Raw genomic sequence first — 113547 nt, forward strand, 5'->3', positions numbered from 1 at the left:
GATGCCGATCGCATCGTAACCGGCCGCCCGCGCCGCCAGCACCAGGTCCACCGCGTCGGACGCGCCGCGCAGGAAGCTGAAACAGGAAACGAGGCCGAGTTCGACGAAGGGCGCGCGCGGCGGCGCGTCTATGCCGTCCGGATCGAGCTCGATCGTCCGCTTGGGTATCTGGAGATCGTTTTCGGGCATGTCACCCGGCCAGCTCCTCCAACCGCTGCCGCACGGCGGCAAGGTCGGCCTGGAACAGGCGCTCCTGCTCGTCGCGCGCAGGGCCGTCGAGCCGCAGCAGGTAAGAGGGGTGGGCCGTGATCCACAGCTCGCTTGCCCCGGAACCATCGACAGGGTCCAGCGGGATCGGCGTGCCGCGCGCCTTCGAAATGCTGACCGTCTTGCCCAGCATTCCGCGCGCCGCGCTCGCGCCCAGGGCCAGCACCAGCTTCGGCTTCACGATCGCACGCTCGGCCTCCACCCACCAGCGGCAGGTGTCGATTTCCTTCGCGTTCGGGTTCTGGTGCAGCCGCCGCTTGCCGCGCATCACGTATTTGAAATGCTTCACCGTGTTCGTGACGTAAGCCGCGCCGCGATCGATCCTGGCGCGTTCGAGCTGCGCGTCGAGCAATTGCCCGGCGGGGCCGACGAAGGGCTTGCCGGCCATGTCCTCCTGGTCGCCGGGCTGTTCGCCGACGATCATGAGACCAGAAAAATCGCTACCATCATCCGGCCCCTCGCCCATTACGGCCTCGTTCTCCAGCTCGCCGATCGGGCACTTGCGGCAGCCGTGGATCGCCTTGTCGATGGCGGCGAGCGTATCGGGGCGCTCCTCGAATTCCAGTTCGCCGGCGGCCACCATCTCGCTTTCCCTTTTCTGCGCGCCCGCGATGAGTTCGGGGATGAGCTCGGCCTCGGGCATGTTTTTCCAGTAGCGGCGCGGCATTTCCTTCAGCATCGCCCCCACTTTCAAACGTGCGGGGTTGAAGATGGATGCGTAATACTTGCGCCACAGCGCCTCGACCGGGTCGCCGCCGGGTGCATCCTCGCGCCGCGCGGGGCCGCTTTCGCGCATCGTCTCGCCATCCCAGTGAAGGCAGCCCTTCGGCGTCAGGATCGACCAGTTCATGTTGGCGAAGCGGCGCTTGAAGAAGCCCGCATTGGCGCGCACGATATGGTGGTCGGGTTCGAACCAGGCGACGTAGTGCCCGCCGCCTTCCCCGTTGCCCTCCCCGTCGCCATCCGCCTCGCCCTCAGCCTCTCCGGCGTCATCCTCCACGAGCCGGAAGCGCACGAAGGCGTGCATCTTGTGGCTGTCGCGCCGCACGGTGCGGTCGAGTTCCTCGAGCCGCCGCACGTCGTTGTCGGTGCGGTCCTCCAGCACGCGCGGGTTCGATTGCTGGCGCCACAGCAGGCGATAGAGCAGCGCGAAGCGATCGGTATCGGAATGGAGGATGGCATTGCGCGCCAGTTTCACGAAGCGCTTGCTCGCCCGCACGATGCGCGCCGGATCGTCCGGCACCGGCGTCCGCCGTTCGCCATGCGCAAACAGGTCCCCGCTGCCGCCCGGGCCGACCCAGGCGATCCGGTCCGGCGGCACGTCGCATTGCACCAGCGCGCGCGCCCGTTCCCGCCAGAAGGCGAAATCGTCATGCTCCGGCAGGTTCACCACGTAATAGGTGCCGAGCTTTACGTGCTGCAGCCCAGTCATCGCAAACCCCTCATGCCGCGAACAGCTCCAGCTGCTCCTGCTTCGGGGCGAGCAGCGCGCGCAAGTCGCCGCGGTCGGTCAGCGTGGTCGGCCGCCAGTCGAGCGCGCAGATGAAAGGCCGCACCTTGGTGATCGAGACGGTCAGCTTGCCGACATCCTCCAGCCTGAGCGTCCGATGGCGGCGCGCGGCGATAATCTGGTTCACCGCCCGCACGCCTAGTCCCGGGACGCGCAGCAGCGTCTCGCGCGGGGCGCGGTTGACGTCGACCGGGAAGCGTTCGCGAAACTTCAATGCCCAGGCGAGCTTGGGATCGATGTCGAGCGGTAGGTTCCCGTCCGCCTCGGTCGCCTGCATCACCTCGCGCGCCTCGTAACCATAGAAACGCATCAGCCAGTCCGACTGGTAGAGCCGGTGTTCGCGGATCAGCGGCGGGCGCTTCAGCGGCAGCACCGCGCTCGCATCGGGAATGGGGCTGAAGGCGGAGTAATAGACGCGGCGCAGGCGGTATCCGTCGTACAGGCGGCTGGCCTTGCCGACGATGTCCGCATCGCTCGCCCCGTCGGCGCCCACGATCATTTGGGTGGACTGGCCGGCGGGCGCGAAACGGGGCGCGTGGCGGAACCGCTTGCGTTCGTCCTTCGACTGGCGGATCGCCATCTTCATCCCGCCCATCGCGCCTTCGATCTGGCGCGCATTCTTGTCGGGCGCGAGGCGGGTCAGCCCCGCATCGGTCGGCAGTTCGACATTGATCGAGACCCGGTCGGCATAGAGCCCGGCCTGGTGCGCCAGCTGCGGATCGGCTTCGGGAATTGTCTTCAAGTGGATGTAGCCGCGAAAATCGTGCTCCTCGCGCAGGATCCGCGCGACCTCCACCAGCTGCTCCATCGTATGGTCGGAGCTCTTGATGATACCGGAGGAGAGGAAAAGCCCTTCGATGTAGTTGCGGCGATAGAAGCTGAGCGTGAGGTCCGCCACTTCCTGCGGCGTGAAGCGCGCGCGGCGCACGTTGCTGCTCTTGCGGTTGATACAATAGTGGCAATCGAAGATGCAGTGATTGGTCAGCAGCACCTTCAGCAGGCTGATGCAGCGACCGTCGGGCGCATAGGCGTGGCAGATGCCCATCCCTTCGGTCGAGCCGATGCCTTTTCCGCCCAGCGAGTTCTTCTTCGCCGTGCCGGACGACGCGCAGGAGGCATCGTATTTCGCCGCATCGGCGAGAATCTCCAGCTTCTCTATCGTCGTCAGCGCGCCCATGTGTTCTATATATGTTCGCAGGTCGGACTTGGCTAGGGGGATTCCAACCTGCCCGGCAAATGATTGAAGTCTTGGAACATCCCGCGCCGTCGCGCCGTTCGGGAGGCAGACAGAACGAAAGGATAATCCATGCCCAATATCACCACTCGCGACGGAACACGCCTGCGCTGGAAGGAGCTCGGCGAGGGACGCCCGGTCATCCTCATCCATGGCTGGCCCCTGTCGGCCGACAGCTGGGACCCGATCATGATGAAGCTGGCCGACAACGGCTATCGCGCCATCGCCTACGACCGGCGCGGGTTCGGCCATTCCGACCATGCGAAATCAGGTTACGATTACGACACGTTCGCCGACGACCTGGCCGACGTGATGAAGGAAACCGGGGCGACCGAAAACGTCGCGCTCGTCGGCTTCTCGATGGGTGGCGGGGAAATCGCCCGCTACATGTCGCGCCATGGCGGCAGCGGCGTGACGCAGGCGGTGCTGGTCAGCTCGGTCGTGCCGTACATGCTCAAGACCGACGACAATCCCGACGGCGTGCCGCAGAGCACGTTCGACGAGATGACGCAGGGCATGAAGGATGATTTCCGCAAGTTCTTCACCGGCTTTTTCAAGGATTTCTACGGTGACGGCGTAAGCGACGAGGAACGTCACTGGGCATGGCAGACCACCATGCACGCCAGCCAGTACGGCACGCTGCAATCGGCCGCTGCATTCGCCACCACCGACTTCCGTCCCGACCTGCCCAGCTTCACCGTGCCGACGCTGGTGATCCACGGGACCGAAGACGTGACCGTGCCGATCGACGCGACGGGCCGCGCGGTGGCAAAGCAGGTCGATAGCGCCGAACTGATCGAATACGAGGGCGAACCGCACGCCGTCTTCGCCACCCAGACGGACCGCTTGGGCGACGATATCCTCGCCTTCCTCAAGCGCTGAGAAAGACGCAGGCTAGATCGAGCCTGAAAGGGAGGCGCGTTCCGCAAAGGAACGCGCCTTTTCCTTTGCCTCCGACCGCAGGATGGCGGCGGCGACGCAGGCGACGAATACGGCTCCTTCGAGAGCGGCATTCACCGACGGCGGCAAGGCCGAGCCGATCTGCAGCCGGGCTTGCGGAAAGGACCGCAGCAGGCCGGCGAGGCTGTCGCCCATCAACGCGCCGCCCGCCAGATGGACGAGCAGCCCGGCCGATCCGCCGATGACTGCGCACGCCGTAACGCGATAGCCCATCGCAAGGCCCCAGGTTACGGCGACGCCCAGACCGGTCGCCGTCCCGATCAGCGCACCTTCGAGCACGCCGGTCATGGCCGTGGGTGCGCTTCCCGTGAGCAAGGCGAAACCGTCCGACAATACGAGGCTGGCAAGCGCCCCTGTCACGATACCGCCCACGGCCCCGCCGGCGATGGCCCACCAGCGCGCAGGCGGCTGTACGAAGCGCGACGCCGCTACTCCGGTGGCGATGCCCATGCCCGAGATTGCCGCTGCCGCCACACTCGCGACGACGACCACCAGCACGATCGAAAGCGCAGACCCGCGTCCGCTATCGACCGAACCGGCCTGCGCGCCGTAGAACAGCCCGACCAGGACTCCCGCCAAAGCGGCGCCCAATGCGCCAGCGGTCACGGTGCGGAGTAGTCCGGCTCGCGTCGAAGTGCTCGCTTGACGGGCGACTTGCGGCTTTATGGCTGAATGCACGGGGGCGACGAAGCGGTAACCGTGCTTCGGCACTGTCTCGATGAAGCGCGGCGATGCGGCATCGTCACCCAGCGCCTTGCGAAGTGCGCGGATGGCCTGCGTCAATGCATCGTCCGTCACCGGCACGCCCCGCCAGACCTCGTCCATGAAACGGTCCTTGGTGACCAGTTCGCCCGGTTCGCGCGCCAGCAGCACCAGCGCGTCGAGATAGCGTGCGCTTATCTCCACCGGCTGTCCCCCGCGCAGCAGGGTGCGGTTGGCCGGATCGAGCGTGAAATCGCCGAAAGTCAGCGGCATGTCGCGCATTTCAGCAATTCCTCAGGCTCCCCTCATGGCTTTCACCGCCGGCCCTGGCAGGGATAGGCCTCCACATACGAATGAGGCAAGACATGACCAATCAAGAGATTACCCGCCCCGCCCTGCTGAACCCGTGGCGCTTGCTCGGCTGGGGAATCGTCGCGACGCTGATCGCCATTCCCGCCGTCGCCACGCTGTTCTTCGGCTTCACCGGATGGACTGGCGAGGATTTCGTAGCCGCCATCATCATGCTGGGCGGCGTGGGCCTGGCGTTCGAAATGGCCATGCGGGCGAGCGGCAGCTGGGCCTATCGCGGCGGCGCGGCGGTTGCGCTGGGCGCGGCGCTGCTGCTGCTGTGGGCCAACGGCGCGGTCGGCATCGTCGGGAATGAGGGCAACGCCATCAACTTATGGTTCAACCTCGTCCCGCTGGTGGCTCTGTTCGGCGCGATCGGGGCGCGGTTCAAGGCACGCGGCATGGCAGCGGCGATGACGGCGACCGCGGTGTTCCAGCTGGTCGTGGGCGTCATCGTCCAGTCCTATGGACACTTCGCCTGGGTGTTCACCGGCATCTGGTTCGGCGCGTGGATGGTATCGGCTTACCTGTTCCGCAAGGCGGCCGCGCAGGCGGGCGATCAGGCGGCGTAGTTTTCGAGATATCCGCACCGGGTGCACCGCTCGGTGCGGATTTCGATCTTCTTGCGGCCTTTCGTCTTGAGGCCGGTCCAGATGCTCTTGACCGGCTTGCCGGCCATCCAATGGCTGACCATCGCGGAGCCGCTGCCGTAGTTGGAATCGAGGACGAAGCCGGTTTCCATCCGGCCGTCGCACTTGGGGCAGGTCTTGCTCATGCGCTCTCCTTTGCGTGTGCACACCCTTAGGCGCACCCTAGGCGCACCCTAGGCGCACCCTAGGCGCACCCTAGGCGCACCCTAGGCGCACCCTAGGCGCACCCTAGGCGCATAGGCCCTGCAAATACCAGTCCGGCATGCCGCCCCGCCCGTCGCCGATCAGGCCGTGGCGATAGATCCAGTAGCGCCGGCCCGCGCCGTCCTCGATCCGGTAATAGTCGCGCAGGCGGACGGTCGATTTCTCGCGCCACCATTCGGGCGCGATCCGCTCCGGCCCCTCGACCCGCGCGACTTCGTGCACCTCCCCCCGCCAGCGGAACTTCTGCGGGAAGCCGTCGGGCGTGGCGTAGAGCACTGCGATAGGCTCCGCCCGGTCGAGCAGCTTGAGCGGGCGGGCGTGGAAAGCCAATTGCTCCTGAAAACCATGGGGGCTGGGCGGTTCGGCCTCCAGCGGCGGCTGCCAGCGCTGGGCGCGCTCCGGGATGTGGCTGGCGAAGGGCACCGGGCGGCGCACCGCATGCGGGCCGAGCCGTACGGTCAGCCGGTCGACGCAGGCCGCAAGGCTGGTGCCATGGTCTTCCGCCGCTGCCTCCAGGTCCCGCTGGCCGAGGTCGAGCGGTTCGGACCACGAGGCGCGCATCCGAACGCTCTCGATCCCGAAGCCGGCGTCGATATCGTCGAGCTTGGCGGCGAACAGGCGGCAGATATGCGCTGCATCGCGGGTGGCGGCGGCCATTTCCAGGCGGCGGACGATCACCTCTCCATCCACGCGCCAGACGCCGATCTCCAGCCTGCGCGCGCCCTCTCCCTTCGCTTCCAGCTCGCGCGCCATGTCGGCGGCAAGGTCGCGCACCACCTGGTCGAGCAGGTCGCGGTGGCGGATCGGTTCGACCAAGCGGCGCTGCACCAGCGGCATCTGCGGCGGGATCACCGGCAGCAGCGGCTCTGGCACCTTGCCGAGCAGCTGGTCGAGCCGCACCAGCGGGTTCGCGGCAGGCGCGCGGCGGTTGCGGAACCGGCGGTGGAGCGCATCGCGGCCCTCGCGCTCGGCAAAGCGGTCGGTCAGGTCGCCGATCCGCTTCAGGCCGAGCCGGCGCAGGATGACCAGCACATCCTCGTCGAGCCGCAGGGCCGCCACGGGCAGGCCGGAAAGCCGCGCCACCGCATCGTCATCGGGGGACAGGATCGCGCGGTCCGGACCGTAGTGGGAAAGCGCCCAGGCCGCGCCTGCCGTGGGCGCAATGGCGAGTCGCGCCGCCAGCCCGCGCTTCGCGAACAGCGCCGCCGCATCGGCCAGCAGCCGCTCCTCGCCCGCGAACAGGTGCGCCGCGCCGGTGATATCCACCAGCAGCGCATCGGGCGCGTCCATCGCCGTCCACGGGCCCCAGCGCTGCGCCCACGCGGCAAGCCGTTCGAGGAAATCGAGATCGCCCGCCGGATCGGAGGGATGGACCGCCACTTGCGGGCACAGCGTACGCGCATCGGCGAGCATGGAGCGCGGGCGGATACCGGCAGTCCGGCCGGCATCGTTGACCGCATCGATGCGCGGCCCGTGCGCGGTCTCTGTAATGAGCACCAGCGGCCCGGCGTCTTCCCCCTGCCCCCGGAGGCATCGCGCCGCCTGCCGCCAGCGATCGAGCGACAACTGCGCCAGCCAGATCGACAGGATCCGGCGCGGTGAGCGGTTTCCGGGCGGCGGGGACATGCGAGCGCCGCCCCTCAGGCCGTGCGGGTGCGGGAAAACCTGGCGAGGAAGCTGCCGATACGCTCTCCGTTCATCATGGCCCCGCTCATCATGGCCCCGTTCATCACCCCATTGCCGAAATCCGTTCGTCCCGAGCCTGTCGAAGGACGCGCGCCAAGCCGGCCTCCCTCTTCTTCCTGCAGCACGAAACTGGCCGGGCGGTGGCGGCGGGCGCGGAACAGTTCGGCCTGCCAGCTCGGCGCGCCGGGCGCATCGGCGTTCCAGCGTGGGCGCGGCGAGGCGTGGCTCGCCACCTCCCACCGCATGCGGGCGGAAGACAGGTCGCGTTGGGCATCGAGGCGGACAAGGAACAGCGGCACGCCGTGCCTTTCGCTCGCCAGGCTCAGCCGGCGCGAGGCGGTGAAGTCGAGCGCGCGCGGATTGCCTGCCAGCTCCCCGATCACCGCGGCAAGGTCGCGGCAGCGCACCGCCTCTTCCAGCGTGAACAGCAGGTCCTGCGCATTTTCCGCCTCGACATGGATGAGCCGGTGGCGCAGCCCTTCCGGCAGGCCGGGGCGATAGGGGCGCCCGGTCAGCCGGATGGCGCGGCGTTCCTGCACCCACAGCACCGCGCGCCGATCCTCCGCCTCGGCCAGCGGCCCCGGTTCGGCCTGGGCGCTGCGCAGCTGGTCGAGCGCGAGCGCCAGTGCGGCAGCCCCGCCCGTGCCATCGCGCGAGGAAGCGAAAATCTCGCTGTGCAGCGCCATGTCGCCGCGCCCCGGCTGCCAGTCCGGGCTGCGCGAGCCGGGCAGGCTGCGACAGGGAACGGCAGGCACGCCGGCAATCCCCGCACGGGGCGCCGGAGCCGGGATGGAAGCGGCATCGGTCATGGCGAATCAATTTCTATGTTCTATTTATGTTCCAACATTCGCGGCTTGGCAATCGCCGGAACAAAACCCCTCCCCCGCCCATTGGGCGGGCAAAGGAGAAAACCATGAACTACGAGCAAGGCGATGCAGACGAACTGAAGACCAAATTCTGGAAGGCGTTTGCCGATTCACCCTTCTGCTTCCTCGAACGCAAGGCCCAGCCCGAAGGCGCCGTGGTCATGACCGCGCAGCTCGACAAGGATGCCGACAGCGAAATCTGGTTCTTCACCACCAAGGACAACCACCTCGCCCAGATGGGCCCGGCCATCGTGACCTATGCCGGCAAGGACAACCAGATCTTCGCCCGGGTCGAAGGCACGCTGACCGAAGAAACGAGTCGCGAGCGCCTCGACAAGCAGTGGAGCAAGATCGTGGAAGCCTGGTTCCCGGGTGGCAAGGACGATCCCAACCTGATCATGCTGCGCATGGACCTCGCCAAGGCGGAGATCTGGAACAGCGACCTCGGCCTGATCAACAATGCCAAGATGCTGCTGGGCAAGGACGTGCGCGAGGAAGCCGCGGAAAACCACGTCGAAACGGCAATCTGACCCGTTACGAAATCATTCCCGTGCCTTGAACAGCGTATGGAATGACAAGGGGCCGCCTCCGGCATGGAGACGGCCCCTTTCTCTTGCCCTCAATCCGGCCTGGACGGCGTGTCGATCGGGAAATCGTGCTCGCTGCCGCCGATGGCATCGACCACTTCGACCACGCCCTTGCCCAGATGGCTGCGGCTGCGGCTGTAGGCGAAGTAGATCACGATTCCGATCACCGACCAGATCGGCAGCATCAGCATCGCCGCAGCCGGCAGGTTCAGGAACAGGAACAGGCAGCCCGCCACGGTCAGCGGAGCCACGATCCAGACACCCGGAACGCGGAAGCTGCGCGGCCGCCCGCCGTCCGTTCGGCGCAGCACCATCACCGCCACCGCCACCATCAGAAACGCATAAAGCGTGCCCGCATTGGCGATGTCCGCCAGCTGGCCGACCGGGAAGAACGCCGCACCGATGGCCACCAGGATGCCCGTGATCGCCGTGACGACATAGGGCGTCTTCCACTTCGGGTGGACCTTGGACAGACCATCGGGAAGCAGCCCGTCGCGGCTCATCACGAAGAAAATGCGGGTCTGCGCGAACAGCAGCACCAGGATGACCGAAGGCAGCGCCAGGATCGCCGCGTAGCCGAGCATGTTGCCGATCGCGCCGAAGCCGATTTCGCGCAGGACATGGGCCAGCGCCTCGTTGGAACAGACCAGCGCGTCGGCATATTGCGGCATGGCGCATTGCCGCGCGAGCTCTTCCGAACCTGCCGGGAACGGCACGCCGCCCGGCCCCATGATGGGCTGGCCACCGATGGTGCCGATAGCCCCTGCCGCGACGAGAATATAGAACACGGTGCAGAACAGCAGTGACCCGATCAGGCCGATCGGCACGTTGCGCTGCGGGTTCTTGGTCTCCTCTGCTGCGGTGCTGACGGCATCGAAGCCGACATAGGCGAAGAAGATGGTCGCCGCCGCGCCCACGGCACCAACCCCGGTGCCCCATCCGCCGAACACGCCGGCAGGCAGGAACGGGTTGAAGCGCGCGCTGTCGAACTCGCCGCTGGTCAGCGTGAGGCCGATGAACAGCGTCAACGCCGTCACCTTGACCAGCACCAGCACGGCGTTGACCTTCGCGCTTTCGCTCGTCCCGATCATCAGCAGCCATGTGACCAGCAGGGCGATGATCAGCGCCGGCAGGTTGATCAAGCCGCCCGGGGCCCCGCCCAGCGCCAATGGCCCGGCGGTAAGCCACGGTGGCAGGGCTATGCCGAACGTGTCGTTCAAAATCGTGCCGGTGAAATAGCCGGACCAGCCCACGGACACGGCGGATGCGGCGATGGCGTATTCCAGCACCAACGCCCAGCCCACGGTCCAGGCGAGGAATTCGCCCATCGTGGCGTAGGTGTAAGTATAGGCCGATCCCGCCACGGGGATCATTGAGGCGATCTCCGCATAGCAGAGCGCGGCGACGATGCAGACCGCCCCCGCGATGACGAAGGCAAGCATCAGGCCGGGACCGGCCTTCTGCGCGCCTGCGGCAGTCAGCACGAAAATGCCTGTGCCGATAATGCAGCCGATGCCGAACAGCATCAGCTGGAACGCTCCCAGCGACCTGTGGAGCGATTTCTTCTCCGCCGTCGCCAGAATGGCGTCAAGCGGTTTAATCCTGTCGAAAATCATGGACCGTCAGGCCTCCACGGCCCGCCCGCGGACTGCCCGCGGGCCGATTGCCGCAATGCGCGAATTACGCCCGACGAAAGGATTCGAAAAGCGAAATCACTCCGCGCCGAGCAGGCTCGGGAACAGGCCGGTCACGAGGATGATCGTCACCGCGATCGGGCACAGCCAGGCGAGCAGGAAGCGCCACAGGGTGAACATCCCGCGCGAAAGGCCGGTCGTCGTCTCCAGAAGGCGCCGATCGGCCCGCCATCCGATGAACAGCGAGGTGAACAACGCGCCCAGCGGCAACATGATCTTGCCCGTGAAACCGTCCACCGTGTCGAGAATGTCGGTTTCCGCGAAGATCGACCAGAAACCGAGCGGGCGAACATCGGAAAGGACGTTGTAACCGAGCAGGCAGAGCACGCCGATGGCAAAGGCGCCCGCGCCGAACACCAGGGCCGATGTCGTACGCGACCAGCCAAGTTCGCCCACGCCCCACGCCGTCGGCACTTCCAGCAGCGAGATCGAGCTGGTTACGGCAGCCACTAGGATCAGCACGAAGAAGAGCAACCCGATGAGCGAGCCCGCCGGCATGGATTCAAACGCGAACGGCAGGGTCTGGAACACCAGCGTCGGCCCGGCAGCCGGGTCGAGGCCCACAGCGAACACGATCGGGAAGATCATCAGGCCCGCGATCAGCGCGACGCCGGTATCTGCAAAGGCAATCGCTGCGGCGGTCGAGCCTAGCTTGGTGCCCTCACGAATGTAGGAGCCGTAGGTGATGATCCCGGCCACGCCGAGGGAAAGCGAGAACAAGGCCTGTCCGAGTGCGGAGTTCATCACTTCCGGCGTCAGCTTGCTCCAGTCCGGCGTGAAGAGGAAAGCGGCCGCCTCGCCCACGTCGCCGACGATGGCGCCGTAAATCGTGATGCCGATCAGCAGGACGAAGAAGCCCGGCATCAGCCAGGTCGCCGCTTTCTCGATGCCGCCCGATACGCCGCGCGCGACGATGAACAGGGTCGCGCCCATGAACAGGAAGTGCATCGATAGCAGCAGCATGGGATCGGCGAAGAGATTGCCCATGCGGCCGGCAATCTGTTCCTGCGATTCGCCCGCCAGCGCACCGCGGAACGGATCGCCCGCAAGGACGGCGCTACCGAAGTCGGCGGCGAACACGCCGGCGTAATAGAGCACCCAGCCCGCCACGACCGAATAGAACGAGACGATCAGGAAAGCGGCCAGCGCGCCCAGCCCGCCGAACAGCGACCAGCGCTTCGAGACGCGCGACTGTTCAGCGACGCGGCGGATCGAGCCGACCGCATCGGTCTGGCCCGCGCGCCCGATGAAAATCTCAGCCAGCAGCAGCGGCAGGCCAAGCAGGAAGACGCAGCCGATGTAGAAGATGACAAAGGCACCGCCCCCGCTCTCCCCCGCCAGCGTCGGGAAGCGCCACAGGTTGCCAAGGCCCACCGCGGCGCCGATTGCCGCGAGGATGAAGGCGGAGCGCGAGGACCAGCCCTGTTCGCCGCCCTGCCCGTTTGAAATCGCAACCATTGAAAATCCCTCGTCCCGAAAATTTGTTGCGCGCCTCTTTGCAATTTTTCCGCCGCATTGGAAGGGCGCGGTTTGCGCTATCCCGCCACCTCGCTAGAAGACGGCCATGTCCACGACCTTCCAGATCGATACTTCGACATCGCGCGCCAACCCTACTCCGGCGCCGATGAAGCGCCTGACCGTGCCGCGCATCCGGCAGCGCAAGGTGGGCGGGACGACCGAAGAACCGATCGTGATGCTGACCGCCTATACCGCGCGGCAGGCGCAGTTGCTGGACGCGCATTGCGACCTGTTGCTGGTGGGCGATAGCCTGGGGCAGGTCATCTACGGCCTGCCCTCCACTGTGCCGGTCACGCTCGAGATGATGGCCAACCATGCGGCGGCCGTGGTGCGCGGGTCGTATCATTCCGTCGTGGTGGTCGACATGCCGTTCGGCGCTTACGAGGCAAGCCCGCAGCAGGCCTTCGAAAGCGCCGCCCGTCTGCTGAAGGAGAGCGGCGCGGCCGCGGTGAAGCTGGAAGGCGGCGAGGCGATGGCGGAAACGGTCGCCTTCCTCACCCGGCGCGGCATCCCGGTAATGGGCCACGTCGGCCTGACCCCGCAGGCGGTCAACATGCTCGGCGGCTACATGGCGCGCGGGCGCAGCGACGCGGAAGCCGAAAAGATCGTCACCGACGCCAAGGCGCTCGACGAAGCGGGTGCATTCGCCATCGTGGTCGAAGGCGTGGTTGAGCCGATCGCGATCGAGGTCACGCAATCCGTCGCCTGCCCCACCATCGGCATCGGCGCGAGCGCGCAGTGCGACGGGCAGGTGCTGGTCACCGAAGACATGCTCGGCATGTTCGAACGCGTGCCGCGGTTCGTGAAGAAATACGGCAATATCGCGGAAACCATCGAGCAGACCGCCGCCAAATATGCCGAGGAAGTCCGCGCCCGCAGCTTCCCCGGCGAAGAGCAGACCTACCAGCCCAAGGCCTGAGCGACATCCATGAAGACGCTTCTGAAGTTCTACACCTTCTCGCTCGCCTTCACGGCGATCTGTTTCGTGCTGGCCGCGTGGTATGGCTGGTCGAGCACCGGCACGCTGGGCGGCATGTTGTCGATCCTGTGGATCGTCATCGTCCTGTCGATCCTGGAGGTCTCGCTCAGCTTCGACAACGCCGTGGTCAACGCCACCGTGCTGCGCGACATGGATCCGGTCTGGCAGCGCCGCTTCCTGACGTGGGGCATCCTGATCGCCGTGTTCGGCATGCGGATCGTTTTTCCCATCGCCATCGTCGCGATTGCCGCAAATCTGGGCCCGCTGGAGGCAGTGCAGCTGTCGCTGAACGATCCTGTGGAATACGAGCGGATCGTCCAGGGCGCGCACATCGGCATCGCCGGATTTGGCGGTGCCTTCCTCGCCATGGTCGGCCTCACCTTCTTCTTCGATGGCGAAAAGGACGTGCACTGGATCCGGTCCATCGAGCGACGGATCGCCAAGATCTCGAGCATTCCGGCGGCCGAGATCGGCCTCGTCCTGATCCTGGTCTATGCGATTTCGACCTTCCTGCCGGATGCGGAGGCGCTCACCTTCCTCACCGCATCGATGCTGGGCCTCGCGACGTTTATCGGTGTCCATGCGCTGGGCGCGGTTATCGAACAGTCGGAAGCGCGCAAGAAAGCGGCGGGCGAAATCGTGCGCTCGGGCGCGGGCGGGTTCCTTTATCTCGAAGTGCTGGATGCAAGCTTCAGTTTCGACGGCGTGATCGGCGCGTTCGCCCTTTCGAACAACATGATCGTAATCGCGCTCGGCCTGTCGGTCGGCGCGATGTTCGTGCGCTCGATGACCATCCACCTCGTGAAGCAAGGCACGCTGGCGCAGTATCGCTTCCTAGAGCACGGCGCGTTCTGGGCGATTATCGTGCTCGGCGCGATCATGCTCGTCAGCCCGGTCATCCATATCGAGGAGACGATTACCGGCCTGATCGGGGCGGTGCTCATCGGCCTGTCGCTGTGGTGGTCGATCCGGCACAACCGCAAGGATGCGCGCGCCGCGAAGGGCACGGCAGAAGCCTAAAGCGCGAACAGCGGGCGCAGGGCCTCGTCGACCGATAGGTCGCCGGCCTTGGCGCGCAAGGCGCGGACCGTGTCGGCGCTACCCCCCGACTGCTCCAGCGCAGCCGCCAGCACCATCGCGGCAGGCAAGCTGCTGCGCTGCATCCGGTAGGCCGTTTGCGCGTTGCGCAAGGCAGCCTCCCCGTCCCCTGCGTAAAGCTGCGCCCAAGCGAGGCGGGAGAGGCCCAGCGGGTCGCGCCTCGCTTCGGGCCAAGTGGCCTTGAGCAGGGCCGCCGCGCCGCCTGCATCGCCTTCCCGCACCATAAGCGTGCCGAGAAAAGTCGGGACATCGCGATCGAGCGGGTATTCGCGGATGTAGTCGGCCAGCACCGCTTTCGCGGCCATGGCGTTACCGTTATCGAGATTCGCCAACGCAAGCTTGCGGACCAGTTGCGGCCCGCGCCGGATTGCGGCGGCAGCGGTGTAGGCCTCCACGGCCTCTGCCGCGTTTCCGCTCGCCAGGGCCGCGTCACCCAACGCAAGCCGGGCATCGAAATTGCTCGGATGGCGGCGACCGAGGTCACGTGCGACCTCCAGTGCGCGCGCAGGTTGCCTTCCCGCCACCAGCGCGCGGATGTAGCTCGCGGACGTGTCGATCTGGCCCGGGCTTGATGCACTGGCGGCGGCAAGCCTGCCGATTGCCGCGCCGCTTCCCCGCCGGACCGCCCCGCCCCAGCTCCACTGCGCCGCCGTGTCGAAAGCGGTGGCTGCGCCTGCCACGTCGCCTTGCTGTTCCGCGCTGCGCACGAGGCGCCATGCCAGGGCCGGGCTCGCCTGGCGCACCGCAACGCCGCCTTCGAAGCGCGCGGCCAGTTCCACCCCGTCGCCATCGACCAGCAGCGCATCGGCCAATTCCGCCGCGGCTACGTCGGGCGCGATTTCGAACAGGTCGAACAGGCGCTCCGTCGCAAGGCGTGACGCGCCGCCCCGGTTTTCGAGCAACCCGCCGACCAGCAAGGTCGCCGGCCGGTTCTCCAGCGCATCACCCGCACGGGACAGCAGCCGCCGGGCAAGCCCGTGCTTCTGCGCGCGCGCCGCAATCACCGCCTGGATGAAGAACGCCTGCGCATTGCGCCGGTCACGCGCGAGGATTTGCCGGGTGACCGTCACGGCATCGGTCGCGCGTCCCATGTCTGCCAGCGTCGCCGCGTATTCTCCGAGAGCGGTCGCGTCATCCGGCGCAAGCTCGACCGCGCGTTCGAACCATGGGAGGGAGGATCGCAGGCCCTGCGCATCGCGGACCAGCTGCGCCTTGTAGAGCAGCGTGCCCGCGCCAGCATCGTCCAGCCCGGCAGCATAGTCGATCGCCTCGAACGCGCCCGCATGGTTGCCCGCGGCGTAGCGCAGCCGCGCAACGTCGGTCCAGATGTCGGCCTTGTCGCCGCCCGCCTTGAGCGCCAGTTCAAGAGCGTTTGCTGCGGCAGGGATATTCCCTTCCGCCTGCTCGAGCCGGGCAAGGACACGCAGGCCCCTGACGCGGTAAGTGCCGGAAAGCCTGGCGGGCGACAGGAACTTTCGCGCCTCGTCCATGTCGCCCGTCATCAGCGCCGCCTCGCCGCGAAGGGCGGCGAGATCGGCGGCGGACGCGCCCGCCGACGCGGCTTGGTCGAGAGCGATCTTCGCCGAAACCGCATCGCCGCGCACCAGCGCAGCCTCGGCCTGCCGCAAGGCTTCGCCGCCCTGCGCGGCAAGGCCGGTAGGGGCGACGCACAGGAGTGCCGCGAAAAGGAGCGCCCGCGACCCCACCGCCTCAGCTTTGCAGGTCGTACTGCTTCAGCAGGTCGTAAAGCGTCGGGCGGCTGATGCCGAGCAGGCGCGCCGTATTCGAGATATTGCCTTCGCTGCGGGCGAGCGCATGGCGGATGACCTTCCGGTCGGCCTCCTCGCGCGCGGCCTTGATATTCAGCGGCAGCGCATCTTGCTCGTCCCCGGCCTCGAGATCGAGGTCCTCGGCATGGATGAGCTTGCCGTCCGCCATGATGACCGCGCGCTTCATGCGGTTCTCCAGCTCGCGGACATTCCCCGGCCACGGCCACGCGTCGATGGCGGCGAGCGCATCGCTGGCGAGGCCTTTCACCTGCGGGTTCATCTCGGCCGCAAAACGCTTGAGGAAAGCCTTGGCGAGCAGCGTCGCATCGCCCGGTCGCTCGGCGAGCGTCGGGATTTTCACCACGATCTCGGCAAGGCGGTAGAACAGGTCTTCGCGGAAACGCCCGTCGGCGATCATTTCCTCCAGGTTCTGGTGCGTCGCGCATACGATGCGCGTATCGACGGAGATCGACTTGCGCCCGCCGATCCGCTCGATCGTGCGTTCCTGCAGGAACCGCAATAGTTTCACCTGTAGCGGCAGCGGAATGTCGCCCACCTCGTCGAGGAACAACGTGCCACCATCGGCCAGCTCGATCTTGCCCTCGGTCGTCTTGACCGCGCCGGTGAACGCGCCCTTCTCGTGCCCGAAGAGCTCGGCCTCGAGCAGGTTTTCCGGAATAGCCGCGCAATTGATGGCGACGAATGCGCCGCCCTTGCGGTCGCTCGAATCGTGAACCCCGCGCGCCAGCAGTTCCTTGCCGGTCCCGCTCGCGCCCAGCAGCATGACCGATACCGAAGTGTTGGCCACGCGCTCGATGGTGCGGGCAACCTTCACCATTTCCGGCGCAGCGGTAATCAGCCCGCCGAGCACCGTTTCGCCCTCGTCGGACTTGCTGGCGAGACGCGCGTTTTCGCTCTCAAGCTGGTGGAGGTTGAAAGCGCGCCGCACGATGAGGCCGAGCGCTTCGATATCGACCGGCTTCTGGTAGAAGTCATACGCCCCGCGCTGGATCGCATGGAGTGCGCTTTCCCGCGCGCCGTGGCCACTGGCGACGATCACCTTCGTGTCGGGTTTGAGCGACAGGATTGCGTCGAGGATCGCGAAACCCTCCGTCGTGCCGTCGGGATCGGGCGGCAGGCCCAGGTCGAGCGTGACGACCGCAGGCTCTTCCGCCCGCAGCGCCGCAAGGGCGCTCGCCCGGTCGCCGGCGATCGTGACATCGAAATCCTCGTAAGCCCATTTCAGCTGGGCCTGCAGCCCCTCGTCATCCTCGACGATCAGCAGGCGCGGTTTGTCCTCGGCCATCAGGCCACCTCCTTCTTGGATAGCGAGCCGGTTGCGGCAAGCGGCAGGCGCACGAAGAAACGCGTGCCGAGATCGGGTTGGGATTCGACGGTCAGCTGCCCGCCCATCGCGCGGACCAGTTCGCGCGCCTCAAAGGCGCCGATGCCGAAGCCGTCGTTCTTGGACGAGCGGAAGGGTTGGAACAGATCGCGGCGGATGAAGTCCGCCGTCATCCCGCTGCCCTGGTCGACGATTTCGAGCTCGCCCTGCAAGCCCGACTGCGAAACCTTGAGATAGACCGGCGCTTCAGGTTCCGAGGCGTCGATAGCGTTCTGAACCAGGTGCGTGAGTGCCTGGTCGAGCGCTTCGGCCTGGGCCAGCACCTGAACCTCCTCGCCGGCGATGAAGGTGACCGGATGCTGCGACTGGAACCGCCGCGCGATATCGCCAGCCACCCGGCCCAGCGAAACCGGCGCGAGCGGTGCCTCGCCGCCCTGTCCGTAGCGCCCGAGCCTTGCGAGGAGGCCGTTCAGCTTGTCCGCGCTGTTCCGCAGGGTGACCAACATGTCGGCGCGGAAATCCGGGTTGTCGGCGTGCTTTTCCGCATTCCGAGCGAGCAGGCCGAGCTGGCTGGCAAGGTTCTTGATGTCGTGCATCACGAAAGCGATGCGGCGGTTGAACTCGTCGAACCGGCTCGCTTCCAGCAGCGCCTTCTGCCCGCTCTGTTCGGCGAGATAGCTGGCGGACTGCTGGCCGACCACGCGCAGCAGGTCGAGGTCTTCCCAGTCGAGATTGCGCTCCCCGTCAGGCCGCGCCAGCACGACGAGGCCGATCAGTCGGCCATAGTGGATCAAGGGCACGATTGCCCAGGCGGGGGCCAGTTCGTCGAGCCAGGCCGGGACGTGCGCGTCCTCGCCGTGGCGGCTGCGGCCTTCGCGCACTTCGTCGAGCTCGACGATGAATCCGCTGTCTTCGTAAAAGCGCGCGGCGGCGGTGCCGAACGCCTCGGCCGGCACGGCCACGCCCGGCCAGCGCCAGCTCGCCGCCAGCGACAGCGCCGCGTCCTCGCCCGGCATGACCAGCAGGCCGCGCGGGCTGTCGGTGATGTCGGCGATGGCCTGCACGACGCGCTCCTCCAGGCTTGCCATCTCGTCGTCGCGGCCGATGGTGCGGGTGAAGCGCAGCCATTCCTCGCGGTAATCGTAGCGATGCTGGAACAGGTGCTTGGTCGCCGTGACCTTGAGCCACTTGCGCATCCGTGAGGACGGCAGCCAGAGCAGTGCGACAAGTGCAGCGATGACCGTGAAGCCGACCTGTGTCAGCCGCGCGAGATCGCCGTCGAAAGTGGCGATGCCGCGCGCGATCACGACCATCGAGACGAGATAGGCCCCGATCACCATCAGCGACAGCGTCTGGAAGGCGACCTTGCGCGAGGGCTTGAAGGGCCGGTCGCTGCCCGCCTTGGTCGCGCCGATCGCGAGCGGGATGACCACGATCGACACGAACAGGCCGCGTAGCGCCGCCAGCTCAACCGGCGGCTCCGCCACGAGGTGGACGATGGTGTAGAAATTGAGGTCGTATGCCCAAAGCGCGGCAAGCGACACGGCCGGCCAGCGCAGGGCGCTTCGCGTGCTCGGCGCGGCACCGGCATAGAGGTTGTGCAACAGGACCAGTCCGCCCACCGCCACCAGCAGGCGGAACAGCGAAGAGACCTGCTGCGTCAGCGCCAGCACCTCAGGGTATGCGCTCCAGTTGCTGGCGACGATCAGCAGGACCGGCTGGAGGGTTTCGACCACGCACAGCACCACCAGAACCGGACGAACCAATTGGGCGGTCTCGTCCCGCCCGTCGCTCGCGAAAAGGGCTTGTATCACCCACAGCCATGCAAGGTTGCGTGCCGTCTCGCTCAATGCGGCGATGGCCGAGAACGGCCCGGTCGCCGCCACGAGGACACACCAGAAGGCGGTGATGCCAAGGGCGAAGGACACTGCCTTGCGCGCCTTGCCCGGTGCCGCCGTCCCGCGTCCGTACCAGAATGCGACCAGCGCGCAGGCAAGCGCCGCCACGAGGTGCCCATAGAAGCCCACGATAGGCCAGAAGAGCGCGGAAAGGCTCATCGCGCGCCCTCGCTCCACAGGACGACACGCAGGGTCTGCAACAGGATCAACAGGTCTAGGAAAGGGGTGTAATTCTTGGCGTAATAGAGGTCGTATTCCAGCTTGTGCCGGCTGTCCTCCAGGTTGGCGCCATAGGGATAGTTGATCTGCGCCCACCCGGTGATCCCGGGTTTCACCATGTGCCGCTCCGCATAATAGGGCAGCTGCTCTTCCAGCTCGGCAACGAAGTTCGGGCGTTCCGGTCGCGGTCCGACGAAGCTCATCTCGCCCTTGAGCACGCTCCACGTCTGCGGCAGTTCGTCGATCCGGACCTTGCGGATGAACTTGCCGATCCGGGTCACACGCGGGTCGGCGGCCTGCGCGAATTGCGCGCCGTCCTTTTCCGCATCGGTGCGCATGGAGCGTAGCTTGATGACATCAAAATGCTGCCCGAACAGGCCGACGCGCGACTGGCGGTAGAAGGCGGGGCCCCTGCTGTCGATTTTGACGAGCAAGGCGAACAGGCCGATCAGCGGGAATGTGAGGAGGAGCAGCAGGCTGGACGCGGCGATGTCGAACACGCGTTTGGCGGCGCTCGACAGGGCGCGGCCCGAACTGAAGCCGTCGGAGAAGATCAGCCAGCTCGGGTTGACCGTGTCGAGATCGACGCGGCCGGTCTCCCGCTCCACGAAGGTCGAGAAGTCGTTCACATGAACGCCGGCGGTCTTGATCCGCAGCAGGTCCTTCAGCGGCAAGGCATTGCGGCGCTCTTCCAGTGCGAGCACCACCTCGCTGACGCCCAGGTTCTGGACGAACTGGATCAGGTCATGGATCGCTTCGCGCGGGATCGCCTCGTCGACGATCTTTTCGCCGTCAGTCATCTTGAGGAAGCCCACGATGGCGAAGCCCGATTCCGGTTTGCGGCCAAGCTCGCGCAGACGTTCCGCCCGCTTTCCCGCACCGAGCACCAGGACCCTCCGCCGGAACGCATGATTGCCGAGCAATGCGCCCATGACGAGCCGGTTGATGACGAGCGCCACGATTGCGAGGAACATGGCGTACAGCAGCACGCTGCGCCACGGCGCGGTGCCGGGCATCACGAAATCGAGGAACGATAGCGCGAGGACGCCGAGGCTCACGGCAACAAGCAGGCGCGCGCCGGCATAGCGCATCGACCGCAGCGCGTCGGCGCCGTAGACGCCCACCGCGATCATCGCGAGGTTCACACATCCGACGAAGAGCGCCATCACACCGAAGCGCGATCCGATGGGCCCGCTATCGACGTCGATCTGTATGGTGCGCAGCCGCCATGCGGCCTCTCCCGCCGCGAGCAGCAGCGCAAGGTCGAGCAGCCACAGCAGCAGCACCGCATGCGGAATGTAGTGCTTGAATAGTCGGATCATCGCTCCGGCCGGCCCCACGCCGCGGGATTGCGGCAGGGCCCGGCTTAGGGCGAAGGCGTTTAATGTCGGTAAATTTTACACGCCCTTGCCGGACGCGCGCAAATCACCGGATGCGGAGGTAAATGCCGCGTTTACTCGCCGTCCATCTGGTCGGCAGCATTGTCGATGGCTTCGCCTGCGGAATTGGCGGCATCGCCAACACTGTTGGCCGCATCCGTTACGGCCTCGTTGGCGGCCATTTCCGAATTGCTGGTCTGGTTGAAGATGAGGAAGGCGCCCACTGCGAGTATGGCGATGAGGATGATGAGGAAAATCATCCCGCCGCCCGAACGGCGCTGCGCATCGTCATGGACGACCGTGTGTGTGGTGTGGGTGTTGCCCGCATCGTCGCGGGTCTCGGTGATACGTTCTTCAGTCATTGTGTAACTCCCTGATGAGGGCGAAAACTCCCATCGGGATAATGCAGTTCCCGCCTAGACGCCGAAATCGAACGGCGTGAGACCGCGTTCCCGTTCCGAGAATTGCAGCGCGACGCCGCGCGGCGGCAGGGATCGCTGCCGGCAATCGGTGCGGTGGCATTGCACGCAGCCAAGGCCGATGGGTGCGGCCGCACTTTCCTCCAGCGCCAGACCGCGTGCCGCGGCGAGGTTCTTGGCGAGCGAGGCTTCCAGACCCAGGACGATCGCGAACTGCCCAGCGTCGGGCCGTGCGCCCGATACTGCGACAGTGCGCGCCATGGTGAACCAGGTGCCCTGCCCCGCGCCGCTTCCTTCCAGTGTGACGAGGCCGGTGACGAGGGCGTGGCCCTGTTCGAAAGCCCGGTGCACCGTCCATAGTGGGCAACTGGCGGGCGCATCGAGCAACAGGGTCCCGCTCGCCCCGGCATAGCGTTTGGAGAACTGGCCCGCCCGGTCGATGCGGGCCATGAAGAACGGCAGGCCGCGCCGTCCGACGCGCTGCAGCGTCGTCAAGCGGTGGGCGAGCTGTTCGAAGCCGACGTTGAAGCGGCGCTCAAGGATGGGCAGGTCGTAACCCGTCGCCTCGCACGCGCGCACGAAACGGTCATAAGGCATCAGCACCGCAGCGGCGAAGTAGGCCTGCAGGTGACGCTCGAATAGTCGGCGCGCGGCCTCGTCGGTAAAGTCGCCGCCTGCCGCGAGCGAGCGAATGGTCTCGCGCTGTTCCAGCAGGCCGATTTGCAGGGCCAGCTGGAAATTCCGGCTCGCGGGCAGCAACATTTCGGACAGTTGCAGCTGTCGGGCGTGGAGGTCGAGCCGGCGCAACCGGTCGGGCATGACGTCGCTAGGCAGGATGCGAACCGACATCTGGTGACGCTGGCGCAATCTCTCGGCAAGGCCCTGTCCCAGGTCCTGGCTCGACAGGCGGACTTCGTCGGCAAGCTCCTCTGCCGCCTGGTCGAGATCGGCGAAATGGTTGCGCCAGCGTTCGATCTCGCGCCGCGCGAGCTGTTCGCTGGTCGGCGCCCCATCGCCGGATGCCTGGCCGGCCGCGTCGAACAGCCGAGCGAATGCCACTGCCGATTGCGGCGCGGCCGCGAGCCATTCGACGATGTCCTCCCGGTCGATGGCAAGATCGGCGAAACGCGCGTCGGCGAGGCGGCGGCGCATGCCGTCGATACCCCCGACCGCCTCGTCCTGCGTCAGGGTGCGGGGGTCGAAATCGAATTCGTCGACGAGGCCGAGGACCGTTCGCGCGGTCAGCGGCCGCCGGTTGCGTTCGATCAGGTTGAGGTAGCTGGCCGATATGCCGAGCCGCTCGGCCATGGCAGCCTGGGTCAGCCCTTCGCGCTTGCGCAAGCGGCGCAGGGCCGCGCCGGCAAGGATGGAGGTCTCGCTCATTGGTCTGTCAATATCCTTACACTGTTACAAGGATATTGCCACGATTAGCCCCATGGCGACAAGATAGTTTGTCACTTTCCCTGTCATTGCGGGCTCGCGGCCGCAATATTGGCTCCAACGGCAGCGGTCGCCCGCCGCCTACCCTTTGGAGAACGACTATGACGTACCAGGCGAAAATCGACGAACTCGGCAAGACCATCGGCGCGAACGGCAGTCCGTGGAACGCCATAGATGCGGAATCGGCAGCGCGGATGCGCCTGCAGAACCGCTTCGCCACCGGCCTCGACATCGCGAAATACACCGCGAAGATCATGCGCCGCGACATGGAAGCTTATGACGCCGATCCGGCGAACTATACCCAGTCGCTCGGCTGCTGGCACGGTTTCATCGGCCAGCAGAAGATGATCAGCATTAAGAAGCATTTCGGCACGACCAAGCAGCGCTACCTGTACCTGTCGGGCTGGATGGTCGCGGCCCTGCGCAGCGAATTCGGCCCCCTGCCCGACCAGTCGATGCACGAGAAGACCAGCGTTCCCGCGCTGATCGAGGAGCTCTACACCTTCCTCAAGCAGGCCGACGCCCGCGAACTGGGCGGCCTGTTCCGCGACCTCGATACGGCGCGTGAACGCGGTGACGAGATGGAAGCCAAGCGCATCGAAGCCGCTATCGAGAACCACGAAACGCACGTCGTTCCGATCATCGCCGACATCGATGCCGGCTTCGGCAATGCGGAAGCGACCTACCTGCTCGCCAAGAAGATGATCGAAGCGGGCGCCTGCGCGCTGCAGATCGAGAACCAGGTTTCGGACGAGAAGCAGTGCGGCCACCAGGACGGCAAGGTCACCGTCCCGCACGAGGACTTCCTGCAGAAGATCCGTGCCATCCGCTACGCCTTCCTGGAGCTGGGCGTCGACGACGGTATCATCGTCGCCCGGACCGACAGCCTGGGCGCCGGCCTGACCAAGCAGATCGCCTACACCAAGGAAGAAGGCGACCTCGGCGACCAGTACAACAGCTTCCTCGACTGCGAAGAGGTCGACCCTGCCGACATCCGCAATGGCGACGTCTTCCTGAGCCGCGAAGGCAAGCTGCTGCGGCCCAAGCGCCTGCCGAGCAACCTCTACCAGTTCCGCTCCGGAACGGGCGAGGACCGGTGCGTGCTCGACGGCATCACCTCGCTCCAGCATGGCGCCGACCTGCTGTGGATCGAAACCGAAAAGCCGCACATCGAACAGATTGCCGGCATGGTCGATCGCATCCGCGAGGTCGTGCCCAATGCCAAGCTGGTCTACAACAACTCGCCCAGCTTCAACTGGACGCTGAACTTCCGCCAGCAGGTCTACGATGCTTGGACGGAAGCCGGCAAGGACGTGAGCGGCTACGATCGCGACCGGCTGATGAGCGTGGATTACGACGGCACGGACCTGGCAGCCGAAGCCGACGAGAAGATCCGCACCTTCCAGCGCGACGCGGCGAAGCGGGCGGGTATTTTCCACCACCTGATTACCCTGCCGACGTACCACACGGCTGCGCTGAGCACCGACAACCTGGCCAAAGAGTACTTCGGCGACCAGGCGATGCTTGGGTACGTCAAGAACGTCCAGCGCGAGGAAATCCGCCAGGGTATCGCCTGCGTGAAGCACCAGAACATGGCCGGCTCCGACATCGGGGACGATCACAAGGAAGCCTTCGCCGGCGAAGCGGCCCTCAAGGCCGGCGGCAAGGACAACACGATGAACCAGTTCGAGGCTGCGTAAGCGCAGCCCATCGAGGAGAGACACGATGACCGACACAGAAACCAAGCCGACGAGCGAACCGGCCCGCGCACGGGCGCTGTTCTCCACCGCCGACTTCAAGCTGCTGCGCGCTGCGCTGGAAAGCCACGCCAAGGCGACCGAGGACCAGGCGACCTTGCGCAAGATTACCGACCTGCACCACCGGCTCGGCACCTACAATTAACCAACCATCTCCTGGGGAGGAGACGGCGGTCGTCGGGCACAGCGCCCGGCGGCCGCCACATTTTCTTAACCATCCGCCGCGCCGGTATCGTTAACCCTTCCGCGCTATTCGCTCCGGCATCATGGTGCGCAAGAAGCAACCCAACAAAGGCAAGTTCCGGATCTACCAGCACTTCGCTGCGGCTACGGTTGCCATTACGCTTGTCATCGCGCTGATCGCGGATGGCGAGGAAGGGCGCGCCACTGCGGCGGAGGCCTTGGCCAAAGAGCGCGCGGAGGCTCAGAAGTCCGGCGAAATCCGGGTGGTGAAGCGCGCCCCTATCTTCCAGTCCATGCCCACCAGCGACGATGGCTGGGGCAGCGCGGCCGGCGCATCGACCAGCAATGCCTACGGCAGCGGGGGCGTGTCGGCACGCGGTCGCGGCGGCGTCGAAATCGACGATGCCACCCTGGCCAAGCTGGGTCTCACCCGCGCGGAATGGAACGCGCTGTCCGATAGCCAGAAAATCCGTCTCCTCCAGCAGATTGGCCGCGATCCCGAGCAGGAAGAGGCCGACCGCCAGAGAAATGCCGCGCAAATGGCAGAGGAATCCCGCCAGCGTGCCGGCGGCGCCGACTACGGCAGCGGCGGCGATGCGCCGGGCTAGTCGCCCTTAGTTGCCCTTAGTCGCCCTTCGGCATCAGTCGCAACGCGCCCGCCGCAAGCGCTTCCGCACCGGTCGCTATCACCTTTTCCGCATCGGGCGCCCAGAAGGGGCTGTGCAGCGACGGAAGGGCGGTCCCGTTCTCTTTCGCCGCGAGGAATTCCGCCATCGGCACGCCGCCGACCCAGAAAATCAGCGATTGGATGGAGTCGGGATCGGAACGGCGAAAGCGGCCGAAATCCTCCCCGCCCATGACGGAGGGGACCTGCATCACACGATCCTCGCCGAAGCGCGCGCGGAAGGCGGCCATCGTAGCCTCGGTAAAATCGACGTCGTTGTACGTGGACGGCGTGAACTCGTCTGCCATTTGGACCACCGGCATCAGTTCGTCGGGAAGGCCGGAGGCGATGGCTTCGCCCTTGGCGATACGGGCGATGCCGTCGAGCAGCAGCTGGCGGGATTCGTCGGAATAGCTGCGCACGGTCAATTGGAGCTTCGCTTGGTCCGAAATGATGTTGTGCTTGGTCCCGGCATGGAAGCTGCCGACGGTGATGACGGCGGGATCGAGCGGCGAGGATTCTCGGCTGATCAGCGTTTGCAGCTTCATCACGATAGCGCTTGCAAGGACGACCGGGTCCTTGGTCGTCTGCGGATAGGCCCCGTGCCCGCCAATCCCGCGCACCGTGATATCGACGCTGTCGACGTTGGCCAGCGCGAAACCCGGAGCATAGCCGATCATCCCGGCGGGAAACTGCGCCGCGTCGTGCATCGCCAGCGCATAGTCGGGCTTGGGGAAGCGCTCGAACAGCCCGTCTTCCAGCATGGCCTTGGCACCCTCCCCGGTTTCTTCGGCCGGCTGCAGGGTCATCACCAGCGTGCCGGACCAATCATCCTTCCGCTCGGTAAGTAGCTGGGCCGTACCGATGAAGGCGGTCATGTGCGTGTCGTGGCCGCAGGCATGCATGATCCCGCTTTCGACGCCCGAATCCGGCGTACCCCGGCGGGTGGATGCGAACGGCAGGCCGGTTTGCTCGGTTACCGGCAGCCCGTCCATGTCGGCGCGGATCATGACCACCGGCCCGTCGCCGTTGCGCATCACGGAAACCACCCCGGTGCGTCCGACCCCCTCGGTAACTTCGAAGCCCATCTCGCGCATCATGGCAGCCAGCTTGGCCGCGGTGCGCACTTCCTGGAAGCTGAGTTCCGGATTGGCATGAAGGTCGCGGTAAAGCTCCATCAGCGCCGGCATGTCTTCGGCTAGGTCCGTGCGCAGGTCGTTTGCAGAGGCGGGGCCGTGTGCGAGGACCAGCGCTGCCGCGCCCAGTGCGAAAAGCGATTTCATGACAATTCCCCTCCCCGAGAAAACCGCGGCTACATCCCGTAACTCAGCGCCAGCAGCACCGAAAGCGAGGCGACCATGATCAGCACCAACGGGACGCCAGTGCGGATGTAGTCCGCGAACACATACGACCCCTCGCCCATGATCAGCATGTTCGTCTGGTAGGCGATGGGCGTGGCATAGCACAGGTTGCAACCGAACAGCACGGCCAGCACCAGCGGCTCTGCCGGCAGGTTGAGCTGGGCGGCGATGGCGAAGGCGATCGGCGTCCCCACCGTCGCCGCCGTGGCGTTGGATGCAAAATTGGTGAGCATCGTCACGAACAGCATGATCGCCGCGATGATCCCGGCCGGTGGCAGGTACTGCAGTCCAGCCGAGAGGACTTCTCCCAGCCACCCGGCTGCGCCGCTGTCGAGGATGATCCGGCCGATGGCGATACTGGCGGCGATGAGCACGATGACCTGGCCGGACAAGGCGCGGCCCACGCGGTCGAACTTCACGCAGCCGGTGAGGAACATCAGGATTGCGCCTGCCAGCGCGGAAATGGCGATCGGGAAGATACCTGTGGAGGCTGTGAACACCGCCACACCCATGATGACGGCGGACAACAGCGCTTTCGACTTGCGCGGCATTTCCCGCGCGCCTTCGAGCATCAGCAGGCTGTCGGTCGAGGCGAAATTATGCAGGTCTTCGGGCAGGCCCATCACCAGCAGCACGTCGCCTTCGGTGATGCGCTGGTCGCCGACTTCGCTGAATTCCTGCCGCGGGCCGATGAGCCGCTGGGGCCGATGGACGCCGAGCACGGCGACGCCGTAGAGGTCCGCTACGCCAGAAGTCGGAAGCGTGCGATTGATGAGGCGGGAATCGGCGGTGACCGTCATTTCGACCGCCAGAATGTCTTTACGCTTCGTGGCGGAATCGCGCCGGATCCGGTCGAGAACCCAAGCCGGCGCCAGTTCCCCCTGCAGGACGCGCATCGCATCCTCCAGCGCTTCGTGGGATCCGGAGATATGGAGGCGCTGCTGGGGTTGCAGCGGGCCGGTAACGTCGTCGTGGAACTTTATGTCTTCGGGCAAGCGCGGCAAGATGTCGGCGAGGGACTGGCCGGCGAAAGCGCTTTCCGCCCCGATCCTCAGGCGGGCGTGGAAGCGCCGCTTTTCGGTTTCGTCGATCACGCGGTTGTCCGGTAGCTGCCGAGGCATCACCAGCCAGATGTAAGGCAGTGCGATCAGCGACGCGCCGAGCACGATGGGCGTGAAATGGAACACGCCCATTTCCCGCATGCCGAGATCCACGGCGATCGAAACCACGAGGATATTGGTCGAGGTACCGATCGTCGTCGCCAGCCCGCCGAGCAGGGATGCCGCGTTGAGCGGGATGAGCGTCTTGGAAGCCGGCATCGCCCCGCGCTGGGCCAGCGCCACGAAAATGGGGATCAGGAGGACGAGGACCGGCGTGTTGTTGACGAACATCGACAGAACGAAGGTCGCCACCAGCGACACCAGCAGGCCGACCTGCAGATTCGCCTTGAAGACCCTTTCCAGGAACCGCGCCGCCGGCTCCAGCGCGCCGGTCACCACCAGTCCCCGGCCCATCACCATCAGGGCGCAGATCGTGATGAGCGCGTAGTGACCGAAACCGCCGAACGCCAGCGCCAGTCCGTCCGTCGGGCTCGTGCCCTCCAGCGGGAAGAAATAGAGACCGACGGCGATGACCGCGATGGTCAGCAGCGACACGATCTCGATCGACATCTTGCCGCGCACGAAGGCGACGAACATGGCGATCGTCACGGCCATCGCGGCCATCGCGTGATAAGACGGGGCTTCGATCACAGGGAAAGCGCGCTCTGGCGCCGTGCGCCGCTGTCAGTCAGCAGGTCCATGACTTGCGAATGCACCAGCGGAGCACCTTCGCACAAGAGGCAATCGCGCGGAAAAGCGGCGAATTCCGGTCATTCCGCCCCGATATATCCGAACATCACCCCGCCGATCTTGCGGATCTGGATCTCCTCGCTGCCTTCCGTGATGCGATAGCGGCGATGGTGGCGGTAGATATGCTCGAACGGCTTGTGGCGCGAATAGCCGATGCCGCCGTGCACCTGCATCGCGCGGTCGGCCGCTTCGCATACGAGGCGGTTCGCCCGGTAGTTGCACATGCTCACCTTGTCGGACAATCGCCGCGCGACCTCCGTTTTCGGCATCGTGTCCATTGCGGCAGCAGTGGCATGGATCAGCTGGCGGAGCATCGCAGCCTCGGTCTGCAATTCGACCATCGGGAACTGGATGGCCTGGTTGGAAGCGAGGGGCTTGCCGAAGGGCTTGCGCTCTTTCGCGTATTTCACGCTCTCGTCGATGCAGTATTGCGCCGCGCCGAGCGAGCTTGCCGCCTGCCGGATGCGGTTCTCGTGCACGAAATGCTGCGCGGCGGCGAGGCCCCGATCGACGTCGCCCAGCACGGCATCTTCGGGGATCCAGACGTCGGTCAGCGAGAGCTTGGGGTGGTCTGTGGGCATGTTGAAGGTCCACAGATACTCGCCGATTTCGACCCCCGGCGCATCGTACGGCACGATGAAACAGCCGATGCCCCTGGTATCCCCGTCCTCACCCGAATGCCGCGCGAAGACCATGCAGTGGGTCGCCACATGGCTGCCGGTGGTCCACATCTTGTTGCCATTGATCAGCCAGCCCGGCCGGCCGTCACGCCCGGATCGCACGGCGCGCGTATCCATCCACGTTGCATCGCTGCCGTGGTCTTCCTCGGTCAGGCCGAAGCTCCAGAGCATCTCCCCGCGCAGCATGGCGGGGATGAAATCGGCTTTCTGTTCTTCGGTCCCGAAGTCGCGCACCATGAGCGGCTGGACGAGATTGCCGACGATGCTGCTTTCGTTCTGCAGGTCGTTGTGCAGGCCGAGGCCCCGCGCGGCGAGGTGTTCGCGGATGCAGGCCATGGCCAAGTGGCTACCGTTCTTGCCGCCGTATTCTTCCGGCAGGGCGAAGCGGTAATGGCCGGCTGCATCGGCGCGGCGGCGCATTTCGCGGAGCAGGTTTTCCCATTCCTTGCGCGGCAAGCCTTGGTTGTCCCAATCCGTCCGCGCGTGCTCGCGGCGATGGTCGAAAAAGCGGATGTTGTCGTCCTGTTGCTCCAGCGGCCTGATTTCCGCCTCGATGAAGGCGTCGAGTTCGGCGAGGTAGTCCGTGATCGATTGCGGGATTTCGAATGGGTTCACGTCCATCTCTCCTTCGCGACCGCGAGGCCGGCATATTTCGGCTGGTCGATAGTGAGGCGCTCCATGGCGGTAAGCCGCAAGTGATCCCAAACGGCATCGTCACGCAGCAGCGTCCAGTCGGCGCGCAGTTGCGCAGGGAGCCGGTCCTTGCTCCGGACCATCGCCGCAAGCCGCGCGTCGTGCGCGGTGCTGAAGGCCGGACCGAGTTCTGCCTGCCGCTGCGCCATGCCGAGGGCGTTGATTGCCATCAGCGCATCGAACCGAGCATGGCCGGTAGCATCGCCCAGACGGGCCTTCTCGCGCTCTCGCAAGGCGGCCAGCAATTCGCCGTAGTGGCTTTCGCCTCTGTAATCCGCATCTCCCGGTTCTGCCCACGAAAGGGGACGGCTCGCGCCCCGCTGCGGTTCGAGCAAGAGCAAGAGGTCGATTTCAACTTCCGAGACGCGGCGCCCGATGATCGGGCGCTCCAGCGTGCGCATGGTCCCGTCGCGCCAGCTTTGCCCCATGCGCAGGCAGCAGACGCCCCACCAAAGCGTGTTGTAAAGCAGCCACCAGTCGAACCGCGCGCGCGCAACTGTTTGGCCACTCTCGCGCCGGTAGGCTTCCAGCAGTTCCTGCCGCGAGGCGAAGCCGCCGGCCTCTTTCTCCCAGTGTCCGAACCGCCAGCTTGGCGTGCAGAGATAAGCCAGGTCCTCCAGCGGATCGCCGATATGCGCGAGCTCCCAGTCGAGCACGGCCGCGATCCCGCGGTCGTCGACGACGAGGTTGCCCATCCGGAAATCGCCATGCAGCAGGACGGTTTCAGCCGGTTCCGGACAATGCTCGTGCAGCCACCCTGCCGCCGCATCATAGGCCGGGATTGCGCCGCCGAGCGCATCGTAGTCGGCGACCAGCAACTCGAGCCGTTCGGACGGCGTGCGGGCGACGATTTCGCCAGGCAAGCTCGCCAGATCCATCGCATGGATGGCCGCGAGTTCGCGCGCGCCGTCGACAGGCAGGGCCTCGACCGCTGCCTCGAAACGTGGCTGACCGAGGATGGCGTGTGGCATCGTTTCGCCGGCGACGCGGTCCATCACGAAGCCCTGTCCCAGTCCATCCGAAGCCGAAAGTCGCGCGACCACCGCCGGCGCTTTCACGCCGGATCGCCGTGCGATTGCGATGAGGTCGGCCTGCGCACGTAGCGACAGCGCCGCTTCGCCTTCGACATGGGCCGCATCTTCCGGCAGCTGCCGCAGGACGTATTCCCGGCCGCCCCAGTCGAATGCCCAGCTTGCCATGTTGGCCCCGCCGGAAAGCCGCTCGCAGCGCGCAAGCGCGCCCTCGCCGAATTTGGCGCGGCAGAATTCGATCAGGCGTGCCCGAAACTTGGCGTCGTCCATGCTCTCTCCCGTTCGGGAAAGTGGCCGAGCGCGTTTAATCGGTCAATTAAAACCTGTGCGGACAGGCGGGGCGCGACTGTGTGGTACCTCTGGCCGGACTCGAACCGGCACTTCCGAAGAAATTCGATTTTGAGTCGAACGCGTCTACCAATTCCGCCACAGAGGCCCATCATGGGGCCGAGCGAGGCCGACACAGTGCGCGCGGGTGACTAGCGGTGCCGCCGCCGCCCCGCAAGCATCTTACTTCAGGCTGTTCGCCAGCAGCTTGTGCATCTTCGAATGCAGGCGGTCGTTGCCCGCTAGCACCTGCTTTGCATGGATCGGCTCGCTCCGACCGCGGTAGTCGGTCACGAAACCGCCCGCTTCGCGCACCAAGAGGCAGCCCGCCGCCGTGTCCCAGTCGTTAAGGCCGCTTTCCCAGAACCCGTCGAAGCGTCCGGCGGCCAGCCACGCGAGGTCGAGCGAGGCGGCGCCATAGCGGCGGATACCAGCCACTTCCGGCCCGATCGCGCCGTAGATGCGCGCCCATTCCGCAAAATCGCCGTGGCCCTGGAACGGCATGCCGGTGGCGATCAGCGCTTCCGACATACGGTTGCGGCTGGATACGCGCAGGCGCCCGTCGTGCAGCCACGCGCCGCGGGTCTTCTCGGCCCAGAACGTCTCGTCGGTAATCGGCTGGTAGACCACTGCCGCGATGACATCGCCCCAGCCCTTCCCGTCAAGCCGCGGTTCCTGCACCGCGATGGAGATGGCGAAATGCGGGATGCCGTGGAGGAAGTTGCTCGTCCCGTCGAGCGGATCGATGATCCAGCGCGGCTTGTCCGCATCCCCTTCGATGGTGCCGGCTTCTTCCAGCACGAAACCCCACCCCGGGCGGGCCTGCAGCAGGTCGTCGTAAAGCGCGCGCTCGGCCATCCGGTCGGCCTTGGACACGAAATCAGCGGGCCCCTTGCGGCTCACCTGCAGGTGCTCGATTTCGCCGAAGTCGCGGCGCAGGCGGCCACCTGCGCGCCGCGCGGCACGTTCCATTACGCGGATGAGGCCGGATAGGGCAGCCATTCAGAAATTCCCGTTCAGTCGAACGCAACCTGGATCGATTGCGCGGTCAATTCGATTTCGCCCCACCCGCCGTGGATGTGGACGTAGTTTCCGTCGATCGTCGCTTCATAGATGTCGCTGTAGTCGACCTCCTTGCCCGCTTCGGGCTTGGCTTTGGCGAGCCGCAAGTCCTCCAGCGCGCTGAAGCGGATGAAGCCGGGCTTGAAACACGCCTCGCCTTCCTGCTGGGGCGCGGCGTATTTCGGATGGGCTTCCTGCAAGAGGAAATCCATCTCCAGCGTCAGGGACTCGTCGTCATAGATGACGCTGGTGATGTAAGTGCGCTCGAAATCGATATTCGCGAGCTTCGGATGCGTCACCTGTCCCATTGCGGCCCCCTTGTTATGCCGTGTCAGCCGGCCTTTCCGACGTAGGTTCTTTCATACACGTCAACGACGATGCGCGTACCACTCTCGATATGCGGTGGGACCATCACGCGTACGCCGTTTTCGAGCACGGCCGGCTTGTAGCTGGAGGAAGCGGTCTGCCCCTTCACCACGGCATCGGCCTCCACAATGGTGGCTTCCACCTGGTCGGGAAGCTGGACGGAGATCGGCTTTTCCTCCCACAGCTCCAGCTGCACGTCCATGCCGTCTTCCAGGAATTCCGCCGCGTCGCCGAGAAGGTCGGACGGCAGGTTGATCTGCTCGTAGCTTTCCTTGTCCATGAACACGAGCATGTCGCCCTCGGCATAGAGGTACTGGTATTCGCGCGTGTCGAGCCGCACCTTTTCGACCGTGTCGGCGCTGCGGAAGCGGACGTTGGTCTTGCGGCCGTCCTGCAAGTTCTTCATCTCGACCTGCATGTAGGCCCCGCCCTTGCCGGGCTGGGTGTGCTGGATCTTCGCGACTTTCCAGATGCCGCCTTCGTATTCGAGGATGTTGCCGGGACGAATGTCCACGCCGCTGATTTTCATGGGATAGCCCGTTCGTGCTGAGATTTGCGGATATGGCGCGCGCCCTAGCCCTTTCGCGCTTTGGCGGCAAGCACGGCGCGCGGATGGCCGACGCGCTTGTTCATGGCCAGCACAGGCTGGATGCGGTACAAGGCATGTGAAATGCAGAAACTCTGGCTACCCATCCTCGCGTTCGCCGCCCTGACGGCGGCCCCTGCTCTCGCGCAAACCTCCGGCGGTGCGATCGGCACCTTGCCGACAGGCACCTATCGTTGCGAGCTTCCGGGCGATGCCGCGGGCCGCACGGGCGTGCGGCAACCGGAGCGAGATTTCGCGGTCACCGGCTCGTCGACCTACACGGCCCGGGGCGCCAGTGGCACCTACCTGATGCGCGGCAACCGCGTACAGATGACCAGCGGCCCGATGCAGGGCAGTCGGTTTGCCGTGATGGGCAGCGGCTTCCTCAAGGAAATCGACGCAAACGGCACGCCCGGCCGGCTGCGCTGCGTCCGGCGTTAGCGCGCCTCGCTGCCGCGCGCACCCTGCGCCAGCAACGGATAGGGATTGATCGCGTTGGCGGGCTCCCACCACTTGGCCGTCTCCGTCGTCCGCATGATAGCGAAGTGAAGGTGCGGCGCGGAAGGATCGGCATTGCCGCTCGAACCCACCGTGCCGAGCCGCTGGCCACGACGGATGCGCTGCCCTTCGCGCAGGCCCGGCGCATATTCGTCGAGATGGGCGTAATAGTAGATCGTCTGCCCGTCTTCCGAGCGAACGTAGATCGTGTTCCCGCCGGCATCGGACCGGAACAACCGCTCGATCCGGCCAGGCGCGGCGGAGACCACTGACGTGCCTTCTTCCGCCATGATGTCGATGGCTTCGTGAATGCGATCGCCGCCGTCGCGCGCATCGGCGAAAGTATCGGTCAGCTCTTTTGCGCTCACGCCAAGCACGGGAATCATCAACTGGTCGACTGCCCCCTGCTCGATCTGGACCGTATCTTCCAGGTTGAGCGACTGGGTCCGCTTTTCTGCCCCGGCCACGGCCGGCTCCTGGGCATCGCCAGTCCCCGTTTCCGGAGAACTCGACGTATCGGCATCGGCGCCCGAATTCGCGGCCAGGAAATCGCCGCCGAGGATGCTGCCACCGAACACGATCCACGCGGCCGAAGTCAGCGTGGCGGTGATGACGATGGTAAGCAGTCGCTCAGCAGCTTTCATGCGAATCAGGCCTCGAAAATTACTCGTGTCGACTGCGATACCATGCCGGCGAGCCGGGCTGCATCCCAGTTGGTCAACCGTACACAGCCGCTGCTCTGCGCCCGGCCGATGGTTTCGGGATCGGGCGTACCGTGGATGCCGTAATGCTCCTTACTGAGGTCGATCCACACGACGCCGACCGGGCTGTTGGGCCCCGGCGGCAGGGTGTAAGTGCCCTTGTCGCTGTCATCGTTGCCAAGCACTTCGGGATCGTACTTGTACGGGGGGTTGTAGGCCTCACCCACGATGTCCCATTCGCCCAGCGGCAACGGGAATTCGCTAGAGCCGGAGCTGACGGTGAACATCGCGACCAGCTTGTCGCCATTGTACGCTTTCAGCGTCTTGCCTGCCTTGCTGACGACCACGCGGTCGACTTCCGGCTGTTCGCTGCCCACGCCGAGCGAGACGAGCGTCTGCTTCCAGCCTGCATCCTCGATCGAGCCGGGCGCGATGCGGTCGGCTCCGATGTTTGGCACGCGGATCTGCTGGCCGGCGGTGAAGAAGGACTGGTTCGCGCTGTCCCCGCTAGCGGATGACGATGGGCTAGGCGATGCGGTGGGGCTGGCCGATGCGCTCGGGCTGGCCGACGCGCCGGGTTCGGGGTCGGTCGTTGCCTCGGCGCTGGTCGCAGGCATCCCGCCGGGATTCAGTTCCTTGAGGACGGCCACGGTCGTGTGAAATCGCTCGGCCAGTCGCTCGTCGATGGACTTGTAGCCGAGGCGCTTCATTTCCGCCTTTTCCGCAACGTCTTCGGGCATGTCCTCGTAATTCTGTTCGCCCCAGCTTTCGGGAATGGTGACGACGCGTGTTGCCGGGATATTCGACCACTCGGCCAGCGCAGTCTTGGTTGCTTCGTCGAGCTTGCCGGTCACTTCGAGGTCGTTAGCCTCCTGGAAACCGTTCAGCGCGTTTTCAGTGCTCATGCCCATCTTGCCGTCGATGACCCCGGGCCCGAAGCCGCGGCGGTCGAGCACGACCTGCGCCTGCATGATCGGACGTTCCTCGCTATCGGGAATGTCCGCGTCATAGGTTTCGCCCTTGGCCGGATCGTTCGAAGCCATCGTGTCGGCTTCGTTGTCGGACGTGGTCGCTTCGGAATTTGCCGTGGTCGTGTCGGCCGTGTCGGCCTCGCCATCGGTACCGTTGAGGCCGCATGCGGCAAGCAGGGCAATGGGCGCTGCTGCGATCAGGAAACGCATTGGTATTCTCCCTCGGATGCCGGGCCGGTGCGCCGCGACGTAATGGGAAATCCAACGCGCGGCGGCCTGTCGGGGTCCGAAGGCGTTCGAATTATTCGCTTTCCTCCTCCGCCATCGCGGCTTCGGTCTCCGCGATCACGCGATTGAACTCGGCGACGGCGGCCGCTTCGTCTCCTCCCCAGACCGCATGGCTGACGGCGAGGAAATCCGCGCCTGCACGGATCAGCGGCGGGCAGTTTGCAGGCGTGATCCCCCCGATCGCCACACAAGGAAGCTCGAAAATCTTCGCCCACCATTCCAGCAGGTCGAGTTCGGCACGGTGCCCGCTATCCTTGGTCTCGCTAGGGAAAAACGCCCCGAACGCGACGTAGTCGGCCCCCGCCTCGCCCGCATCCATCGCAAAGTGGCGCGAGGCGTGGCAGGTCACCCCGATCTGCACATCCTTGCCGAGCCGGTCTCGCGCTTCCTTCACATCGCCGTCATCCTGGCCGAGATGGACGCCATCCGCTTTCAGGCGCTTTGCTAGGGCAATGCTGTCGTTGACGACGAAGGCCACGTCCCGCTCCGCACAAATGCGCTGCAGCGGCTCCGCAAGTCGTGCGGCCTCATGCTCGTCCACGTCCTTCACGCGGAACTGGAAGGCTGCGACCGGGCCCGCGTCGAGCGCACGGGCAAGGCGGTCGGGGAAGTCGCCGCCGACATCGGGCGGCGAGATCAGGTAAAGCTGGCAATCGGTCATCGGGCCGCTGGTAGCCTTGCTGGAAGCATTCGTCGACATTCAGCACGCAGCAACGCGGCGGAGCGCAGATTCGCAGGCATGAAACACGCTGTCTTCCTCTCCCTTGCACCGCTTGCGCTTGCCGGCGGTTGCGCCACGAACGCGGGCACCGCCCCGCTTGCCGAAACGCCGGTCGCCGCGGCTGCCACGCCGGTGGCGTTCGGGGAGCCGGTGAAGGCTGGCGAGGTGGTCGTCACCCCGCTTTCGCTGGTCGAAGACAGCCGCTGCCCCATCAACGCGCGCTGCGTCTGGGCGGGCCGGCTGATCGTAAACGCGCGGATCGACGGTGCCGGCTGGCGTGAAACCGTCCTGCTCGAGCTTGGCGAAGCGCGCGATGTGCGCGGTGCCGGTGTCATGCTGGCGAGCGGCGAACCGGGCCGGATGGCGGGCGAGGACGAACCCCTGCCCGCCGCCTATCTCTTCACTTTCGAAGGAAGCTCACGCCCCCTCAGGTCGCGCTGGCGCAGGAAATCTCGTCGATCGCGGTTTCCAGCGCCTGGTCGAATTGTACATCGTCCATCTGCACGCGCAGTTCTTCGAGCAGCGCGCGGCTGAAGCTGGCGATCATGCCTTCGTTTTTCGCAAGTTCGCGGCACGCTTCGTCGCGGCCGTAACCGCCGGAAAGGGCCACGACGCGCAGCACTTTGGGATGCTCCACTAGCGGGCGATAGAGATTGGCCTCGCTCGGAATGGTCAGCTTCAGCATGACGTGCTGGCCTTCCGGCACCCGGTTGAGCTGGTCGAGCATGGCGGCCAGAAGCTGCGCCTCGGCCTGCGGACGCGTTTCGCTTTTCAGGCTGACTTCTGGCTCGAGAATGGGGACGAGGCCGCTGTCGAGGATTTGCAGGCCGAAATCCATCTGCTGGCGAACGTTGGCGGCGACGCCTTCCTGGTCCGCATCGTGGATGACCGAGCGCATCTTCGTGCCGAACACACCAAGTTCCTTCGCCCGCGCGCACATCTCGTTCAGGCGCGGCATGTCCTTCATCAGCTGCACGCCATTTCCTGTATCGTGCATGCCCATGTCGACCTTCAGGAATGGCACCACGCCGCGGCGCGAGAGCAGCTCGGGGATCGGCGAGCCGTCCTCCACGCAGCCTTCCATCGTCTTTTCGAACAGGATCGCCCCGATCACGCCGCCGCTTCCGAAGGACGGCGAGGTCACGATCCGGCAGCGCATCTTGTGGATTTCGGCGAACATTTCCTCGTCGCCGCTCCACGCATCGTCGGCCACGCCGTAGCCCTGAAGCGCCTTGGGCGTCGATCCGCCCGACTGGTCGAGCGCGGCGATGAAGCCCTTCTTCGTCGCCATCTGCTGCTTCATTTCATCGAAAGTCATGCGTCGTGATCCCATTTGCGGCCCGCGCCCCTCCGGTGCGTGCATTCGTATGCGCGGCGCTTTAGCCAGACCGCCCATGGTCCGCAACACCGACAGACAACCTTTCCGCCGCCCAAGCGTAGATGCGGTGAAGGAGAAATCGATGCTCGACGATACCCAGGCCAGGCTATGCGATGAAAACACCACCGACTTCAGCGATCTGAAGGCGATAACCATCAACTGCACGCTGAAGCCGTCACCGCAGGGATCGCACACCGACAAGCTGCTGGGCGTGGTCGAGACCATCCTGGTGCGCAACAATGTCGCGCTCGAGCAGGTCCGCCTGGTCGATCACGATATCGCGCCCGGCGTCTACCCGGACATGACCGAGCACGGGGCCGACACCGACGAATGGCCGGCCATTTGGGACAAGGTCCGCGCGGCCGATATCCTCGTGATCGGCACGCCGATCTGGCTGGGCGAGAAATCGAGCGTCTGCCAGCGCCTGATCGAGCGGCTGTATGCCCATTCCGGCCAGACCAACGACAAGGGGCAATATGCATTCTACGGCAAGGTCGGCGGATGCATCGTCACCGGCAACGAAGACGGCATCAAGCATGTCGGGATGGGCGTGCTCTATTCGTTGCAGCACGTGGGCTACACGATCCCGCCGCAAGCCGACGCGGGCTGGATCGGGGAGGCGGGCCCCGGCCCCAGTTACGGTGATCCCAAGGACGACGGCGAAGGCTATGTCGGGTTCGACAACGACTTCACGAAGCGCAACACCACCTTCATGACCTGGAACCTGATGCACATGGCACGGATGCTGAAGGATGCGGGCGGCATACCCTGCCACGGAAACTCGGTGGACCTGTGGAAGGAAGGGCGCCGCTTCGACGCGCCCAATCCGGAATACCGCTAGGCCGGGAGGCTCGAAGGCCGTTTGCCGGTCTTGCGAATGATGCCGGTGAAGCTGAGGACCGGCGTGCCGTCCGCGGTCGCGATCCCGCGCACGAACACGGTCTTCCCGCCACCGCGCGTAACCTCGCCTCGCGCTTCCACCAACTGGCCGGGCTTTGCCGGGTTCAGGAAATCGCCCGACAGGTTCATCGTCACGCCGAAGCTGTCGTGCATCTCGTTGCGCGCGATGGTGAACAGGGCGGCATCGGCAAAGGTCATCAGGCACCCGCCGTGCAGGAACCCGCCGCCGTTCATGTGGCGGTCTTCGGTGCGGAAGGCACAGATCCAGTCGCCGTTATCCTTACGCCGCTCGTAGAACGGCCCGGCAACCTGTTCGAAGGCGTCGGATTGCCAGAAGGACCAACCGGCCCATTCGCCTTCGGTAACGGGGATCAGGCCGTGCCCAGCCTCGACGATCTCGCTCACGCCGCCAGCGCCGCGACGCCGGGCAGTTCCTTGCCCTCCATCCATTCGAGGAAAGCCCCGCCTGCGGTCGAAACATAGCTGAAATCGTCCGCTACGCCCGCGTGGTTGAGCGCGGCCACCGTGTCGCCGCCGCCCGCGACCGAAGTCAGCGAGCCATCCTGCGTCAACGCCGCCGCCGTCCGGGCGAGAGCCACCGTTGCGGTGTCGAAAGGCTCGATCTCGAACGCGCCGAGCGGGCCGTTCCACACCAGCGTGCGGCAGGTCTTCAGGACGTCGGCCAGCGCCTCCGTCGCCTGCGGCCCGATGTCGAGGATCATTTCGTTCGCGCCCACTTCATGCACGTTGCAAGTGCGCAAGCCTGCCGGATTGGCGGCGAATTCGGGCGCGACGACCACGTCGTACGGGAGGTGGATCGTGCAGCGGGCATGGTCGGCCTTGTCCATGATCGCATTGGCTGTGTCGGTCAGGTCGTGCTCGCACAGGGACTTGCCGACATCGACACCGCGCGCGGCGAGGAAGGTGTTGGCCATCCCGCCGCCGATGATCAGGTGCTGGACCTGCCCGACGAGGTTTTCGAGCACGTCGAGCTTGGTGGACACCTTGGCTCCGCCCACGACGGCCGCGACCGGCGCTTCCGGATTACCGAGCGCCGCGTCGAGCGCCTTCAATTCCGCCTCCATCGCACGGCCGGCATAGGCGGGCAGCACTTTCGCCAGCCCCTCCGTGCTCGCATGGGCGCGGTGTGCGGCCGAAAACGCGTCGTTGACGTAGAAATCCGCGTTCTCGGCGATGGCGGCGGCGAAATCGGCATCGTTCGCCTCCTCGCCCGGCCAGAAGCGCGTGTTCTCCATCAGGCCAATGTCGCCATTGCCGAGGATGCCGATGGCTTGCGCCGCGACCGGCCCCGTAAGTTCGGGAATGAACATGATTTCGCGCCCCAGCACGTCTTCGACCCCGCCCTGCACCCAGCTGAGCGTCATGGTGGAGTTCTTCTGCCCCTTCGGACGCCCGTAATGGGCGAGCAGCAGGACCTTCGCACCCGCGTCGGCCAGTTCAAGGATGGTCGGCATCACCGCGCGGATCCGCGTGTCGTCGGCCACCGATCCTTCGCGCATCGGCACGTTGAGATCCACGCGGACGAGCGCGACCTTGCCGGTCACATCGCCGAGGTCGGAGCCAAGATCGTCGAGGGTGCGGAACGCCATCGGCTCAAATCAGCCCGGCGACGACGCCGGACGTGTCGATCATGCGGTTGGAGAAACCCCATTCGTTATCGTACCAGCTGACGACGCGGGCGAGCTTGCCTTCCATCACGCTGGTTTCCAGGCTGTCGACGGTCGAGCTGGCGGGATGGTGGTTGAAGTCGCTGGACACGAGCGGCTGGTCGGTGAAGTCGAGCACGCCTTTCATCTTGCCATCGGCAGCTGCTTTCAGCGCAGCGTTCAATTCCTCTGCCGAAGTGTCGCGGCCCGGCTGGAAAACCAGGTCGACGAGGCTGACGTTGGGCGTCGGCACGCGGACGGAAGAGCCGTCGAGCTTGCCGTTGAGTTCGGGCAGGACGAGACCGACCGCGCGGGCGGCGCCGGTGGTCGTCGGGATCATGTTCTGCGCCCCGCCGCGCGCGCGGCGCATGTCGGAATGCATCTGGTCCAGCATGCGCTGGTCGTTGGTGTAGCTGTGGATCGTGGTCATGAAGCCGCGTTCGATGCCGACCGTGTCGTTCAGCACCTTTGCCACCGGGGCGAGGCAGTTGGTGGTGCAGCTGGCGTTGGAGATGATCACGTCGTCCGCTGTCAGCGTGTCGTGGTTCACGCCGTAGACGATCGTCTTGGACACGTTCTTCGCCGGGGCGGAGATGACCACGCGCTTGGCACCCGCATCGAGATGCGGGCGGGCCGCCTCGTCGCTCTGGAAAAAGCCCGTGCATTCCATGACGAGGTCGATGCCCATCGCCTTGTGCGGCAGGTTGCCGGGGTCGCGCTCGCTGGTAACCTTGATGGCCTTGCCGTTCACGGTGATCGTGTCGCCATCGACCTCGACCGTGCCGGGGAAGCGGCCGTGGGTCGAATCGTACTGGAACAGCAGCGCGTTCGACTTCGCGTCGGCGAGGTCGTTGATCGCGACCAGTTCCAGGTCGTGATCGTCACGCTCCAGCAAGGCCCGTGCGACAAGCCGGCCGATGCGCCCGAAACCGTTGATTGCTACCTTCGTCGCCATGACAATGCTCCTCGCTTAACCGTTCAATTTGTTCATGATTTGCGGCACGATAGCGTCCGCAGTGAAGCCGAATTTCGCAAACAGGTCGCCTGCCGGCGCCGACGCGCCGAAGCGGTCGATCCCGATGTTGAGACCGTGCGCCATCGTGTATCGTTCCCAGCCAAGCGTACTGCCGGCCTCGATCGAGACGCGCAGGATGGTGGACGGGTCGACATCGGGCAGCAGGTCGCGCTTGTACGCCTCGTCCTGCGCCTCGAACAATTCCATGCACGGCATCGAAATTAAGTCCGCGCCCACGCCTTGCCCTTCGAGCGTTTCGGCAACCTCGCACGCCAGCGACAGTTCGCTGCCGGTGGCGATGAGGATGACCTTCCGGTCCGCCCGTGCGGCGCGCAGGCGATAGGCACCCTTCGCGCTGCGATTGCCGGCCGCGTCCCACGCCTCGTCGCCCTCTCCGCGAAGCTGCGGCAGGCCCTGGCGCGAAAGGCACAGCACCGACGGCGTGCCCTTGGTTTGCAAGGCCAGCGCCCAGCATTCCGCCGTCTCGATCACGTCGGCCGGGCGGAACACGTTAAGATTGGGGATCAGGCGCAGGCTCATCACCTGCTCGATCGGCTGGTGCGTCGGCCCGTCCTCGCCCAGCCCGATGCTGTCGTGGGTCATGACATAGATCGCCTCGGCCTGCTGCAGCGCCGACAGGCGGATGGCGTTGCGGCAATAGTCGCTGAAGATCAGGAACGTGCCGCCGTACGGGATGATGCCGCCGTGCAGCGCCATGCCATTCATCGCGGCCGCCATGCCGAATTCGCGGATGCCGTAATAGACATAGCGGCCGGCGTAGTTGTCCGCGGTCATCGGATCGGTCGACGGCGTCTTGGTGTTGTTCGATCCGGTGAGGTCGGCGCTGCCGCCGATCATCGACGGGATCGATGCGGTCAGGACATTGAGCGCCATTTCCGATGCCTTGCGCGTCGCCACCTTCTGCGGATTGGCAGCAAGGTCGGCGATGTAGGCTTCCAGAGCGGGGCCGGCGATGTCGCCGGCATGCATCGTCGCAGAGAAATAGCCGGCCTTGCGGTCCGCATCGCTGTCTAGCCGGGCCTGCCAGTCGACCTGGGCCTGCTTGCCCCGATCCCCGGTAGCGCGCCAGTCGGACAGGACCTGTTCGGGCACTTCGAAGGGCGCTGCATCCCAGCCCAGCGTAGCGCGCGCGGCGGCAACCTCGTCATCGCCGAGCGGCGCGCCATGCGTGGCGCTGGTGCCCTGCTTGTTGGGCGCGCCCTTCCCGATCACGGTCTTGCAGGCGACCAGCGTCGGCAGCGGGTGGTCGCGCGCTTCGGAAAGGGCGCGGCGGATCTCGTCATGGTCATGGCCGTTGCATTCGACCACGTGCCATCCGGTGGCGAGATAGCGGGCCTTGATGTCCTCGCTGGTCGACAGCTCCGTGTCCCCGTCGATGGTGATGTTGTTGTCGTCCCACAGCACGTTCATCCGACCGAGCTTCAGGTGCCCGGCAAGGCCGATCGCCTCGTGGTTGATGCCTTCCATCAGGCAGCCATCCCCGGCGATCACCCATGTGCGATGATCGACCAGGTCGTCGCCATGCACGGCGTTGAGATGCCGTTCCGCCATCGCCATGCCCACGGCCATCGCCAGACCCTGCCCCAGCGGGCCGGTGGTGCATTCCACGCCCGGAAGCAGGAAATTCTCCGGGTGGCCGGCGCACGGGCTGCCGAGCTGGCGGAAGTTGCGGATGCCCTCAATCGTCGGTTCGGCATAGCCCGACAGGTGGAGCAGGCTGTAGATCAGCATCGAACCGTGCCCGGCCGACAGGACGAAGCGGTCGCGATCGTCCCAATCGGGGTTTGCCGGATCGAACTTCAGGAATTCGGACCACAGGATCGTGGCGACATCGGCCATGCCCATCGGCATCCCGGGGTGCCCCGAATTCGCCGCCTGCACCGCATCCATGCTGAGCGCCCGGATCGCGTTGGCCATCTGGGTAAGGCGGGCGTGGTCGAGGCTCATTCGGGTATTCTCCTGCCGCCGCGGATCGGGCGGCCTGGCTGCGATGTTAGCTGGCGATTCGCGCGCGCGATCGGCTCGCCAGCGGCTTTGCCAATGCCCCGCATCGCGTCAAGGGCAGTCCCCTGCCCGTCAACACGACTTTGCCCGCATATGGCCGTGCAACCTTATTCACAGGCCCATCCGGCAACTTTTTGCCAAGATTGGACATTCGCCATAATCTGCCGCGTCATGACGGACGGTCTTCCCCTTGAAACGCCGGGCAGCGCTGCTGCCACGGCCCTCGCCCGGATCGACGCGGCGCTTTCGCGGATCGAGCAGGCGGCCGCGCGGCCCCAGGCGCCTGCGAGCAACAGCGTGCTGGAAGAAACTGTGCGCGGCTCGCTGGCGGAGCTCGACACCCTGATTGCGAGGATGGAGCGATGAGCAACGTCACGCTGCATATCGGCGGGCGCGACTACACGGTCGCCTGCGCCGATGGCGAGGAAGCACACGTCACCGGCCTTGGCCGCATGATCTCCGCCAAGCTCGATGAAATGGGTGGCACCGGCAACCAGAGCGAGGTGCGCACGCTGCTGTTTGCCGCGCTGCTGCTGGCCGACGAGGTTCACGAACTGAAAGGCCGGCCGGAACCCGAACCCCGGCGTGCCAGCGACCCCGAAATCGACGCCGTGCTGGATCGTGTCGCCGACCGGCTCGAGAATATCGCGAACACGCTTGAGCGGCAGCCCGAGCATACCTAAATAGGTCACGGCGGGACTGCCCGGCACGAGCCGACCGAATATCCCTGAGGCTATAAGCAATCCAAGGGAGCCGTCCCTGTCCGAGGCGCGGGATCTGCAATAGGGTCCGGCTTCGAGGCACACGGCGCCCACCTGACGTTGAGGCGTCAGAGGATTTCACGGCACCGACCCATGGTGGTTCCGCCAACTGTTCCTATCGCGCTAACGCTTCGCTGCTTGAGCGCGATTTTTCGCTACCGCTTCGTTGCTTGAGCGCGGTGACGCATTTTCGAGGATACCAGCCCTGTCAGGATCTCAAAAAGCCAGGATACGGCGCGAATTGCTCGCGCTCCGACGTGAGCATGTGGAGGCGCAGGACGCGCGGATACGGGCGCTCTTGTTCAAGCGCCCGCCTGCAGCCGTGATGGACCTGGTGCCGGAAGGCGCCGTCATCGGGCTTTACCGCGAAAACACGACCGAAGCGCCTGCCTCCGCCTACGCGAGGTTCTTTGCCGAGGCCGGGCATGCCGTCGCGCTCCCGCGTTTCGGCAGGGAAGCCTCGGCAATGAAGTTCGCGCGCTTCGAGGATCCGTTCGCGGAAAGCGGGCTGGAGATCGGCCCCTTCGGCATCGAGCAACCGGAAGCGATTGTTCCGACCATGCGGCCCGACGTACTATTTGTTCCGCTGGTCGGCTTTACGGCGGACGGCGCCCGGCTGGGCCAGGGCGGCGGTCATTACGACCGGTGGCTTGCCAATAATCCTGACACGAAAGCGATCGGCCTTGCGTGGGACGTCCAGCTGCGCGACGAGTTACCCATGGAAGACCACGACCGCAGGCTGGACGCCGTCATCACCCCCACCCGCCTGTTCGGGCCTTTCGCATGAGGACGGAGCCGACCTGGCGCATACCCTTCGGCATGCTGATGCTGCTGATTGGACTTGCCGTCTATGCAATCGTCATCGCGCGCTATGTGCCGGGCATTGTCGGCGGCTGGCATCCCGCCTTCCAGACGATCGTCTACATCGCGCTGGGCCTCGCCTGGCTGTTGCCGCTCGGCCGCTTCCTCCAGTGGATGGAAACCGGTCGCTGGAAACGTGGGGATTGAGGCACGCATCTGTCTGTCTCATCCTTGCCGCACTGGCAGGATGTACGTCGGGTCCAGTTCCCGGACGCGATCAGTCCCCACCGTCTATAACGGAGTACATGCGGCAGCCAGCGATATTGGTGTTTTCCAAGACTCTTGGCTGGAGGCATGACGAGGGGATCGCGCGGGCTGACCGCTTTCTTGCGGACTATGCCCTCACGCGAGAGATGGGATTTTTCACGACGGCCAACGCAGCCGTTTTCAACCCGCGGCAGCTGGCACGTTTCGATGTCGTGGTCTTCAACAACGTTACGGGCGATGCGCTGTCCACAGCGCAGCAGACCGCACTGCGTCGATGGATTGAAGATGGCGGAGGCTTTATCGCGCTTCACGTATCGGGCGACGATACGCACGCCGGCTGGCAGTGGTATGATCGTGAAGTTATAGGGCCCGAATTCGTGGGACATCCGGCGGATCCGCAGTTCCAGCGGGCTCGCGTGGTTTCTCTGGCGCCCGATCATCCGGTCTTGCGCGGCATTCCCGGCGAATTTTCGCTAACCGACGAGTGGTACAGCTTCGATGGCATCGACACGCTGGCAGACGCGATGCCGCTGCTCGGCCTTGATGAGGACAGCTACCAACCCGAAAACCTAGCTTATGGTCCGCGCGAGGATCTGAGAATGGGCTGTGGGCCGGCACACCATCCAATCGCATGGGTCCGTTGTATCGGTTCCGGGCGCAGCTTCTTTTCCGCTGTCGGACACTTCCAGGTGAACTACGACGACCCGGTTTATCGGCGCTTCTTGGAGAATGCCGTCGGCTGGGTCAGTGCCTCAGGCAGCGGCAACCGTGATGGCTGCCGGATCGGGCAATTTGAAGAGGAATAATGTCCCAAGTGGCGCGAGTGACGGGACTCGAACCCGCGACCCTCGGCGTGACAGGCCGATACTCTAACCAACTGAGCTACACCCGCGCATTTGCGCTGTAGCGCCTCTTGGGAGACGCGCCACTAGGCCAGCGGCGCGGGGCTGTCAACTGACCTTCTTGCGGAAAATTCGAACCATTTGCGAACCGCGGATTCCACCCTGCCGTTAACCATATTTTTGCCCCTTCCCGTCATGGCTCGTGCCGGGGTTCGTGCACACGCAAAACGTGTGCCGCAGGGGAATTACATGCGCAAATTGCTCGCCGTCATGGCCATGCTGACGATGTTTACGGGACCGGTCAGTGCCAGCTCCATATCGCTCGACAGCGCCGTCTTCGTCGAAAAGGTCGACGGCGGTGCGCGCAGCCTGGCTGCCGCAGACAGTTTCCGCCCCGGCGAGACCATCGTCACGATCGTGCGCTGGCGCGCCGAATCCGCCAGCCTGGAAAGCTTTTCAGTGACGAGCGCCCTGCCCGCCGGCCTGCGCTTCGATCGCGCGAGTGGACAGGTTTCCGTCTCGACGGACGGCGGTGCGACCTTCCGCGGGCCGGACAATGTTGCCGGCCGGATCACACACCTGCGCTGGACCATAAATGCCGGCGACGCCGCACGCGGGCGCGGCCAGCTAAGCTACCGCGCCACCGTGCGATAAGCCTCACCCGGCGAGGATGCGGGCCGGGCCTTCGATCAGCCGCTTGAGGTCCTGCACGAAGCTCGCCGCGTCATAACCGTCCACCACGCGGTGATCGCAGCTGATCGAAATATTCATCAGCTTGCGCTTCTCGATCCGTTCCACACCGTCCGTGCCCTTCACATACATCGGGCGTTCGATGATGCGGTTCGGACCGATGATCGCGACCTCCGGACGATTGATGACCGGCGTTGTCGCCACACCGCCGAGCGGGCCGAGCGACGTGACGGTGAGCGTCGAGCCGGACAGTTCCTCGCTTTTCAGCTTCCCGTCACGCGCGCCTTCGGCAAGGCGCAGGATCTCGCGCGCGAGCTGCCACAGGTTCTTGCTTTCCGCATTGCGGATGACCGGCACCATCAGGCCGCTGTCGGTCTGCGCAGCCATACCGAGCTGGACGGAGCCATGGCGAGTGACCACGCCGGCTTCGTCGTCATAGGTCGCGTTAATCATCGGATAGTCGGGCAAAGTCTTCGTGATCGCGGTGATCAGCAGCGGCAGCATGGTCAGCTTGGGCCGGTCGCCACGCTGGTCGTTCAATTGCGCGCGCAAGTGCTCGAGCTCGGTCACGTCCACTTCTTCCACATAGGAGAAATGCGGGATGTTGCGCTTGGCCGCAGCCATGTTCTGGGCGATCCGCTTGCGCAGGCCGATGACCTTCACCTCTTCCGACGCGCGCCGCTTGCCCGGCGCCTCGATCCCGCCGCTGTCGTACGCGATGAACTGGTCGAGATCGCCGTGACGGATGCGGCCGCCATCCGCAGGCTTAACCTGCGTCAGGTCGATGCCGAGGTCCTCCGCGCGCTTGCGCACGGCAGGGGAAGCCAGGACCTTGGCTTCCTGCTTGGGAACTGGCGCGGGCGTGGGAGCGGGTGTCGGTTCCGCCTTTGCAGGAGGAGCCGGATCGGCAGCCATCGCATCGTCGGCATCGCTCGCGTCCGAAGTTTCGACCTCGATACGCTCTTCCACCGTCTCGGCCTTGGGGGCCGGCGCCGCGGCTTCCTGCGAGCTATCGTCGACCTCGTCGGGATCGCCTTCGATTTCCAGCACGACCAGCATGGATCCGATGGAAATCGTGTCGCCGACCTCGCCGGCGACTTCCAGCACCTTGCCCGAAACCGGCGCTTCCATTTCCACGGTCGCCTTATCGGTCATCATGTCGGCCAGCTGGTCGTCTTCCTCGACCATGTCGCCGACCTTGACGTGCCAGGCGACGATTTCCGCTTCGGCGATGCCTTCACCGATGTCGGGCAGGTTGAAGGTATAGCGTGCCATAGGATTACTCTTTCAGCAGCCGGTCGATCGCCTCGCCGATGCGGACGGGACCGGGGAAATACGCCCATTCCAGGCTGTGCGGATAGGGTGTGTCGAAGCCGGTGACGCGCTCGATCGGCGCCTCCAGGTGATAGAAGCAGCGTTCCTGCACCAGCGCCGACAGTTCGGCACCGAAGCCTGTGGTCCGGGTCGCCTCGTGAACGATCATGCAGCGCCCCGTCTTGCGCACGGATGCCTCGATCGTCTCGATATCGACCGGCACGATGCTGCGCAGGTCGATCACTTCGGCATCGACGCCTCTTTCGCGGCACACGGCTTCCGCCACATGGACCATCGTGCCGTAGGCCAGCACGGTCATCGCCTCGCCTTCGGTCACGATCCGCGCCTTGCCGAGCGGGATCTTGTAGTATCCCTCCGGCACCACGGAATCCTTGTGCTTCTTCCACGGCAACACGGGCTTGTCGTAATAGCCATCGAACGTGCCGTTGTAGATGCGCTTCGGCTCGAAGAAGATGACCGGATCGTTGTCCTCGATGGCCGAGATCAGCAGTCCCTTGGCATCGTAGGGAGTCGACGGGATCACCGTTTTCAGGCCGGCCACGTGGCTGAAGATCGCCTCGGGACTCTGGCTGTGGGTCTGGCCACCGAAAATCCCGCCGCCGAAGGGGCTGCGCACCGTCATCGGCGCGATATATTCGCCGGCTGATCGATAGCGCAGGCGTGCCGCTTCGCTGATCAGCTGGTCGAGGCCGGGGTAGATATAGTCGGCGAACTGGATTTCGGGGATCGGGCGCAGGCCATAGGCGCCCATGCCCACAGCAACCCCGATGATGCCGCATTCGGATATCGGTGTGTCAAACACACGCGTCTTGCCGTATTTTTCCTGCAAGCCCGCGGTCGCCCGGAACACCCCGCCGAAATAGCCGACGTCTTCGCCCATGATAATCGTATCGGGATCGCGCTCCAGCATGATATCGAGCGCGTCATTGATCGCCTCGATCATGTTGAAGCGACGCTCGCCCGCTTCGGCCGTTTCGGTTTTCACGTCCGCGCTCATTTCGGCAGCCCTCCGGGGAACTTCACTTCCCGCTCGTGCACCGCCTGCTCGGCTTGTTCCTTGAGGTGCCACGGCAGTTCTTCGTACACGTCCTCGAACATGGTGCGGAAGGGATGGTGAAGGCCGTGGCCGAGAATGCCGTTCTTCTCGGCTTCCTTGGTCGCTTTCTTCACCCGGTCGACGCATTCGGCATCGAGCGCCTCGTGCCGCGCCTCGTCCCATTCGCCGAGGGCGATCAGGTGCTTCTTCAGCCGGTTTACGGGATCGCCGAGCGGCCATTCCTCCCGCTCCGCAGCACTACGATAGGCGCTGGGATCGTCGGAGGTGGAGTGGCCTTCCGCGCGGTAGGTGAAATACTCGATCAATGTCGGGCCGTTGTTGGTCCGCGCGCGCTCGGCCGCCCAGCGCTGCGCGGCGTAGACCGCCAGCACATCGTTACCGTCCACCCGCAGACCGGCGATACCGTAGCCCACCGCGCGGGCGGCAAAAGTCGTGCGCTCCGCCCCGGCGAACCCGCTGAAGCTGGAGATGGCCCACTGGTTGTTGATCACGTTGAAAATGACCGGCGCGTTGTAGACGGCGGCGAAGGTGAGCGCGGAATGGAAATCGCCTTCCGCGGTCGAGCCCTCGCCCACCCACGTCGCGGCGATCCGGCTGTCGCCCTTGATCGCGCTCGCCATCGCGAAACCGGTCGCTTGCGGCAGCTGGGTCGCAAGGTTGCCGCTGATCGAGAAGAAGCTGTGCTCCCGGCTCGAATACATGATCGGCAGCTGGCGGCCCTTCAGCTTGTCGGCGCGGTTGGAATAGATCTGGTTGATCATCTCCGTCAGCGGATAGCCGCGCGCGATCAGGATGCCCTGCTGGCGATAGCTCGGGAAGACCATGTCGTCGCTCGCCAGCGCATGGGCGGCGGCGACGCTTGTCGCCTCTTCGCCCGTGCATTTCATGTAGAAGCTGGTCTTGCCCTGCCGCTGGCCGCGATACATCCGCTCGTCGAACGCGCGCACCAGCGCCATGTCGGACAGGATCGCGCGCAGCTGGTCAGGACTGAGGCGCGGGTCCCACGGACCATGCGCCTTGTCGTCGTCGCCCAGGACGCGGACCAGATCGACGGTCAGCGGATTGGTCTCGACCGGGGCGCAGGCCTCGTCGGGCCGGGGCTGCTCGCCTGGCTTGGTCACGGCGAGGTGCGAATAATCCACCGTGTCGCCGGGACGGAATTTCGGCTCCGGCACATGAAGCTTCAGCGACGGCCTGTTGTCGCCGATCTTCTGGCCGTTTTCGGGCTGGTCGCCCATGGCTCTCTCCCCTGTCGGGCGCCCGGCGAAAACCGCGCCGGCGCTCGGTATCAATCTTGTCCGCGCGCGTTATTTTATTTCGCGCCGCGAGTCCAGTTACACCGCTACAGGCGCCTTGATCGGCGGATGCGGAGCATAGCCCGTGACCGCGAAATCCTCGATCGTGTAATCGAAGATCGACGGCGGCGTGCGCGTGATTTCAAGGCGCGGCTCGCCCTGCGGTTCCCGCGCGAGCTGGGTTTCCACAAGGCCCGCGTGGTTCAGGTAAAGATGCGTGTCGCCGCCCATCCAAACCAGCTCGCCGGGCTTCAGGCCCGTCTGCTGCGCCATCATCGCGGTCAGCAACGCCGCCGACCACAGGTTGAACGGCAACCCCAGCGCGACGTCGCAGCTGCGCTGGTAAAGCGCGCAATTCAGCCGGTCGCCGGCGACGTGGAACTGGTAGGTCTTGTGGCACGGCGGCAGCGCCATCCGGTCGAGCTCGGCGACGTTCCATCCTTCGATGATGTGCCGGCGGCTACCCGGATTGTGCCGCAGGCTTTCCACGACCTGGGCCACCTGGTTGATGCCCGGACCGGCGCGGAACGTGCCCTCGCCCGCAGGCTCGTAAGTCGGCCAGTCGACCCATTGCTTGCCGTACACCGGGCCGAGATCGCCCCAACGCGCGGCGAAATCCTCGTCCTGCGCAATCCGGGCCACGAAGGTGTCGAGCGCGATATCGTCGCCCGTGGCCCTGAGATAATTGGCATGCGGCCACTCGTTCCAGATGCCCACGCCCTGCAGCACCAATGGCCGGATATTGGTGTTGCCCGTCAGGAACCACAGCAGCTCGCGCGTCGCGGTTTTCCAGTAAACCCGCTTGGTCGTGATCAGCGGCATCCGTCCATCGGCGAGCGAGAAGCGAAGCGTCGCGCCGAAGACCGACCGTGTGCCCACACCCGTCCGGTCGCGCCGCTCGTCACCCTTCTCCCACACGTGCCGCATCAGCTGGAGATACGGCGATTCGTAATGTGCGTCGGCCGAAGTGCCGGGGGGTGAATCGGGCGCGGATGCCAGTGTGACCATGCCATGACCCATAGCGGCGAAAAGTGCGCTTGCCACCCCGCACGCTCCCCCCTATAGGGCCGCCTCTGCCTCGCGGGGGTCCGCCTTCGCAACGCATCCGGTCGGGGAGTAGCTCAGCCTGGTAGAGCACTGTCTTCGGGAGGCAGGGGCCGGAGGTTCGAATCCTCTCTCCCCGACCATTTTGCGTTTATGCTGATAATTCAAGATGATACCTGTTGGCGATCCGATCGTCATGTGACACCATGATGTTACACTGATCGCGAACCCTCATGGCCACATTACCCCATCGAAAAAGCGGACATCGAAAGCGCCGAGCTCGAGAAGCGCGACGACTCCTCCGAGACCGGAAAATCTTCGCGAAACTGCGGCTCTTGGTATCAGAGAGCGAGCGCCTGCATCACCGTTTTGCAGAGCCGATCGAGCCGCTATCAGTATTCTATGGGAAGCAGACCCTTCCAGCCAGGATGAACGTCTCCCCCTTCCCCATGGTCTACCAGGATAACGGGAGGCCCATGCCACAATGGAAGGATCTCTCCCAATGGATGAAGGTGCTGATGGCAACCATCGTCTCACATGAGTGGGACCTCTTGACGTTCAACATCAACCTCCATCCTGAGCTGGAGACGGAGCTGGTCCTCTCGGGCTCAGTGCTGAGCCGCCTGAGTGAAAGGGTTCGCAAACATATTTCCCGTGAAGTAGGAACGGGCCGGGAATACTTCTTCGTCATCGAGGGGCATAGCGCGAAGACTGGAGCGCAGACCTATCTGCATATCCATGGAGCGATCGCGACACATGATAGCGCTGAGAACGGGCGCATTGAGGAAGCGCTCTTGAGGGCAGCGGGGCACAATGTTCGTGGACGAGGCAAGACACCGAGAGCAACCAAGGCGAAGTTGTTCGAGCAGGTGCGAGTGGCGTATCCGAACTACCTCTTCAAGTTCACACTGCGACATGACCCTCGCTTGGATGAGCGCCGCCTTGTGATGTCTCGCGTGATGACGCAAGCTGCGGCGATGTTCTGGACGGACATCGCTCACGAGCGCACGTGGGTTTAGTTTTGTTGCTAAAAAGTTCACGGGATCGTGGGATCTACGGTAACCGTGCGGTGGGGTCTTCAATTGAACCCGTCTTGGTGGGTTTTGCCATACACCGGATGATCCGCAACCTGAGCGTATGCGGCCGCCAGACCGAAACTCGCACGGTTTAGCCGCTAAACTTTTGAACTCCGCGCATGTCCCTCATCGCCACCGCATTGCCCGCCCGCATCCATCGCGGTGCGCAGCTACGCATAGAGCATCACCAACAGCACAGGTATTGCACATGCGTTTCGAGTTATTTCAGATTGCCGTCTCCCGCGCGGGACGGCGTGTTACCGGCTTCGTGGTCGCACCGAGTGCAGACCGCGCCGAGGAGATCGTTGCTGCCCAAGCGGACGAGTTGGATCGCGATGGCCGCGTCCTCTCCATCGAGCGCGTCGACGACACATTACCTCCACAGCGCCGGAAAGGGCTGGACGCTCTCCTTGAAACCGCGCCTCCTGGCTTCGCCAGCTTCAATGCGGCCGTTGGTTGGGTAGCGCACGCTGTGCCGGCGCTACGGCTCCAGCTGTTTCGCATCGATGAACCCACCGGCGACGTGCATCATGTTGTCGCGCCATCCAGCGATGTTGCAGCCGCACTATGGTGGACCAGCATCCATCGCTCAGGACGCGATACTCGCCTGTTCCGCATAGCCGACGGAGCTGCCGATCTTGTCGGGGATGCAAAGCTCGGCCTTGAGGTCCTTCTCGAATTCGGTCCTGCGGGCCTCGCCGAGTTCGGCGAAAACGGCTGGCAACCGAAGGACTAGGCTCATCGAGAAGCAGGGGCTTGCTGTGAAATGGGGTTCCGTTTCGCGGCAAGCCGCTTCGAGGCCACTATGCCGAAACCTCCGCGTCCGGCTGGCCTGCCATCAGCGCATTGATCCAGGCAAGCGCCAGGTCGCGGCTCAGGTATCGATCATCCCAATCCCGGCGCTCCTGCCGCTCGACGATCGGGAAGGTCGAGTAGATATAGCGGATGTCGTCACGGCTGCTCGCTACGTTGTCGGGATCGTAGATGCCGTAGAGGATGAAGTAGAGTGCATCGAGCTTGGCGCGAAGGTGCAGGCGGCGTTCCTCGTCCCACTTGAAAGGCGGCAGGACCTCGCCCTTTTCATCGACATGGACCAGGTCGCGGGCGAAGGCGGCCATGTCATGCGCGGTGTAGGTAAGCTCAAGCACGGCCTCACGCACGATCTCTGCGGCGGTCTTGGGGCCGAAAGTTCGCGAGTAGGCGGCCGGTGGAATCACCGGGAGCTGTTCGACGATGAACCAGTTCACGCTCGTGCCTTGCACCTTTGAGCGGGTCACGTAGTCGAAGGCCACGCAATTCAAATTGCCAAGCAGCAGCGCATACGCCTCGGCATCAAATGCCTCCTCCCGGCCGAGCAGCAACGGCGCCTTGTTGCCGAAGCCTACTGCCGGACATGCGGCCGCGATGAAGGTGCGAATATCGGTGGGACGCGCAATATCTCGAAATGCGATCACATAGTCGTCTTGCGGCGATGTGAATGCTTCGGCTCTCGGCACCCAATATTGCGGCGTCGGCAGGAAAGCCGGATCAGCCTTCATCTCCGCCGTCACTTCCCCCGACAACGCGGCGTTGTGCAGATTGGAGTCGTTCACCTTCACCGAGGCCGCACGATGGTCGAACTGATGGATCATGCGTCCCACGTAGAGCGGCACCCATTCCCCATTGGCGTTTTGAAAGCGGTTACCGCCGATAGACCACGCGCCCATCTCGTTCTCCAGCTCGGCGCGGTTGCGGAACAGGTGGCTGTCGTTGGTCATGTGGAACACGGTGGTATAGCGCACGGGCCAGCTGCGGACTTCCTCGGCACCGGAACGGTCAACCAGAACGGGGCAGCGCGCATAGACACCGGTGGTGATCTTCATGTCGCGCCGGGTGCGGAAGACGGGCGCGGTGCCGGTATTGGGATTTACCCGTGCAAAGTCCTCGGCGGTGACGGGGAAAGCGTTGTCGGGATTGTCCTTTTCCCTCACAGCATGAAGGAAGAAGCCGCACATGGTTCCATCGAACTGGCGCTGCGGGCTAGCGGTCATTGCGGCAAATTTGAAACTGCGATGCACATCAGGGAAGAACGGACCATTATCGTATCGATTGCGGTTGTTCTCAAAGTCGTAGAGCGATTTGATATGCCCGCCGGTAGACAGGCCGCGAAAGAACTCCGACGATGACAGGTCCCCGGCGATCCCGCTCGGGGTCAGCAGGCCGACCATACCACGGGGTTGCACGAGCGCATGCGCGCGTTCCACGAATAGACTGTAGAGGTTGATGTCGCCCTTGCTCATCAGCGGGTAGTGCTCGGACGGAGCTTTCATCATCTTGCCCGGCTGGTCGGGATTTGGCACGCGCTTGTTCCCATTAAAGCGGGCCATGCGCATAGCAGCAGCTGCTCGTTGATCCGCCTTTTCAAAATCGGCGTGCAGCGGATCGTTCGCATCCTTGATCGCAGCGATCATCTCCTTGCGATCAGAAGCGCGCTGAGCATGAGCGATCTCGGGCTTGCGCGCTGCGAACCACTCGACCTGCTGGAGCTTCAAACGATCCCACGGGGGGTTACCAATCAGGGCGTCGAACCCGCCCTCGCGGCTTCTGCTCTGCCAGTTCTTCCAGACGCCGGGAAAAGCGATCTGCCAGTTGAAGAAGCGCTCTTCCTCGATCAAATCGCGTGCCTCGCGCCAGATCGCATGGAAGCGCTCGGTTTCCTGCGGCTTCGCACGCAGTGCCTCGGGCTCCTTGCGACCGCGCGCAATCGGCAAGGGGTCGCCGAACCCACCGTCCAGCCACTGGGTAATCAGCGGCTTGTCGTCGCGCGACAGGTTCAACCAGTCAAGCGCGTGCATGAAGCTGACGAAGCTGTCGAATGGGCCGATCTGGGATTCCATGCCCCGCCACATATCGGCGCTCGACTCCGCCTCGGCGATTTCGGCATCTGTCAGCGCTTCGATCCGCTGCATGACCGCCGCCTGACGCTCCGCATTGCGCAGGTCATCGATGTAAAGAAGCTCGCCCGCCTTGCCGGCCTTGTCGATGGCATCCATCACCCACAAGCCGAAGAGACTGTCCCCGCAATGCAGGTGGTGGTCGATGAACGACAGCGGCGCGCCGACGGTAAAGGTGTGCAGCCACAGCGCTACCTTCGCGAGTTCGACCGCCATCGGGTTCTTGTCCACGCCGTGGACGCACCGCTTCAGGACCATGCGCTTGACCAGCTGCGGATCGTCGAGCTGTTCCTCCGCGATCGCCCAGTCCTGCGCCTGTGCATTGTGCCAGATGGTCGAGCGCACGCTTTCGATCTCGGTCGCTATGGGACTCTGGTAATCCTCGACACCCGCGTCGCGTGCGATCTCGACAGCCTTGGCCATCGCTTCAAGCGCGGCGTTTGTCAGGCGGTCCACCAGGCTGACCAGAAAATGGCCCGAACCCATCGCCGGGTCGCACACGCGCAAGCGAGTGATGGCCTTGGCGGGGTCTGCTGCCTCCAGGGCACGGAGCTTCGACGCTTCGCTGTCGGATTTGCCGAGCACGCCGATGGCTCTTTCATAACCCGCGTAGGCGTCTTCGATGAGCGGCGCGAGGGTCTCGTCGATGATAAGGAGCACCAGTTCGTCCGGCGTATAGTAGCTGCCGCTATCCTTACGCGCGAAGATGTTCGGGAGGACTTCGAACGCGCCATCGACGCGCTTCATCTCGAACTCCAGCAGGCGTTCGTAAATCGAGCCCAGCTGCTGCACCGACAGGTCGCGATAGTTGATGTAGCGGCGAACGCCTGCGTGCTGCTCCCAAGAGAGGATATCGAGCGCGTCGGCCATGACACTGTCGGATAGGCGGATAGCGTTCAGCAGCGGCGTCTCCGTCGCGCTGAACAGGCCACCATTGTAAGGCGGCAGACCGACCGAGGGATCGCCTTTGTCGATCATTAGAGCGAGGCTGGAGAACCTGTCCCAGATCGGCGTGGCGACGGTGGAGAAGGTGTCTCCTGCATCCTTCCGCTCGCCGACATCCTTGCGAGCCTCACGCAAGGCATAATCGTCGTAACGCCTGTCTCTCACCGGCAGCAGACCGCGGTCCTCGGCGTAAAGGATGAAGAGCAGCCGGTATAGCAGGATCAGTGTCGCGTTCCTGATTTCGTCGATGTCGGTCTTGGCTGGTGCTTTCTCGGCGATCGCTTTGCCGAGCGAGGGGTAGAGCTTGGCGAAGACCAGGTCGGACAGGTTCTTGGCGACCCGTTCCTCGTAGTAGGCCGCTTCCCGGCGGGCACGGTCGTGGAAGGTCGGAGCGTCGGCCGCCTCGCGCTCGAACGCGGAGCGGGAGAACATGGCCACGAAGACACGCAGCCAGTGTTCGCGCTCCTTATCCTCTACCGCTGTGTCGAAGACATCCTCCTCCAGCCCCATGATACGGGCGAGGTCGATCTCTAGGTAATCGTCGATCGTGGAGCGGGCGCCGGCATAGTAGAGCCGCCAGCGCGCACCATTCGTGAGGATGCCCCAACGAAGCGTTCCGCTGGTCAGATCGTCGATGCGCCGCAGATAGCGGAGCAGCTGGGTCGATGGCGTCTCGCGTTGCTCCCCTGTCCTGCCTTCGGCGCGATCGAGTGGTCGCGCCCACCTCTTGCTTTCGACAATCGCGGCGCCGAACTCATACCGCTTCCATTCCTCGGTATGCTCATTCGCACGCGCCTTGGCCGTATCGTCGATGAACAAGAGACCGTCAGGGACGTTGTCGCGACCACGCGGGGACAGGTTCTGCTGCGTGAGCAACGAAGACCACCCCAGAGCCTCTAGAACGGGCCACACGAAGTCGCCCTCGGTCGTTGCCTCGTTAGGGCGCGTCGCGTGCGGGAAAGCGTCGAGAAGCCGTTCCAAGCTCTCTAGCACCGTTTCGACATCGACCTCGGTGTAGGCGGTGCTGCGCTTGATCCCTTCGAGCAGATAATCCTGCGAGAACAGCGAACCAGCAGTGAAGAGCGCAGCGTCGGTCATGCGATAGCTCTACGGGTCCTCGCGCATGTTACAAAGTCGGAGGGGCGCGAAAGCAGACGCTATACACATCTTGGCGACTTGGGGGTCGCGGCCCACGCTCCGAAGCCACGGCTGCGTTCGCGTATAACGCAGAAGATGGAAGTCCTACCAAGAATGACCCACTCGCACCCTGATGCTGCCAATCAGGCGAGGTTTGTCGCAGTCCTGCCATCCTCCGGCACCAATAAGAATGGGTGAAATCTATATTCACGACTCCTCGCGCTAATCACACCGCGATAAAGCCGAGCGCCTTGGCCCCCATCCAGAGGCCCATGCCGATCATGAACAGGTTCTCGGTCAGCGAGACGAAGCCCAGCGGCACGTTGCTATTGCCCCCCACGCAGGCGCATTTTAGTTCGCGCTTGTCGATGTAGACCGCCTTGAACACGCTGACCGCGCCGACCGTGCCGATGAATAGCGATACCGGCACCGAAATAATCGGCAGGGCGTGCGCGACCATCAGGATCCCGGCAAGCGCTTCTCCAAAAGGATAGACGAAGCCGTAGCGCACCCAGCGCCGTGCCAGCAGATCGTAGTTCAGGAACATCGTCGAGAAGCTGCGCACGTCCTGCAACTTTTGGAGCGCCAGCAAGGCCATCGACAGGCTGACGAACCATTCGATCGCCTGGACCGTGAAGATGGTGTCGAAGACATACCAGCTGATCGCCATGCCGAGCAGGAAGGCCACGCCGAAGATCGCGATGACCGGCTGGTAGCTCGTCTCGCCCTCTTTGGGCTGGCTGCGCGATTTTCCAAAATGCTCCCGAAGGTCGTCGTAGCCGCCGATCCGCTTGCCATCGATGAAGGTCTGCGGCGTGGTTTCGACACCGTGCTTCTCCTTGAACGCATCGGTCTCCTCGCGCGTGGTCAGGTGATGATCCTCAACCTCGAAGCCTTCGCGCTTCAGCAGGTCCACGGTCTTCAGGCCGTAGGGGCACAGGTGGTTGGGCATGACCATCCGGTAGACAGTGGCTTTCTTCGTGCTCATCAGTGGCTCGCGGGGTAGCTGGCCCACAAGCTGCGGCCTTCGGGCCCGAAAGCGATGACCTGGAACGCCTGACGGTGATTGCCGTTCTCCATTCCCGGCGAGCCCATCGGCATCCCCGCGACGGCGAGGCCCTTCACGCCTGCCGGACGTTCGGCGAGTAGCCGCTCGACATCGGCGACGGGCACATGGCCTTCGATCACATAGCCTTCGACGATCGAGGTGTGGCACGATTGCAGATCGCCCGGCACACCGTTCTCGGCCTTCACCGACGCCATGTCGGGATGATCGACCGATGTCACATCGTGCTTTTCGCTGCCTTCGACATGCTCTGCCCATGCCAGGCAACAGCTGCAATTCGCATCGCGATACATGGTGAAGCTTGCAGCTTGCGTCGCACACGCGGTGAGGGCTGTGCCGAGGAACAGCGTTCCGGCCATGGTGCGGCGAGCGATCGCCGTGCGAAGATGGGAAATCACGAGCATTCTCCTTCAAAAACCGAGATGATTGGGTCCGTGCGCCAGTTCTCCGCCCCAGTAGCCCTGCGCCAAAAGCGCGAGCGTCGTGGCGAGGAGGAGGATGCGGAATGGCCATCGATTAGCGCGTATCGAAAGGATGGCCGCTACCGGAGCGATCACAGCGAGCCCCGTTCCCGTCCAGCGATGCCATTGCATCGTCGCATCACCTGCAAACCAAAGTCCGGTATGTATCCACCCGAACAGCGCCGCGACGACTGCGCCTGCGGCACCACCCCAAGCCATGACGGAGACCGCATTTGTCAATCTCGTCGATGGGCGAAAGGACGATAAGAATTCCGCCAGGGCTGCGGCAAGCAGAAGCGCGATCGGGAAATGCACCGTGGCTGGATGAAGGCTGGTCCAGATCGAACCGGGGTCGGCTTGATGTTCGTCGGCAAGCCGCAAAGGTGCCTCATCCGCCGCCCGAGCCTTCGGTGCGGTGGACGACCCGGTGCTCGAAGCAGATATGGATGCGGCATCAGCAGGAGCCTCGCCGTGCCGCTTTTCGCCGTGAGCCAAGAGTGGTTGGCCAAGCACCAGCAGCAAGAGCAACGCAGCGCCGCGGATCGAACCAATCACCGCTTCGCCTTCTCGAACAGCGTCACCAGCTCCTCGAATTTTTCGCGCTGCTCGGCCTCATCACCGCTGGCGATCGCTTCGGCCACACAGCATGCGGCGTGGTCCTTCAATACCTGCGTCTCGACCTTGCCGAGCGCGGACCGGATCGCCTGGATCTGGTGCAGGATGTCGATGCAGTAGCGATCGTTCTCGATCATCTGCGACACACCGCGCACCTGCCCTTCGATCCGGTTGAGCCGGTTGATTTTCGCGGTCTTCGCGTCTGCCATGGTCCAAAGTCCGATTGAAATACCCTGCAGGGGTATATTCAGCTATGCGCAGAAGTTCAATCGGAAGCTCGCCCCATGGTCTCATTCTCCCGCCGAAATCTCATCCGCGGCACAGCCGCACTCGCCGTCGCCAAATTCCGCGAGGTCCTAGACCCGGCAGAAGTGCTCGACCCTGGTGCAGCCTTTCTGGCGGAATCTTTGATAGATTACCCAACCACAGGGCACGGGCGCTCCGCTATTGGTTTGAGGGGCGAGAGTAGCTCATGACCTGAGTGGGACATTGAGCTGACACTGCGCAAAAAGTCTGCGAAATTCCAACCATGGGCTCTTTGCGGCCAATCAGCTTATAAGCTCGAAAGCCCTAAACCGCCTTTTAGGAGGCAACCCCACTTTGTATGAACCGAAGTGCGTCGAGGGTTCATAAGAAATGCAAATTCAAGACTGTTAACGTTTATTTGGCGCGTCGTTTACCTCCACGTCGCCGACCTGTCCGCTTATTTACCACCTTCGGCTTACGCAAGAAATGGCCGAGTATCCAATCTCGCAGATATGACCGCGACAGATCGGGGCGACTGCCGAGACCCGCCGCTTGGCCGAACATGCGGTTCAGCAGCTCGAGGGTCTCCCACCATTCTGTTCGCTTAGAAATCAGACGTGTGATTAGCACGCTCGCCGCAGCCCCAGCCCTCCACGACGGTGCGCCGCTCGACCACGCCTTGTTCAAGAAGTCTGCCACGGCGTAGGCGTGGGACATGATCTCGGCGCGTGGTCCGCCGATATAGTTTGCGGCGGCGTCGATCAGGACTTGGCCGCTTTCGTGGCGCAGCATCGCAATCAGAACGTCCCCGTCAAGCGAAACGTGTCCGTGACGACGCGATGCCAAGCTTGCAACACATACGGCGTAGGCGGTCCGGTCGATCACGTCGGCTGCGAGCATCGAGCGGGCCGCTGCCTGCAGCCACGCACCGTTCGCGAAACCTTGTGAAGCCGCTAATTGTCGGAGGTGCAGGTCATCAGATAGCAACAGTCTCTCTGTCTGCTTCGCGATCAAAAGAGGATCGAGGATGCTCTCGACCACCTCGCGGTGCAGCAGGCGCGCCAGTTCGGGATCGTCCGATCCCTCGACAGGCAGCACGACGCAATTCGCGCGCAGCGCTTCGATGGTCGCGTTGAAAAGCTCGATCCTGCTCTGCGTTTCCTCTGCCGAGTGCACTTGGCGGACTGCTTGGTCCCCTTGGTAGCCCAGCGTCATATACTCGCGGCCGGCGTGCAATTCCTCCTTCGCCCGCATCTGCAGCAATTCATCTATGGTGGTCTGCGGGATAGCGACAGTGCCAAAGAACCTACGCATCGGTTCGAGGAGATGCAAATGGTGGGCGCACCATGCGGTCAGCGTGTCGAGGACCACGCCCTTGCCGCGTGCACGGAAGCAGGCCAGTTCAGCTGCTTCCCGCTCTTCCTGCCCGCCGAGGCACGTCTGGATTTCGCCACCATTTTGGGGGATCAGTTCTGCGACCTGCAGAACGCTCATGTGGTTTAGCGCCGCCAGCGCTTCCAGCGGCAACGACATCTCGCGGTAGCTCCGGCAAATCTCAAAGCCGTGCTGCTGATGCTGACGCACCATGTCGAGCACCGGCTGGACGTCACCTTCCCGCATCGTGATCGAGCCCATCGACTGTGACTGCGGGAAGCGAGTAGCGTGGGTGTGCATGATGTCGTGCAGCAGCCAGACGAAGCGGTGCTTAACCTCTTTGACCCGATATCTACGTGGCTCGCCGATTCCTTGCGGCACGATGATCTCGTCACCGGCGCTGGCCTCAAGGACTTGCTGCGCCAGCACTTGCCCGGGTGAATAGTTTGCTACCTCGGGAGTCACCTCGTCCCAAATTATCCCGCTGACGTTCTTGCCCCCATCAATCTCCTCCAGCTCAAACCAGTCCCCGACCTCGGCAGGGCCGACCATGCGGATCTCCGAAGGAAGCCGCTCGCTGGTGAAGAAGATGCCCGGATACATCTGGATAACCTTCTCGTCGGCACGGTTGTTCGACGCCACGGTATACGCGAGGTTTAACGCCCGCATGTCTTCGCCGGCGTGGCGCAGCATGAGCGCGAGCCGCATTCGCTCCTGAGGCGACCCCTCGACGCTCCGTTCGTCAACCTCGCGAGCGAGATCGTGCGCGGCGTCGCGCCGGTCCGCGCGCATATAAACGCCGTATAATATCAAGCGCGCCCGAAGGTCTCCGGGATCGTGGTCTAGGGCCCGTCGCAAATGGTGCTCGGCTCCATCGATGTCGCCGCGGGCGTTGGCGGCGGCGCCGGCCATGCGGGCGATATTAGGTTCGAGGAGAATGGCGTCAGGCAGCGCCTCGAAGAAGGCGCGGGTGCGCGGGGTCACTGGCGCATTGGCATAGGCCCACGCGAGCCAGGCCAGCGGGCTGGAGAGTGTGCCCATGTCTACGAACGTATCGATCGCGGTAATCACGGAGACGGCGTCGTCCAGATCGACCGCGACCTCCGCCGCCATCAGCCGGACCGAGAGCGGCGTCGAGTTCGTGAAACCCGATAGCAGAGTTCCCAAGAGTTCCTTCGCCAAGTCCTGAGAGTATGGCAACGCAGTCTGAGCCGCGCCCGCGAGCACCGTCTCATCGCCTGGCCACGCCTCGATCAGACCGCGCAATGCCTTACCGGCGTCGGCGGCTCCAGTCTCGATACGCGCCCGCGCCACCAGTGTATCGAAGAAACGCACGTCCTCTCTACAGACGCCGGCTCTGCGCTCGGGCGTCGCGAACGCAATGACGTCTTGCCAGTCCGGTGTGTGCGCCATCGCTGCGAGCATGACCATTGTCCGACCCGAGCCCTCAGGAAGATCGCGCACCCGCTCAATCGCCTTCGCCGGACTATCGTCGATCACATCCAGGTGCGCAGCGGCCAGCAGGGCGTCGGGCAACTCGGGAGCGATCGCCAACACCTGATCCGAGACGCGCCTTGCGTCGTCGCGTAAGCTCAGGCTCCGGTAGGCGGTGACGAGATTGACGCCGGCGCCAACCCAGACGTCTTGGCCGGCGTTTTCGTAAAGGCGGACTTGATCCCAATGCCCCTGCAGCAGTTCCGCGGCCCGCTCGATGCGAGCCCGCCGTTCGCGGCTCCGCTCCGGCGGCAGGTCGTAGGAGAAGGCAGCGAACGCCTCCTCGAGAATGGCCTCTGCGGCGAACCGTTGAGCGAGGCCCGATTTCGGATGGGCCGTTAGCAGATCCGCTGCCGCTGCCATCCATGCGTCGTCGCCCCGCCGCCGAAGCATGTTGAGGCGATTGACCGCGGTATTCTCGTCGACGCGTAGATCGGGCGGGACGAATGTGTCGGGATTGACCAGGTCTTCGTGCATCGCGGCTGCCTGATATGCGAAAGATGCCGCCAGCGCGTCTCCCGGATCCTCTTCCAAGAGCGTTCGACAACTCTCGATAGCGTCGTCGAACTTCCCCTCCAGCATCAGCGCCAAGGCGCGGTTCGCGCGGGCCTTGCGATCAGTCGGATTGAGCTCGTATGCCTCGTGGAGGAACGCGGACGCCTCGGCGTCCTGCCCTTGGCGCATTCGCGCGAAGCCGAGGTAGGCGCGGACCCGCGACCGGACAGCGTTAGATGCGGTCTCCGGCAGCTTTGACTCCAGATCAGTGAGCATTTGACCCGCGGTGTCAGGACGACCCTGGTTTAGCAGGTCGCGAAATAGGTCGATCTGCTGGTCGAAGACTTTGTCCAGTGCGGCGCCGCTGCCCGTGTCAGCGCTTCTCACCATGGCGAGGATCTGCTCCACGTTTGCCGCCATTAGGTGCTGGTCGGCCCGCGCAGCCGCGAGTTCCGCCGTCGTCTCCCTTGTAACTTGAACGTTCTCCCGGCCAAGCCCCAGCAGCTCGTCGGTAGAAGCGCTATATTCGGGGTCAAAGGCCCGAACCGCTTCGGGATAGAGTCGGATGCGCCGTTGCAGCTCATCCCAGCCCCAGATCTGAATTTGCACGGCCCGGCCGAGGTCGGCCTGCTGCTGCCGAATAGAGATCGCGAGCTTGTCCAGCGCCAAGTCGTCCGGCGCGGTGGTGACGACGTAGATTTCGGTGAGCTTTGGTTCGATCTTGAGCGATCGGTCGATGTCCGACCTCGCCTCTGAGACGCTAAGCCGGTCTCGGCGCTTCTTGAGCTTGCACTGGACGGAGACGGGCTGGTAGGAATCACCGTCGCGGGCTCCAATGAGGTCGATACCATCTTGCTTGGCACCCGAGGTCGCCACGCCCTTCAAGTTGGGATCGTTGACGATCCGGCGGAATAGGACCGCGCAGCGGTCCTCGAACGCGTCGGAACTCTCTGGAATGCCAATGACATTACTGGATCTCATGCGGACACTATAGCTACCCAGAGATGCACCTCGCTACCTTCTCGCACGATATGTTCCCCGCTTTGCTAATGCACCACTCTCAGGATAGATGTTCAGCCGTTCCGCAGTGAGAATCTACCCAAGCGCCATTTCCGTTAAGTGAAGCCGCTATTATACCTTGTTCATTCAAAGGCGGCGGACGACCGGTGCGTCCGCAGATAGACACTGCGTCTGCGCAAATCTTAAAATGTCAGAGCATTTAAACTCTCCTCGTGACGTGCAAATGTCCGTAGCTGACCATCTTAATGGCCTCATGCCGCTGTCGAAGATTGCCCAACGCAAGCGTGCCATAATGTCCGGTCTGTGAGTGATCGGCGTGCCCGAGTAGTGCCTTCAGAACACCTTCCTCGACCCCTGCTCGCCTGCACTCGTCGGCGAATGAGTGCCGGAAGCTATGAAGATTTAGTCCGGGTCGCTTCATGTCGATGCGTTCGAGGTAGCGCGCCCAAAATTTGGAAGGCCTGTAACTCCAGTCACCGCGAGGTCCCGGCAACAGGTCACTGAAAACGCGCTGACTCCCCGTTCGGACCTGCAGTCTGACGTAGTCCAAAAAACCCAGCTCAATCAGAGCAGGATGGATTGGCACAATGCGCCGGGACGAAGCCGTTTTCAGCTTCTTGTCGATGCTGGCCCCCTCATCGTTAAAATCGAAGACCCAGACGTCCTCAATCTGCCTAATGTCGTTTGTCTCCAGCTGCACGATCTCGCCAGCGCGGGCACCGGAATAGAGCGCGCAGAGTGGAAGCCAGAATCGCCAGTCACGAATCTTCTCATCACCCGACTGGTGCTCTTTTTTGGCATGGCACCCGACGAATAAGGGGCTTGAGAACAGCTCCTTGAGCTGGATGTCTGAGTAAGGCGGATATTTGCGCTTGGCCTTGTCGATCCTCGTGCGAAATCCCGTCGCCACGTTCTCCTCGACGTAGTCGTTTTTCTTCAGCCATGCGATGAACGCACTGACCTCGGACACCTCACGATTGACCGTCCTTGCCGACCTGGTCTCGCCTCCAGTCGCCGCCCAAGTCCGCGCTGCGTCGGCGAGCGCCATACCCTTCAGCTCGTCTCGCGCTGTCCATCGGTGAGGCACCTCCGACAGCGCGCGCTTGAAATCGCGAATATGCGACCGAGAAATCGCAGATACCGTGATCTGCTCGCCCACAAACCTCGCGAAGTGCTTTATGGTCTTGCGTTCCGATGTGAGCGTGTCGGCGCGCTTACCTTCGCGAAGCCTCTCGCGCTCATACTGGTCGAACAGCGACATGATGTCCTCGTCGGGCGGCGCCACTGTGGTCGAGGGCCGGCATCCTCCAAGTCGCTCAACGACCGCACGGTGATCTGTATTTGCATCCTTCCCGTCCATAAGGTCGGCGAGGTCTGATCGAGCGAGCTGGACGGTCTTCGTCACCAAGGCCACAAGCTCGTTCCAGCGCTCACCCTGAACACCGTTGCCGGGTGCGACGCTCCAGCCCTCCTTGCGAGCAACGGCAGCCGCCAAGTGCTCCATTTCACCAATATCGTTTGGTGAGGGCATAAGCGCGACCTCTGCCCTCTTGCGTCGCTTCTTTGCTGCGAGCAGCGACAGATCGACGCCCTCTTCTGCCAATTCTGCGCGGAGCTTTTCCCGTTGCACGCGAAGGAAGCCTTTGTGGACATGCGCAGTCACTGCCTCGATCATTGCGTTCGGCGTGGGGATGTTGGGCACCCTTGCCGATGATGACCGAATTTCGTCCCACACCTCGTGCTGCCTCGCCCTGACAGCGACGACGCGGCGCTCTGCCTCCCGCTTGTCGGTTGTCCGCAAAGACTTCATCGCGTCGGACGGCCTCTTGCCGGTTCGCGCTACCAGTATGGCCTCGACGTCAGCTGGGACTGCTTCGCGGTATTGCCAGCTGCTAGAGCCGGGGCGCTTCACGACATGGGGCATTGAACGACTCGGTGATGTGACAGTCTGATGCTACACCGATGCACGGAAAACCCACAGTCGTTCAAGAGGTTATATGTATCAAGGAGGTAGATTTAGACGGGATGCGAATCCTCTCTCCCCGACCATTTTGCGACCTGCGGCGCCCGGCCAGGGCACACCGCACCCCGCTTCAAAGCAACGCGATCCCCACCAGTAGCGTCAGCGCGCCAAGGCCCATCGAAAGGTTGCGCCTGAGCCTAAGCCAGTCCCCGCCGCCGTAACGCAGCGCCCGGTCGACGAGGGGAGAAAGCCCGATAAGCGGGCCCAGCAGCAACAGCGCAGGGCCGGGCCATTCCCATCCGATCGTCCAGGGGAAATAGAGGACAAGTCCAATCAGGCTCGGGGCCACGGCGACGATGAAGACCCATGTGCGCCGCTCTGCCGCCTGCACGGCAGCGCCCCACCAGACCCCGCCGAGGAAACTGAAGATCAGCGCGGCGTATGCAAACGCGCAGGCCGCTGCGACCCAGCGCCACTCGCTGCCGGAAAGCACGACGGCGGCGGCAATCGCTTGCGGCAGGAGGCCTGCGTAACCGAGCGCCTTTGCTGCCCGAACGAGTCTGGTGCTGCCTTCCATGCCGCCTCCGCTTGTTCCGCCCCGTCACGGCCCCATATCGGGCCCCATGTCCGAAGATGAAAAGCCGGACCGCTATCGCGCGGTTCCCAGTTCGCGTTTGTCCCGCCTGTCCGGTTTCGGCAAATTGGCCGGCGGTGTTGCAGGCGGAATGCTGGCGGAGGGCGCGCGAAAGCTTGCCGCCGGGGAGCGGCCGACCCTCCAGGAGCTGGCATTGACGCCGGGCAACGCGCAACGATTGACCAACCAGCTTTCGCAGCTGCGCGGCGCGGCGATGAAGCTGGGCCAGATGATTTCGCTCGACGCCGGCGACCTGCTGCCGCCGGAGCTTTCCGCCATCCTCGCCACCCTGCGCGACCAGGCGAATTTCATGCCGCCAAGGCAGCTCGACAAGGTGCTGGCAGAAGAATGGGGGAAGGACTGGCGCAGGCAGTTCCGCCGCTTCGAGCCCCGCCCGATCGCCGCCGCCAGCATCGGGCAGGTCCACCGCGCCCTCACCCGCGACGGCGATGAGCTGGCGATCAAGGTGCAGTATCCCGGTGTGCGCGACAGTATCGATGCCGATATCGACAATGTCGCATCCCTGTTGCGAATCTCGGGGCTGCTGCCGAAGGAGCTCGATATCGCACCGCTTCTCGCGGCCGCCAAGGAGCAGTTGCACGAGGAAGCGGACTACCTGCGCGAAGGCGAACAGATGCGCCTTTATGCGGAAAGACTTGCGGGCGAGCGGGGGTTCGTTGTCCCTCGCCTCTATCCGGACATGACCACGAGGCAGGTCCTCGTCATGAGCTACGAGACCGGCGAGCCGATCGAGAACCTCGAGGCGCAGTCGCAGGACGTTATTGACGAAGTCTTCGGCCGCCTGCTGTCGCTGGTCGCGCGCGAGCTCTTCGAGTTTCGCGTCATGCAGACCGATCCCAATTTCGCGAACTTCCGGTTCCGCGCCGATACGCAGGACATCGTCCTGCTCGATTTCGGCGCGACGCGACCTGTCGAGCCGCGCCTGTCCGGAGCCTATCGCGCGATGCTTACTCACGGCTTTGCCGGAGAGCGGGAGAAGGCGGTCGCAGCTGCCGTCGACAGCGGATTCGTGAACCCTGTCGTGCTCGAAAGACATCCGGACCGGGTCGAGCGGATGACGGATGTCATCATGGCCGAATTGACCCGTGAAGAGCCATTCGATTTCGGCGATCGTGCGTTCGTGGCCGTCCTGCGTGACGAAGGCATGGCGATAGCGAGGGACAAGGCGAGCTGGCACCTGCCGCCACCGGAGGTCGTATTCGTCCAGCGAAAGGTCAGCGGCACGGCTTTGCTGGGCGCGAGGCTGAAGGCGGTGGTCGATGTGCGTGGACGGGTCGAGAAAGTCCTGGCGGACAGTCCGCCCGTTACACTCACACCGACGCAGGACTAGAAACCGCAAAGAAAAAGGCCCGACATCGCTGCCGGGCCTTTCGAAACTTGTTGTTCCGTTGGATCAGACGGAGACGGGAACTTCGTCGTCATCGTCGTCGGAAAGCAGGATGATCGCACCCACGATCGCTGCCAGGCCGAGCAGTGCGGGAAGCAGCCAGTTCATGCCGGCAGCTTCTTCTTCCATGCCGATCGGCAGGACGCAGCCGTCAGCACCCTGACAATTTACGCGCGATTCAATCTGGCTCTGCGCATTTGCCTGGATCGGCAAAAGCGTCGAGGTGGCGAGAAAAGCTGCCGCTACGGAAGCCCTCGTAATCTTGTTGGTCTTTGTCATTCCATCCCTTCCTTTTCGTATCTCTATTATCCAAACCCGCATTTTCGCTTTGTAGACGAACGATCAGGGCCGGCGGTAGCTGCGTGCTAACCCTCCTAAAGCTACAACCGCATGAAAGTTCCAGAGAAATCGAAAGAAATTTGAGCTTCCGCATTCAGCCGTGGTTTTGCTGCCACAGCCCATGAAAAAGCAGAAGTTTCTTTCACTGTTTGGGAACGCTGGTGGGTGGAGACTGTTTGAGCGGTGAAGGCGGTTTCCCGATCCAGCTGCGTGGTGAATTGAAACCCAACAGGAGAATAACAATGAAAAAAGCTCTTTTTGCAGCTGGCGCGTGTGCGCTGGGTATCGCGTTTTCTTCGGCAGCGGCCGCACAGACCGCACCGATGGGCGCTGAAATTTATGGCCAGACCGTTCAGGTCCGCTTTGCCGACGGCACCACCAACAATGTGATGTTCATGCAGAATGGCACGGCGACCATCCGCTCGATGGACGGTATGTCCATGCCTGCAACCTGGGCCGTTCGCGGTGGCGACCTGTGCCTGATGGCCGGCGGTGCCGAAGAATGCTGGGACTACAACAACCGCTTCGTGGCCGGCCAGGCCATGCCGATGATGAGCAGCTGCGGCGCCGCTTCACAGTGGACCGCCCTCGGCGTGAACAACATTGCCCCCCCGCCCCCGCCGCCTGTGCGTACGCAGCCGGCCCCGGCTCCTGCACCGGCCCCGATGCCGGCACCCGCGCCCCGCGTGGGCGAACGCGGCTGAGGTAAAACTTGCAACGCAAGACCTTTATAACCGTAGCATTGGCCGGCGCGCTCCTGAGTGCGCCGGCCTTTGCCGATTCCGCCGGTAACGCCCTCAGCCTCGCTGCGCGGCCCGGCGAGACGGAAATGTATTACGTCGACAGCGAGCTGAAACCCGGCCCGCGCGTCTCGGCAAGCAACGACAATGCGATCCTGCGCGACCTGCGCCGCGCCGCGGAGGCATTCGATGCGGATTGGGGCGACCTCCCCCAATCGACCCTGAGCGAAGGCGAGGCCCTTCGGGCAGGCGACCGATCCGTCCGGGTGGCGCAGCTGCGCCAGCGTCTCGGCTTGTCCGCTGGGACCGGCTTCGATGCCGAACTGGCCGCACGGGTCCGCGATTATCGCAAGGCCCATGGTTTGCCGGCTGCTGCTGTCGTCGATGCAGACATGATCCGCGCGCTCAATCGCGGACACAGCTATTACAAGCGCAAGATCGATTTGAATATCGAACGGCTCGAGGCGATTCCCGCCGATCCGGGCGAGCGATACATCGTCGTCGATAGCGCGGCACAGATCCTGACGATGTACGAGGATGGCAAGCCGGTCGGCACCATGCGCGTGGTCGTCGGCAAGGAAACCGATCCCACGCCGATGATGGCCGGCCTGATCCGCTATTCCGAAGTGCGACCCTTCTGGAACGTCCCGCCCGACCTAGTGCGGCGGAATATCGCGCCGAAGGTGCTGGCCCAGGGCCTGCCCTATATCGAGCGCACCGGCTTCCAGCCCCTGTCGGACTGGACGGAAGAGGCCGAGCCGCTGGACCCGAAGAAGGTCGACTGGCAGGCCGTGGCCGATGGCGACTTCGATTTGCGCGTCCGGCAACTGCCCGGCCCCGGCAACGGCATGGGCGACATCAAGTTCATGTTCCCCAATCCGCTCGGAATCTACTTGCACGACACGCCGTCGCGCGAGCTGTTTACCGAGGACATGCGCGCATTCAGCGCAGGCTGCGTAAGGCTGCAGGACGCGCCGCGCCTCGCCCGGTGGCTACATGACGGGGAGAAACCAGGCGAAGGTAGCGACGAGGCATCCCTGATGGTGCCCCTGCCGAAGCCCGTGCCGGTCTTCATCACCTACCTGACCGCCGCGCCGGTCGACGGACGGATCGAATTTCGCGACGATTTCTACGGCCGCGACGCCCGGCTGATGTCGCGCGTCACGGCCGATTTCCTCGACTTCTAGACCGCCGCCCCCTCTGGATCAGTCGATTTCGACCGTTCCCACGAGCCGGCGCCCGTCCTCGCTGGGCAGCATTTCCACGTCGATCAGCTCCTCGCTTTGCTGCGGGGTAGCGAAGTTGCGGATAATCCGCACCGTCGCGGTCGACGGACCGTTCGGATTTCGCCGGTCGGCAGCGTAGGTGTCGAGCTCGATCCGGTACGTCCCGTCGGGCGCCTTGCGGATCATGAACTCTTCCGGGCCGTAACCCTGCGTCACGTCGTGCAGGTAACGCGCGCCCTCCTTCGAAGTGCGGTTGCTGTAGCCAATCTCCTGCCCGTCCGGCTGGCGGACCCACAGGTCCAGATCGGTGCGCGGCGTGTTCCATTGCACCACCACCCGCATGTCGAGCGGCAGGGCGGCGATGAACTTGTCGTCCAGCGCCACGCCGAGGTCCCGCCCGCCGAGCGCGACGATAATCGCGTTTGCCTCTGCCAGGGCATATTCGTTGACCCGGCCGTATTCGTCCGGCCAGCGCTTCATGCCCGCATCGACGAACAGTTGGAGCGATTTCTGCAGGTTGGCGCGATTGTTCATCGCCCGGCCGCGCTTGGCATAGGCGTCAGCCAGGGCAAGCAGCGGATGGGGCCGTTCGGCTTCGCGCTCGACCAGCTGTTCCAGCAGCCAGATCGCGCGATCCGGATCGCCATACCGCAGCAGGCGCTGGGCGACGATGAACAGCGTCTGGTTGTCGCGCGCCGGTAATTCGAGCGCAGCCTCTGCTGCACGCAAGGCTTCCTGCTTGCGCCCGTTCGACCAGTGCCACTCGGCCAGGTCGAGGTAGAATAGCGGCAGGTCCCCGTTTTCCTTCGCGGTGTCTGCCACCGCATCGGCCCAATTGTCGCCCGCAGCGTCCCAAGCCGCAATGTAAGGCCGGTCTGCGGCCCATTCCGCGGTTTCGATGGCGCCGTCTTCCGCGTATTCCACTCCATTTGCCGTGGCCTGGCGGAAACCGAACTCCGCCTCGGGTTCGGCGACGTCGACCGTGGTGACCCGCTCGACTGCGGACTGAGTGCGCGCACCGCCGGTCACGATGATGTTCGAGGCGTCCTGCGGCGGAGGCGGAGCGACCGGCGGCGGCGGTGCCATGCGCGCCGGTGGCGGCGGAGGGGGAGGCGGCGGCGCGGGCGGCGGGGGTGCCCGTCGTTCATCCATCGCCGCTTCCTCCACCATGGCGACAGGCACCGGCGGCGGCGGAACGCCCGGATTTCCCATGTCGGCGGGAGCCTTGCCGGTCTCCCACCACTCCTTGCGCTGTTCCCACATGGCGACGATGTTTTCGTAGAATGCCCGGTCGCGCCGCGCATCGAATTCCGCGCGCTGGCGCTTGATCGCGTCAAATTGCTGGCGGAGCGCCTTGGGATAGGTTTCGGGCGGCGTGAACCCGCTCTCGACATAATCTTCCGGCGTTTCGAGCACGATGAAGCTCACGCCCGGGGTCGCGACGGACCAGCGCCGCGCTTCCTCGGCCAATTCCTCGATGGTCATGGAATCGCGCACCGTCGCGAGCCGCTGAGCGGCCCAGAGCGCACCGGGCGCGGCAAAATTTGGCACCGCCATGCGGTTTACGGGGATCATGCGTCCGTTGACCTGCAGGCGGCCGTCGGTCGGCATCGGCCCGACCAGGCGATAGCGGCCTTCCCCGGCCGGCAGGCTGCGCGTTTCGATCGCCACTTTCTCTCCGTCAGTGACCAAGGGGATGGCGCTCGGCGACATCAACAGGTCGATCGCCTTGTCGTCGTTCACGGCGCTCAGGTCCAAAAAGGCCCCGCCCATACGCCGCGCCTCTGCCTCCAGCCACGGCTTGTCGGCCTCCCCGCCGGACGTCACGAAGCTCACGCGGCACGGCGTCCCGCCAAGCCCGCGACGCTGACCTATCGTGGCACGTCCGTCGGAGAAGACCACGCAGGTCCCGCTGGTGTCCCTGATCGGGGTCGCGAGGTACTCGTAGCTCGTCCCGCCGGCGTAGCGGACGGCTTTCAGCGTGTCGGCCACGTTGCGCGCATCGACTTCGATCGCCTCGTCGCCCCGGCTGTCGAACAACTGGATCGTGACCTTGCGCGCATCGAGGCGGCGGGCGAGGCGCTCTACCAATTCGGCTTCGCGCTTCAGCTCGTCGTCGAGCCGCGAGACCGAGCGGTCCCACATGATAACCAAGTTGTCGCGCCCGGCTTCCGGCGCGGGCGGCAAGTCGCCGGTAAGTTCGAAAAACTGACCCTCGCCAGGGTGCTGGCTCAGGGTCAGGCCGTCGGCTGGCTCTGCGGTGAAGCGGATGGTGCCTTCGACCTCGCCCGCTCCGGCGCGATAGACCCACGCGCCGCCATCCTGCGTCCAGGCAAAATCGCGGCCCGGCGCGCTGTCCACGCCGCGAACGCGCATCGTAATGGCACCCACCTGCCCGCTATCGAGCGGCAGGATGTATTCGCCGTTCGCATCGAGCGGACTGGAGAAACGGATCCGGATGGTGCGACCCTGCCGCGGGAAGATTGGATAGACCCGGCTTTCGAACCTGTCGGAGTAATCGACTTCGGCAAGGCCCGGATCGATCCGGCGGACGACCCTGCGTTCGAATGCCTCGCGGGCACGGTCGCGGCTCTGGAGGACGCCGTCGATCATTTCCCCGCCAACGTCGAGCGCATAGCCGGTGACGACGCTGCCTTCGGGCAGGGTCAGGCCGAATTCTCCCTCCAGCGTCTCGTTGCCGGGGTTCTCGAACCGCACGGTCATTTCGGTCATGGCGAGGCCGCCGCGGCGCGTCACCTCGATATCCAGCGAGGCGATCTGCAGCTGCTTGCTGTCCTCGCCCACGACCCCGTCGACGCGGGCGCTTAGCGCGGGTGAGGCGCGCTGGTCCTGTGCACTGGCCATGATCGGCAGGCTCCCCGCGATGGCCATCAGCGACACGAGCGATACGAAACGACGCATGGAACTCTCCCCTGTTCGGTTCCGCACTGAATTGGCGCGCGAAAATGAACCGGATGTGAAGATGATACAAAATATCATCAGGTGCAAGCCCGGCCCTGCAAAACTAGTCGGGCGAAGCGCTGTCACAGGGTTGTAATCTCTCACGGGAACGCCCATTGGCAAGCGCGCTGGACACAGGCTTCGCGGGCGGCCCGATGACGAACAACCATCCATTTCATGACGAGAACGGCGACAGCCTGCGCGAGGAGTGCGGCGTATTCGGCGTGATCGGTGCGGACGATGCGGCGGCCATCACCGCGCTCGGCCTTCACGCCCTGCAGCATCGCGGGCAGGAAGCGGTCGGCATCTGTTCGTACAACGGCAGCGAATTCACCGCGCGCCGCGGGCTCGGCCACGTGGCGGCCAACTTCTCCACCGAAGAAGCGATTGCCGAGCTGCCGGGCCACATGGCCGCCGGGCACGTACGCTACTCCACGACCGGCGGCTCCGGCTTGCGCAACGTGCAGCCGCTCTACGCCGAGCTTGCCAGCGGCGGTTTCGCGGTCAGCCACAACGGCAATATCTCGAACGCCATGACCTTGCGCCAGGAACTGGTGGAAAAGGGCGCGATCTTCCAGTCGACCAGCGACACCGAGGTGATCATCCACCTCGTCGCGACGAGCCGCTATCCGACCATGCTCGACCGCCTGATCGATGCGCTCCGGCTCGTCGAGGGCGCCTATGCGCTGGTCGTGATGACCCCGCGCGGCATGGCTGCCTGCCGCGATCCGCTCGGCATCAGGCCGCTTGTCATGGGCAGGATGGGCGACGCGGTGATCTTCGCCAGCGAAACCGTGGCGCTCGACGTCGTCGGCGCTGAATTCGAACGCGAGGTGGAGCCCGGCGAATTGCTCGAAATCGACTTCGACGGCACTATCCGCAGCCATCGCCCCTTCGGCAACCCCGCCCCGCGGCCCTGCATTTTCGAGCATGTCTATTTCAGCCGCCCCGACAGCTATTTCGCCGGCCAGTCGGTGTACGAAGCGCGCAAGGCCATCGGTGCGGAACTCGCACGGGAAAAGCCGGTGGAGGCGGATATCGTCGTGCCCGTACCCGACAGCGGCGTCCCGGCTGCCATCGGCTACGCGCAGGAAAGCGGCGTTCCGTTCGAACTCGGCATCATCCGCTCCCACTATGTCGGGCGGACCTTCATCCAGCCTTCGGACAGCGCCCGCAATGCCGGGGTGAAGCGCAAGCACAACGCCAACCGAGTGCTGGTGGAAGGCAAGCGCGTCGTGCTGATCGACGACAGTATCGTGCGCGGCACCACCAGCCTCAAGATCGTGCAGATGATGCGCGATGCAGGCGCGAAGGAAGTGCATTTCCGCGTCGCCAGCCCGCCGACCAACCACAGCTGTTTCTACGGCGTCGACACGCCCGAACGCTCGAAGCTCCTCGCCGCACGGATGGACGTGGATGCCATGTGCGAATTCATCCAGGCGGACAGCCTCGCTTTCGTGTCGATCGACGGGCTTTACCGCGCGGTGGGTCGCAAGGGGCGCGACAGCGGCTGCCCACAATATTGCGACGCGTGCTTCACCGGCGACTACCCGACCAGCCTGACCGACCTTGAGCGCAAGCGCGACGCGGACGACCAGCTCGGCCTGCCGATGGGCAAGGTGGCATGAGCGACGCTCTGGCAGGGCAAACCGCGCTCGTCACCGGTGCGAGCAAGGGGATCGGCGCCGCCATCGCCCGCGAACTGGGTGCGCGCGGCGCGCATGTAATCCTGACTGCGCGCAACGCAGCCGGCCTGGAAGAGGTCGAACAGGCCATTCACGATGCCGGCGGCAGTGCGACCATCGCGCCGCTCGACCTGTCCGAAAGCGATGGTGTCGCCCGCCTGGCGCAGGCCATTTCCGGACGGTGGGACACGCTCGATATTCTCGTCATTTGCGCAGCTTACCTGCCGAACCTGTCGCCCGTTACCCAGATCGACGGCAAGGAATTCAGCAAGGCGATGACGGTCAACGTGCTGGCCACGCAAAGCCTGCTCGCCGCGTTCGATCCGATGCTGAAGCGCAGCGGCAACGCCCGCGTCATCGGACTGACCAGCAGTGTCGGGGAGACCCCGCGTGCCTATTGGAGCGCGTACGGGGCCAGCAAGTCGGCATTCGACAATCTTCTCAGCGCCTATGGTGACGAAGTTGAGAAGATTTCGAAGGTGCGGGTGGCGACGATCGATCCCGGCGCAACGCGCACGGAAATGCGCGCCCGCGCCTATCCCGGCGAAGACCCGCAGACGGTGAAGCCACCGGAAACCGTGGCCGCCCACGTCGCGGATCTGCTCGAAAGCGATTTCGAAACCGGGCTGCGGCAAAGGGTTGATACGCCTTAACCCTCTTGGGAAACCTCCGTGTAACGGCGGTAGCACGATATTAAGCACGGTTGCCGGATCGCCCCGATCCTTTGTTGTTGTGGCAGCCGAAGCTTGAGGACAGCCGCCATGATGACGATCAGCTCCCCCGAACGTTACGAAATCGCCGCGCAGGAAGACCGCAGCGCGCCGCGCACGAAGCTCGCCATCCCCGCGCAGATGCGGGTAAGCGGCGGCCGCCGTTTCCAGACCGTGGTGCACGACCTGTCGCTGTCCGGTTTTTCCGCCACCTCGATCAATCGGATGGAGCCGGGATCGATGTGCTGGATGACCCTGCCGGGCCTCGAATCGCTGGCGGCTGAAGTGATCTGGTGGGAAGGCAACCTCGTCGGCTGCGCATTCCAGACGCTCCTCAGCCCGATCGTCCACGACAACATCCTGGCCCGCTATCGCGGCGACGGCGCTGCCCGCTGATCATTCGTCGATAACGCTCGCTGCGATGCGGGCGACGAGCTCGCCGCGCTTGCGCGCAAGGTCGCCGCTGGTGGCCGTCGGCCAATTGCCGACGATGGCGACGACAAGGTCGGCTTCCGGGACGATGGTGACCGACTGGCCAAAAATGCCCTGCGCGCCGAAGCTGCGCCCGTCGTAAGTCCACCACTGGTAGCCATAGCCGAAGCGATCTCCGTCCAACTTCACCGATGCCGCCCCGGCTTCGGCGAACCAGCCATCGGGCACCACGCCCTTCCCGCCTTCCAGCGCGAACTGGCCGAACCGCGCATAATCGGCGAGCGTCAGCGACAGGCAGCACCCGCCAATATTTCTCCCGGACAGGTCGACCATCCAGAACATCGGATCGGCGAAGCCTGCGGGCACCACGATCTTGTCATAGGCGTAATCCGCCAGCTTCCGCCCGGTGGCGTTCTCGACGATGATACCGAGCAGGTTGGTCTCGCCCGTCTTGTAGACGAACTTGGTGCCGGGAGGCGCCTCGCGCTCCAGCGTGCGCATGTAAGTAACGCTTTGGTCCTCACCTGGCTGCGGCGGGGTGGCGAGCATGCGCGCGACATCGCTGTTGGGATCGGTGTAGTTCTCGTTCCACTTCACGCCCGACGTCATCGTGGCGACCTGGCGCACGGTGACGGGATCGTATACGCTGCCGGCAAGCGCCGGCACGTATTTCGTGACCGGGTCGTCGAGACTGTCGATCGCCCCGTCGGCAATGGCCGCGCCGAGCAAGGTCGAGGTAAAGCTCTTGGCGACAGAGAAGCTGGTCCAGCGTGCGTCTGCGCCGAAATCCTCGGCTGAATTGGTGTAGCGCACGGCGTTGTCCTTCACGACCATGACGCCGACCGCCCCGCTCTCACGCATATATGCCGCGATGGCGTCCGAGACTTCGCGCGGCAGACCGTCGCCCGGAAGGAAGCGGTGGGGCTGCGGCGCGGGAGATACCTCCAGTCCCGCAAAATAGTCTTCCATGTGGGCGAAACGGTCGCGCCTTGTGGCATCGTCCCAGAACAGCACCTGCTGTTCGGCAATCGGGATTTCCTGCGACGGCTGGGTCAGTTGCACCGTGGGCGCATCTTGCGGCGCCAGGCAAGCCGAGCCGATCCCGCCACAGGGCATGGTGCACCCCGCCAAAGCTGCCGTTGCCAGCAAAGCCGCCCATGTCCTCATCGCCCTACTCCTCCTTGACCAGCGTCACCTGTGCCACAAAAATGCTGCCGCCGCGAAACCCGCCTTCGCAATACATCAGGTAAAAACGCCACAGGCGGGCGAAACGCTCGTCGAACCCGTCCGGAATGCGCCCTTCCTTCCATGCAGCGTCGAAATTGGCGCGCCAGATGGCCAGCGTTTCGGCGTAGTCGAGCGAGAATTCCTCGCGATCCCGCCATGCCAGGCCGTGCTCCCCGGCAAGCTGCCGGAACTCGCTTTCGCGCACCAGCATGCCGCCGGGAAAGATATAGGCCTGGATGAAGTCGGCGCTGGCGGCGTAGGCATCGAACAGATTGTCCTGCATGGCGATATACTGGATCGCGGCGCGCCCGCCCGGCTTCAGGTTGCGGGCGATGCAGGCGAACCATTCAGGCCAGAACTCGCGCCCGACCGCCTCCACCATCTCGACACTGACGATGCCGTCGAACTGGCCGGCGACATCGCGATAGTCCTGCTTGCGGAAATCGATCGATCCGTCGCGGTGCGCGCGCGCATAGGCGAGCTGTTCGTCCGACAGGCTGATCGCCGTCACCGCGCAGCCGCGCTCGCTCAGCGTCTGGGCCATCGCGCCCCATCCGCAGCCGATCTCCAGGACCGATCTGGCACCGCCGACCCGCTCCGCCATGCGCGCCATCTTGCGCTCCTGACCCAGCGCCAGACGTGCGGGGCCTCGCATCTCCACCGTGTCGAACAGGGCGGAGGAGTAGCTCATCGTCCGGTCGAGCCACGCGGCATAGAATTCATTGCCGAGATCGTAATGCGCATGGATGTTCTTCGCCGATCCGCCGCGCGTGTTGCGGTTCAGCCAGTGAAGCGCGCGGGCTGCCGCCCGCCAGGGTCCCTTGGCCCGCCCTGCATCGCCCAGCGTCCGCGCGTTCGCGCCGAAGTGGGCGAACACGGAAACCTCGTCCGGGCTGCTCCACTCGCCCGCTTCCCACGCCTGGTACCAGCCTTGGGAGCCTGCCGTGGCCAGGCGCAGCAGCCCGCGCCAGTCGTGCAGTGTCAGTTCGCAATCGATTCCCGGACCGCGCCCGCCCAGCATCCGGGTGGTGCCGTCGGGCAAGGTCGCGTGCATGGTGCCCGCCTCGATCCCCGCGTCGATCCGGTCGACGAGCCGGGCAAGCCCACCCGACCACGCGCGGGCCACAAGTCCCGGTTTGCTGGCAACGGGCCGGACCGCGCCGAGCAACCGGGCGCTTCCTTCTGGGGTTTCGGCGTTCATACGCGGCGGCTTATGGCGGCGCGGCGGGGAACGGACAAGCGGCGGCGCCGCATTGGCGCCCTCAATCCACGATCCGCTCGCCTTTCCAGTCGAATACGCCGCCGCTGTCGCCGGGACCGAGACTGCTGAGGACATCGAGCAAATGCCCTGCGCTCCGCTCCGGCGAGAACAGCTGCTTGTCCGGCACGTTACCTTGGAACGGCTGCGACAAGGAGGTGTCGACGGTGCCCGGGTGCAGGCCGACAACCACCGCTTCGGGCCGCGTCCGACCCAGCTCGATGGCGAAATTGCGGATCAGCATGTTGAGCGCCGCCTTGCTGGCGCGGTAACTGAGCCAACCGCCGATCCGATTGTCGCCGATTGAGCCCACCCGGGCGGACAGAGCGGCGAAGACGTGGCGCCCCTGCCGCGGGAATGTCGGCAAGACATGCTTCGCAATCAATGCGGGTCCGATGGTGTTGAGCGCGAGCAGCTCGGCCATCGCCGCGCCATCCAGCGCCCTCAGGCTCTTTTCGGGTCCTGTGCCATCCGGCAGCGTGAGCACGCCGCTCGCCACGATAACCAATTCGGGCGGCTCTCCGAACCCTGCAACCGCCGCCTCGATTGCGGCTTCGTCGGTCAGGTCGAAGGGAAAGGGAGAAACGCGCGGGTCGTCGAAAGCCAGCGGGTTTCGCGCACCCGCATGGACGCGCGTCGCCCCGCCATCGAGCAGCTGCTCGACCAGCGCGAGGCCGATCCCGCCGCTTGCCCCGAAAACGGCGGCGCTGGCGAAAGGCGATTTCGCATCTGTCATCGTGTTTCCAGACCCCTCGATCACCCTTGAAGTTCCCCGGCTTCGGCCTTGCCTGACCCCGCGGAATCGCTAGATAGGGCGCGTAGCGAAACAGGACCGGTCGACCATGGCAACCTTCACCCTTCCGAAGAACAGCAAGATCCGCAAGGATGGCAAGACCCATGCCGCGTCCGGCGGCGGCCGGGTGAAGAAGTTCAAGATCTATCGTTACGATCCCGACAGCGGCGAGAATCCGCGCTACGACACGTTCGAGATCAACCTCGACGAATGCGGGCCGATGGTCCTCGACGCGCTGTTCAAGATCAAGAACGAGATCGATCCGACGCTGACCTTCCGCCGGTCGTGCCGCGAGGGGATCTGCGGTTCCTGCGCCATGAACATGAACGGCAAGAACGGCCTCGCCTGCACCAGCGCGATCGAGGATGTGAAAGGCGAGTTGCGCATCACCCCGCTGCCGCACATGGACGTGATCAAGGACCTCGTGCCCGATTTCACGCATTTTTACGCGCAATATGCAAGCATCCGTCCCTGGCTGCAGACGGTCAGCCCCACGCCTTCCGGCAAGGAACGGCTGCAGTCGCCCGAACAGCGCGAACAGCTGGACGGCCTGTACGAATGCATCCTGTGCGCCTGCTGCTCGACTGCGTGCCCCAGCTATTGGTGGAATTCCGACAAGTTCCTCGGCCCGGCAATCCTGCTGCAGGCCTACCGCTGGCTCGCCGATAGCCGCGACGAGATGACGGGCGAACGGCTAGACGATCTGGAAGACCCGTTCCGCCTCTACCGCTGCCACACGATCATGAACTGCGCGAATGTCTGCCCGAAAGGCCTCAGCCCGGCCAAGGCGATCGCCGAAACCAAGAAGATGATGGCCGAACGGCAAATCTGACCTTGGCGTTCGATCACCTGCCGTTCGATTACGAGCCGATCCCGGGCGAGGACGGCTGGCGCGGCTGGAACCTGCATGACGAAACCCGCTACAACGCAGCGGTGCTCGGCGAAATGCGCGTGCGGCGAGAGGGCGATTCCTGCCGCCTGCGCATGTTCCCGGAGCGACGCCACACCAACCTGCAGGACGTGGTCCACGGTGCGACCACGCTCGGCCTCATCGACATCGCCCTGTTCGCCGCCATGCACGTCCTTGGCAAAGGCGAAGCGGGGCCTTCGGTCACGCTTGAACTTTCCACGCAGTTCGTCGGTGCCGGCGACCCGGAGCGGCCGCTCGACGCGGTGACGGAGATCGTGCGGGAAACCGGCCGCCTCGCCTTCTGCCGCGGGCAAGTGGTGCAGGACGATGATGTCGTCGCCAGCTTCAGCGGTATCATCCGCAAGATGAATTCGCGCAAATGACCGGCATGCTGGCGCGATACGATGCGCTGGTCGGCGCAGGCGAGTTGCGCGCCGATCCGGATCAGCGCGGCGCGGCCGAAAGGCTGGATGAATTGCAAGGCGAACTCGAGGCGACCTCGCGCAAGCGCGGCTTCATCGGGAAGCTGTTCGGCGGCGATGCGCCGGCCCGGCCACGCGGCGTCTACATGTGGGGCGGCGTGGGGCGCGGCAAGTCCATGCTGATGGACCTGTTCGTCGAAACGCTCGACATCGAGCGCAAGCGCCGCGTGCACTTCCACGCCTTCATGCTGGAAGTCGACCAGCTGATCCGCGAAGAGCGCAAGCGGGAAAGCGGCGATCCCATCGCCCCGGTGGCGGCGAAGCTGGCACAGGATGTCCGCCTGCTCGCCTTCGACGAGATGGTGGTGAACAACACCGCCGACGCCGCGATCATGAGCCGGCTGTTCACCGCCCTGATCCGCGACGAGAACGTCGTCGTCGTCACGACCAGCAACAGGCCGCCGCGGGACCTCTACAAGGACGGGCTCAACCGTTCGCTTTTCCTGCCGTTCATCGATCTGGTCCAGGCCGAGCTCGACGTCGTCCCGCTCAACGGACCGGTCGACTACCGGCTGGAGCGGCTGGGCGGACTCGACAGCTGGCACACCCCTCTCGGCGAGGAAGCGACTGCCCAAGTGCGCGAGGCATTCTTCCGCCTGACCGACTACGCACCCGAAGATGCCGAGAACGTACCGTCGGGGAAGATCGATCTGGGCGGCGGCAGGACGCTGTTCGTGCCGAAGGCTTTCAAGGGCGTCGGCGTTTTCAGTTTCAAGCGGCTGTGCGGCGAAAACCGCGGCGCGGCGGATTATCTCGCGCTCGCCCACGCCTTCCACACGGTCATCGTGGTCGGGATTCCCAAGATGGGCCCGGACAACCGGAACGAGGCGATCCGCTTCACCAAGCTTGTCGACGCACTGTACGAAAACCGGGTGAAGCTGTTCGCCACGGCAGAGACCGAGCCGGAAGACCTGTACACGGCGGGCGACGGCGCGTTCGAATTCGACCGCACCGTCAGCCGGCTAAAGGAAATGCAGAGCGAAGCCTACATGGCCGCCGGCCACGGCGCGCAGTAGGAACGCGGATCAGGCGGCGTTGGCGAGCTTGGCCTGCGCGTTGGCGAGCCGGCTCATCACCTTCAGGTCCTGTTCGCGAAGCTGCAGCGCCGCGTCGGCCCACAGCTCCGTGATCCGCTTCAGCTCTTCCAGCGGCAGCGGCTGCGACAGCCGCATCGCACGGCGCGCATTGACCAGCCCGGCGTGGCGACGCGCGGACTTGGCGATGAAGTCCTGCACGGCGGCCCGCCCCTCGCCCGGTTCCGCGATGCGGTGGACGATGCCGAGGTCGTACATCTGCTGCGCCGTGTAAGTCTCGTTCGACACGATGATCCGTTCCGCCATCGCGCTGCCGAGCTTGCGGCTGAGGATGGCGTGTGCGCCCATGCCCGGAAAAAGTCCGAACAGCACTTCGGGCAGGCCGAACGTCGCATCACGCTCGGCGATTATGTGATCGAAGCTCAGCAAGGCTTCGAAGCCGCCGCCAAGCGCAGCGCCTTCTACCAGGCCGATCGTGAGCATCGGCAGGTCCAGCGACAGGTGATTGCGGTGGAGGATTTCCACGCAGGCATAGCCGTAATCGACCAGCCCTTCGCGATTGTTGGCGCGGATCAGGCTCTGGAACAGTTCCAGGTCGCCGCCGAAGCAGAAAACCCCCGGCGCCCGGCTGCCCAGCACCAGGAAACGCAGCGGAACCTTGTTCGGCCCGAAATTCGCGCGGATCAGCCGCTGCCAGTCGTTGAAATCGTTGAGCATCGGCGGGGTGAAGCTGGGCCGGCCGCTGGGACGCATGTAGGTCCACAGCGTTTCGCTCTCGTCCTCGTACATGGTTTCGAGTTCGCGCAGTTCGAACAGCTTCGGGTCGATCCGCAGCCGCCGTTTCGACTGCTCGACCAGTCTTTCGCGCATCTGTGAAAGGCCGATGGTGGCCTCTTCCATGTGCTCGCCGATCCCTGTTTCCGACCTGTCGACCTGTCTTTCGACCCTGTCCATAATGCCCCCCGTTGCGACCTCTTCGCCCATGGGTGCCGGGCGAATGAACGAAAATTACGCACCGGTCCGGATGCTTGGCAAGCAATATTCGCGGTTAACGGGGCGAACCGAATCGCAATTGCGCTCAGCCGCGACGAAGTCGCAGCAAGATGTACGCAATCGAGACACTGGAAAAACCGACCGCCGCCATCGCGAAAAGATGCGGAGATACTGTGCCCCATCCCAGATCCTTCAGGAATATGCCATGGCAGATGAAGACCATGTGCTGGAGCGGGTCGATCCGGGCGACGACGGCCAGCCAGTCGGGCATGTTATCGACCGGGCTGACGTAGCCCGACAAGAGGATCAGCGGCACGATCACAAGGAAACCGCCAAGGAACGCCTGCTGCTGGTTATCGGCCAGGACCGAGACGATCATCCCGATGCTCGCGATCGAGAACGCGAAGATCACGATGCCCAGGGCAAGCAATGCGAAGCTGCCAGTGAAGGGAACGTCGAAGAAGACCGGGATCAGGATGGCGTAAGTCACCGCGTTGACCAGCCCGACAAGGAAAGCCGGCACCATCTTGCCGAGCAGCAATTGCAGCGGCGTCAGCGGCAAGACGATCAGCTGGCCGATGGTGCCGAATTCCCGCTCTCGCGCGAAGGACTGGATCGATACCGACAGCACGAGCACGGTCGTGATCACCGCGATCATTCCCGGCAGGGTGAACCAGCGATAATCGAGATTCCGGTTGAACCAGCTGACGCTTTCGAGGCGCGGGCCGGCGCGGGGCTGGATCGGCTGCACTTCTGCGCCTGCCCGCCTCACAATGCGGTCGAAATAGCCGGCGGTCACCCGCGCGGCATTGATCCGCCGCCCGTCGTACAAGGCCATGACCTGCGCCGGACGCCCCGCAGCCACATCGGCCGAGAGATCGGGCGGCAAGGCGATCCCGGCGAGGATTTCGCGCCGCTCGATCCCGCGATTGAGCGCTGCGACATCGGGATAATAGCGGATCTCGTCCACCGCGTTCGCGCCCTGGAGCCCGGCGAGCACCTGCTCCGCCGCGCGGCCGTTGTCGCGGTTGACCACCCCGATATCGATGTTCGTCACTTCCAGCGTGGTGGCCATGCCGAACAGGAACAGCTGGATCAGCGGCGAGCTGACGAGCGTCGTCCGCGCGCGCTTGTCGAGCAGCACCACGCGCAGTTCCTTGACCGCCATCGCGAGCCACTGGACCAGCCACTGCCTCACGCGATGGTCCGCCGGATAGCCTTCATGGAACGCCACAGGAAGAACGCGCCGAAGCCGGCCATGATCGCGATGTTCGGCAGGAACAGCGGCCAGATATCACCCGCCAAGAACACCGATTGCAGCGACGGGATGAGGTAGCGCGCCGGCACGATGTAGGTGAGCCACTGCACAGCTGCCGGCATCGAATCGATTTCGAACAGGAAGCCGGACAGCAGCAGCGATGGCAGGAAGCCCGACAGCAGGGCGAACTGGGTCGAGACGAACTGGCTCTTGGTCGCGGCCGAGATCAGCAAGCCCTGCCCCAGCACGGCGGCAAGGAAGCTTGCCGCGATAAGGAACAGCGCGAAGACCGAGCCTTCGAACGGCAAGCCATAGCCATACACCGCCATCGCAACGCACAATCCGGTACTTGCAAGGCCGAGCACGAAATACGGCAGCACCTTGTTGTAAACGAGCGCACCTGTCGACAGCGGCGTCGCCAGCAGGCCCTCCATTGTCTTGCGCTCGTATTCCCGGGCCATCACCAGCGCCGTAAGCAGCGTCCCGATCATCGCCATGACGATGGCGATCGCGCCGGGCACCAGCATGAAACGGCTTTCGAGGCCGGGGTTGTAGCGGAAGTGATCGATCAGCCCGATCGCCTGCACGACCTCGCCGTCCCGGTCCTTCAACCGTTGGCTGGTCCAGCTGTCGAGCGCGCCGCGCATGTGTCCGTCGAGGAAACGCGCTGTGTTGGGCTGCGACCCGTCGGTCACGAGCTGGACCGGGCCGGCCCCGGCTTGCCGCCCGAAGCCTTCGGGAATGACGAGGATGCCGCGCAGCCGCCCGGCGACAAGACCGTCGGCCTGCGATCCTACCGACAGCCCTTCCGTCACGGCGAAATAGCGGCTGGCTTCGAGCGATTGGACGAACGATCGCGACGCGGGCGTCCGGTCGAGATCGACAACCCCCGTTGCGGTGTCCTCGGTATCCAGCGAGATGGCGCTGCCAAACAGCATCATCAGCAGCAACGGCAGGACCACGACGAGCCCGAAAGTCGACGGGTCGCGCCAGATCTGCGCCCATTCCTTTGCCTGGATGGCCGCGCCGGGGCTCACGCGGCAAGTTCCCCGGCCTGCCGCTGGCGCTGGACGAGATCGATGAACGCTTCCTCCAGCGTGACCGGCCGGCCCGCGATGCGCCCGACATCGCCCTTCATCATTTCCGGCGTGCCCTGCGCGATGACTTCGCCCGCGCTGATAAACAGCAGGCGGTCGCAATTCTCCGCCTCTTCCATGAAATGCGTCGTGACGACGACCGCAGTGCCGCGCGCGGCGATGGCGTTGATGTGGTACCAGAATTCGCGCCGCACCACCGGATCGACGCCGGAGGACGGCTCGTCGAGGAACAGCACCGGCGGAGTGTTGAGGAGCGCGGCACCGAAGGCGAGCCGCTGCCTCTGGCCGAATGGCATTGTTTCCGCCGCGCGCGGCATCAGCTCCTCCAGCCCCAGCGCATCGACGATCCACGCGATGGCATCCTCGCGCGCTGCGCGACCCATGCCGTACGCGCCGGCCACGAAGCGCAAGTTCGCCGCCACGCTCAGGTCGCCGTAGAGCGAGAACCGCTGCGGCATGAAGCCGAGTGCCTTGCGCGCCGCGCTGGACGCGGTGCGGAGCGACTTGCCGGCCACGGTGGCAGTCCCGCCGGTTGCCGGCACCAGCCCGCAGAGCATCCCGAAGGTCGTCGACTTGCCCGCGCCGTTGGGCCCGAGCAGGCCGAAAATCTCCCCGCGCCGGACCGTGAAGCCGACATCGTGGACTGCCGTGAATTCGCCGTAGGTCTTGGTGAGACCCAGCGCGCTGACCACCGTTTCGTCCTGCGTCCGTTCTGGAAAGCGGGCGGCAAGTTTGCTGGCCCCGAACACCGTGCCATCGTCGAGCAGCCGGGCGAAGCCATCGCTGATCGTGGCCGTTGCGCTGTCGGGCACGGGTTCGCGGTGCAGCACCCTCACCTGCTCGCGCTCGATCCGGGCTTCGAGCACATCGGGATCGCGCTCGATCATACCTAGGAGCGCGCGCTTTCCCTGCGCGGGAAGCGGCCGCGTCTCCACCCTGCCTGCCCCGAATTGCGCGAGCTCCTCCGGGGTCCCTTCGAAACGCAGGCGTCCTTCGTGCAGAACCGCGACAAAATCGCATTCACGCGCCTCGTCTAGCACCGTGGTGGTCCACACGATGGTGCTGCCCGGCGCCGCCAGTTCGCGCGTCAGCGTCAGGATCTCGCCCCGCGAAACGGGATCGACCCCGACCGACGGTTCGTCCAGCAGCAGGAGCGGCGGGCGAGCCACGAGGGCGCAGGCGAGCGCCAGTTTCTGCCGCATGCCGCCGGACAGCCGCCCGACGAGGCGTTTGCGAAACTCCGACAGTCCGGTGCGGCGATAGATCGTCTCGATGCGGTCGCTTTCGGCTTCCAGGTCGACGCCGCGCAGCTCGGCATAAAGCGCAAGATTACGCTCAACCGGCAAGTCGTCGTAAAGCGCCCCGCCCTGCGGAAGGTACCCGATCCGTCCCCTGTCGAGCGCCGCCACGGGTTCGCCGAAAACTTCCACCGCTCCGGCATCCGGCTCCACCAGTCCGGCAAGCAGGCGCAGCACGGTGGATTTGCCCGCCGCATCGGGTCCGATGAGGGCAAGCCGCCGCCCGGCCACGAGCGCCAGTGACAGGTCCGACAAGGCCTGCACCGGAGCACCCTTCTTGCGCGCCGCCGCGAAGCTTTTCGAAACACCTTGCAGCCTGAAGGCCGCCGGCATCGCTTTACTCCCCGCGTGCGTCGGGAAAGGTCACGGTCACCGGCTGTCCCTGTCGCAAGCGGCCTTGCGGGTCCTTCACCGTCAGGCGGACGCGGTAGACCAGGTCGGCGCGTATGGCCTCGGTCTCGACCGACTTGGGCGTGAATTCCGCAGTCGTGGCAATGGCGCCGACGGTCGCGGAAAACGGCTGTTCGATGCCGTCGACATGCACGCGAGCGGCCATTCCCGGCGCGATCTTTGCGAGCTCGCCTTGCGCGATATAGGCGCGGACCCTGACAGGTTCGGTCAGGGCCAGCGAGACCACCGGCTGCCCCGCCTGCACGATACTGCCGGCCTCGCGAACGCGGGTTATGACCTGGCCGCGCGAGGGAGCGAGCAGGCGTGTGTCGGACAGGTCAGATTGCGCCAATGCGCGCTCGGCTTCGATAGCCTGCCGGTCGGCGCGGCTCATCGCGCGGTCTTCGGGCCGCTCGCCCGCCTGCACCAGCGACACGGCCGCTTCGGCATCCGCGACCCGGGCCTCGGCCGCCTGCACTGCGGCGCGGGCGGTGTCGACCTCCGCCTTCGAGATGAACCCGCGGTCGATCAGCGCCGCGCGGCGGTCGTACTGCCGCCGGGCTTCTTCAAGCTGCGCGCGCGCATCGGCCAGGCGAGCGCGGCTGCCGGCGATTTCCTGCGGGCGGGCGCCGGAACGGTCGCGCTGCACCGCAGCGTCCGCCGCCGCGAGCCGCGCATCCACCCCGGCGAGCTGGGCTTCCAGCGGGCCGCGGTCGAGCTGTGCCAGCAAGTCGCCTTCGGATACCACGTCGCCTTCGTCCACCAGCAGCCGTTCGATCCTGCCGCCCGTGCGAAAGGCGAGCTCGACTTCGTTGATCTCGACATTGCCGTAGATCTTGAGTTCGCTCTCGGCCTCGGCAGCACCCCACCATCCGAAGGCACGACCGGCGAAGAAGATCGCGGCGCCGAGCGCGGCCACGATCAGGATTTTGCGCAATGCGCCCCTCGCCTTGCCTGCCACCGCAAGCCTCCCCCTCGTCGTCGCAGGATGTGCAACCTCTCCTGAGGGGATTGTGCGCGCACTCAGGGGCGCGAAGCAAGCCTATTTACGGTCACTTATCCCCAAGGCCCCGAGGCTGCGTTCGAGCATCACCAACTGCCAGAGTATCCGACCGTGGTCGGACCGGCCGGAAATATGGCGGTCCGCAAGATCGGATAGCGCCTTGGGATCGAACCAGTCGAGCGCTGCCAGCGTCTTGCTTCGGGCCACCTGCCGGGCCGACGATGCCAGCGGTCCGCGAAACCATTCGGCGATCGGCATCACGAAGCCCTGCTTGGGGCGGTAGAGGATGTCGCGGGGCAGGTAGCGTTCCATGGTGCGCTTCAGGATTGCCTTGCCCTCGCGGCCAGAAACCCGCTGCCCTTCCGGCAAGGCGGCGGCGAACTCAACGAGCCGGTGGTCGAGCAGCGGTTCGCGCGCTTCCAGGCTGGTCGCCATGCTGGTGCGATCGACCTTGGTCAGGATGTCGCTCGGCAGCCAGAACTTGAGGTCCGCATATTGCGCGCGGTCCAGCCCGCTGCGCGCCGGTGCGGTCTCCATCGTCTCGATGAATGGCTGCTCCGCGCGATAGTCACCCCGGGCCTTGAGGAAGGCTTCGGAATACAGCGCGGCGCGCTGGTCCGGCCCGGTAATCGAGACGGCAGAGGCATATGCCTCGGCCCCGCTCACCGACAGGGCGGACAAGGTCGCCTTGGCGCGCAAGGGCCGCGGCGCCCAATCGGCCTTGGGATAGATGCTGGCGAGCGGGCCCAGGATCGCCGACCGAATGCCCGCCGGGATGCGGCTGCGCAGGCGATCCTCGTGATGCTGGAAGACTTGGCGCCGATAGCCTGCGAGCGCCTCGTCCGCGCCGTCGCCGGACAGGGCCACGGTGACATGCTCGCGAGCCAGCTGGCAAACCCGCCAGGTCGGCAGCGCGGAGGCATCCGCGAAGGGCTCGTCGAACATTGCCGCGATAGCGTCCAGCGCGCCGAAATCGTCGGGATCGACGCGGCGCGATTTGTGGTCGGTGCCGAACAGCGCGGCTATGCGCTCGGCATATGAGCTTTCGTCCACCGCCTCGACGTCGAAGCCGATGGAGCAGGTGGTGACCGGCTGCACGCTCCCTTCCGCCATCAGCGCGACGACGCTGGAGCTGTCGACCCCGCCCGAAAGGAATGCGCCCAGCGGAACGTCGGACACCATGCGCGATTGCACCGCCTCGCGCATCAAGTGCAGCAATTCCGCTTCGAGATCGGCGGCTTTGCCCTTGCGACGCTCCGCGAAAGTGATGTCCCACCATTGGCGCGGTTGCGGCGCGGGCTTGCCCATGTCGAACAGGCGGTAATGACCCGCCGGCAGCTTCTCCACGCCGGAGAGGAAGGACCGGTGATCAGGCACATAGCCCCAGGTCATGTATTCCTCGACCGCCAGCGGATCGACGCTGCGCCGCATCAACGGATGGGCGAGGATGGCTTTCAGTTCGGAAGCGAACGCGATCCCGCCGTCGCTGAGCCGTGCCATGAAAAGCGGCTTCACCCCGAAACGGTCGCGCGCTAGCAGCAGCTGCTTCTTCTCAAGATCGTAAAGCGCGAAGGCAAACATGCCGTCGAGGCGGGAGAGGCAACCCTCGCCCCACTTCTGCCAGGCGGCGAGGATGACTTCGGTGTCGCCATCGGTGAGGAATCGGGTGCCGTCCTTTTCCAGCTCGCGGCGTAAGGCGCGGAAATTGTAGATCTCGCCATTGAAGACGATGACCGCGCGCCCGTCGGCGGACACCATCGGCTGCGGCGAGCCTTCGAGGTCGATGATCGAAAGGCGGCGATGGCCGAGCGCGATGCCATGGTCGGTCCACACGCCCGCGCCGTCGGGGCCGCGATGGGCGATGGCGTCGCACATGCGCTCCACCCGTGCCGGATCGACCGGACGGGGGTTTTCCGGATGGATGATGCCCGCAATCCCGCACATGGCGCGTCGCCTAGCGCGGCGTGGTGATGTCGTCGAGCCATTCCCCGCGCGGGGAAATGCTCGCTGCGAAGTCGGCAACGGTGGCTTTCGCGTCGTCGCCTTCCGCCGAAAGGATCAGCGTCGCGGTGGGTTCGCGCTGCATGGCAAGCTTGTCGAGCAGCGTGTGCAGCCTCAGCCGTGCGCCGCTGCCCGTGACATTGTCGCCTTGCAGGTAGCTGGTCTCGGCATAGCGCTTGTGATCTCCGGCGATCAGCAGCCATTGCGCCGAATGGTCCGCTGCGCCCGCTGCATCACCCAGCCAACGCCAGTCGGAGCCCGGCACCAGCGCGCCGGTGCCGAAAGCTGCAGCCTCCCGGCCCGGCCCTTGCGATGCATAAAGCGCGACGAACACGTCGACCCGGCGGCCGTCCGCGTCGGTGTAGCTGCCCAGCAGGCGGTGGTCAGCGCGGGGGGCTTGCGGCTCCCACGCGAAGCGCGGCGCGTAATCAGTCCGCGACCAGCCCGGAACTTCCGGCAAGTCGATCAGCGAAGGCACGGCAGCGCGCGCATTTCCGCTCGCCAGCGACCATGCCGCGGCGAGCGCGAGCAAAGCCGCCGTCAGAAACGCCGCCAGCGATGGCCGCATGGACGGGGACGAGATACGCGTGAGCACTGGGTTGGCCTCGATTGAGGCCGCGTCGATCGCGGGCTCGTCCGCAGCCCGGTCGAAAAAGCGCCATGCGAGTGCTAGAACCAGCACAAGGACGAGCGCAAAGAAGATCCAGCCATAGAAAATATGGTCGAAGCCGGCGGCGAACTCTACGCCCTGCGACTGCGCGATGTAGATCGTGCCCCATGCCCTGATGCCGTTGGCCAGGATCGGGACGATAAGAGCGAAGGCTATGAAGACGATCCGGCGCAGCCAGCTGCGGAACCCGACATGCGCCACCAGCGTGCCGAGCGCGGCCATGGCGACGAGGAATTTCACCCCCGAACATGCCTCCGCAACTTCGAACAATCCCACTGGCGTGTCGATGAACACGCCATCGATGACGGCGGGAATGCCGCTCCATTCCGTCAGCTGGATGGTGATTGCCGCAGTCACCATCTGTAGCGGCGGGACCAGCTCGTCGCCGAACGGCACGAGGAATACCATGTAGGCGAGCGGGAATAGCAGGCCCCAGGCGACGCGGGGCCCGAGGATGGCGAGTACGCTGCCCTGCAGCATTGCCACCACCCCGGCTTGCCGGAACAGGTCGATGCCTGCGAGCGCGCCGCACAGCCACAGGAAAGCTGCGCCGAAGACGACGCAGAGGCCGGGCCACCATCCCTGCGGGACGAGCTTGGCAAGCTCGTCCCTGCGCGTGGCGACCAGCCAGGCGAGGATCGGGGGGATGAAGACGATGTGGTTGTAGGTCGAACTGTTCCACCACTGGTCGGCCATGCGCGCCCAGTCCGGGAAGAACAGGGCAAACACCACCAGCCAGCATCCGGCCAGCGCCACGAGCGGCCGCTGCCAAGCGGCAGGCACCCGGCCCGCCAAGTCAAACGCGCGTTGGCGCAGCGGGGCCTGGCTCAACTCAGCCGACATCGCGCGCCAGCTCCCGGTGGACCGGGAAGCCCATCAACGCGGGCAGCTTCTCTAGCATGGCGGGCCAGCTGCGATGGTCGAGCACAAAGTCCCGGCCCGCCGCGCCAAGCGCGTTGCGGCGCTCGCCGTCGGCCAATAGCGCCAAAGCGGATGCTGCGAAATCCTCGTCGCTGTCGGCGATTTCGAGATGGACGCCCGCTTGCGCCTCGATCCCGGTCGCGGCTTCGGGCGTGACGAGGACGGGCCGGGCCATGGCCATCGCCTCCAGCACCTTGTTCTGCACTCCGCGCGCGATGGTAAGCGGGGCCACGACGATATCCGCCGCAGCAAGGAAGGGGCGCATGTCGGGCACGGCGCCCCACACGCGGGTTCCGTTCAAGCCGTCCAGTCGCTGAACCTCCGCCGACGGTGCGCGGCCGACGATGTGGAACGCGGCATCTGGATGAACCTCGCAAATAACGGGCATGATGCGCCGAGCCATCCGCTCCACTGCGGACACGTTCGGCGCATAATCCATCTGGCCGCTGAAGACGAAATGCGGGCCTTTCGTGGCCGCAATGTCCGGCTGGGGCGTCGCGCTGCGCGGGGAAAAGAACTCTGCATCGATACCATTGCCGAGCGCCTGAACGTCGGCCGCGCTGCCACCGGGCAAGCGGCGGCGCATCAGCCGTGCTTCCGCCTCGCTCACCAGCAGCGCATGATCGGCTGCCTCGCACAGTCGGACTTCCTCGCGGTGGAGCAGACGTGCTTCGCGTGCGTCGATCCATGCGCGGGGGCCGCTACCATCGTCGGCGTAGGCGGCAAACTTGGCCGAATCGACATCGACCAGATCGACGACGAGCCGCCCGGTCCAGTCGGCCGGTACGTATTGCCCCATCTGCCCGGAAAAGACGTAGATCGCGCCGATCTGTCGCTCTCGCAGGGTCTTTTCGACCCAGTCGCGCAGGCTTTCATTGCGGAATGCGGTGAGGCTGACCGGCTCGCGGCTTGCGAGCGCTTTCAGGCCTGCGACGGCAAGCGGCGTGGTCCGGCGCGCGAGGTGGAAGCTATCCGCGATCGCCGCCAGTTCGCCCTCCTGCGCCATGTCGTCATCGGTTTCGCCAAGCGTGCCGACATGAACCGGCGCGATGGCGGCCAGCGCCTTCAGGATGTGGTGCGAACGGATCTTGTCCCCGCGATCGGGCGGAAACGGCACGCGGTGCGCGAGGAAGAGAATTTCGCTCATTGCCCCGCCTCACCCGAGGCTGCGGGCGATGAAGGGGCCGATGCGGTTGGCGACGGACAGCGGCAGGCGCTGCCACGCGGCGATCTTTGCCGAGTTGCCGTCGCTGGTGGGGTCGACGTCGCGCGGCTTGCAGCCCGGCGCGGTCCATTTCGCATAAGCGAGCGGCTCCGGCTCGAACCCCCAGTTCTTCTTGTAGTGCCAAGGACCGCTGCCGGTCTTGCTGCGCCCGAAATCGAAGCGCGTCATGCCGCGGCGGCGGGCGTGGCGCATCAGCTCGAAATACATGCGGTCGTTGGCGCGCAGATGCCGCGCTGCTGCCGTTCCGCCGCCCCAATAAGGCAGCACGGCGCCGTCGTGGTAGAGCGACAGGACGCTCGCTACCGGCGCGCCATGATGCCGCAAGGTCAGGATGTCTGCGTCGAGCGTATCGAGTACCGCATCGAAAAGGCTGCGCGGAAAGACCGGCGTGCCCAGATTGCGGACGCTTTCCGCATAGACGCAGTAGTGGTCCGCCCGGTCACGCTCGGAGACGCCGACCGAAACTGCAAGGTCGTTCTTCAGCCCCTTGCGCACCTCGGCGCGGGCCTTGCGCGGGATGGCCAGCAATTCGGCTTCGTCGTCGGCAGCAAGATCGCGCGCGAAGCCGCAATGCGCCTGGTCCTGCACGCGCCACCCGGCAGGCGCCTCGCCGCCCCTCAGCTCCACCTCCTCGCACGACAGTCGGATGGCCAATTCCTCTACCGCCTGTGCAAGTGCGGCATGGCCTGCTTCGTCGAAAGCGAGAATACCTCCTTCGACAGCAAATCCGCTCGAAACGAGCGCGCGGCCGAAGACGGGCGAATGCACTTCGGTCAGGGGAAGGAAGCCGGTGAGTTCGCCAGCCCGTTCCGCGACGAGACCATGGGCGACTTGCCCCGTGCCCTGTTCCACGGCAGCGAGCCACTGCGGACGGTGGAACACGGTGCCGCCCTGCTCCGCCACGAACGCCTCCAGCCGCGCGCATTCGTCCGGCTCGGCAAGCCGGGCAGCGCGCACCTGGATGCGGGTGTGGGCGAAGGGCGCGTTCACGCGGCCAAGCTCTCCGCCGATTGCGCTTCGCGATGGGCAATCATGTCCATCCGTCCCCACGCGAACTCGTCCACCAGCTGGCGCAGCTTGTCCGCCATCTGGTCGAGCTTCGAATAGTGGCGAAGGCGCGACTTGAGCGGCGCCCCGGCCACGCGCGGCTGGCCCGGGTCGATTTCCCACGGGTGGAAATAGAACACGGCGGGACGCGCGTCGGTGCGATTCACCTGCCGGATTGCCCAGCGCGAGAAGGCGTAGGGAAGCACGCGGAAGAACCCGCCGCCGCCCGCTGCCAAGCGCTTCCCGCCGAACATGGCGGTCGTCACCGGGATTTCGACAAGGTCGCTCCACGGCAGCGGCTTGAAAGCGAAGCGCGGGGCGTCCGCCCAGCCATAATGATCGTGCGTGACCGGCGCGACGCTGCTGGAATAGGCATAACCTTGCTCGGCCAGTTCCGCATAGGCCCACGGCGTGCGGTGATCTATCGAGAAACTCGGCGCGCGATAGCCGGTGATGCGCACCCCGCCTGCATCCTCAAGGACCTTGCGGGCGCGGTCGATGTCAGCGCGAAACGCCTCGCGGCCCAGCTTGAAGACGCGGCCGTGGTCCCAGCCATGGCTGGCCAGTTCGTGGCCGCGCGCCACGATTTCGCCGATCAGCGGCTTGTGGCGCTCGGCCACCCAGCCCAGCGTGAAAAACGTCGCCTTCACCTCGGCGGCATCGAACATGTCGAGGATCAGCCGGACGTTGCGGTCGACCCGGTCATCCAGATTGTCCCAGTCGCCGCGCTCGATCACGTTCTCGAACGCGCCGACCTGGAACCAGTCCTCGACATCGACCGACAGGCCATTGACGATGCGTGCGGAATCCATGCCGCCTGCTCCCTCAGGCCGCGATCGAGCGGTCGTTCTCGATCCAGTCGATCAGCATGGTCAGCGTATGGCGGATGATCCGCTCCTGGTCGGAAAGCTGGTCCTCGATCCGCGACAGGCGCTCGGCAAAATCGGTGTCGTCGTTGCCCTCTGTATCGCGGGCTTCGGATAACTCGACGATGGCCTGCTGCAGTTCGGCGATCTGCGCGTCCCGTTCGGCAAGCAGCGCATGGACCGCTTCGAGGTCGACGGTGGGAACGGCCTCCGGTTCGGCGATATCGGCAGCTTCGGGGTCCGGCGCTGAGAAATCGGCCGTCTCTTCGGGCTCTTCCACGAAGTCGTCGGCACTTGGCGGTTCGGCAGCAATCGGCTGAGCCACGGGACGCGGTGCGGGCGAAACGCCGTTGTCGGCGGCGATCTCGTCAAGCACGTCCTGCAGCATGTCGGTGTCGAGATGCGTTTTCTGCTCCACCGCGCCGAGCAGCAGCAGCCGCGTTGCGACCTGGTTGATCTTGCGCGGCACACCGTCGGTGGCTTCGTACAGCTTGGCGAAGACCGCCTCGTCGAAGTTCGGGTGCTCGCCGTCCCAGCCTACGCATTTCAGGCGATGCTCGATATAGGGCTTCACTTCGCCCGGCTCCATCGCCTCAAGGTGATGGGTGGCAATCACGCGCTGGCGCAGCTGTTCGAGAGCGGGATGCTGTTGCAGCGTCTGGCGGAATTCCGGCTGGCCCAGCAGCAGCGTTTGCAGCAGCGGGTGGTTGCCGAGCTGGAAGTTCGAGAACATCCGCAGCTCTTCCAGCGCCTCGATCGACAGGTTCTGCGATTCGTCGATGATGAGCAGGCAGCGGCGCCCTGCGCGCGCTTCCTCGTGCAGCAAGCTCTCGATCATGCCGAGCGCGGTCGCCTTGTCGTGGCCTTCAACCTCGATGCCGAACGCCTGGGCGACGACATGGACGACCTCTTCCTCGTCCAGCTTGCTCGTGACGATCTGCGCGATGGTCAGCTGGCTAGGGTCGATGGTGCTGGTCAGGTGGGCGACCAGCGTCGACTTGCCCGAACCGATCGCGCCGGTGATGACGATGAAGCCCTCGCCCTGTGCCAGCCCGTAGCCGAGGTAGCTCAGCGCCTTGCGATGCGTGCCGCTCTGGAAATAGAACGCGGCATCCGGCGTCAGCTGGAAAGGTCGGCCGGTGAGACCATAGAATTCATCGAACATTGTCTGTCGTCCCCGGTATCAGAATGTGTAGCGCAGGCCGAGCGCGGCGCGCGCGGTCCACAGGTCTTCGAGCAGTTCGTCGTCGCGCAGCACGCCGTCGATCCCCACCGCTGCCGAGGCCGAGAGGCCCGCTGCCAGCGTACGGTAATAGGACGCGGTGCTGCCGAGGTTCACCAGCTCGCTATCGTCGGCAAAGCCGCTCTGGAACAGGTTGGCATAGCCGTTCAGGTTGAAGCTGGAGCGGCGATCGATCTGTGTGTTGTAGAAGGCCGATGCCCAGTAGTTTTCGTCCACGATGCCATCGGCAAGTGCCAAGACGGTCCCTTCCGCCCCGATATATTCGCGGTTGTCGTAACCGAGGCCGAGGCCCCACGACGAACGGGTGAGGTTGCGGGCATAGGTCGCCCCCACGCCGCGCGAGCGGAACGTGCCGGAGCGGACCGAAGCCAGCGCCGGGCTGAGGCAGGTCGCGCCCTCCGTGCCGCCGACGCAGCCGAAGATGTCGCCCGTCAGCGGATCGCGATTGGCGCGGAAATTGGTCGGAAGGTCGGCCAGCGTGCTGGTCAGCTGGTTACCGAAGCCCTGCACCTGGTCGTAGACGCCGACATTTAGGCTGGTCCGCGTATTGGGCTGGTAGGACAGGCTACCCCAGTAGCTGGTGGAGCCGTAACGACGCCCGACATAGGCCTGCGCGGCGGTGCGGCGCGAAGGGCGCCACATCACGCCGACATCCCAGATCAGGCCGTCGGCCTCGTACGCGATCGTGCGCGGTGCACTGTCGTCGGTAACGAAGCGGCCGTCGGGGCCGAGCAGCGGTACATCGGTGACCGGATCGCGTACGGCGTCGCGGCTGGAAATCTCGACGTCCTCATAGCCGATGCCGCCGACCACGGCGACGGTCGAGCTGACCGGCACCGTCACATCGCCGCGCACGCGGAAATCGCGCACGCGCTGGTCGAGGTTGGAGATATCTTCCTGCACGAAGCTTGAGCCGACGCCCACGCCGATCGGCAGGGCCTCGCCCGGACGGCTGGCAATGCGCGCCTGCGCTGCATGCACCGTGCTTTCGTCGAACACGTCGATCGGCTCGATGGCAGGGTTGGCGGTAACCACGTCCTGCTGTTCGACCTTGGTGTAGCCGAAGCGATAGGACGCCTCGGTCTGGAAATCGCCGACGCGGCCCTGCACGCTCGGCCCGGCATAGGCGGAATAGATCTGCGTCGAGCGATCGTCCTGCACGCCGAAGCTGTCGGACAGCGCGCCGTTGCCCTCGATGGACGTCCGGGTGGCAAGTGCGCCGGCCTCCACGAATACGTTGCGCGGGACGATGGCGGTCGATGCACGGGCGATGCCGCTGATCGTGTCGCCGTCCACGCCGTTGTCGTCATAGCCGATGCGTCGTTCGTAGCGCAGCGAGACCGACGCATCGGTGTTGCGCCCGTCGATATAGGTGTCGATGCCCGCCGCGACGCTGGTGTAGGTCACCACGTCGTTGCCCGGATCGAGCTCCGCGAACAGGATCTGGTTCACCTCGATATAGGGCTCGACCTCGATCCGCTGGGCCGAAGCTTCGCTTTCCCCGCGATATTCGCGGCCTTCCTCGCGCTCCTGCGCCATGGCCTGCGCGGGCAGGACCAGGGCTGCGGCAATCGCCAGGCGAGCGGTGGTGGTGAAACGCATGGGGTTACCCTCCGTAACCGTAGTAGGTCCCGAAGCGGCGACCGCTCGGGCTGAAACTGGTGGCATTGAGTACGAGCTTGATGTCGTGGCAGTCGGCCAGGAGCGACACCGCATCCTCGAGCGAGCTGCGCGAGGTGCGGTCGGCGCGGGCGATCAGCAGCGCCTGCAACACATGCCCGGCCAGCTCTGCCGCGGGAGAAGCGGCAAGCGCAGGCGGGCTGTCGAAAATGACGAGACGATTGGGCGCGCCCTGCGTCAGCCGCGCGAGAACCTCGTTGGTCCGCTCGCTGGCGAGATATTCGCTGTCGTGTTCGGTTTGCGTACCGGCAGGCAGGACGCTCAGCCCCGGCATGTCGGTGCGGATGACGCAGTCGGCGACATCGATCCGGTCGTCCGCCAGCGCATCCATCAGCCCCTTGCCGCCAGAGAGGCCGAGCGTGGACAGGACGGAAGGCTTGGCGAAATCGGCATCGACGAGAACGACTTCGCTGTCCTTCTCGACCGCCATCGCCAGCGCCAGGTTGCACGCGGTGAAGGTCTTGCCCTCGCCCGGAAGCGGCGAACATACCAGCACGCGTTGGCCGAAACCATTGCCGCCGGCCTTGGCGGATTGCATCACCTGCCGCTTCAGGATGCGGAATTCCTCGAGCAGCCGGCTGGAGCCGCTTTCCGGAATGATCAGGCCCTGCTCTTCCAGGCGGTCGCGATCGATCGTCTGGCGCGGCGAGGTGAAATCGACGCGCGGCAGTTCGGGTTCGGGAGCCGGGAGGGGTTCCGTTGCGGCTATCGGTTCGGGTTGAGCGGCCGGGGCTACAGGAGCAGGCGCGGCAGCCGAAGCCGGAACTGGCACGACCTTCTCGACCACGACCTTGGTTTTCTCGGCTTTCTTGCGCACCCGCTTGGCAGGCGGCGGCGCGAGGTCGCGCGGCACCGGGCGGGCATTGAGGCCGCCGATGCCGAACGTGTCGGTCACACGCTCGAGCAGCGAATTCTTCTTCGCCTCGCCTTCGCCATCGCCGCTGTCGGGCACGGGAATCTTGCTGTGTTCGGTCATTGTCCCGTTCCCCCTCAGGCCACCATGCCGCGCTGCACGAATTCGACCCCGACAAGGATCACGAACACCGCCGCGAGCCCGCCGCCCGCCATCGCGAATTGTTTCAGGCGCTTGTGGGCGAGGATCTTGCTTGCCGGCGTCGGGCTGGTCGAAACGGTACCGATCACCGGCAGTTCAAGTGCCTTTTCGAGCCCTGCGGCCGTCTGGAAGCCGGAGCCGATCTGGCCGGCGAGGAACGCGACGCCCGCCCCCGCACCAAGGCCGAGCACCAGCACGGCTGCCAGCAGCAGCGGGCGGTTCGGCGCGGCCGGCACGCGCGGGCTGGTGGGCGGATCGATGACTTCGAACTTGATCGCGCTGCGCTCGGTTTCCACCGAGCCGCGTAGCTTCAGTTCCTCGCGGTCCTGCAGCAGCTTGTCGTATTGTTCGCGCAGCACCTCGTAATCGCGGCTGATGCGGGTCGCTTCGGCGGCCACGCCCGGCTCTTGCGCCTGGCTTGCCATCGTCTGCGCGATCTCCGTGCTGAGCGCGGCCTTGCGCGATTGCAGCGCGGTGACATTCGCCTGCCGTTCCGCCTTGATCGAAAGCAGGGAACTGTACGCCGGGTTCATCGACGAAGTGCCGCCGGCACCTTCGGCCGCGGCTTGCGGGCGCAGCGCCTCGATCTGGCGGTTCATCGCGATCACGTCGGGGTGGCTGTCGGTCAGGCCGCGGCCTTTCAGCCCGGCGAGCTGCGAGCGTGCCTGTGCGAGCGCGGCGCTCGCGGCGCCCTGCGGCGCGGAACCGGCGATGGTGCGCGGCGTGTTGCCGAGCTGGCCCTCGATAGCGGCAAGCGCGCTCTGTGCAGCCGCTAGGTCGCTTTCAACGGCGCGCAACTCGCTGCGCGTGTTGGCAAGCTGTGCGCCGATGGCGGCCGCGCCGCCGATCAGTTCGGGGTTCTCGGCCTCGAACGCCAGGCGGCGCTGTTCGGCCTCTTCCAGTTCGGCCTGCCGCTCGGCCAGCTGCTGGTCGAGGAACGTGATGGATTCGCGCATTTCACCGCGCCCGCCGGCGAGGTTCTCTTCGCGGAAGATGTCGATCATCTTCTGTACGATGTCCTGCGCCAGCACGGCGTTCTCGCCATCGGACAGGTCGCTCCGGCCGCTGCTGGCGGTAATCGTGAACAGGCTTTCCTGCTCGCTGCTGACCTGGATGTTCTCGGCCAGCTCCTCGACCGCGATTTCCATCTGCCGGGGAGAGGTCACGTCTTCGCCGATGCGCGTGGAGCGTACGACTTTCTCGAGGTTGATGGCGCTCGTCAGCGTTTGGCGGACGCGCTGGATATCCTTCTCGCGATTGCCCGCGCCGATGCCGATCTGCTGCGCGAGCGCATCGTCCAGCTGCACGAAGATACGGCTGCGGCTTTCGTAGCTGTTGGGGATGAAGGCGATGGCCGCCCAACCCAGCAGGCACACGCCCCACGCCACGCCGAGCGCCAGCCAGCGCCGGTTCCAGACGGAATAGAGCGCGATGCGCAGTTCTTCGAGGATCTGGTTCATGGGGTCGGTGCCGCCTTAGAAATTGCTTTCCGGGATAATCACCACGTCGCCCGGACGCAGCATCACGTTGGCGGAGCTGTCGCCGTCCTTCAGCAGGTCGGCGAGGCGCAGGCGGTATTCGCGCTGCTGGCCGCTCTCTCGGTCGAACCGGATCAGCTTCGCGCGGTTGCCGCTGGCGTATTCGCTGAGGCCGCCGACAGCGATCATTGCGTCGAGCACGGTCATGTTCGCGCGGTAGGGGATCGAGGCCGGCTGCGCGGTCGCACCGACGATGCGGACCTGCTGGCTGAACGTGCCTGCGAAATTCGTCACGATGACCGACACGATCGGCTCGGAAATATACTGGCTAAGCTGCAGGCGGATGTCCTCCTGCAGCATGGCGGGCGTCTTGCCGACCGCCGGCATATCCGTGACCAGCGGCGTCGTGATGCGCCCGTCTGGGCGGACCTGCACGCTTTCGGCGCTGAGTTCCGGATTGCGCCAGACGTGGATGGTCAGCTCGTCGAGCGGGCCGATGATATATTCCTCGCTCGGCCCCTCCTGCAGCGGGACGTGCTGGACGGACGGCAGTTCGGGGCCGGAACCCGCGCCTGCGCAACCGGTCAGGCCGAGCACGGCCATCGCTGTGCCAGCGAGCAGGGAATTGATACGTTTCGCGGACATACGTCCTCCATCCTTCGCAAATTTGCAGGCGACAGAGCCTGCGGATCCACGATGCGGGATGGCGGAAAAGGGTGAATATACCGTTAGCCAAACGGCGTTAATCGGCGGCGTCCCAAGCCGGGACTGCGGCCCTTCAAAGGTTAACGTGCGTTAGGAGCCGGTGGCCGGGGCCATGATCTCGCGCGCCGGCCCCTGGCCGAGGAACTGCGCCGGGCTGGCCGTGGCACCGTAGGCCCCGGCGCAGAACACCGCCACCACGTCGCCCACCCCGGCCTGCGGCAACTCGACTGCATCGGCGAGACGGTCGAGTGGGGTGCACAGGCACCCGACAATGCTCGCGACCTCCTCTGCCGGTGCATCGAACCGGTTGGCGATTGCGACCGGATAATTGCGGCGGATGACCGTGCCGAAATTGCCCGATGCGGCGAGCTGGTGATGCAGGCCGCCGTCGGTGACGAGGAACGTGTGCCCGTGGCTTTCCTTTCGTTCGACGATGCGCGTCAGGTAGACCCCCGCTTCCCCGACGAGGTATCGACCGAGTTCGATCGCGTATTCGGTTGCGGCGAATTCTTCCGGCAGGTCGGCGAAACGCTCCCCCAAGAATGAGCCGATGGGCGCGATGTTGAGCGGTTCGTCGCCGTGGAAATAGGGGATGCCGAAGCCGCCCCCCATGTTGAGATGCGGCAGCCCTACCCCGGCCTCGCGGCAAAGGCGCAAGGCGAGATCGAGGATATTGCCGAGCGTTTCGATCAGCGCCTCATGATCGAGGGCCTGGCTGCCGGTGTAGATATGCAGCCCGCGCCATTCCGCCTCGCCCTCGGCAATCCGGCGCGCAAGCGCGGGTACGCGCTCGGCATCGACACCGAACGGCTTCGCCCCGCCGCCCATTTTCATGCCGGAGCCTTTGAGCTCGAAATCCGGATTGACCCGGATCGCCAAGCGCGGCGTGTGTCCGGTCGCCTGCCCGATGGCGAGCGCGCGTTCGACTTCGCCCTCGCTCTCGCAATTCAGCGTCACCCCGGCGGCGATTGCGTCGCGCAATTCCTCGTCCCGCTTGCCGGGTCCGGCGAAGCTGACGATGGCGGGATCGATCCCGGCCTCCATCAGCATCGCCAGCTCGCCGCCGCTTGCGATGTCGAATCCGTCCACCAGCGGCGCCATCGCGTCGATGACCCCGCGAAACGGGTTAGCCTTGATCGCGTAATGGATCGACAGGCGGTGCGGCATCGCATCGCGCAGGGCCGCCATCTGCGCCTGCATCCGCGCCTCGCTATAGACGAACAGCGGCGTTCCGCCCGCCTCGGCGATCCACTCGTCCGCGGTCTTCGCGCCGATGACGAGCTGGCCGCCTGTCGCGGTGAACCCCGCCGGGATGGGCCCTGTCGGTTTCATGCGGCGATCTCCTGCATCAGGGCAGTGCGGTCGATTTTTCCGTTCGGGTTGAGCGGCATCGACTGGCGCCAGTGGATGACCTGCGGCTGCATGAAATTCGGCAGTTGCCGCGCAAGCTTCTTCGCCAAGGCCGGGTCCTCCATCGGCGTATCGTCTGCGGGACGGACTACGAGATGGACCGCATGGCCCAGCTTGGCGTCGGGAACGCCGAGCGCGCAGGCTTCGGCCACGAGGCCGGAGGCAAGCGCCGCTTCCTCGATTTCCAGCGGGCTGATGCGGTTGCCGCTGCTCTTGATCATGGCGTCGCGGCGGCCGACGAAATAGAGCAAACCGTCCGCATCCCGCTTCACGCGGTCGCCGGACCACACCGCCGTGCCGCCATAGCGCGATGCTGCCGGTGCCGGCTTGAACCGTTCCGCCGTGCGTTCCGCATCCTGCCAATAGCCTTGCGCCACCAGGGGCCCGCAATGGACCAGTTCGCCCTCCTCGCCCGCCCCTGGCACCGTGCCGTCATCGGCAACGACGAGGATTTCGGCAAAGGGGATCGCTGTGCCCATGGAGGCCGGATTGGCGTCGATCAGTCCGGGATCGAGATAGGTCGATCGGAATGCCTCGGTCAGGCCGTACATCGCGTAGATATCGGCGTCGGCGAAATCGGCCCGCAGCGCCCTCACGAGGTCGGGCGTCAATGCGCCGCCGCTGTTGGTGAGCCGCCGCATCGCAGCCGTGGCGTCGCCCGGCCAGTCGAGCTCCGACAGCTGGACCCAGAGCGGCGGCACCGCAGCGAGCGTCGTGACGCCATGCCGGGCGCAGGCTTTCACCACGTCGCGAGGGAAGAGATAGTCGAGCGGCGTCACGCAGCCGCCCGCATACCACGTCGAGAGCAGCTGGTTCTGGCCGTAATCGAAGCTCAGCGGCAGGACTGCCAGAGTGACGTCGTCGGCGGACAGCTTGAGATAATGGGCCACGCTGACGGCACCCAGCCACAGGTTCGCATGGCTCAGCATGACGCCCTTGGGCCGGCCGGTGCTGCCGCTGGTGTAGAGGATTGCCGCCAGGGCGTCCGGATCGGCATCGGAGGGGGGCAGCGCTGCGTCCGACTGCGCGACGTCATCCCACAGGCTCCCTTCCGAAAGCGTCTCGCAACTTGCGGGGATGTCGCCGCTTTCGAGTGACGCCAGTCGCGCTTCGTTGGCGATCAGCAGCACCGAACCGCTATCGGCCAGGATATGCGCCGCCTGCGCCCGCTTGAGCAGCGGGTTGATCGGCACGTGCACAAGGCCTGCCCGCGGGGCGGCCAGCGGCAGCAGGCAGGTAAGCTCGCCCTTGGCGGCCCAGCTCGCCACGTGCGCGCCCTTCTTTGGAATTCGTTCGGCGAGCCAGCCCGCCAATTGCGCGACACGGGTTCTTAAGTCACCATGGCTAAGCGTGCGATCCTTGAGCACGAGCGCAGGCGCGTCCGCCCTGCCTCTTTCGGCAAGGTGATCGAGCGGACGCGGATCGGGATCGGGCGGCTGGGGCATGGGCCTCGGGTCGACAGGGGGCAAGGAACGCGGTGGACGGCGGCAGCTATCACGACGTGGTTACCAAACTGCAAGCCTTCGCCGAAACGGCGAAGGGTCCCTTTGCACGTCCCGAGTGGTTCGGCCTGCTTGCGAGGCATGATAGCGCTTCACAAACAATAGCCGCAAATGATTGTTCTGCATTCGTTATTGTGGAGGATGAGGGCGGGGTCCGCGCATCTGCGAATTGGTACAGCTTCACCTGGCATCCGTTCGGGGAGCGGAAAGGCTTTGCCGATCTGGCGCGAGGCCTGCGCCGGTCTGCGGCACTAGTGTCGCTCGGTCCGCTGGCCGATGACGACGGCACGGCGAGCGCGCTTCTCGCAGCATTCCGCTCCGCTGGCTGGGTTGCCGCGCTCGAGGCGTGCGACGTGAACCACGTGCTGGACCTTCGTGGCCGGGACTATGCGGCCTACCTTGCCGATCGTCCGGGACGCCTGCGCACCACGATCAAGCGCAAGTCCAAGAAAGTCACTTGCGAGATTTTTTCCGATTTTCATCAACATGCATGGCAGGCTTACGAACAGGTCTATGCCGCCAGCTGGAAGCCCGAAGAAGGGCTGCCCGCCATGTTACGGGAATTCGCGTCGCAGGAAGGCGAGGCCGGACGGCTGCGCCTCGGTCTTGCCTATCACGAAGGCGAGCTGGTCGCAGCGCAATTCTGGACGGTGGAAAACGGCACTGCTTACATCCACAAGCTCGCCCACACCGATGCGGGCCAACCGCTGTCGGCCGGGACGGTGCTGAGCGCGGCGCTGTTCCGTCACGTGATCGACAATGATGGCGTCTTGCTCGTCGATTTCGGGACGGGCGACGATGCCTACAAGCGCGACTGGATGGAGCAGGTGCGCACGCGCTATCGCCTGCTCGCCTACGATCCGCGCCAACCGCGCGCCTGGCCGCGTCTCGCCCGCAAGCTGCTCCGCAATCCGCGCGCCTATCTTGCCTCCCGGCAAGCACGTGGCTAGAGCGCGCGCAAGCAATCGGGGGCGACAGCCACAATGGACCAGCAGGAACAGACCGGCGCTGTGGCCGAGGAAACTACGCCTGGCGCGCCGACGCGCGGGCAAACGGATGTCCTCCTCAGGACGATCTGCGCCGATGTCCTCGGCCTTTCCGACGAGCAGGTCGCGGAGTTCGAAGAGGACACGGGCCTGTTCGGACATCTTCCCGAACTCGATTCCATGGCCGTCGCCGGCCTCCTCACCGAGATGGAAGACCGGCTCGACATCACCATCGACGACGACGACGTCGACGGGGAAATGCTGGAAACCTATGGCGGGCTGCTCGATTTTGCCCACGGCAAGCGCACCGCGGGCTAAGGCCCTCCCATGCTGAGCACCTGGCCTTGCCGGACGGGTGACGAATTTGCCCTGTGCTTCGATTCAGGGCGCGATTACCGGATCCTCGTCAGCCCTGCCCTGTTCGATGAAAGCAACAAGCTGCGGCATTTCACGGCCCAGCTGATGCGCGCGCTCGATGCGGCAGGGCTCGACGCCTTCCTGCCCGACCTTCCCGGCCAGAACGAAAGCCTCGCCGGTTTGTCGCAGCAAACGCTTGCCGGCTGGGCGGATGAAATGGCCGCCGCGGCACAGCATTTTCAGGCCACACATATCCTTACGATCCGTGCGGGAGCGGCACTTGCGCCCGACTTGCCTGGTTGGGACTACGCCCCCCTGCCCCCTGCAAAACAGCTCAAGTCCATGCTCCGTGGGCGGACACTTGCCGCGCGGGAGGCGGGCCGCGAGGAGACGAGCGCCGCGCTGCTCGAACGCGGACGGACCGAGGGACTGGAGCTGGCCGGATACGCACTCGGGCCGCAGATGATCGCCGGACTGGCGGACGCGGACAATATGCCGCCGTCGCGCAGGCGCACCATCGAGAAGGCGGAATTGCCGGGCGCGGGCCTTTGGCTGCGGGCCGAGCCGGACCACGATGCGGACCAGGTCAGTGCGATGGCGGCGCTGATAGTGGCGGAAGCCCAACAATGACCCGGCGGCACGTCGCATTCGAAGTGCTGGGCGATGGCTGCGCCGGCACACTTGACGAGGCGACCGGCAAGACCGGCTTGCTCATCGTCAGCGGCGGCAACGAGACCCGCGCGGGTGCTTTCGGCGGCCAGGCGCGGCTCGCAGCCCGCATAGCTGCCGCGGGCTACCCCGTGTTCCGTTTCGACCGGCGCGGTGTCGGAGACAGCGAAGGGGCCAACCGCTCATACCGCGATAGCGGCGAGGATATCGCGGCCGCATTGGCCACATTCCGCCGCGAAGTCCCCGCGATGAAGCGCGTGGTGGCATTCGGCAATTGCGACGGGGCGAGCGCCATCGTGCTCCACCGGAATGTCACCTTCGATGCGCAAGTTCTTGCCAATCCTTGGGTTTTCGAAAATTCGGCGTCCACCGACACGGCGCCGGCCGAGGTCCGCGAACGCTACGCCTCGCGACTGAAGGATCCGCGCCAGTGGCTGCGCTTGCTGCGCGGCGAAGTTTCGCTGGCGAAGCTCTTGCGCGGGCTCAGGCAGGCCGCCGCGTCCCAACCTGCCAACCCGCTGGCCGCCGGTATCGCTGGACTTTCCGGGCCGACCCGCATCTTGATTGCCAGGCGCGATCGCACCGGACGCGCGTTCCTGGAAAGCTGGGATAGGTCCGATCCCCGCCTGCATGTCCACGAAACTGCCGACCACGGCTTCTCAGGCGGCGCACTCAAGTGGCTGGAAGTGCAGTTATTCTCTGCGCTCGAAGAAACTGACAAGCTCTACATGGGTTGACCAGCGGAACTGCCCGACAGGGCGGATTTCCCGCAACTCATACCCCCCTTCGACCAGCACTTTTGCGTCCTTTGCCCAGCTTTGCGGATTGCAGCTGACGTAGACGATGCGCGGCACTGCCGAGGCGGCAAGTTGCCCCACCTGCTCCTTCGCCCCGGCGCGAGGCGGGTCGAGAACTACGCCGTCGAAAGGTGCCAACTCGCCCGCGCGCAGCGGATTGCGGAACAGGTCGCGGTGGTGCGCTTCCACCCCCGCCTGCCGACGTCGTGACGCCAGAAGGCAGGCAAGACTGCTATCGCGCGAGGCTTCGTAAGCGTCGATCTTCGCACCGTCTCTCAAGGCGAAGGCAAAGGTGCCGAGCCCCGAAAAAAGGTCGGCAATTCGCGCGCAATCGCCCAGCCACTCCCTCGCAGCGCCCACCAGGGCCGCCTCGCCGTCCGCCGTGGCTTGCAGGAAGGCTCCCGCAGGAAAACCCACCGAGATACCGCCAAGGTCAATCGAGACCGGCTCCGGCTCCCAGATGGCCTCGGTGCCGTAACCTTGGTCGATGGTGAGGCGCGTAAGCCCTTCGCCTTGGGCAAAGTCGAGCAACGCCTGGGTTTGATCGAGCCCCTCGAATGTCAGCTTGCGGATATCGCAGGCAACGCCTTGCTCGGCGCAGGCAAGGTCGATGTCGCAGGCATATTTGCCCGGCCAGTGCGACAGCAGCTGCCGCAGCGGCTCGACCAGCGTGAACAGTTCCGGCGCCAGCACATGGCATTCCTTCAGGTCCACCACCTGGTGCGAGCGGGCCTCGCGAAACCCGATGACAGGCCGCCCGCCGCCGTTGATCGCATGCAAGGTCGCCCGGCGGCGTGACTTCGGCGGGGACAGGTAGGCCGGCGTCACGATGTCGGTCGGCAAGCCCTGGCCTTCGGCGGCGTTGGCAACGCGGGAACGCACGAATTCGGCGAGGATGTCCTCGTCCATACGCTGCAGCTGGCAACCGCCGCAGCGTTCGAAATGGCGGCACGGCGGATCGACGTGGTGCGGGCCACGTTCCAGCGACCCGTCGGGCAGCAGCGCGTCGCCGGTGACCCCGCCGGCCACATGAGTACCGCCGGCGGTGACACCGTCGCCGCGCGCAGCAATGCGGATGATTTGTTCAGCTTCGGACATGGTTCGGGGTCAGCGCTCTGCGGGAGCCGCGCCGATCCGGTCCAGCGCGGCGGGGAAGCGAAAGCGGTCGTTCTGCACCCGCACTTCGAGCATGTCGCCGGATACCAAGTTCGTCGCCTCGAATGCGCCGTCCGCCGCGGCGAGCCCCGTGCGGTCCGCTTTCACCAAAAAGCGGCGCAGACCGCCGTCGGGATGCCTGACCACGAGCATCTCTTCCCCATCCACACGAGCGCGTTCCACGGAGCAATCGCGCGCAAACTCCTCCGCCCCGCCGACCGCGCAATCGACCAGCGAAGCGGGATCGGGCGGCGGGTCGCCGGCGCTGCACGCGGCAAGCGCCGGTACCGCCAGCACGAAAGCGCAGCGCGTCATTCCGTCTCCAGCGCCAGCAAGACGCGCCCGGCAATGTCGGCGATCATCGCGGCGAAGCGGGCCTGGCCCGCCTCTGTCGAGATCAGGTCGTTGCGGATTTCGATCGCGCAGTAGGGCCTGCCATGCGCCTCGGCATGGCGGTTCATCGTCGCGTTCAGTTCCTTGCCGGAATAAGGCTCGTTATCGCCCACGTTCAGGTTCTGCTCGCTGAACAGGCGGATGGCATGTCGCGCGGCGCGATCGTCCTGGTTGTAGAGCAGCCCGATTTCCACTTCGCGCTGCTCGCCTGCGCTTTCCAGCTTCGGCGTGAAGCTGTGTAGCGAAATGATCAGCGCCGGATTGGTCGCGTCCAGCCACTTGGCAAGCGCATCGTGATAGGGTGCATGATAAGTGCGAATGCGGCGGTCGAAGTCCGCGCCGATATTGCCGGGGATCAGGTGGCCGTCGCTAGTGGTCGGCACAGCGGCCGGATTGTCCGGCTCGCGGTGGAGGTCGCATACGAGCCGGCTGACGCAGGCGATGTGCGCCGGAATGCCGTGACGACGGGCTAGCCGGTCGGCGACGCCTTCCACCCCGATGTCCACGGCGATGTGGTTGTCGAGCAGGCTGGGGTCGACGCCCAGTTCGACCTCGTCGGGCACGAAGTTGGAGGCGTGGTCCGCCACCAGCACGATCCGGGCGGGCGCCACATCACCCACCTGGCGGTAAGGCTGGCCGTCGATCATCGCAAACATCCTCTCATCTGCCACCATTCGGGCCGGTCGGCGGCAATCTTCGCCGCGTGTTCGGCGCAGGCGGCCTCGTCTTCGTAGAGCGCATAACAGGTCGCGCCCGATCCCGACATCCTGACGAGAGAGGTAGGCCAATCGCGGAGCAGTTCCAGCACTTTCCCGATTTGCGGCGCGATCGACAGGGCCGGTGCCTCCAGGTCGTTGCGGCCGGCGCGGGCGATGTCGGCGGCTGATCCTTCGGGCATGGAACCGCGATCCTGCCCGTCCCATGCGGCGAACACCGGGCCGGTGGGCATCCTCGTGCCATCGTTGAGGAGCAGCACCGGCGTCCCGGCAAGGTCGTTCTCGATCGGCGACAGCTCTTCCCCGATGCCGCGCCCGGCGCATGTGACGCTGTCGACGCATGCGGGCACATCCGCACCAAGCCGCGCGGCGCGCTTCCGCCAGTCGTCCGGCAGGCCCTGCATCTCGCGGATGATGCGGAAGACCGCCCCCGCGTCAGCCGAACCGCCGCCCAAGCCAGCTGCGACGGGCAGGTTCTTTTCGAGCGTCACGTCGAGTCCGCCGTCATGGGGCAGGACGGACAGCGCCCTGGCGACGAGATTGTCGAAAGGATCGTCGATACCCTTGGCGAAGGGGCCGAGCGTGGTCACGCGGTCCGCCGCCGCACGTTGCGCCGTCAGCACGTCACCCGCATCGACGAAGGCGAACAGGGTCTCAAGCTCGTGATACCCGTCCTCCCGCCGCCGCCGCACATGCAGCGCGAGATTGATCTTGGCGTAAGCGGTTTCGCGCATTGCGTCCTCCCCGGTGGGGGAGAGCTTACATGTTCGGATAGTTGGGCCCGCCGCCGCCTTCGGGCGTGGTCCATTCGATGTTCTGGTTCGGGTCCTTGATGTCGCAGGTCTTGCAGTGGACGCAGTTCTGGCTGTTGATCTGGAACTTCATCGCGCCCGTGTCCTCGTCCTCCAGCCATTCGTAGACACCCGCAGGGCAATAGCGCTGCGACGGGCCGGCATAGACCGCAAGCTCGCTGTCGTGCTGCAGTTGCAGGTCTTTCACCTTCAGGTGGTTGGGCTGGTCCTCGGCATGGTTGGTGAAGCTGAAGGCGACATTGGTCAGCCGGTCGAAGGTGAGCTTGCCGTCGGGCTTGGGATAGTCGATCGGCGTGTGCAGGTCAGCGCGCTGCAATTCCTCGTAATCGCGGTGATGCTTCATGCTGAGGGGCAGGCCGATCTTGAGCGTGCGCATCCACATGTCCGCACCGGCAAGCACCGTGCCCACGTCGCCGCCGTACTTGGCGACCAGCGGCTGCGCGTTCTGCACTTTCTTGAGCTCGGTCGCGATCCAGCTATCGCGCACGGCCGCGTCGTAATCCATGAGCTCGGTCTTCTCCGAGCCGGCGGAGATGGCCGCGGCAATGCTTTCGGCGGCCAGCATCCCGCTCTTCATCGCGGTGTGGCTGCCCTTGATGCGCGGCACGTTGACGAAGCCTGCGGCGCAGCCGACCAGCGCGCCGCCCGGGAATGCCAGCTTCGGCACGCTCTGCCAGCCGCCTTCATTGATGGCGCGCGCGCCGTAGGCCACGCGGGTGCCGCCTTCGAGATATTCGCGGATTGCCGGATGTTCCTTCCAGCGCTGGAATTCCTGGTACGGACGGACGTAGGGGTTCTTGTAATCGAGCGCCGTCACGAAGCCGAGCGCGACCTGGCCGTTGGCCTGATGGTAGAGGAAGCCCCCGCCCCAGGTGTCGCTTTCCGACAGGGGCCAGCCCTGCGTGTGGATCACGCGGCCGGGAACGTGCTTCTCGGGATCGATGTCCCACAGTTCCTTGATGCCGATGCCATAGACCTGCGGCTGGCAATCCGCCTCCAGGTCGAAGCGTTCCTTCATCTTCTTGGTAAGGTTGCCGCGTGCACCCTCTGCGAACAGCGTGTATTTCGCATGGATTTCCATGCCCGGCTGGTAATCCGGCTTGTGCGAGCCATCGGCAGCGACGCCCATGTCCTGCGTGATCACGCCCGACACCGCGCCATTCTCGTCAAACATGACTTCGGACGCCGGGAAGCCGGGGAAGACCATCACGCCCAGCGCCTCTGCCTGTTCGCCCAGCCAGCGGGTCAGGTTGCCGAGGCTGCCGGTGTAGCAGCCCTTGTTGGACAGGAACGGCGGCATGATCAGGTGCGGCAGCGCCATCTTCTTGTTTGCGCCCAGAATCCAGTGCCAGTTGTCCGTGACGGGCGTTTCCGCCATCGGGCAATCCATGTCGCGCCATTCCGGGAAGAGCTCGTCCAGCGCCTTGGGATCGACGACCGCACCCGACAGGATATGCGCCCCGATTTCGGAGCCTTTCTCGAGGACCACGACCTCGAGTTCCTCGTTCAGCTGCTTGAGTCGGATGCTCGCGGCCAGTCCGGCGACCCCGCCGCCGACAATCACCACATCGCAGGGCATCGATTCACGTTCGGTCATGGTCCACTTTCTGTTCGCTTTGCCGTCGCACAGCACTTGATTGCTGCGGCGCGGCAGGTCAAGACCTTGGCCCGTGCCGACGACCCCTGCCAGCCCAGCGGAAACCCGCGAATCCGCACTGCGTGCCATTGAGGCGGCGCAGGCCTGGTGGCGCGAGGCCGGGGTCGATTGCGACTTCGTGGACGAGCCGGTCGACTGGCTGGCGCAGCCGGAGCCGGCTGCGCAACTTCCCCATGCCGTAACGGCGCCGAAACCGGTGGCCGATGCGCCGCCTCCCACAGTTGCGATCGGCGGAAACAGGGAAGCCTGGCCGCAAAGCCTGCTGGCTTTCGACAGCTGGTGGCTAGCCGAGCCCAGCCTTGCGATGGGATCGGAAATTTCCCGCCCTCCCCCGCGCGGACCGGAAAATGCGCCACTGATGATCCTCGTCCCGCAGCCGGAGGCGGAGGATCGCGACGTGCTGATGTCCGGCCTGCAAGGCGCGATGCTGGCCAACATGGTCCGCGCCATGGGCTTCGCGGCGGACGAGGTTCGGCTCGGAAGCGTGCTGCCCCGCCACACGCCGGGCGCTGACTGGGCGCGGCTCGCGGAGGCCGGGCTCGGCACACTGGCGCTGCATCATGTCGCCCTTGCGAAACCCAAGCGCCTGCTCGTCCTCGGGCGGAGCATCCTGCCGCTGCTCGGCGCAGATCCGGAACAGGCTGCCGCGCTCGACTCTATCCGCGCCGGCGACATCGCGGTAGACGCGCTGGCAGGGCGAGAGCCCGCAACATTGCTGGCCATGGCCCCGGCGCGCCGGGCGTTGTGGCACCGCTGGCTCGAACGGAGTACCGATGCCTAGGAAATTCTCGCTGCTTCCCTTCCTTGCAAGCCTCGCCCTCCCCGCTGCCGCTTCGGCGCAAGACAATTCGGCCCAATATTTCAGCACCCAGCAACCCGCCGCCGCCGTGCCGGTGGTGCTGGCCGCAGACGAACGCAGCCGCGCACGGGAGGCGTTTGCGGCCTTGCGGGCAAGGGACTGGGCACGAGTGGAAAGCTTGCTGGCGCAGGGCGTCGGGGTGCTGGATCCGGTCATCCGCGCAGAGCTTTACCTGCATCCGGAATCCCCGCGCGTCGGACTGGACCAGATTGCTAACTGGATGCCGCAGGGCCGGCGGCTGCCTTATGCGGAAAGGCTCAACGCGCTGGCAGTCTCCCGCGGTTCGCAGGAGGGCTTCATCCTGCCGCGCGAGCGGCGGCTGGAGCCGCGCGGATATGCGCCGAAGCGTATCCTGCCGCGCGGGACCGGTGACGGCACGATCTCTTCGGAGATGAGCAACGCCGTCCTCGACCGTATCAAGAACGACGATCCGGACGGGGCGCGGCTGCTTCTCGACGGAATCGACGCGACGCTGTCCACCGATGCGCGCGCGGAATGGCGCCAGCGCGTGGCGTGGAGCTACTATATCGAGAACATGGATGCGCAGGCGCTGGCCATGGCGCAGTCGGTGTACGACGGAACGGGACCGTGGGTCGCGGAAGGTGCGTGGGTCGGCGGGCTGGCCGCGTGGCGGCTGGGCGACTGCCTGACTGCGGGCTCCAATTTCGAGGAATCGGCGCGGCGCGCGACCAATCCCGAACTTCAGGCAGCTGCCTATTACTGGGCGCACCGCGCGACGATCCGCTGCCGCCGCCCCGGACGTGCCGCCGAACTGCTTCGCGGCGCGGCGGTGCTCGACAATACGCTGTACGGCATGCTGGCACTGGAGCAGCTTGGCCAGGCGCAGCCCGACCGCTTCGGGCGGACCGACTTCAACGGCGAAGACTGGCGCGAAATCGGCGGGCTGCCCGAGGTGCAGATGGCCATCGCCCTGTCCGAAATCGGCGAAGAGGACCTTGCCGGCGAAGTGTTGCGGCACCTTTCCGGCGTCGTCGACGGCGATAATTTCAACGCCATCTCGCGCCTAGCCCGCGGCCTCGGCCTGCCGGGCAC

Annotated in this window: 103 protein-coding genes, 3 tRNA genes and 1 other RNA gene (2 of these 107 only partly in view); 36 read left to right on the forward strand and 71 right to left on the reverse strand. The window is 65.1% G+C overall.

Going from position 1 to position 113547, the window contains the following annotated elements; all coding sequences use genetic code 11:
- The 3 genes in view from VCJ71_RS03250 to VCJ71_RS03260 are tightly spaced (at most 10 nt apart) and all read right to left on the reverse strand, a layout consistent with a single transcriptional unit that may run on beyond the window.
- Positions 1-189: the 5' portion of an error-prone DNA polymerase gene (locus tag VCJ71_RS03250; protein ID WP_324639061.1), read on the reverse strand. 3429 nt of this gene lie to the left of the window's left edge; 189 of the gene's 3618 nt are visible here — the first part of the coding sequence; its start codon is at positions 187-189; its stop codon lies off the left edge, out of view.
- A 1-nt stretch (position 190) separates the two neighbouring features.
- Complete coding sequence (locus VCJ71_RS03255) at positions 191-1699, reverse strand: UdgX family uracil-DNA binding protein (protein WP_324639062.1); 1509 nt, start codon at positions 1697-1699, stop codon at positions 191-193.
- 10 nt (positions 1700-1709) lie between these two features.
- A complete protein-coding gene (locus VCJ71_RS03260; RefSeq protein WP_324639064.1) occupies positions 1710-2954 on the reverse strand; it encodes a putative DNA modification/repair radical SAM protein in 1245 nt (414 codons plus the stop codon).
- Between the two features lie 129 nt (positions 2955-3083).
- On the opposite strand from VCJ71_RS03260, the gene VCJ71_RS03265 reads away from it, so the two are divergent.
- Complete coding sequence (locus tag VCJ71_RS03265; RefSeq protein WP_324639065.1) at positions 3084-3893, forward strand: alpha/beta fold hydrolase; 810 nt, start codon at positions 3084-3086, stop codon at positions 3891-3893.
- A gap of 12 nt (positions 3894-3905) precedes the next feature.
- Here VCJ71_RS03265 and VCJ71_RS03270 read toward each other — a convergent pair whose 3' ends face one another.
- A complete protein-coding gene (locus VCJ71_RS03270; protein WP_324639067.1) occupies positions 3906-4955 on the reverse strand; it encodes a winged helix-turn-helix domain-containing protein in 1050 nt (349 codons plus the stop codon).
- A gap of 83 nt (positions 4956-5038) precedes the next feature.
- On the opposite strand from VCJ71_RS03270, the gene VCJ71_RS03275 reads away from it, so the two are divergent.
- On the forward strand, positions 5039-5593 hold the full coding sequence (locus VCJ71_RS03275; RefSeq protein ID WP_324639069.1) for a hypothetical protein: 555 nt from the start codon (positions 5039-5041) through the stop codon (positions 5591-5593).
- Here the strand turns inward: VCJ71_RS03275 and VCJ71_RS03280 are convergent.
- From VCJ71_RS03280 to VCJ71_RS03290, 3 genes are all read right to left on the reverse strand, one after another.
- Positions 5581-5796 (reverse strand): hypothetical protein, encoded by a 216-nt coding sequence (locus tag VCJ71_RS03280; protein WP_290135236.1) that lies wholly within the window; start codon positions 5794-5796, stop codon positions 5581-5583. The two genes, VCJ71_RS03275 and VCJ71_RS03280, sit on opposite strands and share 13 nt — an antisense overlap.
- A gap of 103 nt (positions 5797-5899) precedes the next feature.
- A complete protein-coding gene (locus VCJ71_RS03285) occupies positions 5900-7501 on the reverse strand; it encodes a DUF6504 family protein (protein WP_324639072.1) in 1602 nt (533 codons plus the stop codon).
- Between the two features lie 14 nt (positions 7502-7515).
- A complete protein-coding gene (locus VCJ71_RS03290) occupies positions 7516-8370 on the reverse strand; it encodes an ImuA family protein (protein ID WP_324639074.1) in 855 nt (284 codons plus the stop codon).
- Between the two features lie 104 nt (positions 8371-8474).
- Between VCJ71_RS03290 and VCJ71_RS03295 the strand changes: the two genes are divergently transcribed.
- Complete coding sequence (locus VCJ71_RS03295) at positions 8475-8957, forward strand: pyridoxamine 5'-phosphate oxidase family protein (RefSeq protein ID WP_324639075.1); 483 nt, start codon at positions 8475-8477, stop codon at positions 8955-8957.
- Between the two features lie 89 nt (positions 8958-9046).
- Here VCJ71_RS03295 and VCJ71_RS03300 read toward each other — a convergent pair whose 3' ends face one another.
- The gene (locus VCJ71_RS03300) at positions 9047-10630 is read right to left on the reverse strand and encodes an amino acid permease (protein WP_324639077.1); all 1584 of its coding nucleotides are present in this window, start codon (positions 10628-10630) and stop codon (positions 9047-9049) included.
- A gap of 96 nt (positions 10631-10726) precedes the next feature.
- Positions 10727-12166: a sodium-dependent transporter gene (locus tag VCJ71_RS03305; RefSeq protein WP_324639079.1), complete on the reverse strand. Its 1440-nt coding sequence runs from the start codon at positions 12164-12166 to the stop codon at positions 10727-10729.
- A 106-nt stretch (positions 12167-12272) separates the two neighbouring features.
- Here VCJ71_RS03305 and panB point away from each other — a divergent pair, with 106 nt between their 5' ends.
- Together panB and VCJ71_RS03315 are read left to right on the forward strand one after the other, a co-directional pair.
- The gene (gene panB / locus VCJ71_RS03310) at positions 12273-13145 is read left to right on the forward strand and encodes a 3-methyl-2-oxobutanoate hydroxymethyltransferase (protein ID WP_324639080.1); all 873 of its coding nucleotides are present in this window, start codon (positions 12273-12275) and stop codon (positions 13143-13145) included.
- Between the two features lie 9 nt (positions 13146-13154).
- Complete coding sequence (locus VCJ71_RS03315) at positions 13155-14225, forward strand: DUF475 domain-containing protein (protein ID WP_324639082.1); 1071 nt, start codon at positions 13155-13157, stop codon at positions 14223-14225.
- Here VCJ71_RS03315 and VCJ71_RS03320 read toward each other — a convergent pair.
- From VCJ71_RS03320 to VCJ71_RS03345, 6 genes are all read right to left on the reverse strand, one after another.
- Entirely contained in the window at positions 14222-16009 is a 1788-nt protein-coding gene (locus tag VCJ71_RS03320) for a tetratricopeptide repeat protein (protein WP_324639083.1), read from the reverse strand. The genes VCJ71_RS03315 and VCJ71_RS03320 overlap by 4 nt on opposite strands.
- A gap of 4 nt (positions 16010-16013) precedes the next feature.
- Positions 16014-17378 carry a PEP-CTERM-box response regulator transcription factor gene (gene prsR, locus VCJ71_RS03325; protein ID WP_324639085.1) on the reverse strand — a complete coding sequence of 455 codons (1365 nt, stop codon included), beginning with the start codon at positions 17376-17378 and terminating at the stop codon, positions 16014-16016.
- Positions 17378-19474, reverse strand: a complete 2097-nt coding sequence (prsK, locus tag VCJ71_RS03330; protein WP_324639086.1) for an XrtA/PEP-CTERM system histidine kinase PrsK — start codon at positions 19472-19474, stop codon at positions 17378-17380. Before prsK ends, prsR begins: the two co-directional genes overlap by 1 nt.
- Positions 19471-20856 carry a TIGR03013 family XrtA/PEP-CTERM system glycosyltransferase gene (locus VCJ71_RS03335; protein WP_324639087.1) on the reverse strand — a complete coding sequence of 462 codons (1386 nt, stop codon included), beginning with the start codon at positions 20854-20856 and terminating at the stop codon, positions 19471-19473. Before VCJ71_RS03335 ends, prsK begins: the two co-directional genes overlap by 4 nt.
- Positions 20857-20987: 131 nt before the next feature.
- Positions 20988-21275 carry a hypothetical protein gene (locus VCJ71_RS03340; protein WP_324639089.1) on the reverse strand — a complete coding sequence of 96 codons (288 nt, stop codon included), beginning with the start codon at positions 21273-21275 and terminating at the stop codon, positions 20988-20990.
- Between the two features lie 54 nt (positions 21276-21329).
- Positions 21330-22715, reverse strand: coding sequence for a helix-turn-helix domain-containing protein (locus VCJ71_RS03345; protein WP_324639090.1), 1386 nt, complete (start codon positions 22713-22715; stop codon positions 21330-21332).
- A gap of 158 nt (positions 22716-22873) precedes the next feature.
- Between VCJ71_RS03345 and VCJ71_RS03350 the strand changes: the two genes are divergently transcribed.
- The 3 genes from VCJ71_RS03350 (at position 22874) to VCJ71_RS03360 (ending at position 25320) form a co-directional block, all read left to right on the forward strand.
- On the forward strand, positions 22874-24472 hold the full coding sequence (locus VCJ71_RS03350) for an isocitrate lyase (RefSeq protein ID WP_324639091.1): 1599 nt from the start codon (positions 22874-22876) through the stop codon (positions 24470-24472).
- 25 nt (positions 24473-24497) lie between these two features.
- The gene (locus VCJ71_RS03355; protein ID WP_324639093.1) at positions 24498-24674 is read left to right on the forward strand and encodes a hypothetical protein; all 177 of its coding nucleotides are present in this window, start codon (positions 24498-24500) and stop codon (positions 24672-24674) included.
- A gap of 121 nt (positions 24675-24795) precedes the next feature.
- On the forward strand, positions 24796-25320 hold the full coding sequence (locus VCJ71_RS03360) for a hypothetical protein (RefSeq protein ID WP_324639094.1): 525 nt from the start codon (positions 24796-24798) through the stop codon (positions 25318-25320).
- A gap of 16 nt (positions 25321-25336) precedes the next feature.
- Here VCJ71_RS03360 and VCJ71_RS03365 read toward each other — a convergent pair whose 3' ends face one another.
- The 8 genes from VCJ71_RS03365 to efp all read right to left on the reverse strand — a co-directional run bounded on the left by VCJ71_RS03365 (position 25337) and on the right by efp (position 33275).
- Positions 25337-26659: an amidohydrolase gene (locus VCJ71_RS03365; protein ID WP_324639096.1), complete on the reverse strand. Its 1323-nt coding sequence runs from the start codon at positions 26657-26659 to the stop codon at positions 25337-25339.
- A gap of 29 nt (positions 26660-26688) precedes the next feature.
- The gene (locus VCJ71_RS03370; RefSeq protein ID WP_324639098.1) at positions 26689-28461 is read right to left on the reverse strand and encodes an SLC13 family permease; all 1773 of its coding nucleotides are present in this window, start codon (positions 28459-28461) and stop codon (positions 26689-26691) included.
- A gap of 146 nt (positions 28462-28607) precedes the next feature.
- Positions 28608-29882 (reverse strand): acyl-CoA dehydrogenase family protein, encoded by a 1275-nt coding sequence (locus tag VCJ71_RS03375; protein WP_416379137.1) that lies wholly within the window; start codon positions 29880-29882, stop codon positions 28608-28610.
- Entirely contained in the window at positions 29879-31261 is a 1383-nt protein-coding gene (locus VCJ71_RS03380) for a phosphotransferase family protein (protein ID WP_324639101.1), read from the reverse strand. The genes VCJ71_RS03375 and VCJ71_RS03380 overlap by 4 nt, the downstream gene beginning before the upstream one ends.
- 81 nt (positions 31262-31342) lie before the next feature.
- Positions 31343-31427, reverse strand: a tRNA-Leu gene (locus tag VCJ71_RS03385).
- Between the two features lie 74 nt (positions 31428-31501).
- Complete coding sequence (locus tag VCJ71_RS03390) at positions 31502-32320, reverse strand: inositol monophosphatase family protein (protein ID WP_324639103.1); 819 nt, start codon at positions 32318-32320, stop codon at positions 31502-31504.
- 14 nt (positions 32321-32334) lie between these two features.
- Positions 32335-32688 carry a hypothetical protein gene (locus VCJ71_RS03395; RefSeq protein WP_324639105.1) on the reverse strand — a complete coding sequence of 118 codons (354 nt, stop codon included), beginning with the start codon at positions 32686-32688 and terminating at the stop codon, positions 32335-32337.
- A 23-nt stretch (positions 32689-32711) separates the two neighbouring features.
- Positions 32712-33275, reverse strand: a complete 564-nt coding sequence (gene efp / locus VCJ71_RS03400; protein WP_324639106.1) for an elongation factor P — start codon at positions 33273-33275, stop codon at positions 32712-32714.
- 141 nt (positions 33276-33416) lie between these two features.
- On the opposite strand from efp, the gene VCJ71_RS03405 reads away from it, so the two are divergent.
- Entirely contained in the window at positions 33417-33773 is a 357-nt protein-coding gene (locus tag VCJ71_RS03405) for a hypothetical protein (protein ID WP_324639108.1), read from the forward strand.
- Here the strand turns inward: VCJ71_RS03405 and VCJ71_RS03410 are convergent.
- From VCJ71_RS03410 to thiE, 3 genes are all read right to left on the reverse strand, one after another.
- Positions 33770-34474, reverse strand: coding sequence for a M23 family metallopeptidase (locus VCJ71_RS03410; protein ID WP_324639110.1), 705 nt, complete (start codon positions 34472-34474; stop codon positions 33770-33772). The genes VCJ71_RS03405 and VCJ71_RS03410 overlap by 4 nt on opposite strands.
- Before the next feature lie 5 nt (positions 34475-34479).
- On the reverse strand, positions 34480-35712 hold the full coding sequence (locus VCJ71_RS03415; RefSeq protein WP_324639112.1) for a L,D-transpeptidase family protein: 1233 nt from the start codon (positions 35710-35712) through the stop codon (positions 34480-34482).
- A gap of 91 nt (positions 35713-35803) precedes the next feature.
- Positions 35804-36490, reverse strand: a complete 687-nt coding sequence (gene thiE, locus VCJ71_RS03420) for a thiamine phosphate synthase (protein WP_324639113.1) — start codon at positions 36488-36490, stop codon at positions 35804-35806.
- Between the two features lie 39 nt (positions 36491-36529).
- Here thiE and VCJ71_RS03425 point away from each other — a divergent pair, with 39 nt between their 5' ends.
- Positions 36530-37045, forward strand: a complete 516-nt coding sequence (locus VCJ71_RS03425) for a hypothetical protein (RefSeq protein ID WP_324639114.1) — start codon at positions 36530-36532, stop codon at positions 37043-37045.
- On the opposite strand, the gene VCJ71_RS03430 is transcribed toward VCJ71_RS03425, so the two are convergent.
- The gene (locus VCJ71_RS03430; protein ID WP_324639116.1) at positions 36939-37829 is read right to left on the reverse strand and encodes a fructose bisphosphate aldolase; all 891 of its coding nucleotides are present in this window, start codon (positions 37827-37829) and stop codon (positions 36939-36941) included. The two genes, VCJ71_RS03425 and VCJ71_RS03430, sit on opposite strands and share 107 nt — an antisense overlap.
- A 142-nt stretch (positions 37830-37971) precedes the next feature.
- On the opposite strand from VCJ71_RS03430, the gene VCJ71_RS03435 reads away from it, so the two are divergent.
- A complete protein-coding gene (locus VCJ71_RS03435) occupies positions 37972-38730 on the forward strand; it encodes a flavodoxin family protein (RefSeq protein WP_324639118.1) in 759 nt (252 codons plus the stop codon).
- On the opposite strand, the gene VCJ71_RS03440 is transcribed toward VCJ71_RS03435, so the two are convergent.
- From VCJ71_RS03440 to tkt, 4 genes are read right to left on the reverse strand one after another with little or no spacing between them, the layout of a single operon-like run.
- Positions 38727-39194, reverse strand: coding sequence for a PaaI family thioesterase (locus VCJ71_RS03440; RefSeq protein WP_324639120.1), 468 nt, complete (start codon positions 39192-39194; stop codon positions 38727-38729). The genes VCJ71_RS03435 and VCJ71_RS03440 overlap by 4 nt on opposite strands.
- On the reverse strand, positions 39191-40399 hold the full coding sequence (locus VCJ71_RS03445) for a phosphoglycerate kinase (protein WP_324639122.1): 1209 nt from the start codon (positions 40397-40399) through the stop codon (positions 39191-39193). The genes VCJ71_RS03440 and VCJ71_RS03445 overlap by 4 nt, the downstream gene beginning before the upstream one ends.
- A 4-nt stretch (positions 40400-40403) precedes the next feature.
- Entirely contained in the window at positions 40404-41411 is a 1008-nt protein-coding gene (gene gap / locus VCJ71_RS03450; RefSeq protein ID WP_324639124.1) for a type I glyceraldehyde-3-phosphate dehydrogenase, read from the reverse strand.
- A gap of 15 nt (positions 41412-41426) precedes the next feature.
- Positions 41427-43439: a transketolase gene (gene tkt / locus VCJ71_RS03455; RefSeq protein ID WP_324639125.1), complete on the reverse strand. Its 2013-nt coding sequence runs from the start codon at positions 43437-43439 to the stop codon at positions 41427-41429.
- Between the two features lie 228 nt (positions 43440-43667).
- Here tkt and VCJ71_RS03460 point away from each other — a divergent pair, with 228 nt between their 5' ends.
- The 6 genes from VCJ71_RS03460 (at position 43668) to VCJ71_RS03480 (ending at position 46131) form a co-directional block, all read left to right on the forward strand.
- Positions 43668-43862: a hypothetical protein gene (locus VCJ71_RS03460; RefSeq protein ID WP_324639126.1), complete on the forward strand. Its 195-nt coding sequence runs from the start codon at positions 43668-43670 to the stop codon at positions 43860-43862.
- A complete protein-coding gene (locus VCJ71_RS03465) occupies positions 43859-44179 on the forward strand; it encodes a cell division protein ZapA (protein WP_324639127.1) in 321 nt (106 codons plus the stop codon). The genes VCJ71_RS03460 and VCJ71_RS03465 overlap by 4 nt, the downstream gene beginning before the upstream one ends.
- 10 nt (positions 44180-44189) lie before the next feature.
- Positions 44190-44364: non-coding RNA, 6S RNA (gene ssrS, locus VCJ71_RS12810), on the forward strand.
- A 59-nt stretch (positions 44365-44423) separates the two neighbouring features.
- The gene (locus VCJ71_RS03470; protein WP_324639128.1) at positions 44424-45044 is read left to right on the forward strand and encodes a 5-formyltetrahydrofolate cyclo-ligase; all 621 of its coding nucleotides are present in this window, start codon (positions 44424-44426) and stop codon (positions 45042-45044) included.
- Positions 45041-45265, forward strand: coding sequence for a DUF2842 domain-containing protein (locus VCJ71_RS03475; RefSeq protein WP_324639129.1), 225 nt, complete (start codon positions 45041-45043; stop codon positions 45263-45265). Before VCJ71_RS03470 ends, VCJ71_RS03475 begins: the two co-directional genes overlap by 4 nt.
- Positions 45266-45384: 119 nt before the next feature.
- Positions 45385-46131: a ThuA domain-containing protein gene (locus VCJ71_RS03480; RefSeq protein ID WP_324640862.1), complete on the forward strand. Its 747-nt coding sequence runs from the start codon at positions 45385-45387 to the stop codon at positions 46129-46131.
- Positions 46132-46140: 9 nt separating this feature from the next.
- Here VCJ71_RS03480 and VCJ71_RS03485 read toward each other — a convergent pair.
- A tRNA-Asp gene (locus tag VCJ71_RS03485) sits at positions 46141-46217 on the reverse strand.
- Positions 46218-46416: 199 nt separating this feature from the next.
- Here VCJ71_RS03485 and VCJ71_RS03490 point away from each other — a divergent pair.
- Positions 46417-46821, forward strand: coding sequence for a hypothetical protein (locus VCJ71_RS03490; protein WP_324639130.1), 405 nt, complete (start codon positions 46417-46419; stop codon positions 46819-46821).
- A 3-nt stretch (positions 46822-46824) separates the two neighbouring features.
- Here the strand turns inward: VCJ71_RS03490 and VCJ71_RS03495 are convergent, their stop codons facing one another.
- The 4 genes from VCJ71_RS03495 to VCJ71_RS03510 all read right to left on the reverse strand — a co-directional run bounded on the left by VCJ71_RS03495 (position 46825) and on the right by VCJ71_RS03510 (position 51552).
- Positions 46825-48132, reverse strand: a complete 1308-nt coding sequence (locus tag VCJ71_RS03495; RefSeq protein ID WP_324639131.1) for a dihydrolipoamide acetyltransferase family protein — start codon at positions 48130-48132, stop codon at positions 46825-46827.
- A gap of 4 nt (positions 48133-48136) precedes the next feature.
- Positions 48137-49189 (reverse strand): alpha-ketoacid dehydrogenase subunit beta, encoded by a 1053-nt coding sequence (locus VCJ71_RS03500; RefSeq protein WP_324639132.1) that lies wholly within the window; start codon positions 49187-49189, stop codon positions 48137-48139.
- Entirely contained in the window at positions 49186-50487 is a 1302-nt protein-coding gene (locus VCJ71_RS03505) for a 3-methyl-2-oxobutanoate dehydrogenase (2-methylpropanoyl-transferring) subunit alpha (RefSeq protein ID WP_324639133.1), read from the reverse strand. The genes VCJ71_RS03500 and VCJ71_RS03505 overlap by 4 nt, the downstream gene beginning before the upstream one ends.
- A gap of 96 nt (positions 50488-50583) precedes the next feature.
- The gene (locus tag VCJ71_RS03510) at positions 50584-51552 is read right to left on the reverse strand and encodes a thymidylate synthase (RefSeq protein ID WP_324639134.1); all 969 of its coding nucleotides are present in this window, start codon (positions 51550-51552) and stop codon (positions 50584-50586) included.
- 102 nt (positions 51553-51654) lie between these two features.
- Here VCJ71_RS03510 and VCJ71_RS03515 point away from each other — a divergent pair.
- The 3 genes from VCJ71_RS03515 to VCJ71_RS03525 all read left to right on the forward strand — a co-directional run bounded on the left by VCJ71_RS03515 (position 51655) and on the right by VCJ71_RS03525 (position 53400).
- Positions 51655-51731: transfer RNA gene (locus VCJ71_RS03515), tRNA-Pro, on the forward strand.
- Between the two features lie 363 nt (positions 51732-52094).
- Positions 52095-52607 carry a hypothetical protein gene (locus VCJ71_RS03520; protein ID WP_324639136.1) on the forward strand — a complete coding sequence of 171 codons (513 nt, stop codon included), beginning with the start codon at positions 52095-52097 and terminating at the stop codon, positions 52605-52607.
- Between the two features lie 265 nt (positions 52608-52872).
- The gene (locus tag VCJ71_RS03525) at positions 52873-53400 is read left to right on the forward strand and encodes a hypothetical protein (protein ID WP_324639138.1); all 528 of its coding nucleotides are present in this window, start codon (positions 52873-52875) and stop codon (positions 53398-53400) included.
- A 67-nt stretch (positions 53401-53467) separates the two neighbouring features.
- On the opposite strand, the gene VCJ71_RS03530 is transcribed toward VCJ71_RS03525, so the two are convergent.
- From VCJ71_RS03530 to VCJ71_RS03565, 8 genes are all read right to left on the reverse strand, one after another.
- Positions 53468-57640, reverse strand: coding sequence for an Eco57I restriction-modification methylase domain-containing protein (locus VCJ71_RS03530; RefSeq protein ID WP_324639140.1), 4173 nt, complete (start codon positions 57638-57640; stop codon positions 53468-53470).
- Between the two features lie 265 nt (positions 57641-57905).
- Positions 57906-58667, reverse strand: coding sequence for a glutaredoxin family protein (locus tag VCJ71_RS03535; RefSeq protein ID WP_324639142.1), 762 nt, complete (start codon positions 58665-58667; stop codon positions 57906-57908).
- On the reverse strand, positions 58667-59104 hold the full coding sequence (locus tag VCJ71_RS03540) for a DUF411 domain-containing protein (RefSeq protein ID WP_416379155.1): 438 nt from the start codon (positions 59102-59104) through the stop codon (positions 58667-58669). The genes VCJ71_RS03535 and VCJ71_RS03540 overlap by 1 nt, the downstream gene beginning before the upstream one ends.
- A gap of 51 nt (positions 59105-59155) precedes the next feature.
- Positions 59156-59761: a DUF2231 domain-containing protein gene (locus VCJ71_RS03545; RefSeq protein WP_324639146.1), complete on the reverse strand. Its 606-nt coding sequence runs from the start codon at positions 59759-59761 to the stop codon at positions 59156-59158.
- Entirely contained in the window at positions 59758-60030 is a 273-nt protein-coding gene (locus VCJ71_RS03550; protein ID WP_324639148.1) for a metal-sensitive transcriptional regulator, read from the reverse strand. The genes VCJ71_RS03545 and VCJ71_RS03550 overlap by 4 nt, the downstream gene beginning before the upstream one ends.
- Before the next feature lie 451 nt (positions 60031-60481).
- On the reverse strand, positions 60482-64411 hold the full coding sequence (locus tag VCJ71_RS03555; protein WP_324639149.1) for a PIN domain-containing protein: 3930 nt from the start codon (positions 64409-64411) through the stop codon (positions 60482-60484).
- Positions 64412-64649: 238 nt separating this feature from the next.
- On the reverse strand, positions 64650-66362 hold the full coding sequence (locus tag VCJ71_RS03560) for a site-specific integrase (protein ID WP_324639150.1): 1713 nt from the start codon (positions 66360-66362) through the stop codon (positions 64650-64652).
- A 181-nt stretch (positions 66363-66543) separates the two neighbouring features.
- Positions 66544-66990 carry a DUF3429 family protein gene (locus tag VCJ71_RS03565; RefSeq protein ID WP_324639151.1) on the reverse strand — a complete coding sequence of 149 codons (447 nt, stop codon included), beginning with the start codon at positions 66988-66990 and terminating at the stop codon, positions 66544-66546.
- A 46-nt stretch (positions 66991-67036) separates the two neighbouring features.
- Between VCJ71_RS03565 and VCJ71_RS03570 the strand changes: the two genes are divergently transcribed.
- Positions 67037-68398, forward strand: a complete 1362-nt coding sequence (locus tag VCJ71_RS03570) for an ABC1 kinase family protein (RefSeq protein ID WP_324639152.1) — start codon at positions 67037-67039, stop codon at positions 68396-68398.
- A 63-nt stretch (positions 68399-68461) separates the two neighbouring features.
- On the opposite strand, the gene VCJ71_RS03575 is transcribed toward VCJ71_RS03570, so the two are convergent.
- On the reverse strand, positions 68462-68734 hold the full coding sequence (locus VCJ71_RS03575) for a hypothetical protein (protein ID WP_324639153.1): 273 nt from the start codon (positions 68732-68734) through the stop codon (positions 68462-68464).
- A gap of 236 nt (positions 68735-68970) precedes the next feature.
- Between VCJ71_RS03575 and VCJ71_RS03580 the strand changes: the two genes are divergently transcribed.
- On the forward strand, positions 68971-69498 hold the full coding sequence (locus tag VCJ71_RS03580) for a hypothetical protein (RefSeq protein ID WP_324639155.1): 528 nt from the start codon (positions 68971-68973) through the stop codon (positions 69496-69498).
- 38 nt (positions 69499-69536) lie between these two features.
- A complete protein-coding gene (locus VCJ71_RS03585) occupies positions 69537-70721 on the forward strand; it encodes a L,D-transpeptidase family protein (RefSeq protein ID WP_324639157.1) in 1185 nt (394 codons plus the stop codon).
- Between the two features lie 18 nt (positions 70722-70739).
- On the opposite strand, the gene VCJ71_RS03590 is transcribed toward VCJ71_RS03585, so the two are convergent.
- On the reverse strand, positions 70740-73682 hold the full coding sequence (locus VCJ71_RS03590) for a VIT domain-containing protein (protein WP_324639159.1): 2943 nt from the start codon (positions 73680-73682) through the stop codon (positions 70740-70742).
- A 194-nt stretch (positions 73683-73876) separates the two neighbouring features.
- Here VCJ71_RS03590 and purF point away from each other — a divergent pair, with 194 nt between their 5' ends.
- The 3 genes from purF (at position 73877) to VCJ71_RS03605 (ending at position 76512) form a co-directional block, all read left to right on the forward strand.
- Complete coding sequence (purF, locus tag VCJ71_RS03595) at positions 73877-75349, forward strand: amidophosphoribosyltransferase (protein ID WP_324639160.1); 1473 nt, start codon at positions 73877-73879, stop codon at positions 75347-75349.
- Positions 75346-76059 carry an SDR family NAD(P)-dependent oxidoreductase gene (locus VCJ71_RS03600; RefSeq protein WP_324639161.1) on the forward strand — a complete coding sequence of 238 codons (714 nt, stop codon included), beginning with the start codon at positions 75346-75348 and terminating at the stop codon, positions 76057-76059. The genes purF and VCJ71_RS03600 overlap by 4 nt, the downstream gene beginning before the upstream one ends.
- Before the next feature lie 111 nt (positions 76060-76170).
- A complete protein-coding gene (locus VCJ71_RS03605) occupies positions 76171-76512 on the forward strand; it encodes a PilZ domain-containing protein (protein WP_324640863.1) in 342 nt (113 codons plus the stop codon).
- Here VCJ71_RS03605 and VCJ71_RS03610 read toward each other — a convergent pair whose 3' ends face one another.
- From VCJ71_RS03610 to VCJ71_RS03620, 3 genes are all read right to left on the reverse strand, one after another.
- The gene (locus VCJ71_RS03610) at positions 76513-77610 is read right to left on the reverse strand and encodes a serine hydrolase domain-containing protein (RefSeq protein WP_324639163.1); all 1098 of its coding nucleotides are present in this window, start codon (positions 77608-77610) and stop codon (positions 76513-76515) included.
- Between the two features lie 109 nt (positions 77611-77719).
- Positions 77720-78976 carry a cyclopropane-fatty-acyl-phospholipid synthase family protein gene (locus tag VCJ71_RS03615; protein ID WP_324639164.1) on the reverse strand — a complete coding sequence of 419 codons (1257 nt, stop codon included), beginning with the start codon at positions 78974-78976 and terminating at the stop codon, positions 77720-77722.
- Between the two features lie 61 nt (positions 78977-79037).
- Entirely contained in the window at positions 79038-79769 is a 732-nt protein-coding gene (locus VCJ71_RS03620) for an SDR family NAD(P)-dependent oxidoreductase (RefSeq protein ID WP_324639165.1), read from the reverse strand.
- A 106-nt stretch (positions 79770-79875) separates the two neighbouring features.
- Here VCJ71_RS03620 and VCJ71_RS03625 point away from each other — a divergent pair, with 106 nt between their 5' ends.
- From VCJ71_RS03625 to zapE, 3 genes are read left to right on the forward strand one after another with little or no spacing between them, the layout of a single operon-like run.
- On the forward strand, positions 79876-80658 hold the full coding sequence (locus VCJ71_RS03625; protein WP_290135291.1) for a succinate dehydrogenase iron-sulfur subunit: 783 nt from the start codon (positions 79876-79878) through the stop codon (positions 80656-80658).
- Between the two features lie 2 nt (positions 80659-80660).
- Positions 80661-81119, forward strand: a complete 459-nt coding sequence (locus VCJ71_RS03630; protein WP_324639167.1) for a PaaI family thioesterase — start codon at positions 80661-80663, stop codon at positions 81117-81119.
- The gene (gene zapE / locus VCJ71_RS03635) at positions 81116-82234 is read left to right on the forward strand and encodes a cell division protein ZapE (RefSeq protein ID WP_324639169.1); all 1119 of its coding nucleotides are present in this window, start codon (positions 81116-81118) and stop codon (positions 82232-82234) included. Before VCJ71_RS03630 ends, zapE begins: the two co-directional genes overlap by 4 nt.
- Before the next feature lie 9 nt (positions 82235-82243).
- Here zapE and VCJ71_RS03640 read toward each other — a convergent pair whose 3' ends face one another.
- The 17 genes from VCJ71_RS03640 to VCJ71_RS03720 all read right to left on the reverse strand — a co-directional run bounded on the left by VCJ71_RS03640 (position 82244) and on the right by VCJ71_RS03720 (position 104036).
- Positions 82244-83206 carry a crotonase/enoyl-CoA hydratase family protein gene (locus tag VCJ71_RS03640; protein WP_324639171.1) on the reverse strand — a complete coding sequence of 321 codons (963 nt, stop codon included), beginning with the start codon at positions 83204-83206 and terminating at the stop codon, positions 82244-82246.
- A 124-nt stretch (positions 83207-83330) separates the two neighbouring features.
- The gene (locus VCJ71_RS03645; protein WP_324639172.1) at positions 83331-84479 is read right to left on the reverse strand and encodes an ABC transporter permease; all 1149 of its coding nucleotides are present in this window, start codon (positions 84477-84479) and stop codon (positions 83331-83333) included.
- The gene (locus VCJ71_RS03650; protein ID WP_324639174.1) at positions 84440-85540 is read right to left on the reverse strand and encodes an ABC transporter permease; all 1101 of its coding nucleotides are present in this window, start codon (positions 85538-85540) and stop codon (positions 84440-84442) included. The genes VCJ71_RS03645 and VCJ71_RS03650 overlap by 40 nt, the downstream gene beginning before the upstream one ends.
- Complete coding sequence (locus tag VCJ71_RS03655; protein ID WP_324639176.1) at positions 85537-87231, reverse strand: ATP-binding cassette domain-containing protein; 1695 nt, start codon at positions 87229-87231, stop codon at positions 85537-85539. Before VCJ71_RS03655 ends, VCJ71_RS03650 begins: the two co-directional genes overlap by 4 nt.
- 4 nt (positions 87232-87235) lie before the next feature.
- Entirely contained in the window at positions 87236-88249 is a 1014-nt protein-coding gene (locus VCJ71_RS03660) for an HlyD family secretion protein (protein ID WP_324639178.1), read from the reverse strand.
- A gap of 81 nt (positions 88250-88330) precedes the next feature.
- Positions 88331-90235 carry an XrtA/PEP-CTERM system amidotransferase gene (locus VCJ71_RS03665; RefSeq protein ID WP_324639180.1) on the reverse strand — a complete coding sequence of 635 codons (1905 nt, stop codon included), beginning with the start codon at positions 90233-90235 and terminating at the stop codon, positions 88331-88333.
- 10 nt (positions 90236-90245) lie between these two features.
- The gene (xrtA, locus tag VCJ71_RS03670) at positions 90246-91757 is read right to left on the reverse strand and encodes an exosortase A (protein ID WP_324639182.1); all 1512 of its coding nucleotides are present in this window, start codon (positions 91755-91757) and stop codon (positions 90246-90248) included.
- A 37-nt stretch (positions 91758-91794) separates the two neighbouring features.
- Positions 91795-93030 carry a TIGR03087 family PEP-CTERM/XrtA system glycosyltransferase gene (locus VCJ71_RS03675; RefSeq protein WP_324639184.1) on the reverse strand — a complete coding sequence of 412 codons (1236 nt, stop codon included), beginning with the start codon at positions 93028-93030 and terminating at the stop codon, positions 91795-91797.
- Between the two features lie 9 nt (positions 93031-93039).
- Positions 93040-94098, reverse strand: coding sequence for a FemAB family XrtA/PEP-CTERM system-associated protein (locus VCJ71_RS03680; RefSeq protein WP_324639185.1), 1059 nt, complete (start codon positions 94096-94098; stop codon positions 93040-93042).
- Complete coding sequence (locus tag VCJ71_RS03685; protein ID WP_290135303.1) at positions 94095-94967, reverse strand: XrtA system polysaccharide deacetylase; 873 nt, start codon at positions 94965-94967, stop codon at positions 94095-94097. Before VCJ71_RS03685 ends, VCJ71_RS03680 begins: the two co-directional genes overlap by 4 nt.
- A 13-nt stretch (positions 94968-94980) precedes the next feature.
- Entirely contained in the window at positions 94981-96186 is a 1206-nt protein-coding gene (locus VCJ71_RS03690; protein WP_324639188.1) for an XrtA/PEP-CTERM system-associated ATPase, read from the reverse strand.
- Positions 96187-96204: 18 nt separating this feature from the next.
- Entirely contained in the window at positions 96205-97866 is a 1662-nt protein-coding gene (locus tag VCJ71_RS03695; RefSeq protein WP_324639190.1) for a porin family protein, read from the reverse strand.
- Positions 97867-97870: 4 nt separating this feature from the next.
- A complete protein-coding gene (locus VCJ71_RS03700) occupies positions 97871-98920 on the reverse strand; it encodes an AAA family ATPase (protein WP_324639192.1) in 1050 nt (349 codons plus the stop codon).
- A gap of 14 nt (positions 98921-98934) precedes the next feature.
- Positions 98935-100458, reverse strand: a complete 1524-nt coding sequence (locus VCJ71_RS03705) for an XrtA system polysaccharide chain length determinant (RefSeq protein ID WP_324639193.1) — start codon at positions 100456-100458, stop codon at positions 98935-98937.
- A 15-nt stretch (positions 100459-100473) separates the two neighbouring features.
- A complete protein-coding gene (locus VCJ71_RS03710; protein ID WP_324639194.1) occupies positions 100474-101121 on the reverse strand; it encodes an XrtA/PEP-CTERM system exopolysaccharide export protein in 648 nt (215 codons plus the stop codon).
- Between the two features lie 150 nt (positions 101122-101271).
- The gene (locus VCJ71_RS03715) at positions 101272-102513 is read right to left on the reverse strand and encodes a pyridoxal-dependent decarboxylase, exosortase A system-associated (RefSeq protein WP_324639195.1); all 1242 of its coding nucleotides are present in this window, start codon (positions 102511-102513) and stop codon (positions 101272-101274) included.
- On the reverse strand, positions 102510-104036 hold the full coding sequence (locus VCJ71_RS03720; RefSeq protein ID WP_324639196.1) for an acyl-CoA ligase (AMP-forming), exosortase A system-associated: 1527 nt from the start codon (positions 104034-104036) through the stop codon (positions 102510-102512). The genes VCJ71_RS03715 and VCJ71_RS03720 overlap by 4 nt, the downstream gene beginning before the upstream one ends.
- Before the next feature lie 311 nt (positions 104037-104347).
- Between VCJ71_RS03720 and VCJ71_RS03725 the strand changes: the two genes are divergently transcribed.
- The 4 genes from VCJ71_RS03725 to VCJ71_RS03740 are packed head-to-tail and all read left to right on the forward strand — an operon-like array spanning position 104348 to position 106842.
- Complete coding sequence (locus VCJ71_RS03725; protein ID WP_324639198.1) at positions 104348-105043, forward strand: GNAT family N-acetyltransferase; 696 nt, start codon at positions 104348-104350, stop codon at positions 105041-105043.
- Between the two features lie 33 nt (positions 105044-105076).
- Entirely contained in the window at positions 105077-105397 is a 321-nt protein-coding gene (locus tag VCJ71_RS03730) for a phosphopantetheine-binding protein (protein ID WP_324639199.1), read from the forward strand.
- Positions 105398-105406: 9 nt separating this feature from the next.
- A complete protein-coding gene (locus VCJ71_RS03735) occupies positions 105407-106066 on the forward strand; it encodes a hypothetical protein (protein ID WP_324639201.1) in 660 nt (219 codons plus the stop codon).
- Positions 106063-106842, forward strand: coding sequence for a hydrolase 1, exosortase A system-associated (locus VCJ71_RS03740; RefSeq protein WP_324639202.1), 780 nt, complete (start codon positions 106063-106065; stop codon positions 106840-106842). Before VCJ71_RS03735 ends, VCJ71_RS03740 begins: the two co-directional genes overlap by 4 nt.
- On the opposite strand, the gene VCJ71_RS03745 is transcribed toward VCJ71_RS03740, so the two are convergent.
- The 5 genes from VCJ71_RS03745 to VCJ71_RS03765 are packed head-to-tail and all read right to left on the reverse strand — an operon-like array spanning position 106798 to position 111575.
- A complete protein-coding gene (locus tag VCJ71_RS03745) occupies positions 106798-108000 on the reverse strand; it encodes a class I SAM-dependent RNA methyltransferase (RefSeq protein WP_324639204.1) in 1203 nt (400 codons plus the stop codon). The two genes, VCJ71_RS03740 and VCJ71_RS03745, sit on opposite strands and share 45 nt — an antisense overlap.
- 9 nt (positions 108001-108009) lie before the next feature.
- A complete protein-coding gene (locus VCJ71_RS03750) occupies positions 108010-108372 on the reverse strand; it encodes a hypothetical protein (protein WP_324639205.1) in 363 nt (120 codons plus the stop codon).
- On the reverse strand, positions 108369-109097 hold the full coding sequence (locus VCJ71_RS03755; RefSeq protein WP_324639207.1) for an N-formylglutamate amidohydrolase: 729 nt from the start codon (positions 109095-109097) through the stop codon (positions 108369-108371). Before VCJ71_RS03755 ends, VCJ71_RS03750 begins: the two co-directional genes overlap by 4 nt.
- Complete coding sequence (locus VCJ71_RS03760; protein ID WP_324639208.1) at positions 109094-109900, reverse strand: 4-(cytidine 5'-diphospho)-2-C-methyl-D-erythritol kinase; 807 nt, start codon at positions 109898-109900, stop codon at positions 109094-109096. The genes VCJ71_RS03755 and VCJ71_RS03760 overlap by 4 nt, the downstream gene beginning before the upstream one ends.
- Before the next feature lie 25 nt (positions 109901-109925).
- Complete coding sequence (locus VCJ71_RS03765; protein WP_324639210.1) at positions 109926-111575, reverse strand: electron transfer flavoprotein-ubiquinone oxidoreductase; 1650 nt, start codon at positions 111573-111575, stop codon at positions 109926-109928.
- A 73-nt stretch (positions 111576-111648) separates the two neighbouring features.
- Between VCJ71_RS03765 and VCJ71_RS03770 the strand changes: the two genes are divergently transcribed.
- Together VCJ71_RS03770 and VCJ71_RS03775 are read left to right on the forward strand one after the other, a co-directional pair.
- Positions 111649-112416: a hypothetical protein gene (locus VCJ71_RS03770; protein ID WP_324639212.1), complete on the forward strand. Its 768-nt coding sequence runs from the start codon at positions 111649-111651 to the stop codon at positions 112414-112416.
- Positions 112409-113547: the 5' portion of a transglycosylase SLT domain-containing protein gene (locus VCJ71_RS03775; protein ID WP_324639213.1), read on the forward strand. It continues 574 nt past the right edge of the window; only the first 1139 of its 1713 coding nucleotides appear in the window; the start codon lies at positions 112409-112411; its stop codon lies off the right edge, out of view. Before VCJ71_RS03770 ends, VCJ71_RS03775 begins: the two co-directional genes overlap by 8 nt.

It is taken from the genome of Pseudoblastomonas aquimaris (genome assembly GCF_035481675.1).
Lineage (GTDB): Bacteria > Pseudomonadota > Alphaproteobacteria > Sphingomonadales > Sphingomonadaceae > Alteriqipengyuania_B.

Bases quoted from the DNA above. Each gene is read 5' to 3' on its own strand.
- VCJ71_RS03255 (WP_324639062.1), bottom strand. From the start codon at position 1,699: ATGACTGGGCTGCAGCACGTAAAGCTCGGCACCTATTACGTGGTGAAC.
- VCJ71_RS03260 (WP_324639064.1), bottom strand. From the start codon at position 2,954: ATGGGCGCGCTGACGACGATAGAGAAGCTGGAGATTCTCGCCGATGCG.
- VCJ71_RS03265 (WP_324639065.1), top strand. From the start codon at position 3,084: ATGCCCAATATCACCACTCGCGACGGAACACGCCTGCGCTGGAAGGAG.
- VCJ71_RS03270 (WP_324639067.1), bottom strand. From the start codon at position 4,955: ATGCGCGACATGCCGCTGACTTTCGGCGATTTCACGCTCGATCCGGCC.
- VCJ71_RS03275 (WP_324639069.1), top strand. From the start codon at position 5,039: ATGACCAATCAAGAGATTACCCGCCCCGCCCTGCTGAACCCGTGGCGC.
- VCJ71_RS03280 (WP_290135236.1), bottom strand. From the start codon at position 5,796: ATGAGCAAGACCTGCCCCAAGTGCGACGGCCGGATGGAAACCGGCTTC.
- VCJ71_RS03285 (WP_324639072.1), bottom strand. From the start codon at position 7,501: ATGTCCCCGCCGCCCGGAAACCGCTCACCGCGCCGGATCCTGTCGATC.
- VCJ71_RS03290 (WP_324639074.1), bottom strand. From the start codon at position 8,370: ATGACCGATGCCGCTTCCATCCCGGCTCCGGCGCCCCGTGCGGGGATT.
- VCJ71_RS03295 (WP_324639075.1), top strand. From the start codon at position 8,475: ATGAACTACGAGCAAGGCGATGCAGACGAACTGAAGACCAAATTCTGG.
- VCJ71_RS03300 (WP_324639077.1), bottom strand. From the start codon at position 10,630: ATGATTTTCGACAGGATTAAACCGCTTGACGCCATTCTGGCGACGGCG.
- VCJ71_RS03305 (WP_324639079.1), bottom strand. From the start codon at position 12,166: ATGGTTGCGATTTCAAACGGGCAGGGCGGCGAACAGGGCTGGTCCTCG.
- panB (WP_324639080.1), top strand. From the start codon at position 12,273: ATGTCCACGACCTTCCAGATCGATACTTCGACATCGCGCGCCAACCCT.
- VCJ71_RS03315 (WP_324639082.1), top strand. From the start codon at position 13,155: ATGAAGACGCTTCTGAAGTTCTACACCTTCTCGCTCGCCTTCACGGCG.
- prsR (WP_324639085.1), bottom strand. From the start codon at position 17,378: ATGGCCGAGGACAAACCGCGCCTGCTGATCGTCGAGGATGACGAGGGG.
- prsK (WP_324639086.1), bottom strand. From the start codon at position 19,474: ATGAGCCTTTCCGCGCTCTTCTGGCCTATCGTGGGCTTCTATGGGCAC.
- VCJ71_RS03335 (WP_324639087.1), bottom strand. From the start codon at position 20,856: ATGATCCGACTATTCAAGCACTACATTCCGCATGCGGTGCTGCTGCTG.
- VCJ71_RS03340 (WP_324639089.1), bottom strand. From the start codon at position 21,275: ATGACTGAAGAACGTATCACCGAGACCCGCGACGATGCGGGCAACACC.
- VCJ71_RS03345 (WP_324639090.1), bottom strand. From the start codon at position 22,715: ATGAGCGAGACCTCCATCCTTGCCGGCGCGGCCCTGCGCCGCTTGCGC.
- VCJ71_RS03350 (WP_324639091.1), top strand. From the start codon at position 22,874: ATGACGTACCAGGCGAAAATCGACGAACTCGGCAAGACCATCGGCGCG.
- VCJ71_RS03355 (WP_324639093.1), top strand. From the start codon at position 24,498: ATGACCGACACAGAAACCAAGCCGACGAGCGAACCGGCCCGCGCACGG.
- VCJ71_RS03360 (WP_324639094.1), top strand. From the start codon at position 24,796: ATGGTGCGCAAGAAGCAACCCAACAAAGGCAAGTTCCGGATCTACCAG.
- VCJ71_RS03365 (WP_324639096.1), bottom strand. From the start codon at position 26,659: ATGAAATCGCTTTTCGCACTGGGCGCGGCAGCGCTGGTCCTCGCACAC.
- VCJ71_RS03370 (WP_324639098.1), bottom strand. From the start codon at position 28,461: ATGGCCGCGATGGCCGTGACGATCGCCATGTTCGTCGCCTTCGTGCGC.
- VCJ71_RS03380 (WP_324639101.1), bottom strand. From the start codon at position 31,261: ATGGACGACGCCAAGTTTCGGGCACGCCTGATCGAATTCTGCCGCGCC.
- VCJ71_RS03390 (WP_324639103.1), bottom strand. From the start codon at position 32,320: ATGGCTGCCCTATCCGGCCTCATCCGCGTAATGGAACGTGCCGCGCGG.
- VCJ71_RS03395 (WP_324639105.1), bottom strand. From the start codon at position 32,688: ATGGGACAGGTGACGCATCCGAAGCTCGCGAATATCGATTTCGAGCGC.
- efp (WP_324639106.1), bottom strand. From the start codon at position 33,275: ATGAAAATCAGCGGCGTGGACATTCGTCCCGGCAACATCCTCGAATAC.
- VCJ71_RS03405 (WP_324639108.1), top strand. From the start codon at position 33,417: ATGCAGAAACTCTGGCTACCCATCCTCGCGTTCGCCGCCCTGACGGCG.
- VCJ71_RS03410 (WP_324639110.1), bottom strand. From the start codon at position 34,474: ATGAAAGCTGCTGAGCGACTGCTTACCATCGTCATCACCGCCACGCTG.
- VCJ71_RS03415 (WP_324639112.1), bottom strand. From the start codon at position 35,712: ATGCGTTTCCTGATCGCAGCAGCGCCCATTGCCCTGCTTGCCGCATGC.
- thiE (WP_324639113.1), bottom strand. From the start codon at position 36,490: ATGTCGACGAATGCTTCCAGCAAGGCTACCAGCGGCCCGATGACCGAT.
- VCJ71_RS03425 (WP_324639114.1), top strand. From the start codon at position 36,530: ATGAAACACGCTGTCTTCCTCTCCCTTGCACCGCTTGCGCTTGCCGGC.
- VCJ71_RS03430 (WP_324639116.1), bottom strand. From the start codon at position 37,829: ATGACTTTCGATGAAATGAAGCAGCAGATGGCGACGAAGAAGGGCTTC.
- VCJ71_RS03435 (WP_324639118.1), top strand. From the start codon at position 37,972: ATGCTCGACGATACCCAGGCCAGGCTATGCGATGAAAACACCACCGAC.
- VCJ71_RS03445 (WP_324639122.1), bottom strand. From the start codon at position 40,399: ATGGCGTTCCGCACCCTCGACGATCTTGGCTCCGACCTCGGCGATGTG.
- gap (WP_324639124.1), bottom strand. From the start codon at position 41,411: ATGGCGACGAAGGTAGCAATCAACGGTTTCGGGCGCATCGGCCGGCTT.
- tkt (WP_324639125.1), bottom strand. From the start codon at position 43,439: ATGAGCCTCGACCACGCCCGCCTTACCCAGATGGCCAACGCGATCCGG.
- VCJ71_RS03460 (WP_324639126.1), top strand. From the start codon at position 43,668: ATGACGGACGGTCTTCCCCTTGAAACGCCGGGCAGCGCTGCTGCCACG.
- VCJ71_RS03465 (WP_324639127.1), top strand. From the start codon at position 43,859: ATGAGCAACGTCACGCTGCATATCGGCGGGCGCGACTACACGGTCGCC.
- VCJ71_RS03475 (WP_324639129.1), top strand. From the start codon at position 45,041: ATGAGGACGGAGCCGACCTGGCGCATACCCTTCGGCATGCTGATGCTG.
- VCJ71_RS03490 (WP_324639130.1), top strand. From the start codon at position 46,417: ATGCGCAAATTGCTCGCCGTCATGGCCATGCTGACGATGTTTACGGGA.
- VCJ71_RS03495 (WP_324639131.1), bottom strand. From the start codon at position 48,132: ATGGCACGCTATACCTTCAACCTGCCCGACATCGGTGAAGGCATCGCC.
- VCJ71_RS03500 (WP_324639132.1), bottom strand. From the start codon at position 49,189: ATGAGCGCGGACGTGAAAACCGAAACGGCCGAAGCGGGCGAGCGTCGC.
- VCJ71_RS03505 (WP_324639133.1), bottom strand. From the start codon at position 50,487: ATGGGCGACCAGCCCGAAAACGGCCAGAAGATCGGCGACAACAGGCCG.
- VCJ71_RS03510 (WP_324639134.1), bottom strand. From the start codon at position 51,552: ATGGTCACACTGGCATCCGCGCCCGATTCACCCCCCGGCACTTCGGCC.
- VCJ71_RS03520 (WP_324639136.1), top strand. From the start codon at position 52,095: ATGAAGGTGCTGATGGCAACCATCGTCTCACATGAGTGGGACCTCTTG.
- VCJ71_RS03525 (WP_324639138.1), top strand. From the start codon at position 52,873: ATGCGTTTCGAGTTATTTCAGATTGCCGTCTCCCGCGCGGGACGGCGT.
- VCJ71_RS03530 (WP_324639140.1), bottom strand. From the start codon at position 57,640: ATGACCGACGCTGCGCTCTTCACTGCTGGTTCGCTGTTCTCGCAGGAT.
- VCJ71_RS03535 (WP_324639142.1), bottom strand. From the start codon at position 58,667: ATGAGCACGAAGAAAGCCACTGTCTACCGGATGGTCATGCCCAACCAC.
- VCJ71_RS03540 (WP_416379155.1), bottom strand. From the start codon at position 59,104: ATGGCCGGAACGCTGTTCCTCGGCACAGCCCTCACCGCGTGTGCGACG.
- VCJ71_RS03550 (WP_324639148.1), bottom strand. From the start codon at position 60,030: ATGGCAGACGCGAAGACCGCGAAAATCAACCGGCTCAACCGGATCGAA.
- VCJ71_RS03555 (WP_324639149.1), bottom strand. From the start codon at position 64,411: ATGAGATCCAGTAATGTCATTGGCATTCCAGAGAGTTCCGACGCGTTC.
- VCJ71_RS03565 (WP_324639151.1), bottom strand. From the start codon at position 66,990: ATGGAAGGCAGCACCAGACTCGTTCGGGCAGCAAAGGCGCTCGGTTAC.
- VCJ71_RS03570 (WP_324639152.1), top strand. From the start codon at position 67,037: ATGTCCGAAGATGAAAAGCCGGACCGCTATCGCGCGGTTCCCAGTTCG.
- VCJ71_RS03575 (WP_324639153.1), bottom strand. From the start codon at position 68,734: ATGACAAAGACCAACAAGATTACGAGGGCTTCCGTAGCGGCAGCTTTT.
- VCJ71_RS03590 (WP_324639159.1), bottom strand. From the start codon at position 73,682: ATGCGTCGTTTCGTATCGCTCGTGTCGCTGATGGCCATCGCGGGGAGC.
- purF (WP_324639160.1), top strand. From the start codon at position 73,877: ATGACGAACAACCATCCATTTCATGACGAGAACGGCGACAGCCTGCGC.
- VCJ71_RS03600 (WP_324639161.1), top strand. From the start codon at position 75,346: ATGAGCGACGCTCTGGCAGGGCAAACCGCGCTCGTCACCGGTGCGAGC.
- VCJ71_RS03605 (WP_324640863.1), top strand. From the start codon at position 76,171: ATGACGATCAGCTCCCCCGAACGTTACGAAATCGCCGCGCAGGAAGAC.
- VCJ71_RS03615 (WP_324639164.1), bottom strand. From the start codon at position 78,976: ATGAACGCCGAAACCCCAGAAGGAAGCGCCCGGTTGCTCGGCGCGGTC.
- VCJ71_RS03620 (WP_324639165.1), bottom strand. From the start codon at position 79,769: ATGACAGATGCGAAATCGCCTTTCGCCAGCGCCGCCGTTTTCGGGGCA.
- VCJ71_RS03625 (WP_290135291.1), top strand. From the start codon at position 79,876: ATGGCAACCTTCACCCTTCCGAAGAACAGCAAGATCCGCAAGGATGGC.
- zapE (WP_324639169.1), top strand. From the start codon at position 81,116: ATGACCGGCATGCTGGCGCGATACGATGCGCTGGTCGGCGCAGGCGAG.
- VCJ71_RS03640 (WP_324639171.1), bottom strand. From the start codon at position 83,206: ATGGACAGGGTCGAAAGACAGGTCGACAGGTCGGAAACAGGGATCGGC.
- VCJ71_RS03655 (WP_324639176.1), bottom strand. From the start codon at position 87,231: ATGCCGGCGGCCTTCAGGCTGCAAGGTGTTTCGAAAAGCTTCGCGGCG.
- VCJ71_RS03665 (WP_324639180.1), bottom strand. From the start codon at position 90,235: ATGTGCGGGATTGCGGGCATCATCCATCCGGAAAACCCCCGTCCGGTC.
- VCJ71_RS03675 (WP_324639184.1), bottom strand. From the start codon at position 93,030: ATGAGCGAAATTCTCTTCCTCGCGCACCGCGTGCCGTTTCCGCCCGAT.
- VCJ71_RS03685 (WP_290135303.1), bottom strand. From the start codon at position 94,967: ATGGATTCCGCACGCATCGTCAATGGCCTGTCGGTCGATGTCGAGGAC.
- VCJ71_RS03690 (WP_324639188.1), bottom strand. From the start codon at position 96,186: ATGTTCGATGAATTCTATGGTCTCACCGGCCGACCTTTCCAGCTGACG.
- VCJ71_RS03695 (WP_324639190.1), bottom strand. From the start codon at position 97,866: ATGCGTTTCACCACCACCGCTCGCCTGGCGATTGCCGCAGCCCTGGTC.
- VCJ71_RS03700 (WP_324639192.1), bottom strand. From the start codon at position 98,920: ATGACCGAACACAGCAAGATTCCCGTGCCCGACAGCGGCGATGGCGAA.
- VCJ71_RS03705 (WP_324639193.1), bottom strand. From the start codon at position 100,458: ATGAACCAGATCCTCGAAGAACTGCGCATCGCGCTCTATTCCGTCTGG.
- VCJ71_RS03710 (WP_324639194.1), bottom strand. From the start codon at position 101,121: ATGTCCGCGAAACGTATCAATTCCCTGCTCGCTGGCACAGCGATGGCC.
- VCJ71_RS03715 (WP_324639195.1), bottom strand. From the start codon at position 102,513: ATGAAACCGACAGGGCCCATCCCGGCGGGGTTCACCGCGACAGGCGGC.
- VCJ71_RS03720 (WP_324639196.1), bottom strand. From the start codon at position 104,036: ATGCCCCAGCCGCCCGATCCCGATCCGCGTCCGCTCGATCACCTTGCC.
- VCJ71_RS03730 (WP_324639199.1), top strand. From the start codon at position 105,077: ATGGACCAGCAGGAACAGACCGGCGCTGTGGCCGAGGAAACTACGCCT.
- VCJ71_RS03735 (WP_324639201.1), top strand. From the start codon at position 105,407: ATGCTGAGCACCTGGCCTTGCCGGACGGGTGACGAATTTGCCCTGTGC.
- VCJ71_RS03740 (WP_324639202.1), top strand. From the start codon at position 106,063: ATGACCCGGCGGCACGTCGCATTCGAAGTGCTGGGCGATGGCTGCGCC.
- VCJ71_RS03745 (WP_324639204.1), bottom strand. From the start codon at position 108,000: ATGTCCGAAGCTGAACAAATCATCCGCATTGCTGCGCGCGGCGACGGT.
- VCJ71_RS03750 (WP_324639205.1), bottom strand. From the start codon at position 108,372: ATGACGCGCTGCGCTTTCGTGCTGGCGGTACCGGCGCTTGCCGCGTGC.
- VCJ71_RS03755 (WP_324639207.1), bottom strand. From the start codon at position 109,097: ATGATCGACGGCCAGCCTTACCGCCAGGTGGGTGATGTGGCGCCCGCC.
- VCJ71_RS03760 (WP_324639208.1), bottom strand. From the start codon at position 109,900: ATGCGCGAAACCGCTTACGCCAAGATCAATCTCGCGCTGCATGTGCGG.
- VCJ71_RS03765 (WP_324639210.1), bottom strand. From the start codon at position 111,575: ATGACCGAACGTGAATCGATGCCCTGCGATGTGGTGATTGTCGGCGGC.